Source organism: Burkholderia dolosa (genome assembly GCF_902499135.1).
Classification (GTDB): Bacteria; Pseudomonadota; Gammaproteobacteria; order Burkholderiales; family Burkholderiaceae; genus Burkholderia; species Burkholderia dolosa.
In genome coordinates, this window is record NZ_CABVPR010000002.1 from 1 (window position 1) to 113,934 (window position 113,934).

The window sequence follows — 113,934 nt, forward strand, 5'->3', positions numbered from 1 at the left end:
CAGCCCGGTAGAAAGCGAGCCAATCCCGGTCGAAGCCGAAGTCGAAAGCGACGTGATCGAACTATTGGCCGACGACAGGCCGCTCGACGTGGAAGTCGACAGCGAAGTCACCGAGCTGTTGGCGGAGCTCAGCCCGGTAGAAAGCGAGCCAATCCCGGTCGAAGCCGAAGTGGAAAGCGACGCGATCGAACTATTGGCCGACGACAGGCCGCTCGACGTGGAAGTCGACAGCGAAGCCACCGAGCTGTTGGCGGAGCTCAGCCCGGTAGAAAGCGAGCCAATCCCGGTCGAAGCCGAAGTCGAAAGCGACGTGATCGAACTATTGGCCGACGACAAGCCGCTCGACGTGGAAGTCGACAGGCTCGCGATGCTCGACGTCGTCGTGCTCGCGACGGCGTAGAGCTGGCTGCCGTTGATCGCGTCGGTACTGGTGCTCGTGACGAGGCCGGCTGCGACGTTCTGGATCCGGCGCTCCGAGCCGACGTTCCCGACGCTGACGACCCCGGCGGACGAGTTGGCCGCGGCGAACGTGCCGAACGACTGCCCGGCAATCGTGCTGCTGACAGTACCGGTGCCGCCGGTCGTGGCCGACGCGGCGCCGCTCGTGACGGCGCCCGAGCCGATCGCGGCCGAGTTCGCGACGGTGGACGTCGCGCCCGCGCCCAGCGCGATCGAGCCGCCGCCCGACGCGGTCGCGCCGTTTCCGAGTGCGATGTCGTTTGCGGTGGCCGGCGAGCCGCTGACGCCGGCGACGGCGTTCGTGCCTTGCGCGATTGCGTTGTTCCCGTAAGCCTTCGCAGTCGTACCGAGCGCGAGCGCGCTGTTGGCAGCCGACGTGGCGCCGGCGCCCAACGCCATGCCCGCATCGATCACCGAGCTCGAATTGTCGACCGTTGCGCCGACGCCGAGCGCAACGGCGCGCGTCGTGTTGTTCGACGTCTTTGCCAGCGCGCCGACCGCGACACCGCTGTTCTGCTGCAAATAACCGTTCTGGTCGGCGGACGCGCCCGTACCGAGCGCGAAGCTTTGGCCGTAGCTCGTCGCGCCGTTCCCGATCGCGATCGAATTGATGTCCTGCGAGCCGCCCGTCGTCTTCGCGCCGGTGCCGATCGCGATCGAGCCGTCGGCCGTCGTCGTCGCATTCGCGCCCAGCGCCACGGAGCCGGTGCCGCCTGCCAAAGCGTTGTAGCCGAGCGCCGTGCTCGATTGACCCGACGCCGTTGCCTGAAGGCCGGTCGCGGTGCCGAGCTGCGCGGCATAGGCGCGCCCATGCCGATCGCCACGGCGCCGTTGCCGGAGGCTGTCGTATTTGAGCCGAACAGCGTGACGCCGCTGAAGTTGTTGCCGTTCGCGCTGCAGCCGGCAACCGACGACCACCCGCCGGTGCCGTCCTGCGGGTTCGTCCCGCCCGGATACGTGCGTATGCCGTCCGGCCCGGTGCCGCCGCCGTAGCCGCAATTCGCTCCGCCGTTGCCTCCGCTGAACGAGTAAGTGCCTGCAGAGGCCGCCTGTGCTGCGCCGACGAGCAGCAGGCTGACGAGCAGCTTGACGGAAGCAGAGCGCTTGCTCTTGCCCCGGGCCGAATCCAGTTCCGATCCGGCGACCCACGCGCCGAGGGCTTCGTTCCAGATCGAGCGGTATGTGCGGTTCATGTCCTGCTACCTCCAAATAAGCACGCAGCACACGCGCCGCTTTCGCAAGACGAATATGCGGTGCGGACGCGCGAATCTCAAAATTGACGGGCGGAGTTTATTGGAGGTCGATTATGTGGATTGACAAACAGTGAAAAATCGCGGAGCGCAAAAGTTAAAGGATGGTTAATGGATCGCGTCTTGATATATCGCGGCGAGACGGAATTGATAAATCGCAGGATGCGTCACGAAGGTCGCCGAACGGACCCTTGAGATAAATAAAAGTGATAAGAATCAGTGAGTTGCATGATAGTTCATGGTCGGATAGAGCGCTGCCGGCCCGAGAAAGTAAGATGAATGAAGCCGCAAACGTTTGCGCGGGCATTCATGCTTTCACATTTGTAACGATCTCTTGCTGCTGTTTTTGATTTGGTCGTTACAATTAAATTAACATATTAAGCCTGATAGGCTGAATATCTTGTATTTTATTTTATATTCACCTTGATTTTGAGTTCGTCCTGTCGCCTGAAAATTGCGATATGCCGATCTTCGCATTGGGTGCGACGGCAGGCCCGTCCGGCGGGCCTTTCGTTCGCCCGCCGTTTCGACGGACCGTAAAAAAATGCTGCTATGGCAGATGCCGGCCTTCCGGCATTGATTTCCGGTATCGGTCCTATTGACGATATCGATGCCGCGAAGCAACGCGCGATGCCGCGGACGAGACGCGTGAATCGAGCGTTCGTGCGCGCGATGACGGAAGGCTGTCGACCAGCGGTCGCTCGACGAGCGCCGACCGCACAACGCGCGCCTGAATTGTCAAATTTCCGGCGCGGATCGCAGGACGAACGGCGTGTGGAAGAAAGCGCGCAGCGAGTGTGTGCCGCGCGCGACATCGTTCGGTCGAAACGCGCGTGCGCGGCCCACGCCGCACCGAGCGAACCGGCGCCTGGACGACATTTCGCCGCTTCACCGGAGCAGCCGGTCAGCGTCGCGGCCGACGCGCATAGCATCGGCCGGCCGCATCGTCCGCAGCAATAGTGAGCAGGCGGCCGACCGCGAAGCCGGCGCAATCGAAGGTGGCGCAATCGAAGGTGGCGCCCGGCGCAGCAAAGCACCGGGCCGCGGCGCTCGCCGCGTTATTTCCGCAGAAAGCGCAACGCGAAGCGTGCGATGCGCGGCACGAGCGTCGGGCGCAGCAGGCGCTCGTCGTACCCGGCCATTCGCCGGTCGTTCTCGGCAAGACACAGCTCGATCAGCTCGCGCGGATTCAGCGCATCGCCGACCGCCGCGGTGCCGGTCGCGGGAAAGTTCGCGTCGTGCGCGACGCCGTCGGCGTCGATGCCGCGCGCGATGCCGATGCGCTCCCAGATCAGGAACGCCCACACGGCCGCGACGCGCGCGAAGAACCACGGCCGGCGCCACCACGGCATGTTCCGCCAGTACCACGCGTACCAGTTCACGAAGAACAGGATGTGGCGGCCTTCTTCCTGGATCACGGGCTCGAACGTTTCGACGAGCTCGGGCGGGAAATAGCCGGAGCGCTGCGCGGAGCGGAACAGCCCGAACGCGAAGAAGCTGTCGATGCATTCGCTGAAGCCGGTGACCATCCACGACCATTCCGGATCCTTCGGCGCCGGGTACGGCGGCTCGGGCGCGAGCGCGATCCCGTACGCTTCGACGAGCTTCGACAGCACGACCTTGTGACGCGCCTCCTCGCCGCCGTCCATGTCGAGCGCCTGGCGAAGCAGCGGATCGTCGACCGTCGACGCGAACGTCGCGACGCGGATCGATGCGCGCCCTTCGGTCTGCACCGCGATGTCCCAGATCGGCAGCGACGTGAGCCGCTTCAGCTCGTCGGGCTTCAGCGCGGGCCAGTCGATCACGGCCGGCTTGTACGGATTGTGTGTGTCGAGCAGCATGCGGCAGAACATCTGCTTGTGCGCATCGGAACCGATCTTCACCGGACCTTGCCCCTCGAAGGTCCAGTTGCGCATTGCGTGATCCGCGGCTGCATGCTCGTCGTGCAGCGTGTCAGTCATGGCTTGTTTGTTATGCGATTACGGATCGAAAGATTCTCACATAGGTTCCGTATTCGCGCATTTTCGTGCGGCCATGCGCACGCGGCGGGCGGCTCGCGTCAAGCCTGCGTATCGACCCAGAGGCGGCCCCATCTCGACGCGTACGCGAGCGCGTGCTCCTCCTCGAAGAAGAAGTCGATCGCGTCGAACGACACCGACCGCGGCGCCGGGCCGCCGCTCGCCTTCTCGATCGTCAGGTTCGCGGCGAACAGCCCGTTCGGCAGCCGGGCGGCGGCGGGCGCGACTTCGTAGCCTTTGTAGCGGATCGTGCGGTTCATGGCGTACGCGGAGAAAGTTCGGACGTTCAGCGTACGAAAACCCGCGGCCGGCGTGAACCAATCTTTCGGCCAATGCAAATTAGCCGGTGGCCGGAATCGTTATCGGCACGGGAAACGGCGGCGACGGCGCGCAAACGGGCAGGGGCGGGGCGAGCCGCGTGTCGCCGAGGCCCGCGATGCAGCGGGCGACGGCGCAATGGCGCGTGCGTCGCGCATACGGCAGGCGTGCACGTAGACGCACGCGTGCACGCGACGCAGCACAGCGGCGGAATCAGTGATTGGCGATCTTCAGGACGGGCGCGAGCGTGTCGACGGACGCGGCGTGCGTGGCCGCGCGATGCGACGCGAACGCGAGCGCGAATTCGGCCGCTTGCGAGCCGACCGTCTCGAGCTGCGCGACGACCTTCGGATCCGAGCAGCTGTCGGCGCTGTCGAAGCGCGTCTCGAGCGTGTTGACGGTCGCGCCGAACGGCGTCGGCCAGCCGCGCAGCGCGTGGACGATCGAGCGCAGCGACGTGAGCACGGTGCCGGCCGCCTGCCACCCGTATGCGGTGACGATCAGGCCGACCGCGCGGCCGTCGAGGTACGGGCGCGCGTCGGCGCGCAGTTCCTCCAGCGTATCGAGCGCGTTCTTCACGAGGCCGGACACGCCGCCGTGATAGCCGGGCGTCGCGATGATGATCGCGTCGGCTTCGCGCACGGCGTCGATCAGTTCGCGCTGCGCGTCCGTCAGCGTGCCGTGCTCCGGCGCGTAGTGCGGCAGCGTATGCAGAAACGGGCCGTCGAACAGGCGCGTGCGGGCGCCGGCGGCTTGCGCGCCGCGCAGCGCGAACGACAGCGCGCGCTCGGTCGACGACGCGGCCCGGGTAGTACCGCCGATGCCGACGACGAACGGGCGGCGGTGTTGATCGAATGCAGTCAAGGGGCGCTCCTCGGGAATGGCTGGCCCGGCTAAGCACAGGCTTAAAACCGCATGGTAACGACCGCGCCGCCGCTGTGAAAACGACTTTTCGTTCTATCGATATGCGGCGCCGGGCGGGCAATCGTCCGCGCGGCCGCGCAGATCGATAGCAGAAATGCTTGGTTGGGGCCGCGCGCCGGCATCGATAAGATGAATCCGTCTCCTCCATGATGTCTCTACTGACATGGGTTGGCCCCGCCGCGCGGATGCAGGCGGGGCTTTTTTTCGTCCTCGGTTTGAAAAGGGGCGCGAGCGCGGGCACCGGGTTCGGCGGGCCGGCGCATGTTCGGCCGACAGCGGGCGCGCGACGCTGCGCTCGTCGCCGACGACACGGCCGGTTTCGTCCGCATGACGGAATGCGGTCGCCGCAGGCCGCAACCCTTCTTCCGTCATTCATCGCACCGCGCGCGTTCGGCACGGCCGGCAAACGCGAACATCGCACGTACGACGTCCTCGCTGCATCGTCACGGAAGGCCGGACGCCATGCCGCGCCGGCTTACCGTCCGGCATGCCGAGCGAGGGGAATCCGCATCTTGCCGCCGGCGCCGAATCGGCCGAGCTTGTACGAATCGGTGGTGTGCCGCCGAAAGCGCGTAACGCGCGTCTGCCGTCTACGTCGACACGACGCGCACGGCCGGCGAGCCGGCGCGTGAAGTCCGGTTGCACCGGCGGCACCCATCGCTGCGACACGGCCGGCAACGAAGGCCGACACCGGCGGATCGGACGCGGATTTGTCGCAAAGCGACGTGCGCCGCACGCGAAGCCGCGCAAAACGACACCGTGCGCGCCGCGCGCTGCTGCGCACAACGCGCGCACGCGATGCCCGCCGCTGCTGGCCGCGCGGGTTTTGCGTCGCCGCAAACGGGTGCCGCCGCGCGCCGCGCCCCGCCCGGCGGGGCCGGCGGCCGTGTCGTATTTGCGCAAGCGTTTGTCGTAATTCGTCGGCAGGCCGGGGTTTTTTCTGGCAACTATGTAGGCACGCTGTGACGCGCGTAAGTCCCCGCTACACGAGGAGAAGGTTTCGATGGATGCCCCCAAGGTCGTAGTCGAAGGTCTGTGCAAGGTATTTGGAAGTAACCCGCAGCAGGCGCTCGACATGCTCGCCGCCGGTGCGACGAAGGACGAAGTACTGAAGCGCACGGGCCAGGTCGTCGGCGTGCACAACGTATCTTTCGACGTGCAGGAAGGCGAAATATTCGTGCTGATGGGCCTGTCCGGCTCCGGCAAATCCACGCTGATCCGCCTCGTGAACCGGCTGGTCGATCCGAGCGCCGGCAAGGTGCTGGTCGACGGGCTCGACGTCGCGTCGGCGCGCCGCTCGGAGCTGACCGCGCTGCGCCGCAAGGACATGAGCATGGTGTTCCAGTCGTTCGCGCTGATGCCGCAACGCACCGTGCTGTCGAACGCCGCGTTCGGCCTCGAGGTGGCGGGCGTCGGCCGGAAGGAGCGCGAGCGCCGTGCGATGGAAGTGCTCGAGCAGGTCGGTCTCGCGCCGTTCTCGCACAAGCTGCCGTCCGAGCTGTCGGGCGGGATGCAGCAGCGCGTCGGTCTCGCGCGCGCGCTGGCCGTGAACCCGTCGCTGATGATCATGGACGAGGCGTTCTCCGCGCTCGATCCGCTCAAGCGCAAGGAAATGCAGAACGTGCTGCTGCAGCTGCAGAAGGAGCAGCGCCGCACGATCATGTTCGTGTCGCACGATCTCGAAGAGGCGCTGCGCATCGGCAACCGCATCGCGATCATGGAAGGCGGGCGGCTCGTGCAGGTCGGCACGCCGCAGGACATCATCGCGAATCCGGCCGACGACTACGTGCGCGCGTTCTTCGACGGCATCGACACGAGCCGCTATCTGACCGCCGGCGATCTGATGCAGACGGGCGCCGTGCCGCTCGTGTCGAAGCTCGACGCGGCGAACGTCGCCGAGTCGCTCAACGGCAGCGCCGAATACGCGTTCGTGCTCGACGCGCAACGCAAGATCCGCGGCTTCGTCACGCGCGATGCGATCGGCGACGCGTCGCCGTCCGTGCGTCCGATCGAGAGCATCCGGCGCGACGCGACGCTCGATCACGTCGTCGCGCGTGTCGTGGCGAGCCCGAACGCGCTGCCGGTCGTCGACGACGACGGCTGCTACTGCGGTTCGGTGGACCGCGCACTCATCCTGAAGGCCATCACGCGTTCGCGAGGCTCCCATGTCTGAAATGATTCCGCTCGGCAGCTGGGTCGACCAGTCCGTTCATTACCTGCTCGACCACGACGCCGCGACGTTCGACGCGATCGGTCGCGCGATCGAAGGGCTCGCCGCACTGATCGAACACGGCCTGCAGGCCGTACCGATGTGGCTGATGATGGCGTTCTTCATCGGCATCGGGCTGTGGCGCGTGGGCTGGCGCTTCGCGCTGTTTACGACGCTGTCGCTGCTGCTGATCTTCGCGACCGGCTTCTGGGATCAGACCGTCATCACGCTGGGCCTCACGCTGTCGTCGACGATCATCAGCCTCGTGCTCGGCATCCCGCTCGGCATCTGGGCCGCGAAGAGCAAATGGGTCGCCGCGATCGTGCGCCCGATCCTGGACCTGATGCAGACGATGCCCGCATTCGTCTATCTGATTCCGGCCGCGATGCTGTTCGGCCTCGGCCGCGTGCCGGGGATCCTGTCGACGGTGATCTTCGCGATGCCGCCGGCCGTGCGGCTGACGAGCCTCGGCATCCGCCACGTGAACCGCGAGATCGTCGAAGCCGGCCAGGCATTCGGCTGCACGCCGTGGCAGCTGCTGTACAAGGTGCAGTTCCCGAACGCGCTGCCGTCGATCATGCAGGGCGTGAACCAGACGATCATGATGGCGCTGTCGATGGTGATCATCGCGTCGATGGTCGGCGCCGGCGGCCTCGGCAACGACGTGCTCGCGAGCATCCAGCGCCTCGACATCGGCCTCGGTTTCGAAAGCGGTCTGTCGGTCGTGCTGCTCGCGATCATTCTCGACCGCATCACCGAAAGCTTCGGCCGCGCGCCGGGCGCCGCGAGAGCGCCGCTGTTCGCGGGCCTGAAGCAGCTCTTTCGGGTCAAGGCCGAGCCCGCGCAGGCCTGATCGACCGGCGGCCGGCGTCGCGCCGGCCGCGCATTCCGATTCGTTCTACGACGGCTTCCGCGGCGTTCGCCGCGGAGCTGGCCCCTTGCAACCTTTCGCCAGGAGAGCGATGTGACGTCTGCCGCCGCTGTTGCGCCCGCCGCCTGCGTTTCACCGGTTTCGTCCCTCGCACATTTCGGCTTCCTGACGCTGCCGAACTTCTCGATGATCGCGTTCTCGAGCGCGGTCGAAGTGCTTCGCATGGCCAACTACGTCGGGCGTGCCGATCATTACCGATGGTCGATCTACTCGCTCGACGGCGCGCCGGTGCATGCGAGCAACGGCATCGCGGTGCGGCCGACCCGCGCGCTCGACTACGACGATCTGCCTGACGTGATGATCGTGTGCGGCGGCATCCGTATCCGCGACGTCGTCGACGAAACCGCGCGCGACACGCTCGCGGCGCTCGCCGAGCGCGGGCTGCCGCTCGGCGGCATCTGTACGGGCGCGTACGCGCTGATGTCGGGCGGCCTCCTCGACGGCTATCGCTGCACCGTGCATTGGGAGAATCTGTCCTCGCTGCATGCCGAGTTTCCGCAGGTGAGCTTCGCGGACGAACTGTTCGTCGTCGATCGCGATCGGCTCACGTGCACGGGCGGCACCGCGCCGCTCGACCTGATGCTGAACCTGGTCGGCATGCGCTTCGGGCAGCAACTCGCCGCGCAGGTGTCCGAGCAGTTCATCCTCGAGCGCATCCGCAGCTCGACCGACACGCAGCCGATTCCGGTCGATGCGCGCGTCGGCTTCTCGCGCGCCGAGCTGATCGAGGTCGTGCGGCTGATGGAGGCGAACATCGAGGAGCCGCTGTCGCTCGAGGAACTCGCGCGGCTCGTGCGGCTGTCGCAGCGGCATCTGCAGCGGATGTTCAAGGTCTATCTGAACGTGTCGCCGACCCACTATTACCTGACGCTGCGCCTGAAGCGCGCGCGCGACCTGCTGCGCACGACCGACGCGTCGATCGCGCGCGTGACGACGATCTGCGGTTTTCATTCGCCGTGCCACTTCAGCAAGGCGTATCGCGCGCAGTTCGGCCACGCGCCGAGCTACGAGCGCAGGCTGCCGGGCCGCTGACCGGCACGATTTCCCGCGGCGCCGCCGGGATCGCGGCGCGCGGCTTCCATCGACGATCCCGCATTCAGTGCAAAAGACATCACTTTGAGGAGAAGACAGATGAAGCGCCTATTGATCGCAGCGGTGTGCGGGATCGGGGTCGCCGCGCCGATGTCGGCCGTCCATGCCGCCGATCCGCCGGCATGCAAGAACGTGCGCTTCGCGGACGTCGGCTGGTCCGATATCGCGGCGACGACCGGCCTCGCGTCGACGATGCTGCAGGGGCTCGGCTACAACCCGACGAAGACGATCGCGTCGGTGCCGATCACGTTCGCCGGGATCAAGAGCAAGCAGATCGACGTGTTCCTCGGCTACTGGTCGCCGACGATGGATCCGATCATCCAGCCGTTCACGAAGGCCGGCACGATCAAGGTGCTCGCGACGCCGAACCTGACCGGCGCGAAATACACGCTCGCGGTGCCCGACTACGTGTATCAGGGCGGCCTGAAGTCGTTCGCGGACATCCAGAAGTACGCGGACAAGCTGAACGGCAAGATCTACGGGATCGAGCCGGGCAACGACGGCAATGCGCTGATCAAGAAGATGATCGACGGCAACCAGTTCGGCCTCGGCAAGTTCAAGCTCGTCGAGTCGAGCGAGGCGGGGATGCTGGTCGAGGTGAACCGGGCGATCCGCGACAAGCAGTGGATCGTGTTCCTCGGCTGGGAACCGCATCCGATGAACGTGCAGATGAAGATCGACTATCTGAGCGGCGGCGACGACGTGTTCGGCCCGAACTACGGCGAAGCGAAGGTGCTGACCGCGACGCCGCCGGACTACGAGCAGCGTTGCCCCAACGTCGCGAAGTTCGTGTCGAACCTGCAGTTCACGACGGCGATCGAGAACCACGTGATGGTGCCGATCATGAACAAGGAAGATCCGAACAAGGCGGCCGCGAAGTGGCTGAAGGCGAACCCGCAGGCGCTCGACAAGTGGTTGGCCGGCGTGACGACGATCGACGGAAAGCCGGGGCTGCCGGCCGTGAAGGCGTATCTCGGCGTGCATTGAGCGGCACACATTGACGAAGCGGCGGCCCGCCCGCGCCGTGCGGGCGGGCCGCGCCGTTTCGGCGGACCGTGCGTGCGCGCGACACGGCCGCCCAAACGCCACCCGCGCTCAACACTCGTTCGTCGCCGCCGGCACGCCGAACACGCGATCGAACGCCCACTGGAACACGAACGCGTAGCAGAAGAAGAATGCGAACAGTCCGATGTCGACGACGAACGCATCGAACCACGAGATGTCGAGCCACCACGACACGACGGGCACGAGGATGAAGATCAGCCCGCCCTCGAATCCGCATGCGTGCAGCACGCGTCGCGCGAGCGTGCGCGTGCGCTGACGGCGCGACGCTTCCCAGCGCTCGAACAGCGCGTTGAAGATCATGTTCCACAGCATCGCGATCGCCGACATCGTCGCCGACAGCGCGCCGGAGTACACGAGATCCTGCTTGAAGATCGCCGCGATCGCCGGCGAGATGCACGAGATCGCGATCGCTTCGTAGAGCACCGCCTGCACGATGCGGCGCGGTAGGCCTTGCACGTCGTTTCTCCGTTTCGACTGACCGGGGCGGCATCCTCGCCGCGACGTCCGCCACGCTACGCGCGTTGCGCACCCGTTTCAATTCACCTAATCTCACCGGGATTGAACCCAGTTCAACCCGGCCGCGGCCGGCGCGCGAGGCTCCGTGTTCTCCAGAATTCCCCTGACTGCATTGCGTGTATTCGAGTCGGCGGCGCGGCTCGGCACGTTCAAGGCGGCCGCCGACGAACTGTCCGTGACGCCGGCCGCCGTGTCGCACCGGATCAAGTCGCTGGAAAGCCGGCTCGGCGTGCTGCTGTTCGAGCGCGGCGCGAGCGGCGTGCGCGTCACCGACGACGGCGAGCGGCTGTTCCGCACGTGCCACCACGCGCTGCTCGCGCTGAGCCGCGGGCTCGACGCGATGCGGCCCGGCGACGCGGCCGAGCGCACGCTCGTGCTGACCACGACGCCCGCGTTTGCGGCGATGTGGCTGATTCCGCGGCTCGGCCGGTTTCGCCGCGTCGATCCGCACCTGCACATCAAGGTCGAAACCGGCAATGCGCTCGTCGATCTCGAACGCGATGCGCGGATCGACGTCGCGATACGCGCGACGTCGCGCACGTTCCCGGCGCTGCACGAGATCGCGCTGATCGACGAGTATTTCGGCGCGTATGCGGCGCCCGACTTCGACGTCGTTCGCGCGGACGCACCGCTCGCACTGATCGAGACCGCGTGGGACACGCCGCTGCCCGCATCGGTCGACTGGGCGTCGTGGTGCCGCGCGGCCGCGCGCGAAGCATGGCTCGAACGCGCGGTGTTCCGCCATTACGACGACGAGCATTACGCGCTGCAGGCGGTGCTGCACGGGCAGGGTGTCGGGCTGCTCAGCTCGGTGCTCGCCGCCGAGCACGTCGAGCGCGGCGCGCTGGTGCCGGTCGAGCCGTCGGTGTGGCTGCCGGGCGCGCGCTTCATCGCGCTGTGCCGGCCGGGGCGCGAGCGCGAGCCGGAAGTTCGCCGGTTTCTCGACTGGCTCGATGCGGAGATCGCGCACACGCGCGACGCGGTCGCGCGGATCGACGTGCGCGGCGCAGCGGTGCGAAACGCGTGAATCGCACGCAGCGCTGCCCGGCAACGTCGGCTCGTTTGCGCGGCTACCGGTCCGAGCCGTTCACCGCGGCGACGATGTGCGCGCCGAGCGCATCGACCGGCGACACGACGTCCGCATCCGCCGCACGCAACGCGTTCATCGGCATCGACGGCGCGACGCAATCGGACGGATCCTGCACGATCACGAAACCGCCGTGCGACCGGATGACGGCGGCGCCCGCCGCGCCGTCGTTCAGGTAGCCGGTCAGCACGACGCCGACGACTCCCGACCCATATCCGAACGCCGCCGAGCGAAAGAGCGGGTCGGCGGCGGGCCTCGTAAAGTTTTCCTTCGGATCCGACGTGAGCTGCACGCGGCCATGCGCGACGATCAGGTGCCGGTCCGGCGGCGCGAGATAGACGACCGAGCGCCGGATCGGCTCGTCCGGATACGGATGACGAACGGGCAGGCTGCATCCGTGCGCGAGCGTGACCGGCAGCGTATTCGGATTCGGGCCGGTGTGCACTACGTTCAGAACTGCCGCATCGAGCTCCGCAGGAAGCGCGGGTAAAACTTGCTGAAGCACGGCGACGCCGCCCGCCGATGCGGCAACAACGACGATATTTCGACTTGTCATCTGCGCTCCCGACGCGGACATGGCCCGTCGGTGGCGCAGAACTCGTGCCGCCGGCCGGCGCGGGGGCGAAGCGCGAGGTCGAGCCGGATACAATATCCGGCACCGGAGATATTTTCGAATGAACGAGAAAACACGGGCGGACGAGCGGCGGAGCACGCGCGACGTCGCCGACGACCAAGGCCGCTTCCCGATCGTAGGCATCGGCGCTTCTGCCGGCGGGATCCAGGCGCTGCTGAATTTCTTCGGCCACGCGCCGGCGGATATGGGGATGGCATTCGTCGTCATCCTGCACCTGTCTCCGAAGCACGAAAGCAGTGCCGACCAGGTGCTGCAGCGCGCGACGAGGATGCCGGTGCTGCAGGTGACCGAATCCACGCGGATCGAACCCGACCACGTGTACATCATTTCACCGTCGAGCGAGCTGACGATCACCGACGGCAGCCTGAACGTGAGCCGGTCGCAGCGCGCGCCGGGCCGCCCGGTCGCGATCGATCTGTTCTTCCGCAGTTTGGCCGACGCGCATCGCGAGCGCGCGGTGAGCATCGTGCTGTCGGGCACCGGCAGCGACGGCTCGGTCGGCGTCGGGCACGTGAAGGAGCAGGCGGGCATCACGATCGCGCAATTGCCGGAAGAAGCCGAGCATCAGGAAATGCCGCAGAGCGCGATCGCGACCGGCCAGATCGACTTCCTGCTCCCGGTGGCCGACATGCCGCAGAAGCTGATCGCGCTGCAGCGCAACGCGCGCGCGATCCAGATGCCGAAGGCGACCGGCAACGACTCGGCGGAAGACCCGAACGTCGCCGGCATGTCGGCGGACACCGAAAAAAAGTGCTGCGCGACATTCTGTCGATGGTGAGGACGCGCACCGGCAACGATTTCCGCCATTACAAGCGGGCCACCGTTCTGCGCCGCATCGAGCGGCGCCTGCAGGTCAACGCGCTGACCACGCTGGTCGACTATCAGCGCTTCCTTCACGCGCATCCGGACGAAACCAACGCGCTGCTGAAGGACATGCTGATCGGCGTGACGAACTTTTTCCGCGATCGCAGCGCGTTCGACGCGTTCGGTGCCGAGATCGTCCCGCGCATCTTCGAGAACAAGACGAGCGACGATCAGATCCGCGGGTGGACCGCCGGCTGCTCGACCGGCGAGGAAGTCTATTCGCTCGGCATGATCCTGCTCGACTATGCGGACCGCCATCCGAACCTGCCGTCGATTCAGCTGTTCGGCAGCGACATCGACGAGCGCGCGATCGGCATCGCGCGCGCCGGCGCGTATCCGGAATCGATCATCGCGGACGTGCCGGCGGGCCGCCTGCGCCAGTTCTTCACGAAGGAGCACGGCCGCTATCACGTGATCAAGGCGTTGCGCGAGAAGGTGCTGTTCGCGACCCACAACGTGCTGCGCGATCCGCCGTTCTCGCGGCTCGATTTCATTTCGTGCCGCAACCTGCTGATCTATCTCGATCGCGACGCGCAGCGTCACGTGCTGCAGACGTTCCACTTCGCGCTGCAGTCCGGCGGCTATCTGTTCCTCGGCAACTCGGAGTCCGCCGAAGTCGCCGACGACCTGTTCACGCCGATCGACGTGAAGCACCGGATCTATCGCGCGAAGCAGGGTGCCGTGGCGCTGCGTCCGCCGCCGCCGGCGCTGCCGACGATGCAGTTCGGCACGTCGTTCGGCGTCGCGGCGCAGGACGACGTGACCGTCCAGCGCCCGCCGCTCGCGTATGCGAGCCTGCATCAGCGCGCGCTCGAACGATACGGTTCGCCGAGCCTCGTCGTCGATCACAACTACGACATCGTGCACATGGCCGAGCCGGCCGGCCGCTATCTGCGCTACGTCGGCGGCGAACCGTCGCGCAATCTCGTCACGCTGGTGCGTCCGGAATTGCGTCTGCAGCTGCGTACCGCGCTGTTCCAGGCGCTGCAGGGCGGTCGGCCCGTCAATGCGCAGCAGGTCGAGCTGCCGATGGGCGACATGGTGTCGCGCGTCGGTATGGCGGTGCGGCCGTTCCGCGACGATCAGCTCGGCAGCGTGTTCCTGCTGGTGGTGTTCGAAGAGGAAACCGACGTGCGCGCGGAGGTGCGGCGCGCCGACGACGCGAACGGCAGCAACGCGGTGCTCACGCAGCTCGAGAACGAACTCCATCGTACGAAGCAGCAGCTGCAGTTGACGATCGAGCAGGCCGACGTATCGACCGAAGAGCTGAAGGCGTCGAACGAAGAGCTGCAGGCGATCAACGAGGAGCTGCGATCGGCGACCGAGGAGCTCGAGACCAGCAAGGAAGAGCTGCAATCGGTCAACGAGGAGCTCATCACCGTCAACGCCGAGCTGCAGGCGAAGGTCGAGGAAACCGCGAAGGCGAACGACGATCTGCAGAACCTGATCGCATCGACCGGCATCGCGACGATCTTCATGGATCGCGGCATGCGCGTGAAGCGCTTCACGCCGGCTGCGGTCGGGCTGTTCAACCTGATTGCCACCGACGTCGGCCGTTCGCTGCTCGACATCACGCATCGTCTCGACTATCCGGAGCTCGCCGCGGACGCCGTCGCGACGTTCGAATCGCTGAGGCTGATCGAGCGCGAAGTGCCGAGCTCCGACGGCAACTGGTATCTGGCGCGGCTGCTGCCGTATCGCACGTCGGACGACCGCATCGACGGCGCGGTGCTGACGCTGACCGACATCACCGAGCGGCGCCGGGCCGAGGCCAAGCTGCGCGCGAACGAGGCGCGGCTGCGGCTCGCGGCCGAGAGCACGAGCAACTTCGCGATCATCGTCCAGAACATGGACGGCACGATCGTCACGTGGAACAAGGGCGCCGAGCGCGTGTTCGGCTATTCGGAGGACGAGGTGATCGGCCGGCCGATCGACATGATCTATTTGCCGGAAGACCGGTCGCACGGCGCGGTCGAGCGCGAGCAGGCGCAGCGGCTCGGGCGCTCGGACGACGAACGCTGGTATCTGCGCAAGGACGGCGAGAAGATCTATTGCGGCGGCGAAGTGACGTTCATCAACGACGACACGTTCAAGGGCTTCGCGAAAATCGCGCGCGACCTGACCGAGCGCAAGAGCATCGAAAAGCGCCAGTTCGATCAATTGGCCACCGAGCGCTCGATGCGCGAGAAGACCGAGGAAGCGAACCGGATCAAGGACGAGTTCTTCGCGGTGCTGTCGCACGAGCTGAAGAACCCGCTGAACCTGATCCACGTGAAGGCGGAGCTGCTGTCGCTCGCGCCGGAGACGCGCGAGCTCGACGTCGTGCGCGACGCGGTCAACGCGATCCAGCGCTCGGTGATGAGCCAGGCGAAGATCATCGACGACTTGCTCGACATGTCGCGAGCGCGCACCGGCAAGCTCACGCTGGACCGCGTGCCGACCGATCTCGCCGCGCTGCTGCGCACGCTCGTCGATGCGTGCCGGCGCGACGCGACGAGCCGCGGCATCTCGGTGACGCTGGACGGCGCGTCCGCGCCGGTCGTCGTCGAGGCCGACCCGGTGCGCGTCGAGCAGATCCTGTGGAACCTGCTGAGCAATGCGCTGAAATTCACGCCGGCCGGCGGCACGGTCACGTTGACGCTCGCGCGCGAAGGCGACGGCGCGCGCGTCGACGTGGCCGACACCGGAAACGGCATCGCGCCCGATTTCCTGCCGAAAATTTTCGACATGTTCAGCCAGGCGAGCGTCCCGCGCAGTCGCTCGACGCACGGCCTCGGGATCGGGCTGTCGCTCGTCAAGCATCTGGCCGAAATGCACGGCGGGCGGATCGAAGCGCATTCCGACGGGATCGGGCACGGCAGCCGGTTCCGGCTGTGGCTGCCGGCTCATGCGTCGCCGCCGCGCGCGCGCGGCGCCGCACAGCGGCCGGCCGACGTCGTGCTGAACGGAATGCGCGTGCTGGTGGTCGACGATTCGGAAGACATCCTCGGCGCGTTCTCGAAGGTTCTGCAGCTGCAAGGCGCGATCGTCACGTGCAAAGGCAGCGCGCAGGCGGCGATCGACGCGGCGCGGCACGGCAGTTTCGACCTCGTGCTGTCCGACATCGCGATGCCGGGCATGGACGGCTACGAGCTGATCAGGACGCTGCGCGCGTTGCCGGCGATGGCCAACGTGCCGGCGATCGCGCTGACCGGCTTCGGCCGCGTGCACGACAAGTCCGAGGCGCGCCAGGCCGGCTACGACGGGCATCTGACCAAGCCGGTCGCGGTTACCGCGCTGAAGGCCGAGATCGCGCGCGTGATGTCGGAGCGCGCGGCGCGCGGCAGGTCGACGGCGTGACGCCCGCGTCGCGCGTCAGCCGAAGCGGACGCAGTATATCGGCGGCAGATGCGCGGACATCTGCTGCCAGCTGTCGCCGCCGTCGCCCGATATCCACAAGCCGCCGGTCGTCGATCCCATCGCGAGCCGCGTGCCCGTTTCGTCGATCGCGAGCCCGTGCCGATACACGAGGTCGTATGCGGGCGCCGGCGGCAATCCGTTCGACAGCCGCTCGAAACTGCGGCCGCCGTCGCGCGTGCGCGTGACGACGAACTCGCCGTTCACCGGAATCCGGCACGCGTCCTTCACCGCGGGCACGAACCACGCGGTGTCCGGGTCGTGCGGATGCACGGCGACCGCGAAGCCGAAGCTCGACGGCTGCGCTTCGATCCGCCGCCACTGCGCGCCGCCGTCGGTCGAGCGGAAGATCGCGCAGTGATGCTGCGTCCACAAGACGTCGGGATCGGCCGCGCACTGAACGACACGGTGCGGGTCCTGCACGTTCGCTTCGCCGCGCCGCTCCGGCGGCATGTAGTCGGCTTCCATCCCGTCCGCGGTCACGCGCCAGCTCGCGCCGCCGTCGTTCGTCTGCCACACGCCGCCGCACGAGATGCCGACCGCCACGTGCCGGCTGTCGCGCGGATCGACCATCACCGAATGGATGCCCGGCGCGTCGTAGCCGCCGCCGAACCACTCGCGCCGCTCGGGGCGGTCCCACAGTGCGCGGTTCAGCGTCCACGAGCTGCCGCCGTCGTCGGAGCGGAACAGCCCGCCGGGGATCGTGCCGGCCCACAGCACGCCCGGCTCGTCCGTGCCGCCGGGTTCGAGCGACCAGATCTGCTGCAGCGACCACGCCGGCTGCGGCGCGCCCGGCGATGCGTCGTCGGAATCGCCGCCGCGGCCGCTCGCGCTGCCGTCGGCGCGCGGCTCGTCGGCCGGTTGCGGCGGATAGACCGGAACCGCGCATTCTTCCCACGTCGCGGCGCCGGCGCGCATCCGGTGCAGCTTCACGCCGAAATGGCCGAGATTGAGCGCCGCGTACAGCGTGCCGTCGCGCGGATCGGCCAGCGCGATGCTGACCGGCTCGCCGACGAAGTGCGGATCGCCGAACGTCCAGCCGCCGTTTCCGTCGGCGTGCAGCACGAACAGGCCCTTGCGGGTGGCGACGAGCAATCGGTCGTTCATGTCGAATGTCTCCTGTCGGCCCGCGCGGTCGGGCCGGATGCGACGCGGTCGCGCGACGTCGGCGTTTCGGCGCTGCGCGCCGGTTTCATTGCGGATTCGAGCGCGGATGCAGCCCCTTATCCTCCCGACAGCGCCTGGACGACGTACACGCGGCTCGTGCGGTCGAGCGCGTCGGACAGACGTTGCCGGTCGCGGATCGGCCGCCCGTCGATGAAGACCGCCAGATGCTTTCGCAGCGCGCCCTGGTCGTCGACGATGTAGCCGCGCAGCCGCGGCTGCTCGCTGAAGACCGCTTCGAGCGCGTCGTGAAGCGAGCGCGCATCGACGTCGCGTTCGGGCGTTTCGATATGTCGCTGAATCGATGCGGCGAAGAACAGGTGCGCCATGACGGGAGACCGGAACAGGCGCCGTCCGGGCGTGGACGGCTGCGTCGGTTCTGTAGTGTAGGCGATTCGTTTCGCGCTTTGCGACGTTGCGGTGCAGCAGGCGGCCGCAACGGTTGGCGCGTCGGCGCGCGTGCGCGGCGATCGTGCGGCGTGCGGCGTGCGGCCCGCGCGCGACGGGCGATCGGCACGATAGCGCCGAGCCGAGCCGAGCCGAGCGAGCGCTTGCGCTTACGCGTACTTGTCGCCGACCGTGCTGCGGATCGGATGCGTGTCGTAGACGATCACCATCCGCTCGATGCGCGCGCTTTCGTCGAACTCGAATACGTCGACGCATTCGAACTGCACGGCCGAGCCGTCCTTCAGCGCCCAGTCGTAGACGAAATATCCGGTTGCCCGGCCCGCGCCGCTCGTGCTCACGCAGATGTCGATCGGCGTGATCCGGCTTGGCGCCGACGCCGCTTCGACCTTGTCGAAGAACGGCTTCGGCGCCATCCAGCCGAGAAACGGCGAAAAGATCCGCGCGTCGGGCGCGAACAATGCGCAGATCGCGGCGACGTCGCCGCGTTCGAGTGCGTTCAGATAATTGCCGACCTGCCGCGTGTATAGTGCGTGCGACGACGAGACCATCCTGTCTCTCCGCTGATGATTGACGGGCCGGCGCGCGACGAACGCAGCAGAACCGGTGCCGCCACGATAGCGATATTCCGATGACCGAACCATCGAAAAATCCGCAATCCCGGTATGCGAACGATGCATACCCGCTCGCCGATCTGACGCGCGCGCTGCCGCCGCTGACGGTGTTCCAGGCGTTCGTCGCGGCCGCGGAACTCGGCAGCTTCAGCCGCGCGGCCGAGCATCTGTGCCGCACGCAGGGCGCGGTGAGCCGCCAGGTGCAGCAGCTCGAAGCGCATTACGCGTGCGCGCTGTTCGTGCGCCATGCGTCCGGCCTGACGCTCACCGCGGAAGGCAGCGCATTGCGCGCGGTCGCGATCGACGTGCTCGAACGATTGGCGCGACATGCGCACGCCCGTGCGCAAGCGCCGGCGACGCTGACGTTGCGTTTGCCGTCGACGTTCGCGATCCGCTGGCTGCTGCCGCGGCTTGCGCAGATCGAGCGCGCGTTGCCGCGAACCGAGCTGCGCATTCACACGTCGGCGGACGACACGCCGGATTTCACCGACGCGCATGTCGATGCGATCGTCGTGCGCGGCGCCGGCAACTGGGCCGGGATGACCGCGGTGCCGCTGTTCGACGAGCAGCTCACGCCGCTGTGCACGCGCGCCATGGCCGCATCGCTGAAGTCAATTGCCGACCTCGCGCGCGTGACGCTGCTTCACCCGGCGCGCAACCGCGACGAATGGCGATGCTGGCTCGCTGCGGTCGGCGCCGCGCAGATCGACGTCGGCACCGGGCTCGTGTTCGATACGCTGGAACTGACGCTCACGGCGGCGGAGCAGGGGCACGGCGTCGCGATCGGCGATCCGCGCATGGCGGCCGACCGGCTCGACGCCGGCACGCTGGTCGCACCGTTTCCGGACGTCGTGCACAACGGCCTCGGCTACTACCTCGTGTATCCGTCGCAGCGCGCGACGCAGCCGAACGTGCGCGCGCTCGCCGAAGTATTGCCGCGTCTCGCGCACGAACACGGTTCGCACGCGGCGTGAAGCGCGCGCGGTGACGTCGCGCCGCACGCTGTCGCGCTACACCGGAATCGATCCGCCCCGAATCCGTATCCCGAGCCGCACGACCCCGATCACGGCATTCGACAGCCAGGTGAGCAGGCGCGGCATCCCGCGCCGGCGGATATCGAGCAGCAGCACGATCCGCACGTCGTCGCTGTCGTTCCATACCTCGTGCTCGAACGTGTCGTCCCACAGCAGAAAATGCCCTTCGTCGAGCCGGTATTCGCGCCCGTCGATCTTCAGCACGGCGGCCGGCGTGCCGTTCGCACGCTTCGGCATCGACAGCACCAGATAGCCGCGCAGGATTCCGCGAAACGGCCCGCGATGCGGCGGAATGTGCTTGCCCGGCGCGAGGAACGACAGCGACGCGGACAGCACGTCGGGCGACGTCGCGACGATCGACGCAACGGTCGGACAGCGCGACAGGTTGCGCGCGAACGGCTGCCCGTACGCCTGCATGATGAACATCCGCCAGTCGCGCGCATCGTTCGCCGAGATGTCGCGTTGCTCGCGCATGATTTCGTGGAAGCGCGGGATGCGCGGCAGATCGCGCGCGACGGCCAGCGCTTCCGCGCGAATGGCCGGCCACGCGCGCACGAAGCGCCCGGCATCGGGGAACGCGGCCGCATCGAGCACCGCGCCGCTGTCGATATGGCGGTCGTACAGCGTGCGGAGCAGGCCGGCAGCGTAGTCGTAAACGACGGACATGGTCGATCGGCGATCCCGGAAAAGTCGTCAGTCTGCCCCACGCGCGGCGGGGGCTGCGTTACGTCAGGTTACGCCTGCTGACGGATCGATGACAGCGCGATGGACGGCCGGTTCGGGCGCGCGCGGAAACGGCCGGCACCGGCGTTCGCGACGCTTGCGCTGCCGGCGCGCGAAGCCGCGAACGATATGCGCATGCGCGAAGGAATAAACCTGCGCGCTCCGTCGTCATACGGGTGCAGCACATCGTCTCGTCGACTTCCGAAGGAGCGCAGCATGAATACGCAAAGACTGGTGGCCGCCGCATTCGCGGTTTTTTCCGTCGCGGGCATCGCGACCCATGTATCGGCGCAGGAACTCACGCGCGCGCAGGTCAGGCAGCAGCTGATCGACGCGGAGAATCGCGGGCTGCGCTTCGTCACCGACGCATCGTATCCGGACGTGAGTCCGCTGTTCGCGCAGCAGGTCAAACGGATGCCGCAGCATCAGGCGAGCACGGCACTCGGCAGCGAGCCGGCGGCGACGTCCGATGCGGGCGGGCCGGCCGCGATGCCGTCGCGTCAGCGCGCGGCCGCATGCGTGGGCCCGGTGAGCTTCTGCATGCCTTACTTCGGAAGCTGACGCCGCGCGCCCGCCGTTCGGGCCGCGCCGTTCGCACCGACCGATCGATACGAAACAGCGAAGGAGTTCGTGATGAAAACTTGCATCGGGTTACTGATCATGGCCGGCACGCTCGCCGGCCAAACCGTGTATGCGCAATCGGCTGCGCCGCTCACGCGCGCGCAGGTCCGCGAGGAATTGATCCGTCTGGAAGCGGCCGGGTACGACCCGTCGCGAGGCGACGACGGCGAGTATCCGGCCGACATTCAAGCCGCCGAAGCGAGAGCCGCGGCACAGGAGAACGCAAGGATCGCCGCTTCGGCCGCCGACGATGCGGGCACGGATTCGCGCGCGCGGCACGCAAACCCCGCGCCGATGTGAATGCGCATGTTCGCCGATTGTCGGCATGTGCGCCGACCGGGTCGCGACGCGCGTGCCGGCTATGCGGATTTGCATCCGTGACGCATCGTCGCTGCGCGCAGCGTGCGCGCACCGAGGCCGGGCAAGATGAAACCCGCACCGTTCGGCCGCAACGCATCGCGACCGCCGAACGGCGCCGACGTCAACGACGTTCGTCGTCGATATAGCTGCGGATCACGTCGGCGAACGACGTATCGCCGGTCAGGCCGAGCGCATGCGCGCGCGTCGTGTCCCAGCGGCCCGGCCAGCTGCCGACGATCTTCTCGACGCGCTCGTCGCGCGCGTGACGGATCAGCTTCACGACGTCGTCGCCCGCGACTTCGCGCAGCGCCGCGATCATCTCGTCGACGGTGACCGACAGGCCGGGCAGGTTGATCACGCGCCGGTTGCCGAGCTTCGCGCCGTCGATCTCGCAGCCCGCGACGAGCGCTTCGATCGCACCGCGCGGCGACAGCAGCCACAGCCGCGTCGAGCCCGGCACCGGGCACACGCTTTCCTCGCCGTTCAACGGCTCGCGGATGATGCCGCTCGCGAACGACGATGCGGCCGCGTTCGGCCGGCCCGGCCGCACGCTGATCGTCGGCAGCCGCAGCACGCGGCCGTCGACGAAGCCGCGGCGCGCGTAGTCGCACAGCAGCAGCTCGGCGATCGCTTTCTGCGCGCCGTACGACGATTGCGGGTTCAGCGCGGTGTCGTCCTGCACGACGTCGGGCAGCGTGCCGCCGTACACGGCCACCGAACTCGTGAACACGACGCGCGGCCGGTGACCGCGCGCGCGGCACACGTCGAGCAGCGTGCGCGACGCGTCGAGGTTGATCCGCATCCCGAGATCGAAGTCGGCTTCCGCCTGCCCGCTGACGATCGCCGCGAGATGGAAGATCGCGCCGGTCTGCGCATCGATCGCGCGGTCGAGCACCGCGCGATCGGCGATGTCGCCGACGACGGACGTCACGCGCGTGTCGCCGAAATCGCCGCCTTCGACGACGTCGAGCAGCACCAGCTCGTCGATCTTCTCGGCGCGTCCGTCGGGGCCGCTCAGTTCGCCGCGCTCGAGCAGCCTGCGTGCGAGACGCTGGCCGAGAAATCCGGCGCCGCCGGTGATCAGTACTTTCATGTCGGTTGCCCTCTTCGGAGTTGCTTGAATCGGAGTTGCTGGAATTACAGATACGGCGCGAGCCAGCCGAGGCCGGCCGACGTGCCGGCCTTCGGCCGGTATTCGCAGCCGATCCAGCCGTCGTAGCCGAGCGCGTCGATCAGCTCGAACAGATACGGATAGTTGAGTTCGCCGACGTCCGGCTCGTGGCGCTCGGGCACACCGGCGATCTGGATGTGGCCGATGCCCGCGAAATCGCGCCGCAGCTTCATCGCGACGTCGCCCTCGACGATCTGGCAGTGATAGCAGTCGAACTGCACCTTCAGGTTCGGCGCGCCGACTTCCGCGCAGATCGCATGCGCATCGTCCTGGCGGCTCAGAAAATAGCCGGGCATGTCGCGCTGGTTGATCGGCTCGATCAGGATCGTGATGCCGTGCGCGAACGCGGCCTGCGCCGCGTGACGCAGGTTCGCCACGTACGTGTCGCGATGACGCGCGCGATCGGCGCCCGGCGCGACCAGTCCGGCCATCACGTGCAGCTTCGTGTTGCCGAGCACGCGTGCATAGTCGAGCGCACGATCGATGCCGCGGCGGAATTCGTCTTCGCGGCCGGGCAGCGACGCGATGCCGCGCTCGCCGCCGGCCCAGTCGCCGGGCGGCGCGTTGAACAGCGCCTGCTCGAGGCCGTGCGCGTCGAGGCGTGCGCGGATGTCGTCGGCCGCGAAGTCGTACGGGAACAGGTACTCGACGGCCTTGAAGCCGTCGTCGGCGGCAGCGGCGAAGCGTTCGAGGAACGCGTGCTCGTTGTACATCATCGAGAGATTGGCGGCGAAGCGTGGCATGGCAGCGGGTCCTGTGGATGAATGGGGCGGGGCGCGCGGCGCCCCGCGTCGATGGGCGGCCGGATCAGCGGTTCACGAGTTTCGCGGGCGTGAGCCACACGGCGAACGCGCCGATCACGAGCATTGCGGCCAGTACGTACATGCCGGACGACGTGCTGTGCGTGAGGTCCTTCAGATAGCCGATCACGTACGGGCTCGCGAAACCGGCGAGGTTGCCGATCGAGTTGATGATCGCGATGCCGGCCGCCGCCGCGGTGCCCGCGAGGAACGCGGTCGGCAGCGACCAGAACAGCGGCGCGCAGGTCAGCACGCCGCCCGCGGCGATCGACAGGGCCACGATCGACACGGCCGTATTGTGCGAGTACGACGCGGCGATCGCAAAGCCGAGCGCGCCCATCAGCGCCGGCACGATCAGATGCCAGCGGCGTTCGCGGTGCTTGTCCGCGCTGTGGCCGAACAGGTTCATCACGACGATCGCGACGACGAACGGAATCGCGGACAGCAGGCCGATCTGCAGCGCATCGGTGATGCCGGTGGATTTCACGAGCGTCGGCATCCAGAACGTGAGGCCGTACTGGCCGGTGACGAACGCGAAATAGATCAGCGACATCCACCACATGCGCGGGTCGGCGAACACCGCCTTCAGCGAATGGCCGTGCTGCTGCCGTTCCTGCGGCTGCGCGGCGATCTCGTCCTCGAGCAGCTGCTTCTCGCGATCGTCGAGCCATTTCGCGCTGCGGATGCCGTTGTCGAGGTACAGGATCGTCGCGATGCCGACGAGCACGGCCGGCACGGCTTCGATCATGAACATCCATTGCCAGCCGTGAAAGCCCGAGCCGCCGTGGAAGCGCTCCATGATCCAGCCGGACAGCGGATTGCCGAAGATGCCCGACACCGGAATCGCCGACATGAACACCGCGATGATCTTCGCGCGGCGGTGCGACGGGAACCAGTACGTCAGATACAGGATCACGCCCGGATAGAAGCCGGCTTCCGCGAGACCGAGCAAGAAGCGCAGCACGTAGAACTGAGTCGGCGTCTTCACGAACGCGAACAGCGCGGACAGCACGCCCCACGTGATCATGATCCGCGCGATCCAGATGCGCGCGCCGATCCGGTGCATCAGCATGTTGCTCGGCAGCTCGAACAGGAAGTAGCCGAGGAAGAAGATCCCTGCGCCGAGCCCGAACACGGTTTCGCTGAACGCCAGATCCTGCGACATCTGCAGCTTCGCGAAGCCGACGTTGACGCGGTCGAGATACGCGACCACGTAGCAGAGCATCAGGAACGGCACGATGCGCCAGAACACCTTGCGGTACGTGCGGTCCAGTTCCGCGGCATGGGCGGGCGCGGCGGGCGTGCGGCCTGCGGCCGCGTCGAGAGCAGTCATCGTCGTCTCCAATGATGTCGTTTGCCGGCGGCGCCGGGCCGCCGGTTCGTGTGTGTGCTGACGGAAAGGCCCGCGCACACGGCGGGCATGGGAATCGGGGCGGCGCGTGCCGCGTTACCAGCGCGCGCCGAAGCTCTGCCGCAACGCGTCGAGCGCCGCTTCGGACAGCGGCTCGGGCTTCGGATTCGTCATCAGCCACAGCCGCGCGGTTTCCTCGAGCTCCTCGAGCACGTACGACGCATGCGACACCGACGGCGCCCACGTCACGGGACCGAGCCGCTCGAGCAGCACGCCGCGCACGCGGTCGGCGAGCGCCGCGACTTCCGCGGCGACGTCGGGGGCGCCCGGGCGGCGATAGCGGATCAGCGGAATGTGGCCGACCTTCATCACGAAGTACGGCGTGATCGGCGGCAGCACGTCGGTGTCGCGCCACACGCCCGCGAGCGTCAGCGCGACGAGGTGCGTCGAGTGCGTATGGACGATGCCGTTCGCGTGCGCGTTGCGCGCATAGATCCCGCGATGCAGTGCGAGCGTCTTCGACGGCTTGCCGCCCGACACGTGCCGGCCGTCGGCGTCGACCTTCGCGATGTCGTTCGGGTCGAGGCGGCCGAGACATGCGTCGGTCGGCGTGATCAGCCAGCCGTCCGGCAGCCGTGCGCTGATGTTGCCGGCGCTGCCGACCGCATGGCCGCGTGCGTACAGGCTCGCGCCGACGACGCAGATTTCTTCGCGCAGTTTCGCTTCGTCGCTCATCGTGCGGCTCCGTCGAGTGCGTGCAGCGCCTTGTCGAAAAAGTCGACCGTGCCGAAGTTGCCGGACTTCAGCGCGAGGCCGAGCGGCTGCGCGTCGATCGTCGCGGTTGCCGGCACGCCCGGATCGATCTGCGCGCCGATCTGCAGCGACTTCACGCCGAGCGCCTGCACGACCGCGCCGGACGTTTCGCCGCCGGCGACGACGAACTTGCGCACGCCGAGTGCGCGCAGCCCGTTCGCGATCGCGGCGAGCGTCGCTTCGACGAGATGGCCGGCCGCATCGACGCCGAGCGCCTGCTGAACGGCCTTCACTTCGTCGGGCGTCGCGGTCGCGTAGATCAGCACCGGCTGCGGCAGATGCGAGCGCGCGAACGCGAGCGCGTGCTCGACGACCGGCTCGCCGCGCGAGGCGGCGAGCGGATCGATGCGAAAGCTCGGCCGCGTCGCGCGCCATGCGGCGACCTGCGCGTTGGTCGCCTTCGACGCGCTGCCCGCGAGCACCGCCGACAATCCTTCGATGCGCGGCAGCGATGCCGCGTCGTCGCGTGCAGGCAACTGGCCCGTGCGGCGGAAATGCTGCGGCAGACCGAGCGCGATGCCCGAGCCGCCGGTCACGAGCGGCAGGTCCGCGCATGCTTCGCCGAGCACGTGGAGGTCATGGTTCGACAGCGCGTCGGCGATCGCGAAGCGCGCGCCTTCCGCGCGCAGCGCGTCGATGCGCGCCCGCACGGCGGCCGCGCCGAGCGCGATCGTGTCGTAGCGGATCAGGCCGACCTTCGATCGCGTCTGCCGTTGCAGTACACGCACGAGATCGGCGTCCTTCATCGGCGTGAGCGGGTGGTTCTCCATGCCCGATTCGTTCAGCAGCACGTCGCCGACGAACAGGTGTCCGCGGTAGACGGTGCGGCCGTTCTCCGGAAACGCGGGGCACGCGATCGCGAAGCCGCCGCCGGCCGCGTCGAGCAGCGCGTCGGCGACCGGGCCGATGTTGCCGGCGTCGGTCGAGTCGAACGTCGAGCAGTACTTGAAGAGGAACTGCCGGCATCCTTGCGCGCGCAACCATTCGTATGCGGCGAGCGACTGCGCGGCGGCGTCGGCGGCCGGGATCGTGCGCGACTTCAGCGCGACGACGATCGCGTCGGCATCGGGCGCCGCGCCGTCGGCCGGCACGCCGATCGTCTGCACGGTGCGCATGCCGCTCTTGACGAGCATGTTCGCGACGTCGGTCGCGCCGGTGAAATCGTCGGCGATGCAGCCGAGCAGGGGGCGGGAAGCGGAGGCGGTCATGGCGAATCCGTCGATCGAATCAGCGGGCAGGCGGCAGCGTGATGCCGGAGAACGTCTTGATCACGGCGGAATCGTCCTCGCCGCCGTAGCCGGCGCTCGACGCGCTCATGAACATCTGGTGCGCGGCGGCCGACAGCGGCAGCGGGAATTTGCTGCGGCGCGCGGTATCGAGCACGAGGCCGAGATCCTTCACGAAGATGTCGACGGCCGACAGCGGCGTGTAGTCGCCGTTCAGAATGTGCGGCACGCGGTTCTCGAACATCCACGAATTGCCGGCGCTGTGCGTGATCACGTCGTACAGCGCGTCGGGATCGACGCCTTCGCGCAGGCCGAGCGCCATCGCCTCGGCGGCCGCCGCGATGTGCACGCCGGCCAGCAGCTGGTTGATGATCTTCACTTTCGAGCCGATGCCGTGCGCATCGCCGAGCCGGTACACGTTGCCCGCGATCGCGGCGAGCACGTCTTCGCATGTCGCATAGGCGGCGGCGGGCCCGGACGTCATCATCGTCATCTCGCCCGCTGCGGCGCGCGCCGCGCCGCCCGACACGGGCGCGTCGAGCATCTGCAGGCCGGCGGCCTCGATGCGTGCGCCGAGCGCGATCGCGAATTCGGGGGCGACGGTCGCGCTCGCGATCACGACGCCGCCCGGTTTCATCTGCGCGACGGCGCCGTGCTCGCCGAACAGCACCGTTTCGGTCTGCGCGGCATTGACGACCAGCGTGACGACGACGTCGCACTGCGCGCCGAGCTCGGCCGGCGTCGCGCATGCGATGCCGCCTTCGGCCGCGAACGTGCGCAGCACGTCGGCGCGCACGTCGCACGCATGCACGCGGAAACCGGCACGCAGCAGCGAGCGCGCGACGCCGAGGCCCATCGCGCCGAGGCCGATGACTCCAACATTTCGTGACATGGTCAACCTTGATCGATTCGGGAAAGGGTCGGGAAGGCGGCGGCGCCGGATTCGGCGGCTGCCGCCGCGTTCAGCAGATGCCGGCTTCCGCGAGACGGCGGGCCGCGTTGTACATGTGCGTGCGTGCCGCGTTGCGCGCGGCCATCGGATCGCGCGCGCGGATCGCGTCCGCGATCGCCGCGTGCTCGTCGCGCACCTGCCGCGAGAAATCCTCGCGCGTCGCCTCGTTGCGGCGCGTGACCTTCACGCCCGCTTCGAGGTACTGATTCAGGAACTGCAGCGTCTTCAGGAAATACGGATTGCCGGTGACGGCCGCGATCGTGCGGTGGAACGCGACGTCTTCGGCGACGCCGTCGCGCCCTTCGGCGACCGCCGCGTCGATCCGGCGCAGCGCGTCGTCGATGTCGGCCATGTCGTCGTCGGTGCGGCGCAGCGCGGCTTCGGCCGCGACTTCGGCTTCGATCGCGCGGCGCACCGCGAGCAGATGCGGCAGCGAGCTCGCCTCGACCGCTTCCGCGTAGTCGATCCGCAGCGGCCGGATCGCGCCGTGCTGGTTCACGTACACGCCGCTGCCCTGGCGCGGCTCGACGACGCCTTCGTTCTTCAGCCGCGAGATCGCTTCGCGGATCACCGTGCGACTCACGCCGAACTCCTGCGCGAGCACGGCTTCCGTCGGCAGCTTGCCGGTGGCCGCGAAACTGCCGACTTCGATCTGCTTCAGCAGTTGCTGCGCGACGTGATCGCTCATCGCGCGGGCAGGGATTTTCTCGAACATGGTGCGCTTGTTTGTAAGGTGATGTGGTCATCATACAAATTTGAGCGCGCAGCAGCATCCGGGATAACCCTCGATCTGCGGCAATCAACGTCGGCTAAATCGAATGAAACCGGTTCCAATCAACATCGATCCGACGCGATCGTGCGCGGCGCGCGGTCGCTGGCCGAAGCGGAAGCGCGATCGACGGCGACCGGCGCCGATCAGTCGGCGACGTCTTCGATGGAATCGATCGCCGCGACGGCGCCGGCTTCCGCCGCTTCCGCGCCGCGCTCGCGATACGCGGCCGGCGGCACGCCGAACTGCTTGCGGAATTCGCGTCCGAGATGCGATGCATCGGCGAATCCGCAGCTCGATGCAATGTCGGCGACCGTGCGGTCCGAGCTGGTCAGCAGCCACGCGGCCGTGCGCAGCCGCACCTGCTTCGCGAACGCCTGCGGACTCTTGCCGGTCTCGGCCTTGAACAGCCGTTCGAGCTGCCGCGTCGACAGATCGAGCTTGCATGCGAGCTCCTCGAGCGGCAGCGCGCGGCCGACATGCTGTTCCATCAGAAGAATCGCGCGCTTGACCTTCGGGTGCGTGGCCGGCTCGAGCCCCGGCGGATGCGGCTGCGGCGCATTGCCCTTCTGCATCTCGCCGACGAGCAGGATGCGCAGCGCCTTCTGCACGGTCGCGTGATCGAAATGGCGCAGCAGGATCGCGGCGGCGACGTCGATCGACGCGCGTCCACCCGAGCAGGTGATCCGGCGCCGGTCGATCACGAACAGCCGGTCGGCGATCAGCAGATCCGGATCGGCGGCCGGAAAGCGCTCGATGAAATCCCAGTAGTGGAACCAGCTGACGCACGTGCGGTAGCCGTCGAGCACGCCCGCGCGCATCAGCGTGAACACGCCGGTGCAGATGCCGACGACCGTCGCGCCGTCGGCTGCCGCGCGGCGGATGAAGTCGAGCGTTTCGGGCCCCGCCTGCGGCCCCGAATGCAGCAGCCCGCCGACGACGACCACGTAGTCGAACGGCTCGGCCGCGTCGAACGTCTCCCACGGCGTGATCTGGATTCCGCAGCTCGCGCGCACCGGCGCGAGCGTGTCGCCGATCACGCTCCACGCACAGCGCACCGGCTTGCTGTAGTCGCCGTCGTCGGCCGACAGCCGCAGCATGTCGACGAAGCCCGAGAACGCCGTCAACGTGAAGTTCGGCAGCAGCACGATGCCGAAGCGGATGCGCCGCGGCGCGGGTTCGGCAAGGGGAGAAGCGGGTACGTCGGGGTTCATCGCGGCCAATCTCGTCACGCCGGTCGGGCGGTCTCACTCGTTTCAGTCTGTTTGCGGGTACGGCTGCCGGGGCGGCGCGGATGAAGCCAGCGTCGCCGATCGGCTCGCGGCCGACTTGTGGTTTTCCGTCGCGAACCATCGCCAAAACGCACTTTCGGGGCGGGCGGCGCGGCGCTTGGCGGCGCTATCCCACGCCGATGCCGTTTTTGTTCTATCGGCCGATTTTACGCTTTGGTGTACTGGCGTCCAACGACACTTCACGCATGCCCACCAAAGGAAGCCAGATGAACGTCAGCGTGTTCGACCTGTTCAAGATCGGCATCGGCCCGTCCAGTTCGCATACGGTCGGCCCGATGATCGCCGCGTGCCGCTTCGCGTCGCACGTCGAGGACGCGAACCTGCTCGGCTTCGTGCGCCGCGTGCGGGTCGAACTCTACGGTTCGCTCGGCGCGACCGGCAAGGGTCACGGCACCGACAAGGCGGTGCTGCTCGGCCTCGAAGGGCATCTGCCCGACTCGATCGATCCGGACCTGATCGAGCCGCGGCTCGCCGCGATCCGCGCGGAGAAGTCGCTGTCGCTGCTCGGCAAGCAGACGATCCGCTTCGAAGAGAAAGAGCACATCGGCTTCTATCGGAAGCTGATGAGCGGCACGAGCATCGTGCATCCGAACGGCATGCGCTTCCAGGCGTTCGACGAGCATGGACAGCTGCTCGTCGAGAAAGAGTATTACTCGGTCGGCGGCGGCTTCGTCGTGAATCGCGACGGCGATCGCGTGAACGGCGTGCGCGCGGCGGCCGACGTGCCGTATCCGTTTCGCACGGGCGACGACCTGATGCGGCAGTGCCGCGAGCACGGGCTGTCGATCGCCGAGCTGATGCTGCGCAACGAATGCGCGCTGCGCCCGGCCGACGAAGTGCGCGCCGGGCTGCTCGCGATCTGGCGCACGATGGCTGCGTGCGTCGAGCGCGGCTGCAAGGTCGAGGGCGATCTGCCGGGGCCGATGCGCGTGAAGCGCCGCGCGGCCGAACTGTACAACCGGCTGCGCGCGCGTTCCGAAGAATCGCTGCGCGATCCGCTGTCGATGCTCGACTGGGTCAATCTGTATGCGATGGCCGTCAACGAGGAGAACGCGGCCGGCGGCCGCGTCGTCACCGCGCCGACCAACGGCGCGGCCGGCGTGATTCCCGCGGTGCTGCACTACTACGTGAAGTTCGTGCCGGGCTCGAACGAAGCCGGCATCGTCGAATTCCTGCTGACCGCCGCGGCGATCGGAATCATCTACAAGGAAACCGCGTCGATCTCCGGCGCCGAAGTCGGCTGCCAGGGCGAGGTCGGCGTCGCGTGCTCGATGGCCGCGGCCGCGCTCGCCGCGGTGATGGGCGGCACGCCGGACCAGGTCGAGAACGCGGCCGAGATCGGCATGGAGCACAACCTCGGCATGACGTGCGACCCGGTCGGCGGGCTCGTGCAGATTCCGTGCATCGAGCGCAACGCGATGGGCGCGATCAAGGCGCTGAACGCGTCGCGCATGGCGCTCAAGGGCAACGGCCAGCACTACGTGTCGCTCGATTCGGTGATCAAGACGATGCGCGAGACCGGGGCCGACATGAAGACGAAATACAAGGAAACGTCGCGCGGCGGTCTCGCCGTGAACGTCATCGAATGCTAACGAAAGGTGCATCAACATGAGCCGCTACTCGATATTCAGCCTGTTCCGCAACGGCCTGTCGTATCACGAGAACTGGGAAAAGCAGTGGAAGAGCCCCGAGCCGAAGCGCGAGTATGACGTCGTGATCGTCGGCGGCGGCGGGCACGGCCTCGCGACCGCGTATTACCTGGCGAAGGAGCACGGGATCACGAACGTCGCGATTCTCGAGAAGGGCTGGATCGGCGGCGGCAACACCGCGCGCAACACGACGATCGTGCGCTCGAACTACCTGTGGGACGAATCGGCCGCGCTGTACGAGAAGGCGATGAAGCTGTGGGAAGGGCTGTCGCAGGATCTCAACTACAACGTGATGTTCAGCCAGCGCGGCGTGATGAACCTCGCGCATACGCTGCAGGACGTGCGCGATACCGAGCGCCGCGTGAATGCGAACCGGCTGAACGGCGTCGACGCCGAGTTCCTCACGCCCGCGCAGATCAAGGAGATCGAGCCGACGATCAACCTGAACAGCCGCTATCCGGTGCTCGGCGCGTCGATCCAGCGCCGTGCGGGCGTCGCGCGTCACGACGCGGTCGCATGGGGCTTCGCACGCGGCGCGGACCGCGCAGGCGTCGACATCATCCAGAACTGCCAGGTCACCGGCATTCGCCGCGAAGGCGGCGCCGTGGTCGGCGTCGATACGGTGAAGGGCTTCATCAAGGCGAAGAAGGTCGCGGTGGTCGCGGCCGGCAACACGACGACGCTGGCCGACATGGCCGGCGTGCGGCTGCCGATCGAAAGCCATCCGCTGCAGGCGCTCGTGTCGGAGCCGATCAAGCCGGTCGTCAACTCGGTGATCATGTCGAACGCGGTGCACGCGTACATCAGCCAGTCCGACAAGGGCGACCTGGTGATCGGCGCGGGCATCGACCAGTACACAGGCTTCGGCCAGCGCGGCAGCTTCCACATCATCGAAGGCACGCTGCAGGCGATCGTCGAGATGTTCCCGGTGTTCTCGCGCGTGCGGATGAACCGTCAGTGGGGCGGCATCGTCGACGTGTCGCCGGACGCGTGCCCGATCATCAGCAAGACCGACGTGAAGGGCCTCTATTTCAACTGCGGCTGGGGCACCGGCGGCTTCAAGGCGACGCCGGGCTCGGGCTGGGTGTTCGCGCACACGATCGCGCGCGACGAGCCGCATCCGCTGAACGCGCCGTTCGCGCTCGACCGCTTCTACACGGGCCACCTGATCGACGAGCACGGCGCAGCCGCCGTCGCGCACTGACCAACCACCGCGCACAGACGTGCATGGGCCGCGGTCGGGCGCGCGAGCGCCGACTGCGGTCGACAGAGGAGAAGGAAACATGTTGCTGATCGAATGTCCGTGGTGCGGGCCGCGCGCCGAATCCGAGTTCACGTGCGGCGGCGAAGCCGACATCGTGCGCCCGGTCGACAACGAGAAGATGACCGATCGCGAATGGGGCGAATACGTGTTCATGCGTGAAAACAAGCGCGGGCTGCACCGCGAGCAGTGGCTGCACACGCAGGGCTGCCGCCGCTGGTTCAAGGTGACGCGCGACACCGTCACGTACGAGATCAAGGGCTACGAAAAATTTGGCGGCGCGGCTGCCGGCAACGCACACGAAGAGGGCACCAGCAAATGAGCCAGAAAGACCGTCTCGGCACCGGAGGCCGCATCAACCGCGCGATTCCGTTGACGTTCACGTTCAACGGCCGCACGTATCAGGGCTTTCAGGGCGACACGCTCGCGTCCGCGCTGCTCGCGAACGGCGTGCATTTCGTCGCGCGCAGCTTCAAGTACCACCGTCCGCGCGGGATCGTCACGGCGGGCGTCGAGGAGCCGAACGCCGTCGTGCAGCTCGAAACCGGTCCGTACACCGTGCCGAACGCGCGCGCGACCGAGATCGAGCTCTACCAGGGCCTCGTCGCGACGAGCGTGAACGCGGAGCCGTCGCTCGAGAACGACAAGTACGCGATCAACCAGAAGCTGTCGCGGTTCCTGCCGGCCGGCTTCTACTACAAGACGTTCATGTGGCCGCGCAGGATGTGGCCGAAATACGAAGAGAAGATTCGCGAGGCGGCCGGTCTCGGCAAGGCGCCCGACACGCTCGACGCCGATCGCTACGACAAGCGCTATGCGCACTGCGACGTGCTCGTGGTCGGCGGCGGCCCGTCGGGTCTCGCGGCCGCGCATGCGGCGGCGACGGCCGGCGCGCGCGTGATGCTCGTCGACGATCAGCGCGAGCTCGGCGGCAGCCTGCTGTCGTGCCGCGCGGAAATCGACGGCAAGCCCGCGCTGCAGTGGGTCGAGAAGATCGAGGCCGAACTGCGCAAGCTGCCCGACGTGACGATCCTGTCGCGCAGCACCGCGTTCGGCTATCAGGATCACAACCTCGTGACGATCACGCAGCGGCTGACCGATCATCTGCCGGTGTCGATGCGCAAGGGCACGCGCGAGCTGCTGTGGAAGGTGCGCGCGAAGCGCGTGATTCTCGCGACCGGCGCGCACGAACGGCCGATCGTGTTCGGCAACAACGATCTGCCGGGCGTGATGCTGGCCGGCGCGGTGTCCACGTACGTTCATCGCTTCGGCGTGCTGCCGGGCCGCAATGCGGTCGTGTTCACGAACAACGACCGTGCGTATCAGACCGCGCTCGACCTGAAGGCGTGCGGCGCGAAGGTGACGGTCGTCGATTCGCGCGCATCGTCGAACGGCGCGCTGCCCGCAGCCGCGAAGCGGCAGGGCGTGACGGTGATGAGCGGTGCGGTCGTCACGGCCGCGTCGGGCAAGTGGCGCGTAGCGTCGGTCGACGTCGCATCGTATACGAACGGCCAGACCGGCGGCAGGCTGCAGTCGCTGCCGTGCGACCTCGTCGCGATGTCGGGCGGCTTCAGCCCGGTGCTGCACCTGTTCGCGCAGTCGGGCGGCAAGGCGTGCTGGAACGACGAAAAGGCGTGCTTCCTGCCCGGCAAGCCGGTGCAGGCGGAAGCGAGCGTCGGCGCGGCGGCCGGCGAATTCGGCCTGGCGCGCGCGCTGCGGCTCGCGCTCGACGCGGGCATCGAAGCGGCGAAGGCCGCGGGCTTCACGGCCGCGCAGCGTCCCGTCGCGCCGCAGGTCGCGGAGACGGTCGAAGACGCGCTGCAGCCGCTGTGGCTCGTCGGCAGCCGCGAAGCGGCCGCACGCGGGCCGAAGCAGTTCGTCGATTTCCAGAACGACGTGTCGGCTGCCGACATCCTGCTCGCCGCGCGCGAAGGCTTCGACTCGGTCGAGCACGTGAAGCGCTACACGGCGATGGGCTTCGGCACCGATCAGGGCAAGCTCGGCAACATCAACGGGATGGCGATCCTCGCGCAGGCGCTCGGCAAGTCGATTCCCGAAACCGGCACGACGACGTTCCGCCCCAACTACACGCCCGTGTCGTTCGGCACGTTCGCGGGCCGCGAGCTCGGCGACTTCCTCGATCCGATCCGCAAGACCTGCGTTCACGAATGGCACGTCGAGCACGGCGCGATGTTCGAGGACGTCGGCAACTGGAAGCGGCCGTGGTACTTCCCGAAGAACGGCGAGGATCTGCATGCGGCCGTCAAGCGCGAATGCCTCGCGGTGCGCAACAGTGTCGGCATCCTCGACGCGTCGACGCTCGGCAAGATCGACATCCAGGGCCCGGACGCGGTGAAGCTGCTGAACTGGATGTACACGAACCCGTGGAACAAGCTCGAAGTCGGCAAGTGCCGCTACGGGCTGATGCTCGACGAGAACGGCATGGTGTTCGACGACGGCGTGACGGTACGCCTCGCCGAGCAGCATTTCATGATGACGACGACGACCGGCGGCGCGGCGCGCGTGCTCACGTGGCTCGAGCGCTGGCTGCAGACCGAATGGCCCGACATGAAGGTGCGCCTCGCGTCGGTCACCGATCACTGGGCGACGTTCGCGGTGGTCGGGCCGAAGAGCCGCAAGGTCGTGCAGAAGGTGTGTCAGGACATCGACTTCGGCAACGACGCGTTTCCGTTCATGAGCTACCGGAACGGCACCGTCGCGGGCGTGAAGGCGCGCGTGATGCGGATCAGCTTCTCCGGCGAGCTCGCGTACGAAGTGAACGTGCCGGCCAACGCGGGTCGCGCGGTGTGGGAAGCGCTGATGGCCGCGGGCGCCGAGTTCGACATCACGCCGTACGGCACCGAGACGATGCACGTGCTGCGCGCGGAGAAGGGCTACATCATCGTCGGCCAGGACACCGACGGCTCGGTCACGCCGTACGACCTCGGGATGGGCGGGCTCGTCGCGAAGTCGAAGGACTTCCTCGGCAAGCGTTCGCTGTCGCGTTCGGATACCGCGAAGGAGGGCCGCAAGCAGTTCGTCGGCCTCTTGACCGACGACGAGCAGTTCGTGCTGCCCGAAGGCGCGCAGATCGTCGCGAAGGACACGCAGGTGTCCACGGTCGATCCGACGCCGATGATCGGCCACGTGACGTCGAGCTACTACAGCCCGATCCTGCAGCGCTCGATCGCGCTCGCCGTGGTGAAGGGCGGCCTGAACAAGATGGGCGAGAGCGTCGTGATTCCGCTGGCCGACGGCAAGCGCATCACCGCGAAAATTTCGAGCCCGGTTTTCTACGATACCGAAGGGGTGCGCCAGCATGTGGAATGAAACGAGAAACCAGACGCAGGTCGCGGTCGCGGGCGGCGTGACGCTCGAGTCGCCGTTCGTCGGCGCGGCCGACGTGCTGAAGGTGCATCAGGCACGCGCATCGAAGAAGTTCGCGCTGCGTGAGCGGCCGTTCCTCGATCTCGTCAACGTGCGCGGCGAGCTCGGCGATCCGGCATTCGTCGACGCGTTCGAGCGCGTGGTCGGCTGCCGGCCGCCGGCGGAGCCGAACACGGTCGCGCGCGGTGCCGAATACGACGTGCTGTGGCTCGGCCCCGACGAATGGCTCGTGCGTTCGAACGGACCCGTGCAGGCCGGCGTGCTCGAGGCGCAGCTCGCGCGAGCCGTGCAGGGTTCGTATGCGGCGGCGGTCGACGTCGGCAGCGGCTACACGGTCGTCGAGATCAGCGGCGAACGCGTGCGCGACGTGCTCGCGCGCGGCTGCCCGCTCGATCTTCATCCGCGCGTGTTCAAGCCGGGCCAGTGCGCGCAGTCGCACTACTTCAAGGCATCGATCGTGCTGGTCCCGACCGGCGACGATACGTTCGAACTCGTCGTGCGCCGCAGCTTCGCCGACTATTTCGTGCGCATCATGCTCGACGCCGCGGAGCCGCTGCTGTCATGAAGCCGTTCGACGAACCGTTCGCGGCGATCGACGCGCCGCGCGTGCGCGGGCTCGGATGGAGCGTGTTCGTCGACGAACTGAAGGTGCCGGCGCGGATCGGCATCCACGCGCACGAGCACGAAGCGCCGCAGCCGGTCGTGATCGATGCGCGGCTCGGATATCGCTGCGAGCCGAGCGAGCAGGGCGAGTGGATCGATTACGACGGCTACTGCGCGCGCATCGCGTCGTTCCTCGCGCACAAGCCGCATACGCGGCTGCTCGAGACGCTCGTCGCCGATATCGCGGTGCTGTCGTTCCGCGAATGGCCCGCGCTCGAATCGCTGACGCTGTCCGTGCACAAGCCGAAGATCCGGCCCGGCACGACGCGCGTCGGCGTATCGCTCGACTGGACGCGCGGCGATTACCTGCGATGGGTCGGAGACGCGGCGCGGGTTTGAGTCGGCGGGCGGCGCACCGGCATGCTGCCCGCAGGCCGGTGCGCTCGACCGTTGCGCTCGCATCGTTCGTCGAACGGGCGAGCGGGCGACGGGCGTGACACTGCGGTGTCGTCGTTCTTCGGAAGCCTGAGCGACGACGCGCTTCGTCGTCGCGCATCGCGGCGCGCCGATCGGCGCGCCGCCGAACCTACCGGCCGTTGCGACCGGAAGGCGAGGCGGACGCGGTAGCCGCCGCCGACGCACCGACCGGCACCATTCGCATCGTTCGATCGTCGGCTGCCTTCACGTCGTCGCGCGGTTCGAGCACGAACCGGAACGAATCGACCCGCTGCAGCACCTTCGCCGCATACGCGTTCGATCCGCCGTAGCTCTTCAGCGCCGCCTGCACGTTGCCGCCGGCCGCCTTCACGTAGCCGGACAGGATCGCGGAGCCGGCTTCGACGTTCGCGTTCGGCTCGGTCAGGTCCTTCACGTTGCGCAGCAGCCCGCGATGCGCGGCCGGCACGACCTGCATCAATCCGGTCGCGCCATGCTGGCCGCGCGCCTTTTCCTGGAAGCGCGATTCGATCGAGATGATCGCGTACACGAGCGCCGGCGGCAGCGAGTACTTCGTCGCGGTGACGCTGACGATATCCGCAAGCTTCGCCGCCTTCTCTTTCGCGACGCCGAATTTCTTGATCAGGTACGACGTGATGCGGCGGTTTGCTTCGTTTGACTGATCGTTCGCGAGCGGCTCGGACGCGACGGACGGTGCCGATGCCGCCGTGTCGGACGCCGTCGCCGGCGATGCGGACGCGAGCTGCGCCGATGCCTGCTGCGCGATGCCGAGCGAAAGCACGATCAGACAGAGAAACCGTCGCATGGTCGAAAGCGGGGAAATGGAAGGCGCACAGTATATCGGCCAATCGCCGCGGTCGGGCGAGGGCCGGCTCGAATGAAAGCGCCGTGTAGGCTTGTGTCGGCTCGCGCGGCCGATCGTCGATCGTTGCGCGAGCACCTACTGGAATCCGCACGAATCGGGCGCGCACGCGGACATCGGGATGCGGCCGCGTGCGCCAGCGCGCGCACGCTACACGTCACGTTGCGTTTGCGCGGCCGCCTAGCCGCGCCGCGCGCTCGCGACACGCGCCAGCGCACCGATCGCGTCGCTGACCAGCACCGCGAGCAGCCCGACGATCACGCCGCCCTGCAGCACGAACGCGGTATTCGACGTTTGCAGGCCGGCGATGATCACGTCGCCGAGCCCGCGCGCGGCGACCGTCGAGCCGATCGTCGCGGTGCCGAGATTGATCACGACCGCGAGCCGGATCCCGTTCACGATCACCGGAAACGCGAGCGGCAGCTCGACCGAGATCAGCCGCTGCCAGCCGCTCATTCCCATTCCGCGCGCGGCATCGACGACGTCGCGCGGCACGTCTTCGAGCCCGGCGATCGTGCTCTCGAAAACCGGCAGCAGCCCGTACAGTACGAGCGCGATCAGCACGGGCTTCAACCCGAATCCGACGGCCGGTACCGCGAGCGCGAGCACGGCGACCGGCGGGAAGGTCTGGCCGATGTCGACGACGCTGCGCGCGACCGGCAGAAAATCGGCGCCCCACGGCCGCGTCACCGCGATGCCGGCCGCGACCGCGACGAGCGTGCCGATCGCGCTCGACAGCGCGACCGTGCCCAGATGCGCGAGCGTCAGGTCGAGCAGGCTCGCGCGATCGTAGATCACCGGCGCGCCGTTGTCCGCGAACGGCGCGAACCAGCCGTGCAGCCACGCCGGGCGCAGCAGCAGCGCGAGCAGCAGCGCAAGCGCCGCCGCGCGCGCCGCATACGCGGGAAACCGTCGCGACAGGCGGCGGGCCGTCTGCGTCGGCGTCGCGCCGTGCGCGGTGTCGCGCGTCGTCATGCGGGCTTCCTCGCATGCGCGCGGATCGCGTCGAGCGTGATCCTGCGTGCGGCGAGACCGTCGCCGTCGTCGACCGGCAGCGCATCGACACCGCGCCACAGCAGTTCGGACACCGCATCGCGCAGCGTGCGCGTCGCGGCGATCGGCTCGCCTTGCGCATGACCGGGCTCGGCGACCGTGTCGATCGGCGTGAGCGCAAGCAGCCGCAGCGGCCGATCGACGCCCGCGACGAGCTGCTCGACGACGCCCGGCGCCGGCTTGCCGAGAATCTCGGCCGGCGACGCGACCTGCAGCAGGCGCCCGCCGTCCATCACCGCGATCGTGTCGCCGAGCTTCAGCGCTTCCTCGATGTCGTGCGTGACGATCACGACCGTGATGCCGAGACGGCGCTGCAGCGCGAACAGATCGTCCTGCGCCTTGTTGCGGATGATCGGATCGAGCGCGCCGAACGGCTCGTCCATCAGCAGCATTGCCGGCTCCGCCGCGAGCGCGCGCGCGACGCCGACGCGCTGCTGCTGGCCGCCGGACAGCTCGTGCGGCAGCTTGTCCGCGAATTCGGACGGCGCGAGATCGAACAGGTCGAGCAGTTCGCGCACGCGCGCGTCGATCCGTTCGGCCGGCCAGCCGAGCAGGCGCGGCACGGTCGCGATGTTGCGCGCGACGCTCCAGTGCGGAAACAGCCCGTGCCCCTGGATCACGTAGCCGATGCGTCGCCGCAGCTGCTCGGGCGGCACGCTGGCGGTATCGACGCCGTCGACGCGGATCGTGCCGCTCGTCGGCGCGATCAGCCGGTTGATCATCCGCAGCAACGTCGATTTGCCGCTGCCCGATGCGCCGACGAGCGCCGTGATCGTGCCGCGCTTCATCGTCAGCGATACGTCGTCGACGGCGACGACGTCGCCGAAGCGTTTGCCGGTGCGTTCGATTTCGATCATCGCGCACGTCCCTTCGCGAGCGTCGTCGCGGCTTCGAACACGACCGCGGCCGCCAGCGCGAGCGCGATCGTCGGGATCGCGCCGAGCAGCACGAGGTCGGCGGCCGATTGCCCGATTCCCTGGAAGATGAACGTGCCGAACCCGCCGCCGCCGATCAGTGCGGCAACCGCGGTCAGCCCGATGTTCTGCATGAGCACGATCCGCACGCCGCTCAGGATCACCGGCAGCGCGAGCACGAGATCGATGCAGAAGAGGCGCTGCATGCGCGTCATCCCCATCGCGCGCGCCGCCTCGATCACTTGCGGCGGCACCTGCGCGAGGCCGACCGCGACGCTCGATGCGATCGGCAGCAGCGAATAGAGGAACAGCGCGAGCACGGCCGGCGCGACGCCGATCCCGCGAATGCCGAGCGCGGCCGCGAGCGGCACGTGCGCGGCGAGCAGGCCGAGCGGCGCCATCATCAGCCCGTACATCGCGATGCTCGGGATCGTCTGCACGATATTGAGCGCCGGCATCACGACGGTGCGCAGGGCGGCGATGCGCGCACACGCGATCCCGAGCGGCAGCCCCGCCACGAGCGCGGCCGCGACCGAGCCGCCGGCGAGCGACACGTGCCGGATCGCTTCGCGCCAGAAGTCGTCGCTGCGCACCGCGTATTCGCGCATCACCGACAGCCCGTCCCACCAGCCGCTCGCGAGCGGCGCCGATACGGCCGCGATCGCGACGACGAGCGCCGCGAGCCGCTGCCACGGACCGAATGCGAGCCGCGCGAGCGCGTCCGCGACGAGCACGGCCCACGCGAACAGCAGCAGCCACACGCCGGCGGCAGGCGATACGCGCGCGAGCATGTCGTCGGGCGCGACGACGTGCGCGGCCGCCGCGCCGACCGCATACGCGAGCGTCGCGAGCCACGTGCAGCCGGCCGCGAGCCGCCATGCGGGGCGGCTCGCCGTCATCGCCCACAGCGCGCCGACCACCCACAGGGCGGCGAGCGCCGCGCCCTGTGCGGCGGGCAGCGCGGCGAACAGCGACAAGCCGGTGCCGGCCGCGATGCGGTTCGGCCGCAGCACCGCGAACGGCAGGCCGAATACCGCGACGATCGTCAGCACGCCGATCGGGATGCCGACCTTGTCGGGCGCCACGCGCCGCGCGGACGCCGCCGCGCGAACCGTCATTTCACGAAGCCCTTCGATTTCAGGTAGCTCTTCGCGACGCCGGCCGCCGGCTCGCCGTTGATCTGGATGCGTGCGTTCAGCATCTGCAGCGTCTTCAGATCGAGGCTTGCGAACACCGGCTTGAGGTAGTCGGCGATCTGCGGATGCGCTTTCAGCACGGCTTCGCGAATCACCGGCGCGGGCGCGTACACGGGCTGTACGTGCTTGTCGTCGTCGAGCACGGTGAGGCCGCTCGATGCGATCCCGCCGTCGGTGCCGTACACCATCGCGGCATTCACGCCGTCGGTCTGGTTCGCGGCCGCCTTGATCGTCGCGGCCGTGTCGCCGCCGGACAGCACGACGAGCTGGTCGGGCTTCAGCTTGAAGCCGTACGCCTTCTCGAACGACGGCAGCGCGGACGTGCTGTTCACGAACTCGGCCGATGCCGCGAGCTTCACCTTGCCGCCGCCCGCGACCCACTTGCCGAAATCGGAGAAGGTCTTCAGATGCTGCGACTGCGCGACGGGCGACAGCACGGCGACGCCCCACGTGTTGTTCGCGGGCGCGGGCGCGAGCCACACCAGATGATTCGCCGCATAGTCGAGCTTCTTCGCGGTGTCGTAGCCTTGGCTCGCGTTCTTCCACACCGGATCGTCGGCCTTGTTGAAGAAGAACGCGGCGTTGCCGGTGTATTCGGGGTAGATGTCGATCTCGCCGCTCGTGAGCGCCTTGCGCACGATCGGCGTCGCGCCGAGCGCGATCTTTTCGGTGACGGGGATGCCGTGCGACTTCAGCACCTGCGCGATCAGATTGCCGAGCAGGTTGCCTTCGGTGTCGATTTTCGACGACACGACGACGGGCGTGTCGGCATGCGCAGCGGGCGCGGCGAAGGCGGCGGCGAGTGCGAGGCCCAGTATCCGGGCGGGCAGGGCGAACTTCATCGGGGCCGATCTCCAGGGCGGGGGCGTACGCCGAAAGTTACTTGACTGAGCCGCCTTTGGCAAACCGCGTACGCGCGCGTGCCCACAGCGTGCGTGGGGATTACCGCAGCCGAATATCGGCTTGCTACACTGCAGGCCGTTCCCGCCTGCCGACACTTCCTGCCATGAAGCCCGAGCTGCTGGTCCTCATCCCGCTGCGCGACGACGCGCAGCGCCGGATTGCCGCGTCGTTCGACGTGCGCTACGCGCCGACTCCCGATGCCCGCGAACGCGCGATCGCCGAACACGGCGCCACGATCCGCGCGGTACTGACGAACGGCAGCACGGGGCTCGCCGCTGCGGAGATCGACCGGCTGCCGGCGCTCACGTTCGTCAGCGCGCTCGGCGCCGGCTACGAGCATATCGACGTCGCGCACGCGAAGGCGCGCGGCATCGCCGTCGTCACCGGCGCCGGCACCAACGACGATTGCGTCGCCGATCACGCGTTCGCGCTGCTGCTCGCCGCGGTACGCAACGTCGTGCGGCTCGATGCGGCGACGCGCGCGGGCGTGTGGCGCGACGCGCTGCCGATGCCGCCGAACGTATCGGGCAAGAAGCTCGGGATCGTCGGCCTCGGCAAGATCGGCGAGAAATGCGCGCGCCGCGCGGCCGGCTTCGACATCGAGATCGGCTATCACAACCGTTCGGCAAGGAACGTGCCGTACCGCTACTTCGAGCGGCTCGACGCGCTTGCGCAGTGGGCCGACTTCCTGATCGTCGCGACGCCCGGCGGCGCCGATACGCGCCACCTGATCGACCGCACGGTGCTCGACGCGCTCGGCGCGGGCGGCTTCGTCGTCAACGTGTCGCGCGGCAGCGTCGTCGATACCGCTGCTTTGGCAGACGCGCTGCGCGAGCGGCGCATCGCGGGCGCGGCGCTCGACGTGTACGAAGGCGAGCCGGCACCGCCGCACGCACTGACGGCGCTCGACAACGTCGTGCTCACGCCGCACCTCGGCGGCTGGTCGCCGGAAGCGCTCGATCGGTCGGTGCAGCAGTTCCTCGACAACGCCGCGCGGCATTTCGCCGGTCAGCCGGTGCTGACGCCGCTGTGAGCACCGCGCGTGCGCGACGATTCCCATCGAAGAAGGAAGGACGCAGATGTCGACGTATATCGCTGAAGTGGAATGGCAGGCCGGCCCGGACGACAAGTTCGTCGACAACCGCTACAGCCGCCGACACGAATGGCGCTTCGACGGCGGCGTGACGGTGCCCGCGTCGAGTTCGCCGCACGTCGTGCGCGTGCCGTTCTCCGATCCGGCCGCGGTCGACCCGGAAGAGGCGTTCGTCGCCGCGCTGTCGAGCTGCCACATGCTGTGGTTCCTGTCGATCGCCGCGCAGCAGCGCTTCGTCGTCACGCGTTACCGCGACGCGGCCGAAGGGACGATGGCGAAGAACGATGCGGGCAAGGAAGTCGTCACGCGCGTCGTGCTGAAGCCCGCGGTCACGTTCGGCGGCGAACGCGCGCCGACCGACGGCGACGTCGCGGCGCTCCATCACGCCGCGCACGACGCATGCTTTCTCGCGAACTCGGTGCGCACGGCGATCGACGTCGAAGGGACGTGGGACTATCGCCGTGCGCCGTGAGCGGCGTGCGAGCGCTCAGGACGACACGAGCGGCACCGTGACCGACGTGCCGGCCGGATCGAGCGCGAGGCCCGTGCCCGGCGTCGGCCGCAGCGTCGCCTCGTTGTCGCTCGACAGCACGACGAGCCCGAGCCGGTGGCCGGCTTCGAGCGTGTAGTCGCGCGGCATGAAGGTCAGCTTCAGGTCGTACGGCATGCCCGGCAGCACCGGCTCCGACACCCACTCGGACAGGCGGTTGCGCGGATCGGTCCATGCGCGCGTGACGATCGTCGCGGTGCCGTCCGGCGCGCGATCGACGAGCAGCGCGGTCACGTTCGCCACGCCGGTGAACGTCAAGCGCACGCGCGCGGTTGCGGTACCCGACACGCGCGTCGCGGCGGCGAACGGCGCGGTCTCGAAGCGGCTGCGGTGCTCGCCGGTCGCCGCGTTGGCGAGCGTGAGCGCCGGAATCCGCGCATCGTCGGTGAAGCGCGCGAGCGGGCCGCCGGTCGGCACCCGCAGCAGCGTGCCCGTGCCTGCGCCGTCGCCGCCCGCGAAATAGGCGATCGGCGTCGCGCGGCGCGCGGCCCAGTCGGCTTCCTTCAGCAGCGTGCCGTCGGCCTGCTCGATCACCGCGCGCGGATCGCGTTCGACGCCGTTGTCGTAGCCGAGCAGATAGCGCGTGAACCAGCGGTTCACTTCCGCCGTCCACGCGTCGGCCATCGCCGGCACGCGCGTCGGGTCGGTGTGCTTCGCGCGGTGCAGCCACAGCTGCGTCGGCACACCCTGCCGCCGCATCGCGAGATGCCACGACGTCGACTGGTCGGTGCGCACGTTGTCGTCCGTCAGCCCCTGCGCGACGAGCGCCGGCGCGACCGCGAACGCGGTCGGGATGTCGCGTGCGGCCCAGAACAGCGAATAGTCGCCGGTCTTGCGGTCTTCCTTCTGCAGCGCTTCGTCGACGAGATGCGTGCAGCGTTCCGGATGCGCATTCGTCAGCAGTGCCTTGATGTAGACGTCGACGTCTTCGCCCTGATAGCCGTCCGGCGCGCGAACGAGGCCGCCCGCGCGGTAGTAGCCGTACATGTTCGACAGCCCGGCGACCGGCACGATCGCGTCGAGTCCGCGCGTGCGCAGGCTCGCGACCATCTTCGGCAGCGTGCCGTCGTACGACACGCCGTACATGCCGACGTGCCCGGTCGACCAGGTCGCGACGACCGGCTTGCCGGCCGCGTCCTTCGCGGTCGCGTCGCGGCCGAGCCAGCGGATCACCGACGCCATCGCGACCGACTCTTCACGCGTCAGGATCGTCGGGCAACCGTCCGAGCCGGCGGTGCCGAGCGAATCCGCATAGACGATCGTGAAGCCGCGCGGCACGAAGTAGCCTTCGATCCACGAGCGGCCGGCCGCCGCGGCTTCGAGCTGCTGCAGCATCCGCGTTTGCGGGGCGGCGGCCATGATGCGCGCGGATGCCGCGCCAGCCGTCGCGGCGTGCGGCGTGCCGTCGAGCTCGACGTCGACGTCGTGGTTCGGGCTGTCCGCGAGCCCCGCGTAATACGGGCTCGCGAGCACGATCACGGGCGTGCGGGCGCCGTTCGCGGTTTCCGACGGACGGACGATGCGCACGTGGATGCGATCCTTCGTGCCGTCGCCGTCGGAGTCGACCGGCGTGTCGACCCACGCGTTTTCCTCGATCGTGCCGCCCGACAGCGACGGCTGCACCTGACCGTTCGCGATCACCGGCCGATAGCGTCCGCCGCTCGCGAGACTCGCGTACGGCACGCCCGACGGCGACACGCGCGATGCGAGCGACTGCGATTGCGCGTCGGCCGCCGATGCGACGGCTTCCTGCGATTGACCCTGCGCGAGTGCGGACGCGCCGGCGACGCTGCCGCCGTCATCGCCGCCGCATGCTGCGAGCGCGGCGGCCGCGACGAGCGCAGGCACCCACGCACGATGCAAGCCGGTTCGATGGAGTTTCATTGTCGACCTCGTTTTCGTGATTGTCGGAAACGCCGGCGCCGCGCGGGTGTTGCCGCGGTGCCGATCGGTGCTGCGTCTGATGAAGAAGGGAGGCTGCGCCGTCGCATGTGCGGGCGCTGCCCCGATGCGACGTGGGCGCCGTCGTGCGTCAGCCGATGCGCAATGCGGCCGGCGATAACGCGACGAACGCAATGCCGGCGGTGCGGCGACGCATGCAGGAACGCAAATCAAATGTGGACATGCCCGGGCTTCCTTTCAAATGAAACGGAACGGCACCATTCGACGAGACGGGGATGTTGCGAACTGCGGGATCGCGTTGCGGCGCGGCCGGAAGCGGCGGTGCGGACGGCATGTCGATTCGCGGACGATTCGTCGTTGCACGGATACGCGCGAAGCGACTGAAACGGATCGGCGATTTCGGCTGCGGCACGGTGCGCCGCGGCTTGCCGTTTTCTTTCCGCAAGCTTGCGGAAAACTTAGCTCAGCGCACACGCAGTGTCAAACTTTTTTAGTTTCAACCAAACAAAGTTTCGTCGCGGCGCGTGCTACGCGCGATCGAATGCCAAGCGGGCGGCGACGAAACGCGTTCGTCGCCGCCCGCATCGTTTTGCCCGACTCGGCGTGCCGTTCGCGCATTCGCGGAATTCGTGTGCGCGTTAACCGTCGCCGGCCTTCGACTGCAGATCCTTCAAGCCCTGAATCACGACCAGCAGCGCGCGCCCGTGCTCGTCGGAGCCGTCCCACGCGTCGACGATCGCGTCGCGCAGCAGATCGTTGTAGCGCCGGCGCGTCGGGCTCGCATCGAGACCATAGAAACTGCATAGCTTATTGAATGGCGCGCTGCGGCGCAGCCGCTGCCCGTTCGACATCCTCAGACGCGACACGGTCGGCTGGCTGACACCCGAAAGCCGCGCAATTTCGCTGGACGAGCGCGTGTCTGCCAATAGATGGCGCAACAGGTCTTGAACAGGAAAATCGTTGTCCGGGGCTTCCATGCGATGCATTATACCTATACAGTTACGGTCATTGAATGGACTCGCTGTCACCGGCGAGCGGCTGTATCCGGGACACTCGATGACACTGAAACACCTCCCTCCCACGTTCTGCTGGACAAAGATCGGTACCGAGTCCGGCGAGGAACTGCCGACCGTCGTGCTCCGCAAGGAATGGGAGCGCCGGCTCGGCGGCGGGCGTTTTCTGTGGGGAATCAATCAGCCGCTCGGCAGCAGCGCGCAGGTCGCCGCGCATCGCACCGGTTCGCTGCTCGCGCTGTTTTCGCCGGTTGCGTCGCGTGCGCGAGCGGGCGAGCGCAAGCGCGAGGACGCGCTGCTGTGGAACGCATGGATCGACGCAAGCGGACAGGTGCGGCCGCTGCCGCCGCATACGTTCATCGCGAGCCGTTCCACGCTGCCGTCGGGCCGGCGTCGCGAGCAGCACTACGCGCTGGTGTGCGCGTCGTCCACCGCGCTGACGATCGGCACGCAGCTGCGCGTGTTTCCCGAGCATCTGCGCAGCGTGAGCACGGGCAAGCCGCTCGGCGTCGCGCAAGGTGCGGCCGTCGTCGATTGCGTCGGGCGGACGAAGGAGCAGACGGGCCGCAGCTATCCGCTCGCACTGTCGGTCGAACTCGAGGCGCCGTATTTCGTGCGGCTCGCGCAGCCGTGCGTGCTGAAGGCGCGCGACCTTGCGGACGTGAACAAGGCGACGCGCGCCGGCGACTTCGACCGCTTCGTCGAGCTCGTCGCGCGCTTGCGCGGCCGTTCGCCGACCGATGCGGTGCGCGGCGTGACGCGCGACCTGTTCGACGTGCCGCCGATTGAAACCGCGACCGCGTACGTTGCACCCGCGCATGCGGCGCGGCTGCGCAGCCGGCCGGTTGCCGACCATCCGCGCGATCGGACCGGCGATCTGTTCGACCTGTCGCCGGGCGATACGGTCGCGTTCGCGGGCCTCGCGCATTCGCGCGCGGGCCGCGCATGATCGATGCGGGAAGGCGGCGCACGTTGCCGTCCGTGCGCCGCGCGCAAGAATTTGTTGCAATCTCGCCGTAGCGAAGCGGCGAGCGCAGAGAGACAATCGGCGCGAAGCGCGCTGCGCGACGGCCGAACGTACCGACAGCAATGGAGAGTCGTTCACGCCGGCGACATGCGTGCCACGCACACTGAGCGTCGGCTTGCTTCACACAGCAACCCTGAGGGAGAAGTGTCGATGTCGACCCACATCTGTTCGCGGGAAGCCCGGGCCGCACAACGCTTCGTCGAAGCGACGCGCAACGTCGATCAGGCATTTCGCGCGGTGCGCGGCGACGGCGACGACGAAGCGTCGCCGCTCGAATATGCGCGCGCGATGTCGCGCCTCGATCGCGCGCTCGACGAGCTCGCGCGGGCGCAGGAATCGTTCGATCGTCTGGTGAGCGCCGGCGCGGACCGCGGCAACTGAGTTCGCCGTTACGCGGCCGGTCGCCGTGCCGGTTTTTCAGTGTTCCGTTTTCGCGGTGTCGATCGATGCGGTGGCGTCGGTCTGCGTCTGCCGCGCGTTCGTCTCCGCGTCGTCTGTCGATGCGGTCGGCGCTTGAGTCGAACGTATCGTCGACGCTGCGCGTCGATGTCGCTGCGTCGTTTTTGACGTCGAATATCCGACGCGATCGTTCGCTATCGCTGCGAGCGCGAGCCGCCGCGCGAAGTCGTCACGTGCAACGAATCGACCGGAACGGCGCGCGTGCCGCCGCATCTCCATATCGACATCGGTTCTTCGGCGCCGCGATCGTGCACCGGTCCGCATGTATTACGCACACGTCACGCATGCCGCACCGCGCGCAACGCCGGTGGGGCGCGATACGCATAGCCGCGATGCTGAAACGACATCGCGAAGAAGCGCATCTGGTAGCGAATCGCGTCAGCCCAGTAATCCCACGTATGGCCGCCCGGGCGTTCCGCATAGTCGTGCGGTACGCCGAGCGCGACGAGCCGCTCGTGCAGCGTGCGGTTCGAGCCGACGAACGCGTCATCGCGGCCGCAGTCGATCGTCAGATCGAAATGCGCGCGCACGAATGCGCTCGCGCTTTCGACGATCGCGTTGCGGCTCCAGAACGACGGGTGACGGCCGGGATCGCCGAACACGTGGTCGATGCCGGGCTCGTCCTCGCAATTGCGCGGATCGACCGCGCCGCTGATGCTGCCGACCGCGCCGAACGTGCGCGGCCGATCCAGCGCGATGCGCAGCGCGCCGAAGCCGCCCATGCTGAGCCCGGTGATCGCGCGCGCGCGTTGGGTCGCGATCGTTCTGAAATGCGTATCGACGTACGACACGACCTCGCTGCCGACGAAGGTTTCGTAGCGGCTGCCGGAATCGAACGGACTGTCGATGTACCAGCTTTCATGTCCGCCGTCGGGCATCACGAGAATCGCGCGATAGCGATCGGCGAGCGCGCCGATCGGCGTGTTCGACGTCCAGTCGGTATGGTCGCCGCCCGAGCCGTGCAGCAGGTACACGACCGGAAAGCGCTCGCCGCTGCGCGCAGCGCGCGCGTAATCGTCGGGCAGCACGATCGTCGCCTGCAGCGTCTGTCGCATCGCGGCGCTCGGAATCGCGACGACGCGTGACTGAAAAGCGACGGCAGGGCTCGCGACGGCGAGCAGCAGAAGCAGCCAGAAAGCGCGTGTCACGTTCATCGAGCGTCGCATCGGTCGTTTCCGCCCGGCGATCGGGGCCGGGAAAACCCTGTTCGGGATGACTCTAGCAATCGCGGCTTTCAGCCATATTTCGGCGAACCCTGCGGTTTGTCGGCGGCGGGCGGCTTGCACGTTCGGTGTCGTCGACGGTGTGCGCGGTGCCTGCCGTGTATGCCGCACGATGCGCGGCGGCGCCGGGCAGACAGAATCCGGCGCGTGGACTCGTTCCGTTCGCACGCGCGACGTGTCGATGAAACGCCGAACGAACGCGGCGAGCGCCGCCGGAACGGTCAGCCGGCGGTCGCCGGCGCAAGCGGCGGCAGCGCGAGCTCGTCGATCAGTTCGTCGAGTTCGAGCACGTGCGTGCGGTCGTGATCGAGCAGTTCGCGAACGAGTTCGTCGACCGACATCCGCCGAATCCCGTCGCGCAACCCGCAGCGCGCGAGTTCCGCCGGCTGCAGCGCGGCGATCGTCGCACACAACGCCGCGCGTCCCGCACGGAATGCGGCGAGCGCACCGTCGAGCGATTGCGCGAGATAGTCGCGTTCCTCGGCGAGCGCGGTGCCGTCGACCGACGCGATCGCCGGTAGCTCGAGCGTCCGTACCGCATCGATGCGTTCGGCGAAGATCGCGTCGAGGTCGCGCAGGTGGCACGCGTGTTCGACGAACGAGAAGCCGGTGCCGTGCGGCCGGCGCGTGCGCAATCCGACGGGCACGTGCGCCGCGTACGCGGCGACGCGCTCCGGCATCGCGGCCAGCGCGGCAACGACGTCCGCATACGGCAGCCGCTGCGGATCCGGGCTGAACACCGCGCCGTAGCTGAACAGCGCGCCGCCGATACGCCCGCGCGCCTGCACGACGTCGTGGCCGTGACGCCGCATCACGTCCGCGACCATCGCGCCGCAGAACTGCCGCGCGGTCGTATCGGCTTCGACTTCGGGGAATTTGCGCGCGATCTCGTGCTGGATCGCGCCGATCGCCGCTACGCCGACGCGCGACAGCGCCGCGAATTCCAGATAGCGCTCGGGTTGCGTGATCAGTGCCTCGAGTTGTGCGCCGAGCGGCGTCGCGCGAAAGCGATCGAAACGGGAATGCATCGCAGAAGGGCCTCGCTCCATAACGTCGCAAAACGATACGTTACGGAGCGAGGCCGCGTCAACCGATTTGTGTGCACGCGTTCGGCCGACGCGCAACGTCGTTCGATGCCGACACCGCCGGCGCTGCCGTCAACGGCTCGTCCGCGCTTCGATATCCGCGCGCAGCCGCGCCTCCTGCTGCTGCAGTTCCGGCGTGAATGCGTCGCCGAAGTCTTCGAGCGAATAGATCTGACGGATCTCGATATCGGAATCGACCGGCATCGGGTTCGGGCAGCGCTTCACCCATTCGACGGCTTCGTCCATCGATTTCACTTCCCACAGCCAGTACCCGGCGATGAGCTCCTTGGTTTCGGCGAACGGTCCGTCGATCACGGTGCGCGTGTCGCCGGAGAAGTGCACGCGCTTGCCGCGCGAGCTCGGGTGCAGCCCTTCGCCGGCGAGCATCACGCCGGCCTTCACGAGTTCCTCGTTGTAGCGGCCCATCGCGGCCAGCAGTTCGGTATCGGGCATCGCACCCGATTCGGAAAAGGCGGTTGCCTTGACGATCACCATCACGCGCATGGTCGTTTCTCCCTGGATCCGGAGGTAAAGGGATGCCGGCTCGCACGGCGGCCGGCGGATGCTTGCGATGGTACGACGGGCGACAACGCGCGAAATCGACAACGCGCCGGAAAAAAATCGTCGCGACGTGCCGGTGCGGATGCGCGAGCGCGCGCGTCCGGAACGCGGCGGCAAAGCTGGTATGCTGACCGGCACCACGTTCGCGCGGAGGGCGCCATGGCTGCGAAGGAAGTGTCGAAGAAGAAGTATCTGAAGATTCTGAACAAGCGCTTGCGCGCCGAGCCGAATGCGCCGGCCGGCGCATCGTTCGTGTTTTTCCCGCCGGGCGCGAAGGCGAAGCATGCGACCGGCATCGCATCCGGCGAACCGCGCAGCGAGCGCGAGCTCGCGATCATGGCCGAAGTTCAGCGCAAGGCCGCCGACGAATACATCGTCGTCGGCGCGTAGCCGGATAACGTCCAGCGGACAACGTCCGGCACGTAACGTCCGGCACCCGCGATCCGGGCCGCTTTCACCGTCCGTATGGCTGCAGCGTACCCATGCGCGAGTACGCCGGCTCTCCGCTCGCCGTCTCGTATCTGCTGGTCGCGAGTCCCGCGTCCGCACGAGGATGACGGAACCCCGCGCCGCGATCGGGCGTAACGACGCCGCAAGTCGAACGATCGACGACGGACGGGCGGCGCGCGATCGAGCGAGCGAACGCGCATCGTGCCGCCGTTTCGATGTCAGGACAGCTTGTCGGCGGCTGCCGGCAAGCGGCCGCCGTCGCCCGCTTCATCGCCGGATGCGAGCTGCTCCAGCGCGAGTCCCTTCGTTTCGATTCCGAGCGTCCACACGGCGAGCGCCGCCGCGGCGAACGACAGCGCGCCGAGCGTGAACACGCCGCCCTGGCCGAACACGGGAAGCACGACACCGACCACGTAAGGGCCGATCAGCGAGCCGATGCGCCCGATCGCCGACGCGAAGCCCGAGCCCGTCGCGCGCGCGCCGGTGCCGTACAGCTCGGGCGTGTACGTGTACAGCGCGGCCCACATCCCGAACAGGAAGAACTGCATCGCGAGGCCGGTGCCGATCAGCAATGCGGTGCTGCCGCCGTACAGCGCGCTCTGCCCATACGCGTACGCCATCGCGCCGCCGCCGATCAGCGATGCGATGCAGGTCGGCTTGCGTCCCCAGCGCTCGACGAGCCATGCGGCGCACAGGAAGCCCGGCACGCCGCCGAGCGAGATCAGCACCGTGTAGAACACCGATTTGGTCACTTCGAAGCCGGCCTGCTGCAGCAGCGCGCCGAGCCACGACGTGAGGCCGTAGAAGCCGAGCAGCGCGAAGAACCACAGCAGCCACACCATCGTCGTGCGGCGTCGATAGGCGCCGCTCCAGATCTCGCGCAGCGCGCCGCGGCCGCGCGCGGCAGGCGGCTCGGCGAGCCGCGACGGCGGCGGCAGCGTCGTGACGCCGGCCGAGCGCATCACCTGGTCCTCGATCGCGCGCATCACCGCGTCGGCCTGCGCGTGCCGGCCCGCATGCTCGAGCCAGCGCGGCGATTCGGGCACGATGCGGCGCACGACGAGCACGAACACCGCCGGAATCGCGAGCAGCGCGAACACGGTGCGCCACCCGAACTGCGGCAGCACGAAATACGCGACGATGCCGGCCGTGATGAAGCCGAGCGGCCAGAAGCCGTCCATCAGCGCGATCAGGCGGCCGCGCTTTTCGGTCGGCACGAACTCGGACAGCAGCGTCTGCGCGACCGGAAATTCCATGCCCATCCCGATTCCGAGCAGCACGCGATAGACGATCAGCATGTCGACGTTCTGCGCGGTCGAGCACAGATACGACGCGACGCCCCACAGCACCATGCTCCACTGGAACACCGGCCGGCGGCCGAAGCGGTCGGCGAGCAGGCCCGCAACCGCGGCGCCGATCACCATTCCGAAGAAGCTTGCGCTCGCAACGAGTCCGGCGGCCGCGGTCGACAGCCCGAACTCCTTGCGGATCGAGCCGAGCACGAACGTCATCGTGCCGAGGTCGACCGAGTCGAAGAAGAACGCGATCGCGATGATGAAGAAGATGCGCTTGTGATAGCCGGAGAACGGCAGGCGTTCGAGCCGGGCGGCGGCGGAGGCGGGAGCGGTGGCGGCGGGCATGGCGTCCTCTGAAATGGAAAGGGGCCTCGAAGCGCGTGCTTGCTTCAAGGCCCCGATGCGTTCAGTAGACGTGACCACAATCCGCCGCGTCAGCGGAAAAGCGCCGCCCGCTTGTGCAAATGCGTCATCGGCGGGCGCGCGGCGACGTCAGTTCCTCAGCTTGTAGCCGGTGCGGAACATCCACGCGACGATCGCGAGCAGGATCACGAGGAACAGCGCGGTCGCCGCGAGGCTGATCCACACGTGCACGTCCGCGAGGCCGTAGAACGACCAGCGAAACCCGCTGATCAGATAGACGATCGGATTGAACAGCGTGACGACGCGCCATGCGGGCGGCAGCATGTCGACCGAATAGAAGCTGCCACCGAGGAACGTGAGCGGCGTGATGATCAGCAGCGGCACGAGCTGCAGCTTCTCGAAGCTGTCGGCCCAGATGCCGATCACGAAGCCGAACAGGCTGAACGTGACCGACGTCAGCACGAGGAACAGCACCATCCAGAACGGATGCAGGATGTGCAGCGGCACGAACAGTCCGGCGGTCGCGAGAATGATCAGCCCGAGCAGGATCGACTTCGACGCGGCCGCGCCGACGTACGCGATCACGATCTCCCAGTACGACACCGGCGCGGACAGGATCTCGTAGATCGTGCCGGTGAAGCGCGGGAAGTAGATGCCGAACGATGCGTTCGAGATGCTTTGCGACAGCAGCGACAGCATCACGAGCCCCGGCACGATGAACGAGCCGTAGCCGATGCCGTTCACGTCGCTGATCCGCGAGCCGATCGCGGAGCCGAACACGACGAAGTACAGCGACGTCGAGATCACCGGCGCGATGATGCTCTGCATCAGCGTACGGCGCGTGCGGGCCATTTCTGCGCGGTAGATCGCGCGGATGCCGTGGAGATTCATGTGCGCCATGCGTTACGCCCCTTGTGCGCCGTTGCGGCGGTTGTCGATCAGGCTGACGAAAATGTCCTCGAGCGAGCTCTGCGTCGTGTGCAGGTCGCGAAAGCCGATGCCGGCCGCGCCCAGCGCGTTGATCAGCGTCGCGATGCTCGCGTCGTCGCGCTGCGAGTCGTACGTGTAGACGAGCGCGCTGCCGTCGGCCGCACGTTCGAGGCCGAACGCCGCGAGCTCGGGCGGCACGGCGGCGAGCGGCTGCTCGAGCTGCACGGTCAGCTGCTTCTTGCCGAGCTTGCGCATCAGTTCGCGCTTCTCTTCGACGAGCACGAGCTCGCCGCCGAGGATGATGCCGATGCGGTCGGCCATTTCCTCCGCTTCCTCGATGTAGTGCGTGGTCAGCACGATCGTCACGCCGCTTTCGCGCAGCGAATCGACGAGCTTCCACATGTCGCGGCGCAGCTCGACGTCGACGCCGGCGGTCGGTTCGTCGAGGAACAGGATGCGCGGCTCGTGCGACAGCGCCTTCGCGATCATCACGCGGCGCTTCATGCCGCCCGACAGCGTCATCAGCTTGCTGTCGCGCTTGTCCCACAGCGACAGCGCCTTCAGGATCTTCTCGATGTGAGCGGGATCGGGCGCCTTGCCGAACAGCCCGCGGCTGAACGACACGGTCGCCCACACGGTTTCGAACGCATCGGTCGTCAGCTCCTGCGGCACGAGGCCGATCAGCTCGCGCGCGGCGCGATATGCGTCGCGGATGTCGTGTCCGCCGACGGTCACGCGGCCTTCGGTCGGCGTGACGATGCCGCAGATCGAGCCGATCAGCGTCGTCTTGCCGGCGCCGTTCGGCCCGAGCAGCGCGAAGATTTCGCCGGGGCGGATGTCGAGCGTCACGTGCTTCAACGCCTGGAAGCCGGACGCGTAGGTCTTGGAAAGGTCTGAAACGGAAAGGATCGGTTGCATGCTCACGGATGGCACGGCGAATCGAGCCGACGATGCGCGCCGCGCGTGCCCGGCGCCGCCGCCGCGGGGCGGCCGGGATCGGGGACGGCATGGCGGGCGGGCGTCATGTCGAACGGCGTTGTGGTGCGGGATCGCGGGACCGCCATCTTAGCAATCGGAACAAGGAAATGCATGCCGGTGGAAAGGCGGCCCGACGCGGGCGCCGGATTGGCGGGAATTGCGCGCCGGCCCCGGACCAATGTCGCGCTTTATTTGAACCGTCCGAACAATAGGACGGAATTTTCGCGCGCTCGGCGGTGCGCGCACCGCGCCACGCAAGTATTTGTCTGAGCAAACAAATTGAAGGGCGTTTGAAAAACTGTCAAATGCCATGAGAAAACGAGGCGGCGCGCGGCCCGCGTCGTTTGGAACTCTGCATCCATTTACTTGCGCGCAGCGCCCGCTCATAGTTCGGTCCAACGACGCATCACGATAACGAATCCAGCGTACGTACGGAGACCCATCATGAGACGCCAATCCGAGGGCCACGCCGGGCTGCCGCTTCCCGGCGCTTTTTCCGACGCGGACGCGACGCGAGTCGCATCCCCGCGTCGTCGCATCGTGCTGCCGCAGTAGCGGCCAACGCATTCCGTTTTCGATTTTCCCGGGCGCCGTGCCGGACGACGGCGCCGCGGGCCCGCGCGCGTCCGCTTTCGCCGTCGCAGCGACATGCGCGTTCGCGTGAGCGCCGCTCGACGCATCGCGGCGGCATCGCGTACACGATCCTGCGCCGCGCTTCGCGCGACGGCGCGCATACCAACCGGCGGGCCACGCAGCCCGTCGGACGAGACTCGTCGTAGATGAAAAGGAGGGGTTGATGATCCGTATTCCCGAATGGCGGAAGGTCGCGCTGTCGTGCGCGATGCTCGCGATGCCGTTCGTCGCCGGCTGCGGCGGCGGCGACGATCCGGGCCCGATCGACGTGCCGCAGTGCTCGGGCAGCGCATGCGGGCCGAGCGGCCCGATCACGACGCCGCCCGTCGTCACGAAGCTGTGCCCGGACGCGCTCGACTACACGACGACCTACACGGGCGGCGCCGGCAGCGGCGAATACGTGAAGGTCCGCTTCGACACCGCGAAGCTGACGTATCAGATGCAGTTCATCGATTCGTCGGTGCCGACGTCGGCCGGCCAGGTCAACGACACGCGCGCGGGCCTGACGATCAACGGCTCGTTCCACCATCCGACGAACCTGCCGACCGCCGAGCAGAATCGCTGCGCGTTCGTGCTCGACAACGGCGCGACGAGCGACGGCGCGTATTCGGTGACGATCAACCGCGCGGATCCGCCGATGCTGTTCGTCGGCAACGGCGTCGTCGGCGGCGGGATTCCGGGCGCGACGATCCAGTTCGACGGCATTCCGGTCGTGGCCGGCCTCTATCTGGGCACGGTGCCGTCGCGCACGTTCGACTTCTATCCGTTCATCGGCTTCAGCGAAACCGAAACGGATTTCACGAAGGTCGCCGGCGTGTACAACGAGGTCGGCATTCACCTGTCGCCGACCGGCAGCGGCTACCAGAGCGCCGCGCCGCAGGGCTGGCAGCCGGACGTCGTGAACTGGATCCAGACGCTCAATGCGGACGGCTCGTGCACGGCGACGCCGGGCAGCGACTACTCGTGCCAGACGACCGGCACGCCGTGGACGCTGCGCCGGAACGCGGACGGCACGCCCGACAACGTGTTCGTCAGCAATGCGAGCGCCGGGCTGCCGTATCCGTCCGCGGGCCAGGAGCAGCCGCTCGTGCTGCTGTCGCCGACGCAGGCGCACGGCGTGATGATCGTCGGCAAGCTGAACGGCGTGCTCGTGCCGATCGTGATCCGCGTCGGCTACTCGCATGCGGATGCGGGCAACCTGCTCGCGTCGGTCGCCGATGCGGAAGTCGGGATCTCGATGCTCGCGCCCGCGCAGCCCGTCGCCGCGAACGTGCTGAAAGGCGGCTTCATCGGTGCGACGAGCGCGTCCGCATGCGGGATCGTGACGTCGGCCGGCCCGACCGGCGCACCGGCCACGTCCGGCCCGAGCTTCAACGCGAACGCCGCGCATCCGGACCTGCCCGGCACGTTCAACGGCACGTTCTTCCTGCCCGATGCCGGCAACTGCAGCGACGGCACGGCCGTGTCGACGATCGCCGCGAACTACACGTCGACGCTGTTCCAGGGCGACACGGCGGCGTTCATCGATCCGCAGACGTCGTCGGTGACCGCGCAGTTCGCGCTCGACTACACGCAGGCATCGCCCGGCAGGATCAAGGTCACGGCCAACAGCGACTTCAACGCGAAGGGCGCGAACGGCAACGTGGCGATCTTCAGCAAGGGCGACACCGGGTGGATCGTGACGGCCGGCAACATCTACGCGATGGTCGTCAACAACAGCAAGGTCAACCCGTTCTTCACGGTCGGCGCGTTCGTCCAGTAACCCGTCGCAAACGGATCGCGCCGGCGGCGCATGCGTCGCCGCCGGCGAATCGACAAACAAGAGGATTCCCATGAATGTGAAGCTCTGGATGGCTGCGGCGGCGCTCGCGCCGGTGCTGGCCGCCTGCGGCGGCGACGGCGATCCGCCGCCCGCGCCGGTGGTCAGGCTGTGTCCGCAGACCATCGACTACAACACGGTGTTCGTCGGCGGATCGGGTTCCGGCGAACTCGTGAAGGTGCAGCTCGACACGACGAAGCTGACGTACCGGATCACGTATCTCGCATCGCCGGTGCCGATCGCGACCGGCACCGTGCAGCCGACGCGCGACGCGGCGCCGGCCAACGTCGTCGACGGCACGCTGACCGAGGAGACCGGACTGCCGACCGCGAAACTGAACCAGTGCACGTTCCGGATGCAGAACGCGAGCCTCGATCCGAGCCGGCCTGCGCGGCTGTTCCTCGGCGAAGGCGTGCTCGGCGGCGCGATTCCCGGCGCGACGATCCAGTTCGACGGCGTGATCGGCGTCGGCCGGATTCCGAAGACGACGTTCCCGTACTACCCGTTCATCAGCTTCTCGTCGCTCGAGACCGATCTCGCGAAGATCGCCGGCACGTACAACCAGCTCGGCTATCACCAGGTGCCGTCGCAGAGCTTCCAGCCGGTGGCGGTCGACGCGCAGTTCGAGATCCGCGCGGACGGCAGCTACGTGGAAACCGACCGCTTCGGCAAGAAGAACGGCGGACAGCCGCTCGCGTCGAGCGCGACGGTGAACCAGCCGTTCACGCTGCGCGCCGATGCGCCGGCGTTCCAGTCGCTGAACTACCAGCCGCAGATTCCGGCGACGCTGCCGTCGCTCGATCCGGCGAAGGGCGGCAAGGGGATCCTGATCGTCGGCCGGCTGCGCAATCAGCTCGTGCCGATCTTCATCCGCACGGGCGCGGCGAACGCGGATCTGACGCAGGGCGCGCCGAGCGCGGACGACGAATCGGGCATCTCGTTCCTAAGCCCGCAGACGGCGATCGCGCAGGGTTCGCAGGACGGCGAATACACCGGCGTCGACAGCGCGTTCGACTATCGCGCGACCGCGCTCGTCGGCACGCAGGCGACGCTGCTCGATCCGTTCAACGCGTCGCAGGCCGCGCTCACGCGCGCGCTGAACCTCGACTACACGCAGAAGGTGCCGGGCGTCGTCACGACCGTGCACGCGGATGCGGCGTCCGGGCCGGCAACCGGCAAGTTCGTGTTCACCGGCGGCGTGTTCGGCTTCCTCGACATGAGCGACACGAGCCATCCGTACTTCACCGTCGGCGCGTTCGTGCAGTAATCGCGGCCGCGGGCAGACACGGCGTCGCCGCACGCATGCGCGCGGCGCCGGCACAGAACGAGGGGGAGACTTGATGAAGAAGCTGATTGTCGCGGGCGTCGTCGCAGGCGTGTCGACGCTCGCATCGGCGCAGCAGGCGGGCGACAACGTCGCGACGCTGGGCTGGCTGCACATCATGCCGCAGGATTCGACCAACGGACTGACGACGAATCTCGCGAACATGCCGATCAACGGGCCGCTGCGGCTGCCCGGTTCGTTCACGTCGCCGGGCACGAGTCTGACGGTCAACAACGCCGACACCGTCGGCCTGACGCTCACGCACTTCTTTACCGACCACATCGCGGTCACGTCGGTGCTCGGCATTCCGCCCGAGTTCTCGCTGACCGGCCACGGCGTGATCCGGCCGCCCGGGCCGGCCGGCGCGCTCGGCAACGTCGACATGGACAAGTCGTCGAACCAGCCGGCCGTGAAGAACGCGCGGCAGTGGAGCCCGACGGTGATCCTGCAGTACTACTTCAACTCGCCGACCGCGAGGTTCCGGCCGTTCGTCGGCATCGGCGTCGCGTATAGCTGGTTCAGCAACATCGAGCTGAACGGCAACTTCGCGAAGGACATCAACGAGAACCTCGGCAGCGTGCTCGCGGCGGGCGCCGGCAAGCCGGGGCCGACGTCGGTGGAGGGCAAGGCGTCGTCGTCGTTCACGCCGGTCTACAACGTCGGCGCGAGCTACGCGATCTCCAAGCATTGGGGACTGACGGCGACGCTCACGTACATGCCGCTGAAGACGTATTCGTCGCTCGTGATCAAGGCCGCGGACGGCTCGACGCTCGCGACCACGCGCACGCGGCTGAAGGCCGACCCGCTGATCACGTTCGTCGGGATTTCGTACAAGTTCTGAGCCGTGCGGCGCGCATCCGGCGTGCCGTACGGTTTCCTGCGGTCGGCCGGCGGGTCGTTCGCCGCGGGCCGCCGCGTTTTCGGCGGCGTGCCGCCATTTGTGAAGAGAGGGGGCAGTTCAAATGAGCATTCGTCAAATCGCATCGCTTGTTGCTGCAGTGGCATTCACCGCGGCTTCCGCCGCGCCCGCGTTCGCGGTGACCGTATCGCGCGCGGACGGTCAGCCGATGAACCCGAACGGCGAACCGTTCTCCGCGTCGGGCCTCACGACGCTCAGCAAGGGGTCGATCAACGCGACCTGCAATGCGACGTTCAATGGGACGATCACGTCGACCGGCATCGTGAACATCACGTCGACGCAGTTCACCGGCGGCGCGACGTGCGGGCTGATCTCGGGCAGCGCGAGCAGCACCGCGCCGTGGACCGGGCAGGCGGACAGCACGACGCAGCTGTCGATCAACAACGCGAAGGTGACCGTCACGCTGCTCGGCACCTGCGGGCCGAGCAAGGTCGTGACGACGTGGAACGACCCGAACTCGTCGCTGACGTTCAACGGCGCGGTGCTGACGCCGGATTGCACGGTGAGCGGCACGGTGTCGACGTCGCCGAAGTTCCACGTGCAGTAAGCGTCGCGAGCGACGCAGGACGTCCGCTGTGCGCGAGGGCCGTGCGGAATTCAGCGCGGACGTCCGTAGCGTCGATGCGTCGATGTCGTCGCGAGTATCGGCGCGACGTGCGGCTGCCCGCTTCGCGATCCGGAGCGGGCGGCCGGGCAACGGCCGGCGCGGTACGCACGCCGGCCGAAGCGACGGAATCGATCGAATTCCGACTGAAAAGAACCGTTCCGGACGACCCATGCTCACCGATCCATCGAAGTACGACGATGCCCGCGATGCGGCGACCGACCGGCTGCGCACCGCGGCGTGGCTGCAGTATCTGATCGAACATGCCGGCGATAGCGCTCGCGCGGGCGGTACCGCGAGCTGCGTTGCGGCCGCAGCGTCACATCGAATCGGCGAGCGGTCGCATGCGAGCCTGTGCCGCGAAGCGGCGGCGACGCTTGCCGACGTCGCGCCGTGGGTTGCCGCGGATGGCGGCGCTTGCGCGTGCGAGTCGAGCTGTTCGCGCGATTCGCGTGGCACGTGCGTGCATGTGCCGACCGCCGAGCAGCTGGAGCAGGCCGAGCGCCGATGCGCCGGATCGCGCGCGGTGTTCGAATCGGCGCACGGCGTGATCGACGCGTGGTCGTTCGACGATCCCGATGTCGGCTGGGCTGCGCTCGAGCGGATCGTGCGCGGGGGCGTGTGCGATACGGAGCGCGATCCGCGCGAACCGGATGAACTACGCGAACTAAGCGAATCAGGCGACGCGCGGCGTGCCAAGAACCTGAGAGAACGGGCAGCAGCCGCCGCGGCGCGCGACCCGATGCCGATGTGTGCCGCCGCCGCGATCGACGCCGCCGTGCTGCGCATCGCGGGCCCGCGTGACGACGCGTCGCGTATCGACGAAATGGCCGCGCTTGCGATGTTCGCCGCGACGCTTGCCTGCGGCAAACGGATCTCGACCGACGCGTATGGTGGCGCGCACAACCTGATTGCGCGCGCGATTCGATCGACACGCCGCGATCTGGCGTCCGTCGACGGGCTGCTCGCCGCGCTGTCGGTATGCCGGCTCGAGTGGCTCGTCGGTGCGGGAAGCTTCTGGGCGTATTACCTGCTCGCGGGCATCGCGATCGCGGCGCCGGACGTCGTGCGCGAATTCGGACGTCGCTTTCATCGCGACGCGTGGCACACGTGGCTCGACGACGTGCTCGCGTGGCCGGCGGTCGGCCGTTTCGGGCCGAAAGAGGAGCTGGGATACGCGCGCTTGCGCGACGCGATGAGCCTGACGTCGCGATCGAATCCGATCGTGCGGGTGAAGCGCACGCGCGCGCAGGCCGTTGCGCGCGCACCGTTTTCGACGAACGTCGGGAAACCGCGTTGACGCACGGCTTGCGACGACGGCAGCGCGCGTCGTGCACGCCGTGCTCGGGCGCCCGAGCGGAGGGCGCCCGTTTCGATCAGACCGTCTCCGGCTGCCGTGCGGCCTTCGCGACGTTGCGCGCCGGCGCGCCGTTCGCGACGAAGTAGCGCACGTTCGCACGCGCGAGCGGCTGGCGGCCGCGGATCCGGTCGGCGATCTTCTCCGCGATCATGATCGTCGGCGCGTTCAGATTGCCGGTCGTGATGATCGGCATGATCGACGCGTCGACGACGCGCAGCCCTTCGAGCCCGTGCACGCGGCCTTCGCCGTCGACCACGGCCATGTCGTCGTAGCCCATCTTGCACGAGCACGACGGATGGAACGCGGTCTCGGCGCGCGCGCGCACGAACGCGTCGAGTTCCTTGTCGCTCTTCAGGTCCGCGCCCGGATTCAGTTCGCGGCCGCGATACCGGTCGAGCGCCGGCTGCCGCATGATCTCGCGCGTCGCGCGAATCGCGTCGCGGAACTCGCGCCAGTCGAGCGCTTCCGCCATGTAGTTGAACAGGATGCTCGGATGCGCATGCGGATCGCGCGAGCGCAGCTTCACGCGGCCGCGGCTCGGCGAACGCATCGAACCGACGTGCGCCTGGAAGCCGTGCATCTCGATCGCGTTCGAGCCGTTGTAGTTGATCGCGACCGGCAGGAAGTGATACTGGATGTTCGGCCACGGATCGTCGTCGCGCGTCCGGATGAAGCCGCCGGCCTCGAAGTGGTTGCTCGCGCCGAGGCCCGTGCCGTTCAGCATCCATTCGATGCCGATCTTCGGCTGGTTCCACCACTTGAGCGCCGGATACAGCGACACGGGCTCCTTGCACTCGTACTGGATGTACATCTCGAGGTGGTCCTGCAGATTCTGGCCGACGCCGGGCAGGTCGAGCACGATCGGAATGTCGAGCTCCTTCAGCCATGCGCCGGGGCCGACGCCCGAGCGCTGCAGCAGTTGCGGCGACGCGATCGCGCCGCTGCATACCAGCACTTCGCGGCGCGCATGCGCGGTCGCGCGCTCGTTGCCGCGCAGATACGTGACGCCCGACGCGCGCTTGCCGTCGAACAGAATGCGATCGGCGAGCGCATGCGTGACGATCTCGAGGTTCGGCCGTGCCTTCGCCTGGTCGAGATAGCCGCGCGCGGTGCTCGCGCGGCGGCCGCGCGGCGTGACCGTGCGGTCCATCGGGCCGAAGCCTTCCTGCTGATAGCCGTTCAGATCGTCGGTGCGCGGATAGCCGGCCTGCACGCCGGCCTCGACCATCGCCTCGAACAGCGGATTCACGCCCGGCTTGCTGGTCGTGACCGACACGGGGCCGTCGCCGCCGTGGTAGTCGTTCGGGCCGATGTCGCGCGTTTCGGCCTTCTTGAAGTACGGCAGGCAGTCGAGATACGTCCAGTCGTCGAGCCCCTTGTGCGTCGCCCAGTTGTCGTAGTCGAGCGCGTTGCCGCGGATGTAGCACATCCCGTTGATCAGCGACGAGCCGCCGAGCCCCTTGCCGCGGCCGCACTCCATCCGGCGGTTGTCCATGTGCGGCTCGGGATCGGTCTCGTATGCCCAGTTGTAGCGGCGCCCCTGCAGCGGATAGGCGAGCGCCGCCGGCATCTGCGTGCGGAAGTCGAAGCGGTAGTCGGGCCCGCCCGCCTCGAGCAGCAGCACGGTGACGTCCGGGTCTTCCGTCAGGCGCGTCGCGAGCACGTTGCCCGCGGAGCCCGCGCCGCAGATGATGTAGTCGTATTCGCGTGTCGTCACGACGGTTCTCCTTGGTCCTTAGAACACCGGGTTGTAGCGGCCGAGCTCGACCTGCACCGACTTGATCCGAGTGTAGTGCTCGAGCGTCGTGATGCCGTTCTCGCGTCCGACGCCGGATTGCTTGTATCCGCCAACCGGCATCTCGGCCGGCGATTCGCCCCACGTGTTGATCCAGCAGATGCCGGCTTCGAGGCGGTGAATCGTCCGGTGCGCGCGCGACAGGTTCTCCGTCACGACGCCGGCCGCGAGCCCGTAGTGCGTGTCGTTCGCGCGCGCGATCACTTCGTCTTCCGATTCGAATTCGAGGATGCTCATCACCGGCCCGAAGATTTCCTCGCGCACGATCTTCATGTCGTCGCGGCAGTCGCCGAACACGGTCGGCGCGACGTACTGACCGTTCGCGAAATGACCGTCGGTCACGCGCGTGCCGCCCGCGAGCAGCTTCGCGCCTTCGGCCTTGCCGCTCTCGATGAAGCCGAGCACCTTGTCGAGCTGCGCGGCCGACACGAGCGGACCGAAGTTGGTATCGGCGTCGGTCGGCTTGCCGATGCGGATGCGCTTCACGCGTTCGAGCACGCGCTGCGTGAACGCGTCCTTGATCGAGCGGTGCACGAACACGCGCGTGCCGTTCGTGCAGACCTGCCCGGAGCTGAAGAAATTGGCGGTCACCGCGATGTCGGCCGCGCGATCGAGGTCCGCATCGTCGAACACGATCAGCGGCGACTTGCCGCCGAGCTCCATCGTCACTTCCTTCAGCGACGATGCGCCGGCGAGCGACATCACCTTCTTGCCGGTCTCGACGCCGCCGGTGAACGACACCTTCGCGATGTCCGGATGGCCGGTCAGCAGCGCGCCGACCGAGCCGTCGCCCTGTACGACGTTGAACACGCCGGCCGGCACGCCGGCTTCCGTATAGATTTCCGCGAGCTTGAGCGCGCTGAGCGGCGTGACCTCGCTCGGCTTGAACACCATCGCGTTGCCGGCCGCGAGCGCGGGCGCCGTCTTCCAGCACGCGATCTGGATCGGGTAGTTCCATGCGCCGATGCCCGCACACACGCCGAGCGGTTCGCGGCGCGTGTACACGAACGAATCGGCGCGCAGCGGCACCTGCAGCCCTTCGATCGCGGTCGCGAGTCCCGCGTAGTACTCGATCACGTCCGCGCCGGTGACGATGTCGACCGCGAGCGTCTCGGCGATCGGCTTGCCGGTGTCGCGCGTCTCGAGCGCCGCGAGTTCGTCGTTGCGCTCGCGCAGCAATTCGACCGCTCGGCGCAGGATGCGCGAGCGCTGCATCGCGGTCATCGCGGCCCATTCGCGCTGGCCTTCGCGCGCGGACGCGACCGCGCGGTCGACGTCGGCGGCGCTTGCCTGCTGCACCTGCGCGAGCCGCTCGCCGGTGGCCGGATCGAACGTGTCGAAAGTCTTGCCGCTCGTCGCGTCGACGTAACCGCCGCCGATGTAGAGGCGCTGCAAACCGTATACGGACATGAGGATCTCCTTGAGAGCGACTGCGTGCGCGTCAGTTAGACGCGAGCAGCAGGTCGATGTAATCGTGGGCGAGCTTCAGCGCCGCCCGCGTGTCGATCGGGCCGCCGGCGAGCGCGCCGCGCAGCCACAGGCCGTCGATCAGCGCGGCGAGGCCGCTGGCGGCTTCTCGCGCCTTCGCGCGCGGCAACGCTTTCGCGAACTCCGCGCACAGATTCGAATGGAGGCGGCGCGTGTTCACGTGCTGCAGCCGCTTGAGCATCGGGTCGTGCATGCTCTGCGACCAGAACGCGAGCCAGGTTTTCATCACGGGCGCGCTGATCTGCGTGTCGTCGAAGTTCGCGGCGACGATCGCGCGCAGCCGTGCGCGCGGATCCTTGCGCGCCGCGAGCCGCCGTCGCGTGGTAGCGGCCCACAGATCGCGCAGCACGTGCCGCATCGTCGCTTCGAGCAGGCCGTCCTTGTCGCCGAAGTAGTGGCTGACGATACCCGTCGAGATATTGGCGCGCTGCGCGACCGATGCGAGCGTCGTGCCGGGCAGGCCCGCTTCGTCGATCGAGCGCAGCGTCGCGTCGATCAACTGCGCGCGGCGAATCTCCCGCATTCCGACTTTCGGCATCGCGACTTCCTCCGCCCGAGCGGGCCGTTCACGAAAGTCGGCAGCTTAGCGGTTTTTTATTGAACGTTCAATCAACAAAAAACCGGGGCCGATTCCTGCAATGCGGGGCCGGAACGATCGAGGGTCGTATCGATGGCGGCGTGCGGCGCGTGCCGGCCCCGATCGCGAGCGATCCGCGCGATGTCGCTGCGCGCGCGTGCCGCTTCGACGGCCGAAGCCCCGACTTTCGTCTTTCCGCCATCGATGTCGGCCGCGTTCAAACCCGTGTCGCGTTTGAGACATCGGCGCCCCCGCGTCCCGGACTACTCTCGAACAGCACGTTGCGCGCGTGCCGCATCCGCCGGCGCGCGGCGACGCCATCCAACGAGACATGGAGACAATACGATGAGCAGCAATCGAGGTGTCGTCTATCTTGGGCCGGGCAAGGTCGAGGTGCAGAAGATCGATTATCCGAAGATGGTCGACCCGAGCGGCCGCGCGATCGGCCACGGCGTGATTCTGAAGGTGGTCAGCACGAACATCTGCGGCTCGGACCAGCACATGGTGCGCGGCCGCACGACCGCGCCGGTCGGCCTCGTGCTCGGGCACGAGATCACGGGCGAGGTCGTCGAAGTCGGCCGCGACGTCGAGACGCTGAAGATCGGCGATCTCGTGTCGGTGCCGTTCAACGTCGCATGCGGCCGCTGCGCGATGTGCAAGGAAACGCATACGGGCGTGTGCCTGAACGTGAACCCGTCGCGCGCCGGCGGCGCGTACGGCTACGTCGACATGGGCGGCTGGATCGGCGGCCAGGCCGAGTACGTGCTCGTGCCGTACGCGGATTTCAACCTGCTGAAGTTCCCGGACCGCGATCAGGCGATGGCGAAGATCCGCGATCTGACGTGCCTGTCCGACATTCTGCCGACCGGTTATCACGGCGCGGTCAGCGCCGGTGTGAAGCCGGGCTCGACCGTCTACATCGCCGGCGCGGGCCCGGTCGGGATGGCGGCGGCCGCATCGGCGCGTCTGCTCGGCGCGGCCGTGACGATCGTCGGCGACATGAACGCGGAGCGCCTCGCGCACGCGAAGGCGATGGGCTTCGAGACGGTCGATCTGTCGAAGGACGCGACGCTCGGCGAACAGATCGCGCAGATCCTCGGCAAGCCGGAGATCGACTGTGCGGTCGACTGCGTCGGCTTCGAGGCGCACGGCCACGGATCGTCCGGTCACGCGGAGGAAGCGCCCGCGACGGTGCTGAACTCGCTGATGGAAATCACGCGGCCGGCCGGCGCGATCGGCATTCCGGGCCTGTACGTGACCGACGATCCGGGCGCGAAGGACAAGGCCGCGCAGCACGGCAGCCTGAGCATCCGCTTCGGTCTCGGCTGGGCGAAGTCGCATTCGTTCTTCACCGGCCAGACGCCGGTGCTGAAGTACAACCGCAACCTGATGCAGGCGATCCTGTTCGATCGTCTGCCGATCGCGAAGATCGTCAACGTGACGGTGATCTCGCTCGACCAGGCGCCGGAAGGCTACAAGAAGTTCGACGGCGGCGCGCCGCGCAAATTCGTCATCGATCCGCACGGGCTGCTGGCCGCCTGACGCGTTCGGCGACGCAATCGTCGAAGGCCGGAGCGCGAACGCGTTCCGGCCTTTTTGTTTGTTGCGCTTGCCGATCGCGACCGTCAGTGGCCGCGATAGATCTTCGCGAGTTCGGCGTCGCTCGACGCGGCGCGCCGCCCATGGCCGACGTGCGCGCTCACGCGCCGCACCGCGCGCGTGTGGCGCGCCTGATCGCGGCCGCCTTTCCAGTCGGCGACGCGCACGCTGCCGGCGCGCGATTTTTCCGGCGCGCGAGCCGTCGGCGCATTGCGTGCGCTGACCGCTTCGGCGCGCGCGTTCCGGTCGGCGGTGCGCGCGTTCGCGTCCGGGCCGCCGTTGCGATCGGCTGCCGCTTGCTTCGTGTCGACCGCACGAAACGGATAGACGGGCACCGGGACGACCGGCCACGTCGGACCGTCGGCCGCATGCAACTCGCGGCCGGTCGCCGCTGCGTCCGGCGCGTCCGGTCCGCGGCACACCGGGTCGGCCTTGCAGACGCGATCGGCCGTCACGTAGCCGCCGACCAGCAGCACGAGCGTCAGGATGCTCAACAGCGGTGCGCTGGACGCACGCGGCCGCCGCAGCGCCGCGTCGCGAACCGCGCGCGCGATGCGCGACGACCATGCGTCGAGCGGATGCACGGGCGGCACGTCGTACGCGTCGTCCGGTTGCATGCGCGGCGGCTCGAAGCGACGGTTGCGCAGCCCGCATGCGGGGCAGCGCTCGAGCGCGTGGAACGCCGTGAATCCGCACTGCGGACAATGCGTGCCGGCCGCGCGACGCGCGTCGGCCCGCAACGTGAGAACGCCGCGCAGCGTGTCGCGCATGCGGGCTTTCCGGTTGAGCAGGATTCGCATTTTTTCGTCACCTCGACTGTCGTTGCCGCCCGGCCAGCGTCCCGATGGTGCGCATCGCATGTTCGACGGCCGGCGTCCACGGCCGGCCGTAGTTGAGCCGCACATAGCGGCGGAATGCGCCGGTCGCGGAAAAGATCGGACCCGGCGCGATGCTGACGCCGTTGTCCATCGCGTCGCCGAACAGATGCATCGCATCGACGTGCGGCGGCAGTTCGATCCACAGAAAATAGCCGCCGCGCGGCGCGAACACTTCGGTGCCCGGTGGAAAGTACGCGCGCACCGCGGCCAGCATCTGCGCCTGATGCGCGGCGAGATTGCGGCGCAGCCTGCGCAGAAAGCGGTCGTATGCGCCGTCGCGCAGATAGCTCGAGATCGCGATCTGCGCAGGCACGTCGGCCGACGGCGAGCCGGTGTCGAGCGCGTGCGCGATCTGCGCGACGTAGCGCCCGGCCGCGACCCAGCCGATCCGGAAGCCGGGTGCGAGACATTTCGAAAACGAACCGCAATGCAGCACGAGGCCGCTGTCGTCGTACAGCTTCGCCGGCCGTGTCGGCGACGGACCGAAATGCAGTTCCGCATAGACGTCGTCCTCGATCAGCGGCACGCGGTGCGATGCGAGCAGCGCGATCAGCGCGCGTTTGCGCTCGTCGGACAGCGTCGCGCCGGTCGGATTGTGGAACGACGTCATGAACCAGCACGCGCGCACCGGATGCGTGTCGAGCGCGGCGGCGAGCGCGTCGAGGTCGAGCCCCGTGCGCGGGTCGACCGGAATTTCGACGGTCTTCAGATGCAGCTGCTGCACGGCCTGCAGCACCGCGTGAAACGCCGGACGCTCGATCGCGACGATGTCGCCGGGGCGCGTGAGCGCCTGCAGGCACAGCGTCAGCGCATGCAACGCGCCCGTCGTGATCACGATCTCGTCCATCGGCAACGCGGCGCCCGCATTCAGATAGCGCGACGCGATCTGGCGGCGCAGCGCTTCGTGGCCGGGCGGCAGGCCCGACAGCAGCGCCGCGCGGTCCATGTTGCGCGCGGCCGATGCCACGTTGCGCCACAGGCTGCTCATCGGAAACAGCGAATAGCCGGCGAACGCGGAGCCGAGCGGCACGATGTCTTCGCGCGTCAGCGAGTCGAGCAGACGGCGCAGCACGTCGCCGCCGCCGTTTCGCGACGCCGGCGGCTCGCGCGGCGGCGCGTGCACGCGCCCGTCATGAAGGTCCGCAACGAAATAACCGGAGCGCGCACGCGCGACGATCAGGCCCTCGCTCTCGAGCGTGTAATACGCGCGAAACACCGTGGAAGGACTGACATGGTAGGCGCGGCACGCGGCACGCACGGTCGGGATCCGCGCGCCGGCCGCGAGGTCGCCGCGCCGGATCGCGTCGCCTATCGTCTGGGCCAGCACCGCATATCGCTTCATGCCTGTCTCCGCGGCCGATCGGGGCTTCGCTGAAAAAAGACTAGCACGGAGCCTGTGCCGTGCGATGTCGTCACGAAACGCTGATCCGCATCTTTTTCACGGGTTCTGATCCTTTTCTTTCGTGCGGCGCAGCGGCATCCTTGCGCAAGTTTCGTTCCCGATGTCCGACCGATACCGGGCCACGCCGCCGACGGCGGATTCGTGACCCTCCGCGCCCGCCCCGGGCGTTGTCAACGGCGTCCTTGTCTCAACCCCCAAACCATTTTTCAGCGTGAATTCGAAGACCCTCGTCGCGGGCCTGATGGCCGGCCTCGCCCTCAATTTGTCCAACGGCGCCGCCCATGCGGCCTGCATCAACAACCCGCCGGTTCAGTCCAATGCGTCGTTCCCCGCCGCGCTGACCGGCAAGCTCGTCTATCACAGCTACGTGAAGTACGGCGACGGCACGAGCCAGCTGTTCCTGTACGACTTCTCCGCGCACACGCTCACGCAGCTGAGCAAGAGCACGTGGCGCATCACCGATCCGATGAACGGCGTGTTCAGCCCGGACGGCAAGTGGCTCGCGTTCATGGGGATCGCGAACGGCGCATGGAACGTGTTCATGCTGCAGCTCGGCGCCGGCACGCCGCCGGTCAACCTGACGAACAGCAGCGGCGCGACGCGCAACGAGGATCCGAAGTTCAGCACCGACGGCAAGTCGCTCGTGTTCAAGCAGAACGGCGACGTGAAGCAGGGCACGCTGTCGTATACGAGCGCCGGCCCGGTCTTCACGTCGGTCGTCAGTCTGACGAATGCGCCGGCCGGCGCCGAATACTCGATGCCGTTCCTCGCGCCGGACGCGAGCGCCGTCTACTACGCGACGGGCGCCGGCGCGAACATGGGCCTGATGAAGCGCACGCTCGCGACCGGCGCGACGGCCGTGTTCGATCATCCGGCCGGACTGCAGACCTATTACCCGACCGTGCGTGCGGACGGCAAGGTGTTCTACGCGCGCTGGAAGGATGCGGGCCAGGCCGACCAGATCTACGCGAAGACGGCCGATCCGGCGTCGACGCCCGAGTCGCTGCCGATCAACGATTGCATGAGCAACAACTCGGATCCGGCGCCGGTGAGCGGCACCAACTATCTGTTCTTCTCGTCGACGACGGCGGGCGGCTATCAGCTGTACGTCGGCGACGTGACGACGGGCCAGCGCTGGAGCCTGTCGCCGTTCGGCGTGAACGCCGACTCGACGAAGGCGAAGCGTGGCGCGAGCTACTACGGCGGCCCGTCCGCGAAGCAGCAGACGCTGCTGTCGCAAGGGCGGCCGGCCGCCGCATCGGCGAGCTACAACGCATCGCTGACGGCCGACAAGGCGTTCGACGGCAACACGTCGAGCACGCGCTGGGATTCGCCGGAAGGCACGGGCGTCGACCCGCAATGGATTTCGGTCGATCTCGGCGCGGTGAAGCAGATCCGCAGCATCGATCTGTACTGGGATGCGGGCGCGCTCGCGTATCAGATCCAGACGTCGAACGACAACGCGAACTGGACGACGATCTATTCGACGACCAACGGCGCGGCGTACGGGCACGTGACGCTGCAGAACCTGAACGGCAGCGGCCGCTACGTGCGCATGCTCGGCACGAAGCGCGCGACGCAGTGGGGGTATTCGCTCGACGAAATGCAGGTGTGGGGATCGTAGGCGGCGCGAAAGAGAAAGCGGCCCGCGGGCCGCGCGCCGTTCGGCCGGCGTGTCGGACGGCGTATCGAATGGCGTGTCCGGCGTCGCGCCCGCGCCCGAACCGCGCATGGCCGTGCGCGAGCCTGAGCCACCTGTGCCCGTGCGCCCGGTTCGCCACGCATCACGATCGCCGCGATCGCCGCACGTCCTGTTCCGAATCCGCGCAGATTTCGATGCAGAACTTCAGGAAAGCGTCGACGGCCGCGGGCGGCAGCCGACGCGACGGGCGGATCGCGTACAGCGGATAGGTCTCGTCCGGCCATTCGGGGAACAGCTCGACCAGCGCGCCGCTCGTCAGCAGATGCCGGACGTTGAGCGCGAGCACCTGTGCGATGCCGGCACCGTTCACGCACGCTTGAACCATCAGATCGACGTCGGTCGTCGTCAGGTGGCCGCTGGTCTGCACCGGCAACACTTCGCGGCCGCGATGGAACTCCCACGAAAAAGGCTTGCCGCGGCGCGGATCGATGTACTGGATGCAATCGTGATCGACGAGTTTTTCCGGGCGCCGCGGCCGGCCGTGCCGCGCCAGATAACCGGGTGACGCCACCGTCAGCACGCGCGTGCGCAGCAACAGCCGCGACGTCATCGTCGACGGCGGCTGCGGCCCGAAGCGGACCGCCACGTCGATTCCTTCGGAAACCAGATCGCCAATGTCCGGCTGCTGCAGGATCGTCAGATCGAGGCCCGGATGGCGCTCGCGCAGCAGCGGCAGCTTCGGCGCGAGCACATAGCGCGCAAAGATCGGGTTCAGGCCGACGCGCAGCGTGCCGCGCACCGTGACCGCCGCGCCGGACACGTAGCTCGCGGCTTCCTCGATGCCTTCGAGATGCGGCGCCGCGCGTTCGTACAGGCTCGCGCCGTCGCTCGTCAGATGCAGCGTGCGCGTCGTGCGATCGAGCAGGCGCACGCCGAGCCTTTCCTCGAGCCGCGCGATCGAGCGGCTCACGCCCGATGCCGACAGGCCGAGCACTTCGCCCGCGCGACTGAAGCTGCCGGCTTCGACCACCGCGGCCAGCACGCTCATTCCAGACAGCAGTCGGCCATCGAAACTCATCGTCCCTCCATCTTTGAATTTAAGCAAAGATAATGTGAGCCAATCTACCTTTATCAAAGATGGCGTGCAACCTATCGTGTGAACCGTGACGACGCGGACCGCCGTTTCGCGGCGGACGCACCGGCGCGCGGCGCCGTGCCGACCGGCGTCGTCCTTTCTCACGAGGAGCACACCATGACTGCACATCGCACGCTGTTCAAAGGCGGCACCGTTCTGACGCTGGATCGACAGGTTCCCAATCTCGCGACCGGCGACGTGCTGGTTCAGGACGATCGCATCGCCGCCGTCGGGCCGAGCATCGACGCCGGCGACGCCGACGTGATCGACGCCGCCGGCCACATCGTGATGCCGGGCCTCGTCGATGCCCATCACCACATGTGGCTCGGCGTCATGCGCCGCATGATGCCGAACGTCGACGACCTGTTCGCATACATCGACGTGGTTGCCGAACGACTCGGCGCGCACTACCGGCCACTCGACATGTACGTGAGCACGAAGCTCACCGCCGCCGCGTCGCTGGACGCGGGGATCACGACGATCGTCGACGCGTGTCACAGCTCGCGCAGCCCGGAGCACACCGACGCCGCGCTCGATGCATTGAAGGCGGCCGGCATCCGCGCACTGCACATGGCCGGCGCGCCGATGGACAAGCAGGCGTGCGCCGCGCACCTGCCCGGCGATCTGCGGCGTCTCGCCCGCGACTGGAATGCCGCGGACGGCCTCGTGCGCGTCGGCCTGTTCGGGCAGCTCAACCTGGACTGGTGGCACGTCGCGCGCGAACTCGACATGCGGATCCTGACCGAATTCATCGGCGACCTCGCGACGCTTTCGCCCGCGTTCACGACGCCGGGCGTGCTCGGCCCGCACAACATCTTCAATCACTGCACGCGCGTGCCGCAGGAAACGTGGAAGCGGTTGGCGGACGCCGGCGTGAACGTCACGGTGAACCCGCGCTCGGACGCGCTGTTCGGTTTCGACGACGACACGTTCGCTTACCAGCAGGCCGTCGATCACGGTCTCGCCCCTGCGCTCGGCATCGATCTCGATACCGCGTTCGGCAGCGACATGTTCGGCGAGATGCACGCGCTGTTCGGCCAGCAGCGCGCCGCGATGCGGTACCGGCGCTTTCGCGGCGAGGCCGATGTGCCGGCGCCGATTTCGGTCGAAGCGGTGCTGCAGGCGGCGACCGTCAACGGTGCGCGCGCGGCCGGCGTCGACGACCGCGTCGGCACGCTGATGCCCGGCAAGCAGGCCGACATCATCATGGTCCGCACGCGCGGCGTGGCCGTGTTTCCCGTTACGCACGCGATCGGCACGATCGTGCACGCGGTCGAGCGTGCCGACGTCGACACCGTGATGGTCGGCGGCCGGTTGCGCAAGCGTGCCGGCCGTCTCGTCGACATCGACCTGGCCAGGCTGGAAGCCGACGCCGTCGCGTCGCGCGACTACCTGCTCGATGCTGGCGGCTACCGCACCGACCTGTTCGGCGCGGCGGCGTGACCGCGTGCGACGGCCCGGCGTGCCGGGCCGCGTTCTTCGATTTCGTTCATGTCACAAGGAGGCTGCCATGCAGGCACTCGCCACGAAGCAGGCAGTGCGCACCGAAGCCGCACTCGCTCATCGGTCCCGGCCGGCGCCGGGCGTCATCGCCGCGTTGTTCTGCGGCTATCTGGCCGTCGGCTTGCCGCTGCCGGTGATTCCGCTGCTCGTCCACGAGCGTTTCGGCTTCGGCAATCTCGTCGTCGGGCTCGTGATCGGCAGCCAGTTCGTCGCGACGGTGCTGACCCGCGGATACGCGGGTCGCGTCACCGACCGGCACGGCGGCAAGCGCTCCGCGCTGCAGGGAGCGGCCGTTTCGGCTTGCGCGGGGCTGCTTTATCTGGCGGCCGCGATGCCGGGCCTGCCGCCTGTCGCGAGTCTCGCGATCGTAATCGCCGGCCGGCTCGTGGCCGGCCTCGGCGAAAGCCAGTTCGTGACCGGCTGCGTGTCGTGGTCGATCGCATCGGTCGGCGCGCAGCGTGCAGGCATGTCGATGTCCTGGACCGGGATCGCGATGTTTGCCGCGCTGTCGATCGGCGCGCCGATCGGGATGGCGCTGTATCGCGGCCACGGACCCGCCGCGGCGATGATCGCGTGCATCGTCGCGCCAGTGCTCGCCGCGCTGATCGCGCTGCCGGCGACGTCCTATCGGTCGCCGGCCGGCGCACGGCTGCCGTTCCATCGCGTGATCGGCCGCATCTGGCGCGAAGGGCTTGGACTGATGCTGCAGGGCGTCGGCCTGTCCGGGCTCACCGCGTTTGCGTCGCTGTACTTTGCCGCGCGTCACTGGGGCAACGCGGGCTGGGTGATGACGGCGTTCGGCGCCGGCTTCATCGTCGTGCGGATCGTGCTCGGACATCTGCCGGACCGCGCGGGCGGCTACCGCGTCGCGGCGTGGTCGCTGATCGTCGAGGCCGGCGGCCAGGCGCTGCTGTGGGGCGCGCCGGCCGAATCGGCTGCGCTCGCCGGCGCGCTCGTTACCGGCCTCGGCTGCGCGCTGGTGTTTCCGGCGCTCGGCGTCGAAGCGCTCAAGCGTGTGCCGGCCGCGAATCGCGGCAGCGCGATGGGCGCGTTCGTCGCGTTCCTCGATATCGCATACGGGCTGTCGGGTCCGGCGGCGGGCATCATCGCTGCGCGGTTCGGCTATGCGGCCGTTTATCTGTTCGGCACGGCCTGTGCGGCGGCGGGCGCGCTGCTCGCCGTCGCGTCGCGCCGCCCGCAATCCTGATCGTCGTGTTCACGCCGGCCGCGTGACACCGGCCGGTTTTTTCAAGGAGAGATCATGTCTCGCATTTTCATTTCCGGTTCTTCGACCGGCTTGGGCCTGATGGCTGCCGAGCTGCTGGTGCGGCAAGGGCATCGGGTCGTCCTGCATGCGCGCAATGCCGAGCGTGCGAGCGACACGCGCCGCGCATTGCAGCAGGCCGAAGCGGTGGTCGTCGGCGATCTGGAGACGATCGAAGGCGCGGTCGACGTCGCTGCGCAGGTCAACGCGCTCGGCCGTTTCGACGCGGTGATCCACAACGCGGCCGTCGGTTATCGGGAGCCGCTTCGCGTCACCGCCGACGGGCTGCCGCACGTGTTCGCGATCAATACGCTGTCGGCCTACATCCTCACTGCGCTGATCGCGCGCCCGAAGCGGCTCGTCTATCTGAGCTCGGGCATGCATCATCACGTGCAGCCGAACCTCGACGACGCGTTGTGGCAGGCGCGCCGCTGGAACGGCTCGCAAGCGTATGCCGAGAGCAAGCTCCACGACGCGATGCTGGCCTTTGCCGTCGCGCGCCGCTGGCCCGACGTGTTCGCGAACGCGCTGGAGCCGGGCTGGGTGCCGACCAGAATGGGCGGGCCCGGTGCGCCCGACGACATCGCGCACGCGCATGTGACGCAGGCGTGGCTCGCCGCCGGCGACGACCCCGACGCCGACGTCAGCGGCCGGTACTTCTATCACCGCAAGCGGATGGCGCCGAATCCCGACGCGCTCGATCCGGCGTGGCAGGATCGTCTCGTCGCGCTGTGCGAGTCGGTGTCGAGGATTGCACTGCCCGCGTGAACGGCATGGCGGGCATGACAGGGAGGCCGCCGCGCGCCGCCGCAAAGCGGCACGCCTGCGTTACGCGTGGATCGCGTGCGCGGGAAACGCGGGAACGCTGGCGGCAACCGCAGCCGCTGCACCCTGCGCGAGCGGTGCGACCTGCTTGCGTCGTTCACGCGTCGGCGCGACGCCGAACGCGTCGCGATAGCTCTTGCTGAAGTGGCATGCGGACTGGAAGCCGCACGCCATCGTGATGTGCATGATCGACATGTCGGTCTGCAGCAGCAGCTCGCGCGCGCGGCGCAGCCGCAGCGTCAGATAGTAGTGCGTGGGCGTCATCCCGAGATGCTCGCGGAACAGCCGCTGCAGCTGGCGCTGCGACATGTTCGCGAGCCGCGCGAGCTCTTCGCGCGACAGCGGCTCCTCGATGTTGTTCTCCATCAGCGAGATCACTTCGAACAGCGACTTGTTCGCCGACCCGAGGCGAGCGACGAGCGGCATCCGCTGCTGCGCGCTCGTATCGCGCACGTGCTCGACGATGAACTGCTCGGCGATCTGCGTGACGCGCGCGGTGCCGACGCGCGCGGCGATCAGGTTCAGCATCATGTCCAGCGGCGCGACGCCGCCCGTGCACGTGATGCGGTCGCGATCGATCACGAACAGTTCCTTCAGGAAGCGCGTGTCGGGAAACTCTTCCTTCAGCGCCGACATGTTTTCCCAGTGGATCGCGCACGCATAGCCGGCGAGCAGCCCCGACTTCGCGAGCGCATACGTGCCCGTGCACAGGCTGCCGAGCGGAATGCCGGAACGTGCGAAGCGGCGCAGCGTCGACAGATGGGCGGGCGTCGTCGCGCGCTGCACGTCGACGCCGCCGCACACGAACACGATGTCCGGCTGCCCCGCGCATTCGGCCGGGCCCGTGTCGACCGTGAGCCCGTTGCTCGCCGTCACCGGGCCGCCGTCCGGGCTGATCACCGACCAGCGGTAGAGCGGCTGACCGCTCAGGTAATTGGCCATCCGAAGCACCTCGATCGCATTCGTGAACGCGATCATCGTGAAGTTCGGCAAAGGCATGAACGCGAAGTGGGACAGCGACGCTGTGCGGTCGGGGGACATGGGGGGCGTTCCTTGAATCTCTAATAGCTTTGGGCCCGTGGCACGGATCGGGCGTCTGTATTGTGTGAGCGAGCGCAACAAGCGTGCCATACGGCTAAACCCTAGCTCCATACGTTGTCTGGCCGCGCGGCCGATGCTGCACTGCACCGCAAGCGTGACGCGCTGCACCGCGGCCGAGCGGCGATGGCACCGCCGAAGTGCTCGTTCATCGATGAACGGCGCGCGGCCGTTTGGTTGGCGATCCGAAAAAGCACGACCGATCACTTGTACAAAACGGACGCGCATGGCGGAAAAGGCAAAGAACGCGTCTAAATTCATCAATCCGCCGAAAATCCGAACGACAAGAATAGAGCCGTCGGCAGCCTCGCCTCGGACACGCTGGAAACCCAGGCACGGCGGGCCTCGCGCTTCGGTATCAGCCCTTTATTCTTCGTCACGGACGCACTATGTCGAACACCCAGCCTTTCTTCTCGCAGCCCCTTGCCGAGCGCGACGCGCCGGTGCGCAGCGCCATCCTGAAGGAACTCGAGCGTCAGCAGTCGCAGGTCGAGCTGATCGCGTCGGAAAACATCGTGTCGCGCGCCGTGCTCGAAGCGCAGGGCTCGGTGCTGACCAACAAGTACGCGGAAGGCTATCCGGGCAAGCGCTACTACGGCGGCTGCGAATTCGCGGACGAAGTCGAGGCGCTCGCGATCGAACGCGTGAAGCGGATCTTCAACGCCGACTATGCGAACGTGCAGCCGCACTCGGGCGCGCAGGCGAACGGCTCGGTGATGCTCGCGCTCGCGAAGCCGGGCGACACGGTGCTTGGCATGTCGCTCGACGCCGGCGGCCACCTGACGCACGGCGCGAAGCCGGCGCTGTCGGGCAAGTGGTTCAACGCGGTCCAGTACGGCGTGAACCGCGACACGATGCGCATCGACTACGACCAGGTCGAGGAACTCGCGCATCAGCACAAGCCGAGCCTGATCATCGCGGGCTTCTCCGCGTACCCGCGCGCGCTCGACTTCGCGCGCTTCCGCGCGATCGCCGACAGCGTCGGCGCGAAGCTGATGGTCGACATGGCGCACATCGCCGGCGTGATCGCCGCGGGCCGCCATGCGAACCCGGTCGAACACGCGCACGTCGTCACGTCGACCACGCACAAGACGCTGCGCGGTCCGCGCGGCGGCTTCGTGCTGACCAACGACGAGGAGATCGCGAAGAAGATCAACTCGGCCGTGTTCCCCGGCCTGCAGGGCGGCCCGCTGATGCACGTGATCGCCGGCAAGGCCGTCGCGTTCGGCGAAGTGCTGCATGCGGACTTCAGGACGTACATCGACAACGTGCTCGCGAACGCGCAGGCGCTCGGCGAAGTGCTGAAGGCGGGCGGCGTCGATCTCGTCACCGGCGGCACCGACAACCATCTGCTGCTCGTCGACCTGCGTCCGAAGGGGCTGAAGGGCGCGCCGGTCGAGCAGGCGCTCGAACGCGCGGGCATCACGTGCAACAAGAACGGCATTCCGTTCGACACCGAGAAGCCGACCGTCACGTCGGGCATCCGGCTCGGCACGCCGGCCGGCACGACGCGCGGCTTCGGCGTCGCCGAATTCCGCGAGATCGGCCGCCTGATCCTCGAGGTGTTCGACGCGCTGCGCGCGAACCCGGAAGGCGACCCGGCGACCGAACAGCGCGTACGTCGCGAAATCTTCGCGCTCTGCGAGCGCTTCCCGATTTACTGATCGACACCGACACGACTGGAGCGAGAGGCAGATATGAGTACGCTGCACGAGAACAGCATCATCATCGACGGGCTGAACATCTCGAAGTTCGAGAAGCCGGTGTTCGAGGACATGCGCAAGGGCGGCATCACGGCCGCGAACTGCACGGTGTCGGTGTGGGAAAACTTCACGAAGACCGTCGACAACATCGGCGTGATGAAGAAGAAGATCCGCGACAACAGCGAGCTGCTGACGCTGGTGCGCACGACCGACGACATCTTCCGCGCGAAGAAGGAAGGCAAGACCGGGATCATCCTCGGCTTCCAGAACGCGCATGCGTTCGAGGACAACATCGGCTACATCGAAGCGTTCGCCGACATGGGCGTGCGCGTCGTGCAGCTCTGCTACAACACGCAGAACCTGGTCGGCACCGGCTGCTACGAGCGTGACGGCGGGCTGTCGGACTTCGGCCGCGAAGTGATCACCGAGATGAACCGCGTCGGCATCATGGTCGATCTGTCGCACGTGGGCGGCAACACGTCGTCGGAAGCGATCGCGTTCTCGAAGAAGCCGGTCTGCTATTCGCACTGCCTGCCGTCGGGCCTGAAGGAGCATCCGCGCAACAAGAGCGACGCGCAGCTGAAGGAGATCGCGGATGCGGGCGGCTTCGTCGGCGTGACGATGTTCGCGCCGTTCCTGAAGCGCGGGATCGAAGCGACGATCGACGACTACATCGAGGCGATCGACTACGTCGTGAACCTGATCGGCGAGGACGCGGTCGGCATCGGCACGGACTTCACGCAGGACTACGCGAAGGAGTTCTTCGACATGCTCACGCACGACAAGGGCCGCTATCGCCAGCTGACGAACTTCGGCAAGGTGATCAACCCCGAAGGGATCCGCACGATCGGCGAATTCCCGAACCTGACCGCGGCGATGGAGCGCGCGGGCTGGAAGGAGTCGAAGATCCGCAAGATCATGGGCGAGAACTGGGTGCGCGTGTTCAAGGACGTGTGGGGCGCGTAAGCGCGGCCACCGACGTTCCGCCGGACGCACCGGCATTTCGACACAACAACAATCGGGCCGTGCCCGCGCGATGCGCGGGCATGCGGACGACGTCGCGCGTGCGTACGCGCCGCCGGCCACTTTTCCTCACGGAGTCACCACGATGCAACCGCAACTGCCGATCGACGTCGATCCCGTAACCGGCGTCTGGACGACCGACGCGCTGCCGATGCTGTACGTGCCGCGCCACTTCTTCACGAACAACCACGTCGCCGTCGAGGAAGCGCTCGGCGTCGACGCGTATGCCGAGATTCTGTACAAGGCCGGCTACAAGTCCGCGTATCACTGGTGCGACAAGGAAGCGAAGCTGCACGGGCTCACCGGCATGGCCGTGTTCGAGCATTACCTGAAACGTCTGTCGCAGCGCGGCTGGGGCCTGTTCTCGATCGTCGAAGCCGATCCGGCGAGCGCGCGCGCGAAGATCGAGCTGCGCCACTCGTCGTTCGTGCTGCAGCAGCCCGGCAAGGAAGGCAAGCTTTGCTACATGTTCGCCGGCTGGTTCGCCGGTGCGATGGACTGGGTCAACGACACGACGCCGGAAGGCAAGGGCGCGCCGCGCGCGCAGTCGAAGGAAGTGCAGTGTGCGGCCGAGCACCACGATCACTGCATCTTCGAAGTGTCGCCGATCGCGCATTGATGCACTGACAGACAACAACACCCGCAACACGAGACATTAGAACGCCAGAGGTCGCCTGCGATGCGTTATCCCCACCTGTTCAAACCCATGCAGCTGAACCAGCTGACGCTGCGCAACCGGATCGTCAGCACCGCGCACGCGGAGGTGTATGCCGAGCCGGGCGGCCTGCCGGGCGACCGCTACATCCGCTACTACGAAGAAAAGGCGAAGGGCGGCGTCGGCCTCGCGATCTGCGGCGGGTCGAGCCCCGTGTCGATCGACAGTCCGCAGAGCTGGTGGAAGTCGGTGAACCTGTCGAACGACAAGATCATCGATCCGCTCACGCGGCTCGCCGACGCGATGCACCGGCACGGCGCGAAGATCATGATCCAGGCGACGCACATGGGCCGCCGCTCGTCGTTCCACGGCGAGCACTGGCCGCACCTGATGTCGCCGTCGGGCGTGCGCGAGCCGGTGCACCGCGGCAACGCGAAGATCATCGAGATCGAGGAAATCCGCCGGATCATCGGCGACTTCGCGGCCGCCGCGAAGCGCGTGAAGGCGGCCGGCATGGACGGCATCGAGATCTCGGCCGCGCACCAGCATCTGATCGATCAGTTCTGGAGCCCACGTTCGAACCACCGCACCGACGAATGGGGCGGCAGCCTGCAGAACCGGTTGCGCTTCGGCATCGAAGTGCTGACTGCGGTGCGCGAGGCGGTCGGCAAGGACTTCTGCGTCGGGCTGCGCATGTGCGGCGACGAATTCCACGAGGACGGCCTCGACCACGAAGCGCTGAAGGAAATCGCGCAGGCGATGTCGGAGACGGGGCTGATCGATTATCTGAGCGTGGTCGGCTCCGGCGGCGACACGCACAACACGATCGCGAACTGCATGCCGCCGATGGCGCTGCCGCCGGAGCCGTTCGTGCATCTCGCGGCCGGCATCAAGTCGGTCGTGAAGATTCCGGTGATGCACGCGCAGAGCATCCGCGACGCGGGTCAGGCCGAGCGCCTGCTCGCGAACGGGATGATCGACCTCGTCGGCATGACGCGCGCGCAGATCGCCGATCCGCACATGGTGATCAAGATCCGCGACGGCCGCGAAGACGAGATCAAGCAGTGCGTCGGCGCGAACTACTGCATCGACCGCCAGTACAACGGGCTCGACGTGCTGTGCATCCAGAACGCGGCCACGTCGCGCGAGGCGACGATGCCGCACATCATCGAGAAGTCGCGCGGCCCGAAGCGCAAGGTCGTCGTGGTCGGCGCGGGCCCGGCCGGCCTCGAGGCCGCGCGCGTCGCGAAGCTGCGCGGCCACGACGTCGTGCTGTTCGAGAAGAACGCGGAAGTCGGCGGGCAGGTGATGATCGCCGCGAAGGCGCCGCAGCGCGAACAGATGTCGGGGATCATCCGCTGGTTCGACATGGAGACGAAGCGTCTCGGCGTCGACCGCCGCCTCGGCGTCGCCGCCGACGAAAAGACGATCATGGCCGAGAAGCCGGACATCGTCGTGCTCGCGACCGGCGGGTCGAGCTTCACGTGGCAGGTGCCGGGCTGGGGCGTCGCCGAAGGGCTCGCGGTCAGCTCGTGGGACATCCTGACCGGCAAGGTCGAGCCGAAGCAGAACGTGCTGCTGTTCGACGGCGTGAGCACGCACGCGGGCGCGGGCGTTGCCGATTTCATGGCGAGCCGCGGCTCGAAGGTCGAGGTCGTCACGCCCGACGTGAAGGTCGCCGACGACTGCGGCGGCACGACGTTCCCGATCTTCTATCGCCGGCTGTACGCGCTCGGCGTGATCCAGACGCCGAACACGATGCTCGACCGCGTGTATGAGGAAGACGGCAAGAAGATCGCGGTGCTGCGCAACGAATACACGGAGGAACTGGAAGAGCGCGCGGTCGACCAGGTCGTGATCGAGAACGGCTCGTCGCCGAACGACGAGCTGTACTGGAAGCTGAAGCCGGAATCGCTGAACCGCGGCCAGATCGATCCGCACACGCTGTTCGCGGCCGAGCCGCAGCCGTGCCTGTCGGAAGAGCTCGGCAACGGCCGCTTCCTGCTGTTCCGTGTCGGCGACTGCATCTCGATGCACAACGTGCACGGCGCGATCTACGACTCTCTGCGTCTCGTGAAGGATTTCTGACGATGAATCCGGCTTTCCTGATTACCGCACTGCTGTGGCTGTCGGTGGCGGGGCTCGCGTTCGCGGTCGCGAAGCGCTCGTCGTACTGGCGTCTCGGGCGCGCGACGGCGCCCAGCTCGTTCGGCGTCGCGAACCTGTTCGCGATTCCGAAGCGCTACTTCGTCGACCTGCACCACGTGGTCGCCCGCGATCCGTACATCGCGAAGACGCACGTCGCGACCGCAGGCGGCGCGATCGCCGCGCTCGCGCTGGTGTTCGTCAACTACGGGCTCGCGATCTATTCGCCGTGGCTCGACAGGCTGATCTTCGTCGCGGCGCTCGCGATGCTCGTCGGCGCGGTGTTCGTGTGGCGCCGCCGCGCGGCGAAGAACGTGCCGGCCCGCCTGTCGCGCGGCCCGTGGAATACGCTGCCGTGGCTGCTCGGTTCGTTCGCGCTCGGTCTCGTGCTGTTCATGCTGGTGCCGGCCGGCGCGATGTCGGGCGCGTTCGCGGTGCTCTGCGCGCTGCTGATCGGCATCGGCGCGTTCACGATGACCGTCGGCGCCGCGAAGGGCGGCCCGATGAAGCATGCGATCGCCGGGCTGCTGCATCTCGCGTTCCATCCGCGCCAGGAGCGCTTCGCGGCCACCCGCGACGCGTTCACCGGCAACGGCACCGCCACGCCGCCGACCGCGCTGAAGCTGCCGGACATCGAGCAGCAGGAGTACGGCGTCGCGAAGCCCGTCGAATTCCGCTGGAACCAGCTGCTGAGCTTCGATGCGTGCGTGCAGTGCGGCAAGTGCGAAGCCGCGTGTCCCGCGTTCGCGTCCGGCCAGCCGCTGAACCCGAAGAAGCTGATTCAGGATCTCGTCGTCGGGATGGCCGGCGGCACCGATGCCGCCTATGCGGGCAGCCCGACGCCGGGGATTCCGGTCGGCCGGCATCGCGGCGAGCCGAACGGTCCAATCGTGTCCGCGCTGATCGAAGAGCAGACGCTGTGGTCGTGCACGACCTGCCGCGCATGCGTGCAGGAGTGCCCGATGCTGATCGAGCACGTCGATGCGATCGTCGACATGCGCCGCAACCGCACGCTCGTGCACGGCACGGTGCCCGGCAAGGGCCCGGAAGTGCTCGCGAACCTGCGCGAGACGGGCACGATGGGCGGCTACGACACGGCCGCGCGCTACGACTGGTCGGTCGATCTGAACGCGCCGGTCGCGCAGCCGGGCAAGCCGGTCGACGTGCTGTTCGTCGCGGGCGAAGGCGCGTTCGACATGCGGTATCAGCGCACGCTGCGTGCGTTCGTGAAGGTGCTGAACAAGGCGGGCGTCGACTATGCGGTGCTCGGCCCGAACGAGACCGACACCGGCGACGTCGCGCGCCGCCTCGGCGACGAAGCGACGTTCCAGCAGATGGCGAAGCGCCTGATCGGCACGCTCGGCGAGCTGTCGTACCGGCAGATCGTGACGGCCGACCCGCACGTGATGCACAGCCTGCGCAACGAATACCGCGCGCTCGGGCTGCGCGTGACGGTCAAGCATCACACGACGTATCTGGCGGAGCTGGCGGACAGCGGCAGGATCGCGCCGAAGGCCGTCGATGCGCTGCGCGAGAAACGCACCACGTATCACGATCCGTGCTACCTCGGCCGCTACAACGGCGAAACCGAATCGCCGCGCAAGCTGCTGAAGACGATCGGCATCCAGGTCGTCGAGATGGAGCGCAACGGGATGCGCGGCCGCTGCTGCGGCGGTGGCGGCGGTGCGCCGCTGACCGACATCCCCGGCAAGCAGCGCATTCCCGACATCCGGATCGCCGACGCGCGCGCGGTCGGCGCGGAAGTGGTCGCGGTCGGATGCCCGAACTGCACGGCGATGCTCGAAGGCGTCGTGGGCCCGCGCCCCGACGTGCTCGACGTGGCCGAACTCGTTGCCGCGTCGCTGGAGTGAATCGATGAACAAGATCAAACGAATCGATCCGCGTCGGCCGTTCATCATCACGGCCGCCGGCCTGAAGCGCATCACGCTCGGCGAGGAAGGCAGCGCCGATGCGAGCGCCGCGCAGTGGCCCGCGCACGGCCACGCGGCGGCGGCCGCGAAGCCGCGCCGCGCGGTGCAGGACCCGAAGCGCGTGCTGCTCGTCGTCGCGCACGGCGAGCGCGGCGCGCTCGACGATCACGCGCGGCAGGCGATCGCCGCCGCCGCGCTGCTCGCCGATGCGCAGACGGAAGTCGCGCTGCTCGCGTTCGGCGAACTGAAGGACGACGTGGCCGAGCTCGGCGTCGACAAGCTCGTCGAACTGGCGGGCTTCGACCGCCGCGCATTCGCGCCTGAAAGCGAACTGCAGGCATTGCAGGCGTGCGTGGCCGCATTGGCGCCGAAGCACGTGTTCGTTCCCGACAACGCGACGGGCGACGGCGATCTCGGCCGGCGTTACGCGGCGGCCGCCGGCGCGAGCGTCGCGACGCACGTGGTCGAGATCGACGCGCAGCACGTCGGCGCCTATGCGCACGCCGGACGCGCGTTCGCGACGCGCGCGCTGCCCGACGTGATCCTGCTCGCGCCGAACGCGGTCGACACGAAGCTGCCGTTCGTCGGCGCCGGCGAACGGCTGGCCGCCGACTTCATCCGCCCGGCCGCCGATGCCGCGCAGCCGTACCGCGACCTCGGCCTCGAGGAGCTCGACGCCGCGCAGGTCGCGCTCGAGGAAGCCGACTTCATCGTGTCGGCCGGCAACGGCGTATCGGACATCGCCGCGTTCGAGCGGCTGGCCGGCGTGTTCGGCGCGGCGATCGGCGCGAGCCGGGTCGCCGTGGACAACGGCCACTTCACGCGCGACAAGCAGGTCGGCGCGACCGGCAAGACGGTCGAGGCGAGCGTGTACATCGCGTTCGGCATCTCGGGCGCGGTGCAGCACCTGCAGGGCATCAAGGACTGCCGCCACGTGATCGCGGTGAACCTCGACGGCAGCGCGCCGATCGCGAAGCGCGCGAACCTGACGGTGGTCGGCGATGCGCAGGCGACGATCGCCGCGCTGATCGAACAGGTGCAGGCCGCGCGCGCGGCGCGCGGGCAATCGCCGGCCGCGGTCGGCACCCACGAACCGGAAGGAGTCGCAGCATGAACGCACCCCGCCAGTTGCAACGCATCGCGGTGCTCGTGTCGGTCGGCCGGCATCCGGTCAGCGGCACCGCGCGCTACAGCCGCAACGACGCGGCCGCGCTCGAGATCGGCCGCCAGCTCGCGGAGCGGCATCGCGCGCAGCTCGACGTGATCCATGCGGGCGATCCGGCCACCGCGGCGCTTGCCGAATACCTCGCGCTCGGCGCGCGGGAAGTCGAGGTGCTCGCCTCCCGCGACGGCGACGATGCCGCGCACGCGCTGGCCGCGCGCGTCGACGGATACGACCTCGTGCTGACCGGCACGCGCGCGGAAGGCGCGTACGACACCGGGATGCTTCCGTATCGCGTCGCCGCGGCGCTCGGCTATCCGCTCGTCGGCTCGGCCGTCGACGTGACGATCGACGGCGGCCGCGCGGCGATTCGGCAATTTTTGCCGAAAGGGCTGCGGCGGCGCGTCGACGCCGCGCTGCCGGCGGTCGTCGCCGTGCATCCGCTCGCGAATGCGCAGCCGCGCTATGCGTATGCGCGGCTGCGGGCCGGCACGATCCGCCCGACGCTCGCCGCGACCGGCGCGGACGCCGACGCGGCCGCATGGAAGGTCGGCGCGATCGAGCGTAAACCCGTGAAGCTCGCGGCGGCCGAGAAGCGCTCCGGGCACGCGCGGATGCTGTCCGCGACGACGACCGAAAGCCGCGGCGGAAACGTCGTAAATGAAGGGAGTTCGGTCGAAAAAGCACAAGTGATCCTCGCGTATTTGCGCGAGCATCAGCTCATCGACTACTGATTTTGATGCCTGTCGGCAACACACACTGGGATGCAAGGAATCCGGAGCAAACGATGAAAGTATCGGCAGACATTCGTGCACTGATCGAGCGGCGCAAGGAAGGCTACAGCCTCGAGGCGCCGTTTTACACGAGCGAGGAGATCTTCGCGCTCGACATGGAAGCGATCTTCCGCCAGCACTGGATCCAGGTGGCGGTCGAGCCCGACATTCCCGAGCCGGGCGACTACGTGACGGTCGAGCTCGGCAGCGACTCGATCCTGATCGTGCGCGACGACGACATGGAAATCCGCGCATTCCACAACGTGTGCCGCCATCGCGGCGCGCGCCTGTGCAACGAGGACAAGGGCTCGGTCGGCAACATCGTGTGCCCGTACCACAGCTGGACCTACAACCTGACCGGCCAGCTGATGTTCGCCGAGCACATGGGCGAGAAGTTCGACCGCTGCAAGCACAGCCTGAAGCCGGTGCACGTCGAGAACCTCGCGGGCCTGATCTTCATCTGCCTGGCCGACGAGCCGCCGGCCGACTTCGCGCAGATGCGCGCCGCGATGGAGCCGTACCTGCTGCCGCACGATCTGCCGAACACGAAGATCGCCGCGCAGATCGACATCATCGAGGAAGGCAACTGGAAGCTCACGATGGAGAACAACCGCGAGTGCTATCACTGCGTCGCGAACCATCCGGAGCTGACGATCTCGCTGTACGAATACGGGTTCGGCTACCAGCGCTCGGAGGCGAACGCCGAAGGGATGGACGCGTTCGCGGAAACCTGCATCCGCCGCGGCAAGGAATGGGCCGAGATGGGGCTGCCGTCGGTCGAGATCGAGAAGCTGCTCGACGTGACCGGCTTTCGCACGCAGCGCCTGCCGCTCGATCGCAGCGGCGAATCGCAGACGCTCGACGCGAAGGTCGCGTCGAAGAAGCTGCTCGGCGAATTCCGTCAGGCCGATCTCGGCGGGCTGTCGTTCTGGACGCAGCCGAACTCGTGGCACCACTTCATGAGCGACCACATCGTCACGTTCTCGGTGATTCCGCTGTCGGCCGGCAAGACGCTCGTGCGCACGAAGTGGCTCGTGCACAAGGACGCGAAGGAAGGCATCGACTACGACGTGAAGAACCTGACGGCCGTGTGGAACGCGACCAACGACCAGGATCGCGCGCTCGTCGAGTTCTCGCAGCGCGGCGCGAACAGCAGCGCATACGAGCCCGGACCGTATTCGCCGTACACGGAAGGCCTCGTCGAGAAGTTCTCGGCGTGGTACATCGGCCGGCTCGCCGAAAAGACCGGCGCGTAGCCGTCGCGGCGTACAAGCGGAGTCACGAATGAAACCATCCCCACGCTCACTTTGCGCGCGGCCCGTCCACGGTGCCGCGCGCTGCGCCGGGGCGCCCCTGCGGAGGCAGACATGATGCGAGATGCAGCGAATTTCGAGCCGGCCGACAGCCGGGTCACGCGCCCGGCGTTCTGGAACGCGCTGCCCGAGCGCTGGACGAGCGACGTCGAGGAAACGCTGGTGTGCTGCCAGGTCCGGCAGGAAACGCATGACGTGAAGAGCTTCTTCTTCCGTTCGCCGCAAGGCCGCGCGTTCTCGTTCGAGCCCGGCCAGTTCATCACGCTCGAGCTCGACATCGACGGCGAGACGATCAACCGCTGCTACACGATTTCGTCGTCGCCGGCGCGGCCGCACACGATCTCGATCACGGTCAAGCGCGTGCCGGGCGGCAAGGTGTCGAACTGGCTGCACGACAACCTGCAGCCGGGCGCATCCGTGCGCGTGCTCGGCCCGGCCGGCGAATTCACGTGCGCGCGGCATCCGGCGCGCAAGTATCTGTTCCTGTCGGCCGGTTCGGGCATCACGCCGCTGATGTCGATGAGCCGCGCGCATCACGACCTCGCCGAGGATCGCGACATCGTGTTCGTGCACAGCGCCCGCACGCCGGACGACATCATCTTCGCGCGCGAGCTCGATCTGATCGCGTCGAATCATACGAACTTCCGCACGTCGTTCGTCGTCGAGCGCGTCGGCGCGCGCACGAACTGGCCGGGCGTCACGGGCTTCCTGACGCTGCCGCTGCTGAAGCTGATCGCGCCGGACTTCATGGAGCGCGAGGTCTTCACGTGCGGCCCGGCGCCGTACATGAAGGCGGTGCGCGACCTGCTCGACGAAGCCGGATTCGACCGCAGCCGCTATCACGAGGAAAGCTTCTCGTTCGAAACGCTCGCGCAGACCGCGAGCGACGACGTGCGCGCGGAGCTCGCGCCGCTCGCGGACGGCGCCGACGTCGCGACCAAGCAGTTCAAGGTCAGCTTCGCGAAGAGCAATCGCGAGATCGCGTGCGGCTCCGGGCAGCACGTGCTCGACGCCGCACGGCAGTCGGGCGTGCGGCTGCCCGCATCGTGCACGCAGGGCATGTGCGGCACCTGCAAGGTGAAGCTGGTGTCGGGGCAGGTCGACATGAAGCACAACGGCGGCATCCGCCAGCGCGAGATCGACCAGGGGATGGTGCTGCTGTGCTGCAGCAAGCCGCTGTCGGACCTCGTCATCGACAAGTAACTAAAAAAAGCGCCATCGGGTGTCCGCGGACGTCGTCTGCGGACAAGCATCTGTCGGAAAACGACGATACCGCGGAATTGTGGTTGAAGAACCTAGAGAGACAACGCGCACGGTGCGCATATCAAGGAGATCGACCATGAAGCTACTCGGAAAACTGTTGTGGACCGGCGTCCTGTCGGCGACGATGGCGTTGAGCGCATCGGCGTTCGCGGATACGAAGCCGACGCTGAAGATCGGCTACGTCGAAGGCTGGGACGACAGCGTCGCGACGTCGAACGTCGCCGCGCGGATCATCGAAAAGAAGCTCGGCTATCAGGTGCAGCTCGTGCCGGTCGCGGCCGGGATCATGTGGCAGGGCGTCGCGCGCGGCGATCTCGACGCGACGCTGTCCGCATGGCTGCCCGTCACGCACGGGTCGTACTGGGACGAATACAAGAGCAAGGTCGTCGATCTCGGCGCGAACTTCCCCGACGCGAAGATCGGCCTGATCGTGCCGGCGTACGTAAAGGCGAAGAGCATCGAGGATCTGAACGCGGAGAAGAGCAGCTTCGGCGGGCGCATCGTCGGCATCGACGCAGGCGCAGGCGTGATGCGCAAGACCGACGACGCGATCAAGAGCTACGGCCTCAGCTATACGCTGATGCCGAGCTCGGGCAGCGCGATGACGGCCGAGCTGTCGCGCTCGGTGAACGCGAACAAGCCGGTGATCGTGACCGGCTGGGCGCCGCACTGGATGTTCGCGAAATGGAAGCTGCGCTTCCTCGACGATCCGAAGAAAGTGTTCGGCGGCGCCGAGCACGTCGACAGCGTCGTGAATCCGTCGCTCGAAACGAAGGCGAAGCCGGTCGTCGCGTTCCTGAAGAAATTCCAGTGGAAGCCGGGCGAAATCGACAGCGTGATGCTGGCGATCCAGAACGGCTCGAAGCCGGAAGCGGCCGCCGACGCATGGATCGCAGCGCATGCGGACCGCGTCAACGCGTGGACGGAAGGCGCGCAATAAGCGGTCGACGATCCGCGTCACGAAACGTCTGAACCACACGCCGGGAATGCCGGGCAGGAATCCGAACGAAACGCGGTGAACTGCTTGCATGTCCCGGCATTTCGTTGCCGATTCGGCAAAATCCCCGCAAGTTGTTACACTACGGCCCTTGCGCAAGAGTCATCACAGCTTTGCATGGGACCAGAGCAAGCGTCACGGCGCCGCTCTGATCAACAGGAGGAATTGGATGAGTCAGGCAGGACTGCGTGCGAATCGCACCAGTGACGTTGAGGCAACGATCTCAGATGATTCGACGGGCCACACGCTGCATCGTGGCCTGACCTGGAAGGACGCATTCTGGGTAACGAGCGGTGTGCCGGCAGGCGTACTGTTCACGATCGGCGGCGTATGTGCGACGATCGGCCAGCCCGCGTGGGCGATCTGGATCGCCGCGATCACGATGGGGCTGATTCAAAGCGCGACTTATGCGGAAATATCGGGGCTGTTTCCGCATAAATCGGGCGGCGCGTCGGTATACGGCGCGATCGGCTGGGTCCGTTACAGCAAGCTGATTGCCCCGGTTTCCGTGTGGTGCAACTGGCTCGCCTGGTCGCCGATGCTCGCACTCGGCTGCGGGCTTGCCGCGAGCTACGCACTCACGAGTCTCTTCCCCGCCGATGCGGCGGTGCTGCAATGGCAGCTCAAGGTCGCGGATCTGGGTTTCATCAAGCCCGGTCTGTCGCTGCGGATCAACGCGACGTTCATCATCGCGACGATCCTGCTTCTCGTCACGTTCAAGCTTCAGCACAGCGGCGCGTCGAAGGCCGCGCGTACACAGCGCATTCTCGGCATCGCGTCGCTGACGCCGCTGCTGATCGTCGGCATCGTCCCGTTCGTCACCGGCGACGTGCCGATGTCGAACCTGCTCCCGCTGCTGCCGCTCGGTCACGACGCGCACGGCAATCTCACGGCCGCGACGTTCGGCACGTGGAACGGGCAGGGCGTCGTGATGGCGCTCGGCGCGATGTTCATGGCCGGCTGGGCGTCGTACGGCTTCGAGACGGCCGTCTGCTACACGCGCGAATTCCGCGATCCGCGCCGCGACACCGCGAAGGCGATCTTCTGGTCGGGCGCACTGTGTCTCGTCGTGATGACGCTCGTGCCGATGGCGTTTCAGGGCGCGCTCGGCACGCAGGCGATGCTCGATCCGGCGATCGGCGACGGCACCGGCGTCGCGGCCGCGATGGCGAAGATCGTCGGCGGCGGCGCGTGGATCGCGAACGCGGTCGTCGTGATGCTGATGCTGTCGATCCTGCTGATCGTGATGACGTCGATGATGGGCTCGTCGCGCACGCTGTATCAGGCGTCGGTCGACGGCTGGCTGCCGAAGTATCTGTCGCACGTGAACGCGCACGGCGCACCGACGCGCGCGATGTGGACCGATCTCGGCTTCAACCTCGTGCTGCTGATGATGTCGGACTACATGACGGTGCTGTCGATCTCGAACGTCTGCTACATGCTGTTCGTGTTCCTGAACCTGCAGTCGGGCTGGATTCACCGGATGGATCGCGGCGCGTGGGAACGGCCGTTCCGCTGCCCGACGTGGCTGCTCGTCGCGGGTTCGATCTGCGGCTATGCGAACCTCGTCTACGTCGGCGCCGGTGCGAATCTGCAGGGCGAAGGCACGCTGCGCAACGGGCTGATCGCGATGCTGTTGATCGTGCCGGTGTTCGTCTATCGGCACTACTGGCAGGATCGCGGGCGTTTCCCCGCGCAGATGCAGCGCGACATGGAGCTCGAAGTGCCGAAGCGCGCGATGTGGCTGAACCTGATGCCGTACGCGGCGCTGCTCGGTGCCGCGCTGACGATCTGGCTGTCCTACTACTTCGCGTGGGTGAAGTGACGATCGCGGCGCGACACGCGTCGCGATCGCGATCGTAAAAGAAGCCCCGGCCGGCGCGCTGCCGGTCGGGGCTTTTTCGTGTGCCGCCGGTTACGACGGACGAACGCGCGGCGCGCTTGCACGGCCGAACGCGCGGTGCGCTTACGGGAACACCACGGTCCGGTCGCCGTTCAGGAATACGCGCCGCTCGATGAACGCCTTCACCGCGCGCGCGAGCGTGATGCATTCGACGTCGCGGCCGACCGCGAGCAGCTGCTCGGGGCGCAGCGCGTGATCGACGCGCTCGACGACCTGCTCGATGATCGGGCCTTCGTCGAGATCGTCGGTGACGAAGTGCGCGGTCGCGCCGATCAGCTTCACGCCGCGCGCGTGCGCCTGGTGATACGGCTTCGCGCCCTTGAAGCCGGGCAGGAACGAATGGTGGATGTTGATCGCGCGATTCGCGAGCTTCGCGCTGGTTTCCTGCGACAGCACCTGCATGTAGCGCGCGAGGATCACCAGCTCGGCGCCGCTCGTGTCGAAGAAGTCCAGCCACTGCGCTTCCTGCTGCGCCTTCGTGTCGGGCGTGATCGGGAAGTGACGGAACGGCAGCCCGTGCTGCGCGGCGAGCGGCTCGAAGTCCGGATGGTTCGACACGATGCCGACGATGTCCATCTTCAGCTCGCCCATCCGCCAGCGGAACAACAGGTCCGCGAGGCAGTGCTCGAGCTTCGACACCATGATCAGCACCTTCGGCCGCGCGTTCACGTCGTGGATCGCCCACTGCGCGTCGCTGCCGACGCCGGCCGCGATCGGCGCGAATTCCTGGCGCAGCGCGTCGATCTGCAGCGTTTCGTCGGTCGGATGAAACACGCAGCGCACGAAGAAGCGGTTGCTCAGATCGTCGTCGAACACGTTCAGCGCATCGACGTAGCAGCGATGGCGATCGAGAAAACCGACGACGGCGGCGACCTGGCCGGCCGCGCTCGTGCACGACAGCGTCAGGACGAATTGTTCGGGACGTTGGACGTCGCTCATGGGGCTCCTCTGGTCTCGGTGGGCGCTTCGCAGCCGCGAATCGCGATGCTGTAGTAAATCAGGCCAGATTTCGAGCGGATAGAACCGACGCGCCGTGTGACTGGTATCGGTGCGTCAGCGCGGCCGGCGGCGGGTGCCGCGCGGCGAACGCTTCACGCGCCGGCGCACGCGTCGAGCAGCCAGCGGCGGAACACGTGCGTCGCGTCGGGCTCGGGCCGCTGCGGCGGGCGCACCAGAAAGTAGCCGCGCGACGTGACGACCGGCGCGTCGACGAGCTTCACGAGCTGCCCGGTCGCGACCAGTTCGTCGACGAGCGGCGACCAGCCGAGCGCGACGCCTTCGCCGAGCAGCGCCGCATGGATCACGAGCGCATAGCTGTTGAACGTGACGCCGCGCGCGGCGGCTTGCGCGTCGAGACCGTGCGCGTCGAACCAGCCCGGCCACGACAGCCAGCGCTCGGGGCGCGTCGGCTGCACGTGCAGCAGCGGCAGCGCGGACAGATGCTCGGGCCGCGACACGTGCGCATGCGCGTCGCGGAACGCGGGCGAGCACACGGGCGTCACCGATTCCGGAAAGAGCCGCGCGGCCGTGCACGACGGCCAATGCCCGTCGCCGAACAGGATCGCGATGTCGGCATGATCGCGCTGCGCGTCGTAGTCCTGCGACGTGACCACGCGCACGTCGACGTCCGGCATCACGCGCTTCAACCCCGCGAGGCGCGGCATCAGCCAGTACGTCGCGAACCCGAAGTCGGTGACGATCGTCAGCGCGCCGTGCTCGCGGCGCGCGCGCAGCGTCGCGGTCGCGCCGCGCAGCGTGTCGAGGCTCAGCCGCACCGCTTCGTACAGGCACTGGCCGTCGGTCGTCAGCGTGACGCCGCGCGGGCTGCGCTCGAACAGCGGCACGCCGAGTTCGGCCTCGAGCTGGAACACCTGCTGGCTGACGGCCGGCTGCGTCGAACCGAGTTCGCGCGCGGCGGCGGTGAAGCTCGCGAGGCGCGCGGCCGATTCGAACGCGCGCAGCGCCTGCATCGACGGTAACGGTTCGGGTTTGGACATAAGTCTCTCTAATGGCCCCATAAGGGCCGGACGCCTTCCCGCGCGAATTCGGGCGGGCGATAGTGCATCGGACGGCACGGCGCTGCGCCGCCCTTGTCGCGATTCTAGCCAGTCGCGGCGCAGCTGCGCGGGACTTTGTGCAGGCCGCGTCCGTCATTCCGGCTGCGCTGCCGCTCGAACGGCGCGCCGTTCCAATCGAACACCGATTTCCTCACGATCGCCGATGACGAACCCGACACCGAACCTCCTGATCCTGATGGCCGACCAGTTGACGCCGTTCGCGCTGCCCGCGTACGGCAACCGCGTCGCACGCACGCCCACGCTCGACCGGCTCGCGGCGCAAGGCGTCGTGTTCGACGCCGCGTACTGCGCGAGCCCGCTGTGCGCGCCGTCGCGCTTTTCGCTGCTGACCGGCAAGCTGCCGTCCGGAATCGGCGCCTACGATAACGCCGCCGAATTGCCGGCGCAAACGCTGACGTTCGCGCATTACCTGCGCGCGGCCGGCTACCGGACGATGCTGTCCGGCAAGATGCATTTCTGCGGGCCCGACCAGCTGCACGGCTTCGAGGAGCGGCTGACGACCGACATCTACCCGGCCGACTTCGGCTGGGTGCCCGACTGGGACAAGCCGACCGAGCGGCCGAGCTGGTATCACAACATGAGCTCGGTGCTCGACGCCGGCCCGTGCGTGCGGACGAACCAGCTCGACTTCGACGACGAAGTGACGTTCGCCGCGAAGCAGAAGCTGTACGACGTCGCGCGCGAGCGCGCGGCCGGGCGCGATGCGCGGCCGTTCTGCATGGTCGTGTCGCTCACGCATCCGCACGATCCGTACGCGATCACGCGCGAATACTGGGATCTGTACAGCGACGACGACATCGACATGCCGGCGGTGCGGCTCGACGCGGCCGACAGCGATCCGCATTCGCAGCGGCTGCGCTTCGTCTGCGAAAACGACCGCACGCCGCCGACCGATGCGCAGATTCGCGCGGCGCGCCGCGCGTACTACGGCGCGACGTCGTACGTCGACGCGCAGTTCGGCAGCGTGCTGGCCGCGCTCGAGCAATGCGGATTCGCCGACGACACGATCGTGATCGTCACGTCCGACCACGGCGACATGCTCGGCGAGCGCGGGCTCTGGTACAAGATGACGTTCTTCGAGGGCGGCTGCCGCGTGCCGCTGATCGTCCATGCGCCGCGCCGCTTCGATGCGGCGCGCGTGCGCGGGCCCGTGTCGCACGTGGACCTGCTGCCGACGCTCGTCGATCTCGCCGGCGCCGCGCCGGCGGGCGAATGGCCGGACGCGGTCGACGGCGCGAGCCTCGTTCCGCATCTGCGCGGCGCGCCCGCGCACGACGTCGCGCTCGGCGAATATCTGGCGGAAGGCGCGGTCGCGCCGATCGTGATGATTCGCCGCGGCGACTGGAAGTACGTGCATTGCCCGGCCGATCCCGACCAGCTGTACAACCTCGCGGACGATCCGCGCGAGCTGACGAACCTGGCCGGCTCGCCCGACGCGGCGGACGTGCTCGCCGCGTTTCGCGCGGAAGCCGCACGGCGCTGGAATCTGCCCGAACTCGACCGGCAGGTGCGCGCGAGCCAGCGCCGCCGCCGTTTTCATTACGCGGCGACGACGCAGGGCCGCATTCAGGCGTGGGACTGGCAGCCGTTCACGGACGCGAGCCAGCGCTACATGCGCAATCACATCGAGCTCGACACGCTCGAGGCGATGGCGCGCTTTCCGCGCGTCGGGCGCTGAGCGTCCCGCATCGCGATCATCGATGAACGACGGAGGAGGAAAGGTACGATGAAACGGCAATCGAATGCTGCAATCCGGATCGGCGCGGCGCTCGCCGCGGCCGCCTGCATGGTCGGCATGCCGGCCGCACACGCGGCCGAGCCGCAGGCGTGCCGCGACGTGCGGATGGCCGCGCCCGGCTGGACGGACATCGACGCGACGAATGCGATGGCGGGCGTCGTGCTGAAGGCGCTCGGCTACCGGCAGGACGTCGCGAACCTGTCGGTGCCGATCACGTACCAGGGGCTGAAGAAAGGGCAGGTCGACGTGTTCCTCGGCAACTGGATGCCCGCGCAGGCGCCGCTCGTGAAGCCGTTCGTCGACGACAAGTCGATCGACGTGCTGCACGCGAACCTGAGCGGCGCGAAGTTCACGCTCGCGGTGCCCGACTACGTCGCGGCCGCCGGCGTGCATACGTTCGCCGATCTCGCGCGCTACGCGGACCGCTTCGGCGGCAAGATCTACGGGATCGAGCCGGGCGCGCCCGCGAACCAGAACATCAAGCGGATGCTGTCCGACCACGCGCTCGGCCCGGCGAACTGGTCGCTCGTCGAATCGAGCGAAACCGGGATGCTCACGCAGGTCGAGCGTGCGGTGCGCGACAAGCGCTGGATCGTGTTCCTCGCGTGGGAGCCGCATCTGATGAACACGAAGTTCAAGCTGACGTACCTGTCCGGCGGCGACGCGTATTTCGGTCCGAACTACGGCGGCGCGACCGTCAACACGGTGGCCCGCGCCGGCTTCGCCGACCAGTGCACGAACCTCGCGCGCCTGTTCCGGCAGATGACGTTCTCCGTCGACGTCGAGAACCGGATGATCGCCGACATGCTGGAAAAGAAGACGCCGCCTGCGCTCGCCGCGCAACACGCGCTGAAGGCCGACCCGTCGCTGCTCGCCGGCTGGCTGGACGGCGTGACGACCGCTGCCGGCGCCCCCGGCCTGCCGGCCGTGCGCGCGGCGCTCGACGGCCGCTGAGCGTGCGGCGGACGGGCGGCGTTTGCCGTACCGCCCGTCTCCGTGTTTTCCCGACCGGTCGCATCGAGACCATTTGGTGTCGCCTTCAGACGGGTCGCCCGAAATATGGGTTTGTATTTTTCGCCCATGGCTGCGTTATTGCGAAAAATGAAATGCCGAAGCCAGCGGACGTACTGAATTCGAATCAGCCGGCGTATTGCGGCGCGCGCCCGGCCACGGTTCTTTCCATCGAACGGTTCAGGGAGGGTGGTCGACAATGAAGCAATCGAAAGTTGCCGTAGCCGCCGCGCTTGCATGCGCGGCCTGCATTCCCGCGGTCGGGCATGCGCAGAGCAGCGTGACGCTGTACGGGATCATCGACGGGGGCATCACCTACGTGAACAACACGGGCGGCTCGCACGTGTTCAAGTTCGACGACGGCGTCGCATACGGCAACCGCTTCGGGCTGAAGGGCACCGAAGATCTCGGCGGCGGGCTGAAGGCGGTGTTCGCGCTCGAGAGCGGCTTCCGGCTCGGCACCGGCCAGCTCAACTTCGGCGGCGCCGAGTTCGGCCGGCAGGCTTACGTCGGGCTGCAGAACAACTGGGGTACGCTGTCGTTCGGCAACCAGCTCGACATCACGAACGAGCTCGTGTCGATCTACAACATCTCGGCATGGGGCAGCGGCTACGCGATCCATCAGGGCGACTTCGACCGCTTCAACGGCGACCGCCTGCCGAACTCCGTCAAGTTCCTGTCGAACGATCTGAACGGCTTCAAGTTCGGCGCGATGTATTCGTTCGGCAACGTCGCCGGCAACTTCCACCGCAACAGCGCATGGAGCGCGGGCGCAAGCTTCACGAAAGGCGACTTCTCGATCGGCGCCGCGTACACGCGCCTGAACAACCCGAACGGCATCTATGCGTTCGACCCGTACGCGATGATCGGTACGCACACGTTCCTCGGCCAGCAGACCGTCACCGTCGATCCGGCGACCGGCCAGCGCACCGACCTGTTCGCGAACACGCCGATGGACGTCGACAGCCAGGGCACGTTCGGCGTCGGCGCGAGCTACACGATCGGCAAGCTGACGCTCGACGCGAACTACTCGTACACGACGATCAAGGGCTTCGGCCAGTCGTCGCACATGCAGGTGTACGAAGGCGGCGGCCTGTATCAGTTCACGCCGGCGCTGAGCTTCATCGCCGGCTACCAGCACACGCGCTTCGAAGGCCATCACTGGAACCAGGGCACGGCGGGCCTCCACTACCTGCTGTCGAAGCGTACCGACGTGTACATCTCCGGCGACTACCTGCGTGCGTCGAACGGCGTCGATGCGGTGATCGGCTACAGCTTCACGCCGTCGACGACGCAAACGCAGGCCGACGTGCGGATCGGGATGCGGCATTCGTTCTGAACGCGGTGCGGGCGGCCTCGCGGCCGCTTCAGTCTTGTGACGTCTTCAGCGAGGTCTCTCTTTCGCGCGAACTACGGTTCGCGCTTTTTTTTTGCGCGCGGCGGCGCGCGGCCGGCTTGCCGCGTTTCGCATATCATCGCGGTCTGGCGGCGACATGGCCGCCCGACCGGCCGTCTGCCGCGCAGGCAGCCGCTTGCCGACTTCGCTCACGTCCGCCCGATGACCGCCCCGTTACCCGAATCCCTGTCGTCTTCCCCGTTGCCCGCGAACCTGTTCCGCCATGCGCCGTTCCGGCGCTTCTGGGGCACGCGCGTGATGTCGTCGCTGGCTTTCCAGATCCTTTCGGTCGCGATCGGCTGGTACGTCTATGCGCTCACGCACAGCGCGTTCGCGCTCGGCCTCGTCGGCCTCGCGCAGTTCGTGCCGATGTTCGCGCTGACGCTCGTCGTCGGGCAGGTTGCCGACCGCTACGATCGCCGCCGCATCGCGACGATCTGCCAGAGCGTCGAAGCGCTCGCGGCGGCGGTGTTCCTGCTCGGCGCCGCGCAGGGATGGCTCGGCGCGCCCGGCGTCTATGCGCTTGCGGCGATCGTCGGTACCGCGCGCGCGTTCGAGTCGCCGTCGGTGTCGTCGCTGCTGCCGGCCGTCGTGCCGCGCACCGACCTGCCGCGCGCGACCGCGCTGTCGACGTCCGCGAACCAGGCCGCGCAGATTCTCGGGCCCGCGTTCGGCGGGCTGCTGTACGGACTCGGCGCGCCGGTCGCGTTCGGCACGAGCGTCGTCGCCTTCGCGCTCGCCGCGACGCTGAGCGGCACGATTCCGCTGCGCAGCGCGCCGCCCGCGCGCGAGCCGGTCACGCTGCGTTCGGTGTTTTCCGGGATCGCGTTCATCCGGCGCGAGCCGGCGATTCTCGGCGCGCTGTCGCTCGACCTGTTCGCGGTGCTGTTCGGCGGTGCGACCGCGCTGCTGCCGATCTATGCGCGCGACATCCTGCAGGTCGGTCCGTGGGGGCTCGGCGCACTGCGCGCGGCGCCGGCGGTCGGCGCGCTCGCCGGCACGCTGTGGCTTACGCGCTTTCCGTTGAAGGTTCGTCCCGGCCGCGCGATGTTCGGCGGCGTGATCGCGTTCGGCATCGCGACCATCGTGTTCGGCATGTCGCGGCATTTTGCGCTGTCGCTCGTCGCGCTCGCGGCGCTAGGCGCATCGGACGTGGTCAGCGTCGTCGTGCGGCTGTCGCTCGTGCAGCTGCGCACGCCGGACGACATGCTCGGGCGCGTGAGCGCGGTCAATTCGTTGTTCATCGGAACGTCGAATCAGCTCGGCGAATTCGAATCGGGCGTGACGGCCGCGTGGTGGGGCGCACCGACGGCGATCGTCGTCGGCGGCGTCGCGACGATCGCCGTCGCGCTCGCGTGGATGCGGCTCTTTCCGCAGCTCACGTACATGAAGTCGCTGGAGCGCGATCGTTGACGGCGGGTGGGCCGCGCGGCCCGCGCCGACTTCCGTCGCGTCGTACGACCGAATCGTGAAACCTGAAGACCGAGTGCTGTAATGGCGGACGAAATCTGGAATCGACTCGAAGCTTTTGCGCGAGAGGAGCTCGGCCGGCCGATCTTTGGCGGCGCGCTGAAACTGACGCCGGACAGCAGGCTCGAAGAAGACCTTCGCGTAACGGGCGTCGATGCCGTCGAGTTCATCGACAAATGGGCGGAGAAATTCGGTGTGGCCGCTCAGGGCTTTCCTTACAGCCGATACTTCGGGCCCGATAGTTGGGATGTCGTCGGATCGGTGCTGGGAATCTTCTCGAACCAGTATCGTGACCCGCCGCTCGTCCCGCTGACGCTTGGCATGCTGGCCGAAGCCATGCGACGCGGGCAGTGGGATACGGCTGAAATCGAGGCTGCGGCGCGCGATCGGCACTGAATCCGGCCAGACTACGGCGAGCCGCCGACGCGGCTCGGCGTGCCGATCGCGCTCGGCGGCTTCAGCCCGAAACCGGCACTACGCGCACGGCCGTCCCGTAGCAGATCACTTCCGTCACGCCCGCGCCGATTTCCGTCGAGTCGTAGCGCATTGCGACGACCGCATTCGCGCCGAGCTTGCGCGCGTCGTCGAGCATCTTGTCGAATGCGTGCTGGCGCGCCGTTTCGCACAGCGACGTATAGAGCGTGATGTTGCCGCCGAACAGCGTCTGCAGCGACGCGCCGATCGACCCGACGATCGAGCGCGAGCGCACGACGATGCCCTGGACGACGCCGAGCGAGCGGACGATCGTGTGATCCGGAAGATCGAAGGCGGTCGTGACGCGATCGGACGACAGCGTCTCGGCGGAGCGGGAGAATTCGGTCATGGTGGCGTACCGTGATGCGCGAGTGAGCGGATAGCGATTCTATCCGGAACACGCCAGGTGCCTGAGCCACGCATGCATGTGCACATGCTCGTACCCGCGGAGAACCGCTCGCGCTCGATCGATGCGACGGACTCGCACATCCCGGCAACGTCACGCCGTATTCACCGGCGTCGCCTCGCCGGCCCGGCGGCGACACGATGGACGATCAACGCGTCGGATGCCGGTCGCTGCGCGGACTCACGCCGAAGCGCGCACGATACGTGCGCGAGAAATGCGACGGCGATTCGAACCCGCACGCGACGCACACCGACGTGATGCTCATGTCGGTCTGCTGCAGCAGTTCGCGCGCGCGATCGAGCCGCAGGTTCAGATAGAAGCGCGTCGGCGTGTCGTTCAGCGTCGCGCTGAACAGCCGTTCGAGCTGGCGCCGCGTGATCGACACTTCGTGCGCGAGCGCATCGGAGCCGAGCGGATTCTCCATGTGCCGCTGCATCGTGCCGATCACCTGGATCAGCTTGCGGTTGTGCACGCCGTAGCGCGCGGCGATCTCGAGCCGCTGGCTGTCCGAGCGCTGCCGGATGCGGCTGACGACGAACTGTTCGGAGATCGCCGCGGCGAGATCGGCGCCGTGTCGTCGGCCGATCAGGTCGAGCATCATGTCGATCGACGCGGTGCCGCCTGCGCAGGTGATGCGCCGGTCGTCGATCTCGAACAGCTCCTGCGTCGCGTTCAGGTTCGGATAGCGTTCGCGGAACGCGGCGAGCGCTTCCCAGTGCAGCGTCAGCGACTGCGATGCATCGAACAGCGCGGCTTCCGCGAGCACGAAGCTGCCGGTATCGATCCCGCCGAGCGTCGCGCCGTGCCGATGCTGGCGCCGCAGCCAGTCGCCGAGCGCACGGTCGTAGCACGCGAGCGGCTCGAAGCCCGCGACGACGAACACGGTGTCGACGCGCGCGACGTCCGCATACGCGGCTTCGGCCGCGACCGGGATGCCGTTGCTCGCGGCGACGGGCGCGCCGTCGGCGCTGAGCACGTGCCAGCGATACAGGTCGCTGCGAAAGCGATTCGCGACGCGCAGCGGTTCGACCGCCGACATGAAGCCGAGCGCGGAGAAGCCGGGCAGCAGCAGGAAATGGAAATCCTCGGGCATCGGAGCGTGAGATGGAATCAACGATACGTCGCGCGTCGTGCGAGGCTGCGGCGCGAGCCGCCATGCGCTGCGCCGCCGCGCGACGGCCGAACGGTCTGCCGCAGATTATCGCGGGTTTCGCGCCGGTTCAGCGCGATTTTGCATCGCGCGCCGAGCGGCGCTGCGTGGTCGACGGCAGCTCGCCGAACTGCGCGTTGTATGCGTTCGCGAAATGTCCGAGATGAATGAAGCCCCAGTGCGCGGCCGCATCGGCGATCGACAGATCGGACTGCCGCGTGTCGAGCAGCATCCGCCGCACCTGCGCGAGGCGCAGCGAGCGCACGTAGTTCAGCGGACTGGTCTGCACGACGGACTGGAAGCTGTTCTGCATCGTGCGGCGGCTCACGCGCAGGTGCGCGCACAGGCTCAGGATGTCGACCGGCGCTTCCGGATGCGCGATCACGTAGTCGTGCACACGGCGCACGATGTCGGCGCGGCACGCGTGCGTGAGGCGATGGGACGCGTCGGGCATCCGGTACGTGAGCAGATCGACGAGCACGTTGCCGACGTCGCCGCGCAGCTCGGCCTGCGTGCGCGCGTCGCGCAGCGCGTCCGGCGCGGCGAGCGCGCGTTCGAGCAGCGTCGCGAGCTGCACGCCCGCGCGCATGCGCACGGCCATCGGCAAGTCGGTCACGCCGCGCCGCAGCGTGCGCTCGTCGACGCGCAGCCCGGCGGCGTCCACGATCTGCTGCATCAGCGCCGCATCGACGAGCACGCCGACCAGCGACATGTCGTCGGGCGAATGCAGTTCGAACGGTGCGCCGCCGCGCGCCAGCACGATCATCCCGCGTTCGATGCATGCACCGTCGAACGCGAACGTGCCGGCGCCGGTGAGCGGCATGCCGAACACGGTGTGACCGGCAGGCAGCCAGCCGCGCTGCGTGATCCGGACGTTCGCGGTTTCCTGAAACAGCTGCAGGCCGTCGAGCGTCGCGTGCTTGACCGCGCTGCGATACGCGCCGGGGCCGATCTGGTCGTAGCGCTGGTCCCAGCCGCGCAGCGCTTCGGCATGCCGGTCTGCGTCGTCGAACGTTTGGTGAAACACCAGCACAGCGCCTCCCGGTAGCGTGCAAACGGCGCAAGATTAAACCGGCCGCCCGGTCGGCGCAACAAGCCCGAGGGTTATTCCGGGCGCGCCGTTCAGAGGGCCGGAGCGCGCGCGCCGCGCGCGGCTTTCAAGCGGTTTTCCAATATCCCGAATCGGCACGCACGCGTTGCCGGTCCGGGTGCTGACGCGATTTATTGTCGAACTACAGTCGCCCCACATCACACGATTTCCGACTGGAGGCGACATGAGGACAACGCGACGAGCCGCGGCGCTCACGGCGACGCTGGCGCTCGCTGCGACATCGGCCGGCGGCGCGCACGCAGCAGAGAAACCGGAAGAACTGGTCGTGCAGAAGATGCCGCCATGGCATCCGCACGAGGTCTACGTGGTCGACATCTCGATGCCGTCGATGACCGACGGACGCATCTACGTGTACGACGCCGACGCGAAAAAGCTGCTCGGCCAGATCGACGCCGGCTTCGTGCCCGGCCTCGCGATTTCCCCCGATCACAAGACCAGCTTCGTCGCGACGACGTACTTCTCGCGCGGCTCGCACGGCGCGCGCACGGACGTCGTCGAACTCACCGACAACACGACGCTCGACCACGCAGGCGAGATCGCGATTCCGGCGAAGCACGGGCAGCACGTGCCTTCGCCGTACAACACCGCGTTCAGCGCCGACGGCAAGCGGCTGTACGTCGCGAACATCACGCCGGCCGCATCGGTGACGGTGATCGACGCGGTATCGAAGAAGGTGCTGTCCGAGATCGATACGGCCGCGTGCGTGCTCGCGTATCCGAGCGCGAACGACCGCTTCACCGCGCTCTGCGAAAGCGGCAAGGCGCTGACGGTCACGCTCGACGCGAACGGTCGAGAAGTGAAGCGCACGATGTCGGACGCGTTCATCGACGTCGATCGCGATCCGGCGTTCGTCAACGCGTCGCCGTATCGCGGCGGCTATCTGTTCACGACGTTCGGCGGCAACGTGCGGCGCGCGGACTTCGGCGGCGACCAGCCGTCGTTCGGCCGGCCGTGGTCGCTGCTGACCGACGCCGAGCGCGCGCAAGGATGGCGCCCCGGCGGCATGCAGCAGACGGCGGTGCACGCGAAGCTCGACCGCTACTACGTGCTGATGCACAAGGGCGATGCGTACTCGCACAAGGATCCGGGCACGCAGGTGTGGGTGTACGACCTGAAGGCGCGGCAGCGGATCGCGCGCTGGGATCTCGCGCAGCAGAAGGTCGACCCGCTCGTGTCGATCCAGGTCAGCAACGACGACGAGCCGCTGCTGTACGGACTGACGGGGACGTCCGACCTCGTCGTGATGGACGCGCGCAGTGGCACGCTGCGGCACGTCGGGAAGCAGATCGGCAACACGTCGACGCTGCTCGTCAACCCGTGAGGCCGCGATGACGATCGATCCTGTAATCGCCACCAGTGCGCAGGCCGGCGCGGCCGCCGCCGTCCTGCTCGGCGCGTTGGCGAAGCTGCGTGCGCCGGCCGCGTTTCGCGACGCGCTGGCCGGCTACCGTCTGCTGCCCGACGTGCTGGTCGCGCCGGCCGCATTCGCGCTTCCGCTTGCGGAAGCGCTCGGCGCCGCCGCGCTGCTGTTCCGCGACACGCGGACAGCGGCCGCGTTCGGGCTGATCGCGCTGCTGCTCGCGTTCGCGGCGGCGCTCGCGACCAACATCGTGCGCGGCCGCACCGACATCGATTGCGGCTGCACCGGTTTCGCCGCCGGACGCGCGGCATCGAACGCGGACGCGCCGCGCCGCATCGGCTGGCTGCATGTCGGCCGCGTGCTGCTGCTCGTCGCGCTCGTCGCGACCGCGCTGTTCGAGCCCGACCCACGCGCCGTCGTGTGGTTCGACTATCTGACGCTGTTCTTTTCCGTACCGCTGATCGTTTGCGCGCTGCTCGCCGTCGACGGGCTGCTCGCGAACGCGCCGCGCCTGACCGCTATGAGGAAATCATGATGCAAACCGCTCTCGCCGTTTCCACCGCCCTGCTGTGGGTTGCCGTCGTCGCGCTCGGCGCGATCTGTGTCGCGCTGGTACGCCAGATCGGCATCCTGTACGAACGCATCATGCCGGCCGGCGCGCTGATGATCGACAAAGGGCCGGCCGTCGGCGCGATCGCGCCGACGTTCGAGCTGACCGACATTCGCGGCACGCGCGTGAAGGTCGGCGGCATCGACGCGTCGGGCCGCTCGACGCTGCTGTTCTTCCTGTCGCCGACGTGCCCGGTGTGCAAGAAGCTGCTGCCGCTGCTGCCGTCGCTGCAGGCGAGCGAAACGACGCCGGTCGACATCGTGCTCGCGAGCGACGGCGATCGCGACGAGCATGCGCGCTTCGCGCAGCAGCACGACGTCGCGCGCTTCCCGTACGTGCTGTCGCAGGAGCTCGGCCTCGCGTATCAGATCGGCAAGCTGCCGTATGCGGTGCTGCTCGACGAGACCGGCACGGTGCGCGCGAAAGGACTCGTCAACACGCGCGAGCATCTGGAGAGCCTGTTCGAAGCGAAGGAGCGCGGCGTCGCGTCGCTCCAGCAGTTCGTGCACGGCGATCGCAGCGGCCATGGCCACGAAGAGCACGCGCAGCACGCGTGAGCGGCCGAACCTTTTCAACGTCACGGGAGGACAACGAGATGGGGCTGTTTGATTCATGGTTCGAGCGCTCCGCGCGCGGCGTCGCGCAGCACAGCTCGCGACGCAGTGCGATGGCGAAGCTCGGCAGGGTGCTCGTCGGATCCGCGATGCTGCCGCTGCTGCCCGTCGATCGCACCGCGTATGCGGCCGATGCGGCGTCCGGCGCGTCGAGCGCCGGCGGCGGCGGCGGCGCCGCGCCGGGCGCAAGCGACGACCCGACGAGCTGCGACTACTGGAAATACTGCGCGATCGACGGCTGGCTGTGCAGCTGCTGCGGCGGCACGTCGAGCAGTTGCCCGCCCGGCACGACGCCGTCGCCGATCACGTGGATCGGCACGTGCCGCAATCCGCACGACGGTTCCGACTACATCGTGTCGTACAACGATTGCTGCGGCAAGACGTCGTGCGGCAAGTGCTTCTGCAACCGCAACGAACGCGAGAAGCCGCTGTACAAGCTGTCGCTGAACAACGACATCAACTGGTGCATGGCGAACGGCAACTCGAACTATCACTGTTCGGTGTCGGTCCTGCTGGGAGCGGCAAAGCAATGAAGACGATCAACGCAGCGAGGTTGGCGGGCGCGTGCATGGCTGTGGCCGCCGCGCTCGTTTGGTCAGGGGCGGCCGATGCGCAGCAGGCCGTGCGCTATCCGGTGGGCAAGAGCATGTTCGATGCGCAATGCGCGGTGTGTCATCAGGCGGGCGGCAAGGGGCAGGACGGCCTCGCGCCGCCGCTGACCGAGTATCCGGGCAAGTACGCGAGCATCGAGCAGGGCCGCGCGCAGCTCGTCGCGACGCTGCTGCACGGGATGTTCGGCGAGATCACGGTGCGCGACAAGCGCTACAACTTCAAGATGCCGTCGTTTGCGAGCGCGAGCGACGACGATATCGCGCACGTGCTGAACTACATCGTGTTCGATCTCGGCGCGCAGCACGGCGACGCGAAGCCGTTCACGGCCGCCGAGATTCGCGCGGGCCGCGCGAAGGAGATGGAAGGCGCGGCCGTGCATGCGCAGCGCGCGGTCGTAACGAAGGGGCTCGGGCTGTGACTGCGGTATGCGCACCGGGCCGCGGTCGAGCGGCGCGGCGCTTCGGCCGGCGCGTGACGGCACGGCGTCTGTTCGCCGCTGCGTTCGTGTGCGCGATGGTTGCGCGCGCACATGCGGGCGACGTCGCGAACGTCGCCGACGCTGCGCTCGCGCAGCAGCATTGGGTGCTGAACTGCATGGGCTGTCACACGGCAACGGGCGGCGGCATTCCCGGCAAGGTGCCGCCGCTCGCGAATTCGCTCGGCTATTTCACGCATTTGCCGGCCGGCCGCGAGTACGTGATGCGCGTGCCCGGCGCGTCGAATTCGGCGCTGTCCGACCGGGAACTGGCCGACGTGCTGAACTGGGTGCTGACGACGATGAATCGCGATGCGCTGCCGCACGACTTCAAGCCGTACACGGCCGACGAGATCGCCGCGCATCGCCGTCCCGCGTTGGCCGACGTCGCGACCGTGCGTGCGCGGCTCGTACGCGCGTTGCACGAACGCGGAATCGACGGCGTCGCCGAACGCTACTGAACAACGATCGACTCTGACCGACTCGAGGAAGAACGAACATGGAGACGAACGACAACTTTCCGCTGCTCGACGCAACGCGTGCATTCGTCGGGAAGCCGAAACGCATGCTGATCGGCGCCGAGTGGAGCGACGCCGCGTCGGGACGCACGATCGACGTCGTGAACCCGGCCGACGGCAGCACGCTCGCGCGTGTGCCCGAAGCGGACGAGCATGACGTGCAGCGCGCGGTCGCCGCCGCGCGACGCGCATTGGACGCAGGGCCGTGGCGCACCGCGAAGACGACCGACCGCGAGCGTCTGCTGCTGACGCTCGCCGATCTGATCGACGCGAACGCGCGCGAGCTCGCCGAGATCGAATCGCTCGACAACGGCAAGCCGGTGACGGTTGCGCAAGGGCTCGGCGTCGCGATGGCCGCGCACTGCTTTCGCTACATGGCCGGCTGGGCGACCAAGATCGAGGGCAGCGTGATCGATGCCGGCATGCCGTACCTGCCGGGCAGCGAGACGTTCACGTATACGCGCAAGGAGCCGGTGGGCGTGGTCGGCGCGATCATTCCGTGGAATTTCCCGCTGCTGATGGCTGCATGGAAGCTCGCGCCCGCGCTCGCGACCGGCTGCACGGTCGTGCTGAAGCCGGCCGAGGACACGCCGTTGAGCGCGCTGCGGCTCGGCGAACTGATCCGCGACGCCGGCTTCCCGGACGGCGTCGTCAATATCGTGACCGGCTACGGTCATACGGCCGGCGCCGCGCTGTCGCGCGATCCGCGCATCGACAAGATCGCGTTCACTGGCTCGACGCAGACCGGCAAGGCGATCGGCCATGCGGCGCTCGACAACATGACGCGGATGTCGCTCGAGCTCGGCGGCAAGTCGCCGGTGATCGTGCTACCCGACGTCGACGTCGACAAGGCGGCCGACGGCATCGCGAATGCGATCTTCTTCAACCAGGGGCAGGTGTGCACGGCCGGCTCGCGCGCGTACGTGCACGCGACAGTGTTCGACCGCGTGATCGAGCGCGTCGCGCAGATCGCGGCCGGCCTGAAGATCGGCCCCGGCATGGATCCCGCCACGCAGATCGGGCCGCTCGTGTCCGCGAAGCAGCGTGCGCGCGTGTGCGACTACATCGCGTCCGGATTCGACGACGGCGCACGCGCGATCGCAGGCGGCCGCGCGCTCGACGGCGCCGGCTTCTTCGTCGAGCCGACCGTGCTGGTCGATACGACGCATGCGATGCGCGTCGTGCGCGAGGAGATCTTCGGGCCGGTGCTCGTTGCGATGCCGTTCGACGACGTCGATACGGCCGTGCAGCTCGCGAACGACACGCCGTACGGACTCGGCGCGAGCATCTGGTCGAACGATCTGTCGGCGATTCACAAGCTCGTGCCGCGCATCGCGGCGGGCACCGTGTGGGTGAACTGCCATTCGCTGCTCGACAACGCGATGCCGTTCGGCGGGATGAAGCAGTCGGGCTTCGGCCGCGAACTCGGGCGCGCGGTGATCGACCAGTACACGGAAACGAAGTCGGTGATGATGAACTACGCGTAAGCGCAGCGGCACGCGCGCGTGCTTGGCGTGTCGGGCCGCGCCGCGCACCGACGCACGGACGTACCGATGCGTACGCAACGAATCGTGTGTAAAGCACACGCGACACGAACGCGATCGATCAGGGGGATGACCGATGAACAGTCTGACGACGCCGCGCCGGATCGCGGCGGCGGTGGCGACGCTCGCCGTCGCGCAGGTCGTGCAGGCATCGAGCAGCGTCACGCTGTATGGCGACGTCGATGCCGGCATCACGTATACGCACGATCAGCAGACGACGAACGCCGACGGCAGCGTGCGCGGCGGCCGCAACCTGCAGCTCGGCGGCGGCAATCTCGCGCCGTCGCGCATCGGCCTGACCGGCAGCGAGGACATCGGCGGCGGCACCGCGGTGACGGTCAAGCTCGAGAACAGCTTCTGGACGGGCAGCGGCAGCCTCGTGCAGGCCGGCACGCTGTTCAACCAGAACGCGTGGGTCGGATTGACGAACGAACGCTACGGCACGCTGACCGTCGGCCGGCAATTCGATTCGTATACGACGACGCTCGCGCCGTACGCATCGAGCATCCCGTGGGCGACGCTGTACGGCTCGCATATCGGCGACGTCGACAACCTGAACGCGGCGCTCAACCTGAACGGCGCGATTCAGTATGCGAGCCCGACCTTCGCGGGCTTCTCGTTCAGCGGCACGTTCTCGTTCGGCGGCGTGGCCGGCGATTTCTCTCGGGAGCGCGGCTGGGCGGTGGCCGCGAGCTACAACGACGCGCCGTTCTCGTTCGGCGCCGGCATGCTGGATCTGAACCGTCCGCTCGACGCGGCGCTCGGCGGCGCGAGCGGTTACATCGGCGATTTCGCATGCTCGAATCCGGCCGCGATGTACTGCACGCTGCAGAACGCGCGAGCGTTGACCGCGATCGGCGCGGGCGGCTCGTATGCGATCGGACCGCTGACGCTCGGCGTCGTCTACACGCATACGACGCTCGACGACAGCCGGTACTTTGCCGATGCCGCGCATCCGCACGGCGCCGATGCGCGATTCGACATCGTCGAGGTCAACGCGGCGTTCGCCGTGTCGCCGGCGCTCACGCTCGGCGCCGCATACATCTACAACGCGATGAAGACGGACGCGAGCGGATCGCCGAAATTCCACCAGGTCAATCTCGGCGCGACCTGCAACCTGTCGAAACGGACCGGGCTTTATGCGGTCGGCTTCTTCCAGCAGGCCGCGGGGCGCGGAGTCGGCCGCGATCCGGCAACCGGCGGGCCGGCCAATTATGCGCAGATTCCGAATCTGCCGAATTCGAACGGCAACCGGCAACTCGCGGTGACGATGGGCGTGAGGCATAACTTCTGACCGGCTGCGCGGCACGCTGCCGCGCAGCACACCGACGATCGCGCACCGCGCTTCGTTCAGTAATCCCACAGCACCGGCACGAAGCGAAAGCCGTCGCCGTTCCTGGCGATGTGACCGATGGACGGAAACGCGACATGCGCGGCGGCAAGCAGCGCGCCGGTGTCGGCCGCTTCTTCGAGCAGCGCGATGCGCACGTCGACGGACGCTTGCGGATCGTGCTCGAAGCCGTTCTGCCAGTCGGGGTGGTCGAAGTTCACTTCGAAGATCGCGTCGCCGACGAACGTCAGCTTCTCGCCGTTCGATGCGACGTCCACCACGCAATGCCCAGGCGTATGTCCGCCCGTCACGCGCGCCGATACGCCGGGCGCCACCTGCACGGTCCGGTCGAACTGCACAATGTTTTCGGCGTAGCGCTTCGCGAACCGGGCGGCCGCGTCGCGCAGCGCGGGCGGCACCGCTTCGGGCATCACCGTCTTGCTGAAGTCCGGATTCTTCCAGAACTCGACTTCGGCGGCCGACACGTGAATGCGCACGTCCGGACGCAGCTTGCCTTGGACGCCGTCCAGGTTCAGTCCGCCGACGTGATCCATGTGCATGTGCGTGATCACGATGTCGGTGATCGCTGCCAGATCGATGCCGGCCGATTCCAGCCGCATCATCGACTGACCGGCGCGCGTGAAGTATTCGAAACCGTCGCCGACGCCCGAGTCGATCAGGATCAGCCGGTCGCCGCTGCGCACCAGCGCGACGTTCAACGCCCAGTCGAACATGTCGCGCTGCAGGAAGCGGCCGTCGAACCACGCGTTGCGGTCCGCTTCGCTGACGTTGGTCGACATGGTGGACGTCGGCAGTGGCAGAACGCCGTCGCTGATCAGCACGACGTCGACGTCGCCGATGCGGACCGCGTAGCGGGACGGGACGAGTTCGCCCGCCCCTTCTTTGCCGAGGTTGACGACGACGGGCTGCACATTGCGGATTGTTTCGCTCATTTTCGATGGTCCTGTCGGTTGGATGGAGCAAGCGTGACGGGGCGCCCGGGTTCGATCGATCGTGTGACGGATTGTAGTGAGCGGCTTCGTGCGTCAATAGCGCCGCGAAGGCCTTCATTGTGTTGTCGGCGCGGCAACAATCGGCGGCGAACGCGCGGCGAGACGGACGCGCGCGGCCGCGCATGCCGCGAAGCGCGGCGGGGCGTTGTTATTGACGACGACGTTGAAGATGCAGATTCGGGAATCGATGTTCGATCGCTGCGCGACGTGTGCGCGGCTCGATGCGTCGATCGCGGACGAGACGACGACCGCAGCATGCAGCCGTCGCATCGCGTCGCGGCCTCCGGCAGACGTGCCGCCGATCAGTGCTTGCGCAGATACTCGCCGAGAAAGTCGACGAACGTTCGCAGCTTGACGGAAAGCTGGTTGCGCTCGAGATAGACCGCGTGGATGTTCGCATCCGGCAGCGACCAGTCGGACAGCAGCGGCACGAGACCGCCGCTCGCGAGATGGTCGGCGATTTCCCACTGCGAGCGCACGACGATCCCGTGACCGTCGAGCGCCCAATGCAGCACGATGCCGCCGTCGTTGCTGCACAGTGCGCCGTCGACCTTGACCGTCTCCGTGCGCTTGCCGCGCGTGAAATGCCACGTGCCGTAAGCCGACTCGTTCTCGCGCAGCACGATGCACGCGTGCCGCGTCAGATCGTGCGGCACGGAAGGCGCGCCGTGTCGCGCGACGTAGTCGGGCGATGCGCATACCAGTCGCCTGTTGGCGAGAAGGAGCCGCGCGTTGATCCGCGCATCGGGCACTTCGCCGAAACGAATGCCGACGTCGAAACCCTCGTCCTGCAGGCTGACCGGCCGGTCCGTCAGATGCAGCAGGATCTTCATCGCCGGGTAGCGCGCGACGAACGCCGACACCGCGGGTGCGACACGCGCGCGGCCGAACCCGAACGACGCATTCACGCGCAGCAGGCCGGTCGGCTCGCCGCGGCTTTGCGTGACGAGATGTTCGAGCTCCGACAACTCGTCGAGAATGCGCAAGCCGTTCGACAGGTAGAGCTCGCCTTCCGGCGTGAGGCTCAGGCGCCGCGTCGTGCGGTTCATCAACCGCACGCCGAGGCGCTTTTCCAGTTGCGCCAGCCGCTTGCTGACCGCGGGCGGCGTCACGCCGAGCTCGCGTGCGGCCGCGGCCAGATTGCGATGGCGCGCCACCAGCGCGAATAAATCCAGGTCCGAAAAACTGTCCATCCCGATGCTCCGTGTCGCTCGCCGATTGGTTCCTGAAAGTTACGACCGGAATGAATTCAAGGAAACCATATCGCTTGATTCATCAATTAGACTCGAATCGCGATCAGGAGACAACCATGTTCGAAGGCTTCCGAAACGTGTCGGCGACCGTCGACGACGTACCTATTCACGCCGTGTGCGGCGGGCGCGGTCCCGCGCTGTTGCTGTTGCATGGCCATCCGCAGACGCACGCGATCTGGCACAAGGTCGCGCCGACGCTGGCCGAGCATTTCACCGTGATCGCCGCCGACTTGCGCGGCTACGGCGACAGCGGCAAGCCGCCGGGCGCGGCCGACCACGCGAATTATTCGAAGCGCCGGATGGCGCTCGATCAGGTCGAGCTGATGCGCGGTCTCGGCCATCGGCGCTTCGCGGTGATCGGCCACGATCGCGGCGGACGCGTCGCGGCGCGCATGGCGCTCGATCATCCGGATGCGGTCACGCACCTCGTGACGCTCGATGTCGCGCCGACGCTCGCGATGTATGAGCAAACGTCGTTCGACTTCGCGCGTGCGTATTGGCACTGGTTCATGCTCGTCCGTCCGGCGCCGTTCCCCGAGACGCTGATTCGCGCCGACCCCGATCTCTATCTGAAGCAGACGATCGGCGCGCGCAGCGCCGGCCTCGCGCCGTTCACGGCCGACGCGTACGCGGCGTATCTGCGTTGTCTGTCCGATCCCGACACGGCGCACGGCATCTGCGAGGACTACCGCGCGAGCGTGACGATCGACCTCGAGCACGACCGTGCGACGCTCGCGTCGCAGCAGCGGATCGGCTGTCCGTTCATGGCGTTGTGGGGCGCGCACGGCGTGATCGAGCAATGCTTCGATCCGCTTGCCGAGTGGCGCGCGTACGCGCCGGACGTGATCGGCGGCGCGCTGCGCTGCGGCCACTACATTCCCGAGGAAGCGCCGGAGCAACTGCTCGAACGCGTGCTGCCTTTTCTCACCGAGTAATCCATGTCCGACCGAACCCTTTACCGGAAGCTCGTCGACACGCACACCGTCGCGCGTATCGACGACCATAACGTGCTGCTGTACGTCGATCTGCATCTGATGAACGAGTACACCAGCCCGCAAGCGTTCAGCGCGCTCGACGCACGCGGCCGCGCGGTGCGGCGTCCGCGGCAGCAGCTCGCGGTCGTGAGCCACATCATTCCGACGCATGCGGAATCGCCGCGCGTGATTCGCGACGCGGCGTCGCTGCTGCAGGCACGCAATCTCGCGCGGAACTGCGAGCGAGCCGGCATCCGGCTTCTCGCCGAAAACGATCCGCTGCAGGGCATCGAGCACATCGTCGCGCCGGAGCTGGGATTGATTCGTCCGGGCATGGTCGTGCTTTGCGGCGACAGCCACACCACGACTTACGGTGCGCTCGGCGCGCTGGGCTTCGGCATAGGCACGTCGGAGGTCGAGCATGTGCTTGCGACGCAAACGCTCGTCTACCGGCTCGCGCGGACGATGCGCATCACGATCGACGGCGCGCTTCCATACGGCACGTCGGCGAAGGACGTCGTCATCTGGATCGTCAGCCGGATCGGCGCGCAAGGCGCGCGCGGCTATGCGGTGGAATTCGCGGGCTCGACGATCGACGCGCTGTCGGCCGAAGCGCGGATGACGTTGTGCAACATGACCGTCGAAGCCGGCGCGCGCGCGGCGCTGATCGCGCCGGACGCGACCACGTTCGACTACGTGCGCGCGCATGCGCGTTCGCTCGACGATGCGCAATGGCAAGCCGCGCTCGGCGACTGGCGCGGCCTGCATTCCGACGCAGCCGCGCGCTTCGACG

105 protein-coding genes and 4 pseudogenes (1 of these 109 only partly in view) are annotated in these 113,934 nt (G+C 67.8%); 59 read left to right on the forward strand and 50 right to left on the reverse strand.

All coding sequences use genetic code 11. The annotated features are described in order from the left end of the window. Positions 1-858 (reverse strand): annotated as a pseudogene (locus BUB20358_RS28630) (ESPR-type extended signal peptide-containing protein); the annotation flags it as partial. Here BUB20358_RS28630 and BUB20358_RS28140 point away from each other — a divergent pair. Then, positions 824-985, forward strand: coding sequence for a hypothetical protein (locus tag BUB20358_RS28140; RefSeq protein WP_236694442.1), 162 nt, complete (start codon positions 824-826; stop codon positions 983-985). The pseudogene BUB20358_RS28630 and the gene BUB20358_RS28140 overlap by 35 nt on opposite strands. Positions 986-1,131: 146 nt before the next feature. Here BUB20358_RS28140 and BUB20358_RS28635 read toward each other — a convergent pair. Next, a pseudogene (locus tag BUB20358_RS28635) lies at positions 1,132-1,359 on the reverse strand (hypothetical protein); the annotation flags it as partial. Here BUB20358_RS28635 and BUB20358_RS28145 point away from each other — a divergent pair. Beyond that, positions 1,270-1,452 carry a hypothetical protein gene (locus BUB20358_RS28145; protein ID WP_053216726.1) on the forward strand — a complete coding sequence of 61 codons (183 nt, stop codon included), beginning with the start codon at positions 1,270-1,272 and terminating at the stop codon, positions 1,450-1,452. The pseudogene BUB20358_RS28635 and the gene BUB20358_RS28145 overlap by 90 nt on opposite strands. 119 nt (positions 1,453-1,571) lie before the next feature. Here BUB20358_RS28145 and BUB20358_RS28150 read toward each other — a convergent pair. The 4 genes and pseudogenes from BUB20358_RS28150 to BUB20358_RS01195 form a co-directional block, all read right to left on the reverse strand. After that, positions 1,572-1,652, reverse strand: a pseudogene (locus tag BUB20358_RS28150) (ESPR domain-containing protein); the annotation flags it as partial. 1,115 nt (positions 1,653-2,767) lie between these two features. Then, positions 2,768-3,670, reverse strand: a complete 903-nt coding sequence (locus BUB20358_RS01185; RefSeq protein ID WP_006766446.1) for a hypothetical protein — start codon at positions 3,668-3,670, stop codon at positions 2,768-2,770. A 98-nt stretch (positions 3,671-3,768) separates the two neighbouring features. Further along, complete coding sequence (locus tag BUB20358_RS01190; protein ID WP_006766445.1) at positions 3,769-3,987, reverse strand: hypothetical protein; 219 nt, start codon at positions 3,985-3,987, stop codon at positions 3,769-3,771. Between the two features lie 271 nt (positions 3,988-4,258). Continuing rightward, the gene (locus BUB20358_RS01195) at positions 4,259-4,909 is read right to left on the reverse strand and encodes an NADPH-dependent FMN reductase (RefSeq protein ID WP_035974535.1); all 651 of its coding nucleotides are present in this window, start codon (positions 4,907-4,909) and stop codon (positions 4,259-4,261) included. Positions 4,910-5,850: 941 nt separating this feature from the next. Between BUB20358_RS01195 and BUB20358_RS01200 the strand changes: the two are divergent. From BUB20358_RS01200 to BUB20358_RS01215, 4 genes and pseudogenes are all read left to right on the forward strand, one after another. Further along, positions 5,851-7,142 (forward strand): annotated as a pseudogene (locus tag BUB20358_RS01200) (quaternary amine ABC transporter ATP-binding protein); the annotation flags it as partial. Next, the gene (choW, locus tag BUB20358_RS01205) at positions 7,135-8,031 is read left to right on the forward strand and encodes a choline ABC transporter permease subunit (protein WP_006766443.1); all 897 of its coding nucleotides are present in this window, start codon (positions 7,135-7,137) and stop codon (positions 8,029-8,031) included. The pseudogene BUB20358_RS01200 and the gene choW, both read left to right, overlap by 8 nt. Before the next feature lie 111 nt (positions 8,032-8,142). Further along, complete coding sequence (locus BUB20358_RS01210) at positions 8,143-9,141, forward strand: GlxA family transcriptional regulator (RefSeq protein ID WP_006766442.1); 999 nt, start codon at positions 8,143-8,145, stop codon at positions 9,139-9,141. A 99-nt stretch (positions 9,142-9,240) separates the two neighbouring features. Then, positions 9,241-10,188 carry a choline ABC transporter substrate-binding protein gene (locus tag BUB20358_RS01215; RefSeq protein WP_006766441.1) on the forward strand — a complete coding sequence of 316 codons (948 nt, stop codon included), beginning with the start codon at positions 9,241-9,243 and terminating at the stop codon, positions 10,186-10,188. Between the two features lie 108 nt (positions 10,189-10,296). Here the strand turns inward: BUB20358_RS01215 and BUB20358_RS01220 are convergent, their stop codons facing one another. Further along, the gene (locus BUB20358_RS01220; protein ID WP_006766440.1) at positions 10,297-10,722 is read right to left on the reverse strand and encodes a PACE efflux transporter; all 426 of its coding nucleotides are present in this window, start codon (positions 10,720-10,722) and stop codon (positions 10,297-10,299) included. 145 nt (positions 10,723-10,867) lie between these two features. Here BUB20358_RS01220 and BUB20358_RS01225 point away from each other — a divergent pair, with 145 nt between their 5' ends. After that, a complete protein-coding gene (locus BUB20358_RS01225) occupies positions 10,868-11,809 on the forward strand; it encodes a LysR substrate-binding domain-containing protein (protein ID WP_006766439.1) in 942 nt (313 codons plus the stop codon). A gap of 43 nt (positions 11,810-11,852) precedes the next feature. Here the strand turns inward: BUB20358_RS01225 and BUB20358_RS01230 are convergent, their stop codons facing one another. After that, positions 11,853-12,425, reverse strand: coding sequence for a chemotaxis protein CheB (locus tag BUB20358_RS01230; RefSeq protein WP_158380428.1), 573 nt, complete (start codon positions 12,423-12,425; stop codon positions 11,853-11,855). A gap of 118 nt (positions 12,426-12,543) precedes the next feature. On the opposite strand from BUB20358_RS01230, the gene BUB20358_RS28155 reads away from it, so the two are divergent. Further along, the gene (locus BUB20358_RS28155) at positions 12,544-13,281 is read left to right on the forward strand and encodes a chemotaxis protein CheB (RefSeq protein ID WP_243408554.1); all 738 of its coding nucleotides are present in this window, start codon (positions 12,544-12,546) and stop codon (positions 13,279-13,281) included. Further along, positions 13,254-16,706, forward strand: a complete 3,453-nt coding sequence (locus BUB20358_RS01235) for a CheR family methyltransferase (RefSeq protein ID WP_223296953.1) — start codon at positions 13,254-13,256, stop codon at positions 16,704-16,706. The genes BUB20358_RS28155 and BUB20358_RS01235 overlap by 28 nt, the downstream gene beginning before the upstream one ends. A 15-nt stretch (positions 16,707-16,721) precedes the next feature. Here BUB20358_RS01235 and BUB20358_RS01240 read toward each other — a convergent pair whose 3' ends face one another. The 3 genes from BUB20358_RS01240 to BUB20358_RS01250 all read right to left on the reverse strand — a co-directional run bounded on the left by BUB20358_RS01240 (position 16,722) and on the right by BUB20358_RS01250 (position 18,883). Next, entirely contained in the window at positions 16,722-17,870 is a 1,149-nt protein-coding gene (locus BUB20358_RS01240; protein ID WP_006766437.1) for a WD40/YVTN/BNR-like repeat-containing protein, read from the reverse strand. A 116-nt stretch (positions 17,871-17,986) separates the two neighbouring features. Continuing rightward, positions 17,987-18,256: a MoaD/ThiS family protein gene (locus tag BUB20358_RS01245; protein ID WP_006766436.1), complete on the reverse strand. Its 270-nt coding sequence runs from the start codon at positions 18,254-18,256 to the stop codon at positions 17,987-17,989. 228 nt (positions 18,257-18,484) lie between these two features. After that, complete coding sequence (locus BUB20358_RS01250; RefSeq protein WP_035974533.1) at positions 18,485-18,883, reverse strand: nuclear transport factor 2 family protein; 399 nt, start codon at positions 18,881-18,883, stop codon at positions 18,485-18,487. Positions 18,884-18,963: 80 nt separating this feature from the next. Between BUB20358_RS01250 and BUB20358_RS01255 the strand changes: the two genes are divergently transcribed. Further along, positions 18,964-19,920: a LysR substrate-binding domain-containing protein gene (locus BUB20358_RS01255; RefSeq protein ID WP_006766435.1), complete on the forward strand. Its 957-nt coding sequence runs from the start codon at positions 18,964-18,966 to the stop codon at positions 19,918-19,920. A 36-nt stretch (positions 19,921-19,956) separates the two neighbouring features. On the opposite strand, the gene BUB20358_RS01260 is transcribed toward BUB20358_RS01255, so the two are convergent. Together BUB20358_RS01260 and BUB20358_RS01265 are read right to left on the reverse strand one after the other, a co-directional pair. Then, the gene (locus tag BUB20358_RS01260; protein ID WP_006766433.1) at positions 19,957-20,646 is read right to left on the reverse strand and encodes an aspartyl/asparaginyl beta-hydroxylase domain-containing protein; all 690 of its coding nucleotides are present in this window, start codon (positions 20,644-20,646) and stop codon (positions 19,957-19,959) included. Between the two features lie 68 nt (positions 20,647-20,714). Further along, on the reverse strand, positions 20,715-20,888 hold the full coding sequence (locus BUB20358_RS01265) for a hypothetical protein (RefSeq protein WP_158380429.1): 174 nt from the start codon (positions 20,886-20,888) through the stop codon (positions 20,715-20,717). Positions 20,889-20,919: 31 nt separating this feature from the next. Here BUB20358_RS01265 and BUB20358_RS01270 point away from each other — a divergent pair, with 31 nt between their 5' ends. Further along, positions 20,920-21,264 carry a DUF4148 domain-containing protein gene (locus tag BUB20358_RS01270; RefSeq protein WP_006766432.1) on the forward strand — a complete coding sequence of 115 codons (345 nt, stop codon included), beginning with the start codon at positions 20,920-20,922 and terminating at the stop codon, positions 21,262-21,264. A gap of 72 nt (positions 21,265-21,336) precedes the next feature. Then, positions 21,337-21,624 (forward strand): DUF4148 domain-containing protein, encoded by a 288-nt coding sequence (locus BUB20358_RS01275; protein WP_035974531.1) that lies wholly within the window; start codon positions 21,337-21,339, stop codon positions 21,622-21,624. A 181-nt stretch (positions 21,625-21,805) separates the two neighbouring features. Here the strand turns inward: BUB20358_RS01275 and denD are convergent, their stop codons facing one another. The 8 genes from denD to BUB20358_RS01315 all read right to left on the reverse strand — a co-directional run bounded on the left by denD (position 21,806) and on the right by BUB20358_RS01315 (position 29,980). Then, a complete protein-coding gene (gene denD / locus BUB20358_RS01280; protein WP_006766431.1) occupies positions 21,806-22,777 on the reverse strand; it encodes a D-erythronate dehydrogenase in 972 nt (323 codons plus the stop codon). A 44-nt stretch (positions 22,778-22,821) separates the two neighbouring features. Further along, positions 22,822-23,598: a 2-oxo-tetronate isomerase gene (gene otnI / locus BUB20358_RS01285; protein WP_006766430.1), complete on the reverse strand. Its 777-nt coding sequence runs from the start codon at positions 23,596-23,598 to the stop codon at positions 22,822-22,824. 64 nt (positions 23,599-23,662) lie between these two features. Next, positions 23,663-24,988 (reverse strand): MFS transporter, encoded by a 1,326-nt coding sequence (locus BUB20358_RS01290; RefSeq protein WP_035974528.1) that lies wholly within the window; start codon positions 24,986-24,988, stop codon positions 23,663-23,665. Positions 24,989-25,102: 114 nt separating this feature from the next. After that, positions 25,103-25,741 carry a 3-oxo-tetronate 4-phosphate decarboxylase gene (otnC, locus tag BUB20358_RS01295; protein WP_006766428.1) on the reverse strand — a complete coding sequence of 213 codons (639 nt, stop codon included), beginning with the start codon at positions 25,739-25,741 and terminating at the stop codon, positions 25,103-25,105. Next, complete coding sequence (gene otnK / locus BUB20358_RS01300; protein ID WP_006766427.1) at positions 25,738-27,027, reverse strand: 3-oxo-tetronate kinase; 1,290 nt, start codon at positions 27,025-27,027, stop codon at positions 25,738-25,740. Before otnK ends, otnC begins: the two co-directional genes overlap by 4 nt. A gap of 19 nt (positions 27,028-27,046) precedes the next feature. After that, positions 27,047-27,943, reverse strand: coding sequence for an L-threonate dehydrogenase (gene ltnD, locus BUB20358_RS01305; RefSeq protein WP_346271371.1), 897 nt, complete (start codon positions 27,941-27,943; stop codon positions 27,047-27,049). A 64-nt stretch (positions 27,944-28,007) separates the two neighbouring features. Continuing rightward, on the reverse strand, positions 28,008-28,712 hold the full coding sequence (locus BUB20358_RS01310; protein WP_006766425.1) for a FadR/GntR family transcriptional regulator: 705 nt from the start codon (positions 28,710-28,712) through the stop codon (positions 28,008-28,010). 200 nt (positions 28,713-28,912) lie between these two features. Next, positions 28,913-29,980: a GlxA family transcriptional regulator gene (locus BUB20358_RS01315; protein WP_035975367.1), complete on the reverse strand. Its 1,068-nt coding sequence runs from the start codon at positions 29,978-29,980 to the stop codon at positions 28,913-28,915. Between the two features lie 284 nt (positions 29,981-30,264). Here BUB20358_RS01315 and BUB20358_RS01320 point away from each other — a divergent pair, with 284 nt between their 5' ends. The 6 genes from BUB20358_RS01320 (at position 30,265) to BUB20358_RS01345 (ending at position 37,357) form a co-directional block, all read left to right on the forward strand. After that, on the forward strand, positions 30,265-31,650 hold the full coding sequence (locus BUB20358_RS01320) for an L-serine ammonia-lyase (protein WP_035974527.1): 1,386 nt from the start codon (positions 30,265-30,267) through the stop codon (positions 31,648-31,650). 16 nt (positions 31,651-31,666) lie between these two features. Further along, positions 31,667-32,911, forward strand: coding sequence for a sarcosine oxidase subunit beta family protein (locus BUB20358_RS01325; protein WP_006766422.1), 1,245 nt, complete (start codon positions 31,667-31,669; stop codon positions 32,909-32,911). A gap of 79 nt (positions 32,912-32,990) precedes the next feature. Continuing rightward, positions 32,991-33,290, forward strand: a complete 300-nt coding sequence (locus tag BUB20358_RS01330) for a sarcosine oxidase subunit delta (protein WP_035974525.1) — start codon at positions 32,991-32,993, stop codon at positions 33,288-33,290. Next, the gene (locus BUB20358_RS01335; RefSeq protein ID WP_006766420.1) at positions 33,287-36,298 is read left to right on the forward strand and encodes a sarcosine oxidase subunit alpha family protein; all 3,012 of its coding nucleotides are present in this window, start codon (positions 33,287-33,289) and stop codon (positions 36,296-36,298) included. Before BUB20358_RS01330 ends, BUB20358_RS01335 begins: the two co-directional genes overlap by 4 nt. Then, positions 36,288-36,920 (forward strand): sarcosine oxidase subunit gamma, encoded by a 633-nt coding sequence (locus BUB20358_RS01340; protein WP_006766419.1) that lies wholly within the window; start codon positions 36,288-36,290, stop codon positions 36,918-36,920. The genes BUB20358_RS01335 and BUB20358_RS01340 overlap by 11 nt, the downstream gene beginning before the upstream one ends. Then, positions 36,917-37,357, forward strand: coding sequence for a dihydroneopterin aldolase (locus tag BUB20358_RS01345; protein WP_035974524.1), 441 nt, complete (start codon positions 36,917-36,919; stop codon positions 37,355-37,357). Before BUB20358_RS01340 ends, BUB20358_RS01345 begins: the two co-directional genes overlap by 4 nt. 187 nt (positions 37,358-37,544) lie before the next feature. Here BUB20358_RS01345 and BUB20358_RS01350 read toward each other — a convergent pair whose 3' ends face one another. The 5 genes from BUB20358_RS01350 to osmF form a co-directional block, all read right to left on the reverse strand. Then, the gene (locus tag BUB20358_RS01350; protein WP_006766418.1) at positions 37,545-38,219 is read right to left on the reverse strand and encodes a lytic transglycosylase domain-containing protein; all 675 of its coding nucleotides are present in this window, start codon (positions 38,217-38,219) and stop codon (positions 37,545-37,547) included. A gap of 237 nt (positions 38,220-38,456) precedes the next feature. Continuing rightward, positions 38,457-39,251 (reverse strand): ABC transporter permease, encoded by a 795-nt coding sequence (locus BUB20358_RS01355; protein ID WP_035974521.1) that lies wholly within the window; start codon positions 39,249-39,251, stop codon positions 38,457-38,459. After that, positions 39,248-40,186: an ABC transporter ATP-binding protein gene (locus BUB20358_RS01360; RefSeq protein WP_006766416.1), complete on the reverse strand. Its 939-nt coding sequence runs from the start codon at positions 40,184-40,186 to the stop codon at positions 39,248-39,250. Before BUB20358_RS01360 ends, BUB20358_RS01355 begins: the two co-directional genes overlap by 4 nt. Then, a complete protein-coding gene (locus BUB20358_RS01365; RefSeq protein ID WP_174905052.1) occupies positions 40,183-41,361 on the reverse strand; it encodes an ABC transporter permease in 1,179 nt (392 codons plus the stop codon). The genes BUB20358_RS01360 and BUB20358_RS01365 overlap by 4 nt, the downstream gene beginning before the upstream one ends. Beyond that, positions 41,358-42,281, reverse strand: a complete 924-nt coding sequence (osmF, locus tag BUB20358_RS01370) for a glycine betaine ABC transporter substrate-binding protein OsmF (protein WP_006766413.1) — start codon at positions 42,279-42,281, stop codon at positions 41,358-41,360. The genes BUB20358_RS01365 and osmF overlap by 4 nt, the downstream gene beginning before the upstream one ends. Positions 42,282-42,445: 164 nt before the next feature. Between osmF and BUB20358_RS01375 the strand changes: the two genes are divergently transcribed. Next, a complete protein-coding gene (locus BUB20358_RS01375) occupies positions 42,446-43,375 on the forward strand; it encodes a 2-hydroxyacid dehydrogenase (RefSeq protein WP_035974519.1) in 930 nt (309 codons plus the stop codon). A 46-nt stretch (positions 43,376-43,421) separates the two neighbouring features. Then, positions 43,422-43,907: an OsmC family protein gene (locus BUB20358_RS01380; protein WP_006766412.1), complete on the forward strand. Its 486-nt coding sequence runs from the start codon at positions 43,422-43,424 to the stop codon at positions 43,905-43,907. Positions 43,908-43,922: 15 nt separating this feature from the next. On the opposite strand, the gene BUB20358_RS01385 is transcribed toward BUB20358_RS01380, so the two are convergent. The 3 genes from BUB20358_RS01385 to BUB20358_RS01395 all read right to left on the reverse strand — a co-directional run bounded on the left by BUB20358_RS01385 (position 43,923) and on the right by BUB20358_RS01395 (position 46,864). Continuing rightward, positions 43,923-45,869 carry a Xaa-Pro dipeptidyl-peptidase gene (locus BUB20358_RS01385; RefSeq protein WP_035974518.1) on the reverse strand — a complete coding sequence of 649 codons (1,947 nt, stop codon included), beginning with the start codon at positions 45,867-45,869 and terminating at the stop codon, positions 43,923-43,925. Between the two features lie 148 nt (positions 45,870-46,017). Further along, positions 46,018-46,332, reverse strand: a complete 315-nt coding sequence (locus BUB20358_RS01390; protein ID WP_035974517.1) for a hypothetical protein — start codon at positions 46,330-46,332, stop codon at positions 46,018-46,020. A 193-nt stretch (positions 46,333-46,525) separates the two neighbouring features. After that, positions 46,526-46,864: a helix-turn-helix domain-containing protein gene (locus BUB20358_RS01395; RefSeq protein ID WP_006766410.1), complete on the reverse strand. Its 339-nt coding sequence runs from the start codon at positions 46,862-46,864 to the stop codon at positions 46,526-46,528. Positions 46,865-46,943: 79 nt separating this feature from the next. Between BUB20358_RS01395 and BUB20358_RS01400 the strand changes: the two genes are divergently transcribed. Together BUB20358_RS01400 and BUB20358_RS01405 are read left to right on the forward strand one after the other, a co-directional pair. After that, complete coding sequence (locus BUB20358_RS01400) at positions 46,944-47,849, forward strand: hypothetical protein (protein ID WP_035974516.1); 906 nt, start codon at positions 46,944-46,946, stop codon at positions 47,847-47,849. A 228-nt stretch (positions 47,850-48,077) separates the two neighbouring features. Continuing rightward, complete coding sequence (locus BUB20358_RS01405; protein WP_035974515.1) at positions 48,078-48,308, forward strand: hypothetical protein; 231 nt, start codon at positions 48,078-48,080, stop codon at positions 48,306-48,308. Between the two features lie 356 nt (positions 48,309-48,664). Here the strand turns inward: BUB20358_RS01405 and BUB20358_RS01410 are convergent, their stop codons facing one another. From BUB20358_RS01410 to BUB20358_RS01420, 3 genes are all read right to left on the reverse strand, one after another. Continuing rightward, positions 48,665-49,540: an alpha/beta hydrolase gene (locus BUB20358_RS01410; protein WP_174484775.1), complete on the reverse strand. Its 876-nt coding sequence runs from the start codon at positions 49,538-49,540 to the stop codon at positions 48,665-48,667. 290 nt (positions 49,541-49,830) lie between these two features. After that, entirely contained in the window at positions 49,831-50,637 is an 807-nt protein-coding gene (locus tag BUB20358_RS01415) for a DinB family protein (RefSeq protein ID WP_006766407.1), read from the reverse strand. Positions 50,638-50,766: 129 nt separating this feature from the next. After that, entirely contained in the window at positions 50,767-51,198 is a 432-nt protein-coding gene (locus tag BUB20358_RS01420) for a YciI family protein (protein WP_006766406.1), read from the reverse strand. 216 nt (positions 51,199-51,414) lie between these two features. Here BUB20358_RS01420 and BUB20358_RS01425 point away from each other — a divergent pair, with 216 nt between their 5' ends. Next, complete coding sequence (locus tag BUB20358_RS01425; RefSeq protein ID WP_006766405.1) at positions 51,415-51,645, forward strand: hypothetical protein; 231 nt, start codon at positions 51,415-51,417, stop codon at positions 51,643-51,645. A gap of 278 nt (positions 51,646-51,923) precedes the next feature. On the opposite strand, the gene BUB20358_RS01430 is transcribed toward BUB20358_RS01425, so the two are convergent. From BUB20358_RS01430 to BUB20358_RS01440, 3 genes are all read right to left on the reverse strand, one after another. Then, on the reverse strand, positions 51,924-53,345 hold the full coding sequence (locus tag BUB20358_RS01430; protein WP_006766404.1) for an MFS transporter: 1,422 nt from the start codon (positions 53,343-53,345) through the stop codon (positions 51,924-51,926). A gap of 147 nt (positions 53,346-53,492) precedes the next feature. Further along, entirely contained in the window at positions 53,493-54,263 is a 771-nt protein-coding gene (locus BUB20358_RS01435; protein WP_006766403.1) for an ABC transporter permease, read from the reverse strand. Positions 54,264-54,266: 3 nt separating this feature from the next. Next, positions 54,267-55,211 (reverse strand): ABC transporter ATP-binding protein, encoded by a 945-nt coding sequence (locus tag BUB20358_RS01440; protein ID WP_035974502.1) that lies wholly within the window; start codon positions 55,209-55,211, stop codon positions 54,267-54,269. Positions 55,212-56,067: 856 nt separating this feature from the next. Between BUB20358_RS01440 and BUB20358_RS01445 the strand changes: the two genes are divergently transcribed. The 5 genes from BUB20358_RS01445 to BUB20358_RS01465 all read left to right on the forward strand — a co-directional run bounded on the left by BUB20358_RS01445 (position 56,068) and on the right by BUB20358_RS01465 (position 61,870). Continuing rightward, a complete protein-coding gene (locus tag BUB20358_RS01445; protein ID WP_006766400.1) occupies positions 56,068-57,666 on the forward strand; it encodes a DUF2957 domain-containing protein in 1,599 nt (532 codons plus the stop codon). A 70-nt stretch (positions 57,667-57,736) separates the two neighbouring features. Further along, the gene (locus BUB20358_RS01450; RefSeq protein WP_006766399.1) at positions 57,737-58,990 is read left to right on the forward strand and encodes a DUF2957 domain-containing protein; all 1,254 of its coding nucleotides are present in this window, start codon (positions 57,737-57,739) and stop codon (positions 58,988-58,990) included. A gap of 73 nt (positions 58,991-59,063) precedes the next feature. Next, entirely contained in the window at positions 59,064-59,888 is an 825-nt protein-coding gene (locus tag BUB20358_RS01455; RefSeq protein WP_006766398.1) for an OmpW/AlkL family protein, read from the forward strand. Between the two features lie 121 nt (positions 59,889-60,009). Continuing rightward, entirely contained in the window at positions 60,010-60,513 is a 504-nt protein-coding gene (locus BUB20358_RS01460) for a PraA/PraB family alkane oxidation protein activator (protein WP_006766397.1), read from the forward strand. A gap of 229 nt (positions 60,514-60,742) precedes the next feature. After that, positions 60,743-61,870 (forward strand): hypothetical protein, encoded by a 1,128-nt coding sequence (locus BUB20358_RS01465; RefSeq protein WP_006766396.1) that lies wholly within the window; start codon positions 60,743-60,745, stop codon positions 61,868-61,870. A gap of 76 nt (positions 61,871-61,946) precedes the next feature. On the opposite strand, the gene betA is transcribed toward BUB20358_RS01465, so the two are convergent. The 4 genes from betA to BUB20358_RS01485 all read right to left on the reverse strand — a co-directional run bounded on the left by betA (position 61,947) and on the right by BUB20358_RS01485 (position 66,011). Continuing rightward, positions 61,947-63,647 (reverse strand): choline dehydrogenase, encoded by a 1,701-nt coding sequence (gene betA, locus BUB20358_RS01470; RefSeq protein WP_006766395.1) that lies wholly within the window; start codon positions 63,645-63,647, stop codon positions 61,947-61,949. A gap of 18 nt (positions 63,648-63,665) precedes the next feature. Beyond that, positions 63,666-65,135 (reverse strand): betaine-aldehyde dehydrogenase, encoded by a 1,470-nt coding sequence (betB, locus tag BUB20358_RS01475; RefSeq protein WP_035974500.1) that lies wholly within the window; start codon positions 65,133-65,135, stop codon positions 63,666-63,668. Positions 65,136-65,166: 31 nt separating this feature from the next. Further along, positions 65,167-65,751, reverse strand: coding sequence for a transcriptional regulator BetI (gene betI / locus BUB20358_RS01480; protein ID WP_006766393.1), 585 nt, complete (start codon positions 65,749-65,751; stop codon positions 65,167-65,169). A gap of 71 nt (positions 65,752-65,822) precedes the next feature. Then, positions 65,823-66,011, reverse strand: a complete 189-nt coding sequence (locus BUB20358_RS01485; RefSeq protein WP_035974498.1) for a hypothetical protein — start codon at positions 66,009-66,011, stop codon at positions 65,823-65,825. A gap of 124 nt (positions 66,012-66,135) precedes the next feature. Here BUB20358_RS01485 and fdhA point away from each other — a divergent pair, with 124 nt between their 5' ends. Further along, entirely contained in the window at positions 66,136-67,332 is a 1,197-nt protein-coding gene (gene fdhA, locus BUB20358_RS01490; RefSeq protein ID WP_035974497.1) for a formaldehyde dehydrogenase, glutathione-independent, read from the forward strand. Positions 67,333-67,415: 83 nt separating this feature from the next. Here the strand turns inward: fdhA and BUB20358_RS01495 are convergent, their stop codons facing one another. Together BUB20358_RS01495 and BUB20358_RS01500 are read right to left on the reverse strand one after the other, a co-directional pair. Continuing rightward, positions 67,416-68,189 carry a hypothetical protein gene (locus BUB20358_RS01495; RefSeq protein WP_035974496.1) on the reverse strand — a complete coding sequence of 258 codons (774 nt, stop codon included), beginning with the start codon at positions 68,187-68,189 and terminating at the stop codon, positions 67,416-67,418. Positions 68,190-68,196: 7 nt separating this feature from the next. Then, the gene (locus tag BUB20358_RS01500) at positions 68,197-69,609 is read right to left on the reverse strand and encodes an aminotransferase-like domain-containing protein (RefSeq protein ID WP_006766390.1); all 1,413 of its coding nucleotides are present in this window, start codon (positions 69,607-69,609) and stop codon (positions 68,197-68,199) included. A gap of 271 nt (positions 69,610-69,880) precedes the next feature. On the opposite strand from BUB20358_RS01500, the gene BUB20358_RS01505 reads away from it, so the two are divergent. Further along, on the forward strand, positions 69,881-71,293 hold the full coding sequence (locus tag BUB20358_RS01505; RefSeq protein WP_006766389.1) for a galactose-binding domain-containing protein: 1,413 nt from the start codon (positions 69,881-69,883) through the stop codon (positions 71,291-71,293). Positions 71,294-71,453: 160 nt separating this feature from the next. Here BUB20358_RS01505 and BUB20358_RS01510 read toward each other — a convergent pair whose 3' ends face one another. Then, a complete protein-coding gene (locus tag BUB20358_RS01510; protein ID WP_006766388.1) occupies positions 71,454-72,389 on the reverse strand; it encodes a LysR family transcriptional regulator in 936 nt (311 codons plus the stop codon). A 174-nt stretch (positions 72,390-72,563) separates the two neighbouring features. On the opposite strand from BUB20358_RS01510, the gene BUB20358_RS01515 reads away from it, so the two are divergent. The 3 genes from BUB20358_RS01515 (at position 72,564) to BUB20358_RS01525 (ending at position 75,981) form a co-directional block, all read left to right on the forward strand. Continuing rightward, positions 72,564-73,889 carry an amidohydrolase family protein gene (locus tag BUB20358_RS01515; RefSeq protein ID WP_045552293.1) on the forward strand — a complete coding sequence of 442 codons (1,326 nt, stop codon included), beginning with the start codon at positions 72,564-72,566 and terminating at the stop codon, positions 73,887-73,889. A 67-nt stretch (positions 73,890-73,956) separates the two neighbouring features. Next, positions 73,957-75,156, forward strand: a complete 1,200-nt coding sequence (locus tag BUB20358_RS01520; RefSeq protein WP_081293693.1) for an arabinose transporter — start codon at positions 73,957-73,959, stop codon at positions 75,154-75,156. 54 nt (positions 75,157-75,210) lie between these two features. Continuing rightward, positions 75,211-75,981, forward strand: coding sequence for an SDR family NAD(P)-dependent oxidoreductase (locus BUB20358_RS01525; RefSeq protein WP_006766386.1), 771 nt, complete (start codon positions 75,211-75,213; stop codon positions 75,979-75,981). A gap of 60 nt (positions 75,982-76,041) precedes the next feature. Here the strand turns inward: BUB20358_RS01525 and BUB20358_RS01530 are convergent, their stop codons facing one another. Continuing rightward, positions 76,042-77,169 (reverse strand): GlxA family transcriptional regulator, encoded by a 1,128-nt coding sequence (locus tag BUB20358_RS01530; protein WP_006766385.1) that lies wholly within the window; start codon positions 77,167-77,169, stop codon positions 76,042-76,044. A 356-nt stretch (positions 77,170-77,525) separates the two neighbouring features. Between BUB20358_RS01530 and BUB20358_RS01535 the strand changes: the two genes are divergently transcribed. From BUB20358_RS01535 to BUB20358_RS01585, 11 genes are all read left to right on the forward strand, one after another. Continuing rightward, a complete protein-coding gene (locus BUB20358_RS01535; RefSeq protein WP_035974491.1) occupies positions 77,526-78,800 on the forward strand; it encodes a serine hydroxymethyltransferase in 1,275 nt (424 codons plus the stop codon). 33 nt (positions 78,801-78,833) lie between these two features. Further along, entirely contained in the window at positions 78,834-79,805 is a 972-nt protein-coding gene (locus BUB20358_RS01540; protein WP_006766384.1) for a dipeptidase, read from the forward strand. A gap of 142 nt (positions 79,806-79,947) precedes the next feature. Further along, positions 79,948-80,481, forward strand: coding sequence for a DUF5943 domain-containing protein (locus tag BUB20358_RS01545; protein WP_035975364.1), 534 nt, complete (start codon positions 79,948-79,950; stop codon positions 80,479-80,481). 60 nt (positions 80,482-80,541) lie between these two features. Further along, a complete protein-coding gene (locus tag BUB20358_RS01550) occupies positions 80,542-82,605 on the forward strand; it encodes an NADH:flavin oxidoreductase (protein ID WP_006766382.1) in 2,064 nt (687 codons plus the stop codon). Between the two features lie 2 nt (positions 82,606-82,607). After that, entirely contained in the window at positions 82,608-84,533 is a 1,926-nt protein-coding gene (locus BUB20358_RS01555; RefSeq protein WP_006766381.1) for a (Fe-S)-binding protein, read from the forward strand. Between the two features lie 4 nt (positions 84,534-84,537). Then, the gene (locus BUB20358_RS01560) at positions 84,538-85,707 is read left to right on the forward strand and encodes an electron transfer flavoprotein subunit alpha/FixB family protein (RefSeq protein ID WP_006766380.1); all 1,170 of its coding nucleotides are present in this window, start codon (positions 84,538-84,540) and stop codon (positions 85,705-85,707) included. After that, positions 85,704-86,489: an electron transfer flavoprotein subunit beta/FixA family protein gene (locus tag BUB20358_RS01565; protein ID WP_006766379.1), complete on the forward strand. Its 786-nt coding sequence runs from the start codon at positions 85,704-85,706 to the stop codon at positions 86,487-86,489. The genes BUB20358_RS01560 and BUB20358_RS01565 overlap by 4 nt, the downstream gene beginning before the upstream one ends. Positions 86,490-86,542: 53 nt before the next feature. Then, the gene (locus BUB20358_RS01570; RefSeq protein ID WP_035974490.1) at positions 86,543-87,784 is read left to right on the forward strand and encodes an aromatic ring-hydroxylating oxygenase subunit alpha; all 1,242 of its coding nucleotides are present in this window, start codon (positions 86,543-86,545) and stop codon (positions 87,782-87,784) included. 111 nt (positions 87,785-87,895) lie between these two features. After that, positions 87,896-89,044 carry an FAD-binding oxidoreductase gene (locus BUB20358_RS01575; protein ID WP_006766377.1) on the forward strand — a complete coding sequence of 383 codons (1,149 nt, stop codon included), beginning with the start codon at positions 87,896-87,898 and terminating at the stop codon, positions 89,042-89,044. Positions 89,045-89,180: 136 nt separating this feature from the next. Next, the gene (locus BUB20358_RS01580; RefSeq protein ID WP_035974487.1) at positions 89,181-90,044 is read left to right on the forward strand and encodes a glycine betaine ABC transporter substrate-binding protein; all 864 of its coding nucleotides are present in this window, start codon (positions 89,181-89,183) and stop codon (positions 90,042-90,044) included. Positions 90,045-90,270: 226 nt separating this feature from the next. After that, a complete protein-coding gene (locus tag BUB20358_RS01585) occupies positions 90,271-91,926 on the forward strand; it encodes a trimethylamine N-oxide permease (RefSeq protein WP_006766375.1) in 1,656 nt (551 codons plus the stop codon). Positions 91,927-92,067: 141 nt separating this feature from the next. Here BUB20358_RS01585 and purU read toward each other — a convergent pair whose 3' ends face one another. Continuing rightward, on the reverse strand, positions 92,068-92,943 hold the full coding sequence (gene purU / locus BUB20358_RS01590) for a formyltetrahydrofolate deformylase (protein ID WP_006766374.1): 876 nt from the start codon (positions 92,941-92,943) through the stop codon (positions 92,068-92,070). 152 nt (positions 92,944-93,095) lie between these two features. Further along, positions 93,096-94,001 (reverse strand): choline sulfate utilization transcriptional regulator, encoded by a 906-nt coding sequence (locus BUB20358_RS01595; protein ID WP_035974485.1) that lies wholly within the window; start codon positions 93,999-94,001, stop codon positions 93,096-93,098. 223 nt (positions 94,002-94,224) lie between these two features. On the opposite strand from BUB20358_RS01595, the gene betC reads away from it, so the two are divergent. The 5 genes from betC (at position 94,225) to BUB20358_RS01620 (ending at position 100,093) form a co-directional block, all read left to right on the forward strand. Further along, entirely contained in the window at positions 94,225-95,760 is a 1,536-nt protein-coding gene (betC, locus tag BUB20358_RS01600) for a choline-sulfatase (RefSeq protein WP_006766372.1), read from the forward strand. A 48-nt stretch (positions 95,761-95,808) separates the two neighbouring features. Next, positions 95,809-96,774: a choline ABC transporter substrate-binding protein gene (choX, locus tag BUB20358_RS01605; RefSeq protein ID WP_006766371.1), complete on the forward strand. Its 966-nt coding sequence runs from the start codon at positions 95,809-95,811 to the stop codon at positions 96,772-96,774. Positions 96,775-97,030: 256 nt separating this feature from the next. Next, positions 97,031-98,170, forward strand: a complete 1,140-nt coding sequence (locus BUB20358_RS01610) for a porin (protein ID WP_006766370.1) — start codon at positions 97,031-97,033, stop codon at positions 98,168-98,170. A 219-nt stretch (positions 98,171-98,389) separates the two neighbouring features. Beyond that, complete coding sequence (locus BUB20358_RS01615; protein WP_045552232.1) at positions 98,390-99,640, forward strand: MFS transporter; 1,251 nt, start codon at positions 98,390-98,392, stop codon at positions 99,638-99,640. Between the two features lie 81 nt (positions 99,641-99,721). Next, positions 99,722-100,093: a DUF1493 family protein gene (locus BUB20358_RS01620; RefSeq protein WP_006766368.1), complete on the forward strand. Its 372-nt coding sequence runs from the start codon at positions 99,722-99,724 to the stop codon at positions 100,091-100,093. Between the two features lie 61 nt (positions 100,094-100,154). On the opposite strand, the gene BUB20358_RS01625 is transcribed toward BUB20358_RS01620, so the two are convergent. The 3 genes from BUB20358_RS01625 to BUB20358_RS01635 form a co-directional block, all read right to left on the reverse strand. Continuing rightward, complete coding sequence (locus tag BUB20358_RS01625; RefSeq protein ID WP_006766367.1) at positions 100,155-100,520, reverse strand: YbjQ family protein; 366 nt, start codon at positions 100,518-100,520, stop codon at positions 100,155-100,157. A gap of 205 nt (positions 100,521-100,725) precedes the next feature. Beyond that, on the reverse strand, positions 100,726-101,670 hold the full coding sequence (locus tag BUB20358_RS01630) for a GlxA family transcriptional regulator (protein WP_006766366.1): 945 nt from the start codon (positions 101,668-101,670) through the stop codon (positions 100,726-100,728). Positions 101,671-101,797: 127 nt separating this feature from the next. Next, positions 101,798-102,760, reverse strand: coding sequence for a helix-turn-helix domain-containing protein (locus BUB20358_RS01635; RefSeq protein ID WP_006766365.1), 963 nt, complete (start codon positions 102,758-102,760; stop codon positions 101,798-101,800). 241 nt (positions 102,761-103,001) lie between these two features. Between BUB20358_RS01635 and BUB20358_RS01640 the strand changes: the two genes are divergently transcribed. From BUB20358_RS01640 to BUB20358_RS01675, 8 genes are all read left to right on the forward strand, one after another. Further along, positions 103,002-104,159: an amine dehydrogenase large subunit gene (locus tag BUB20358_RS01640; RefSeq protein ID WP_006766364.1), complete on the forward strand. Its 1,158-nt coding sequence runs from the start codon at positions 103,002-103,004 to the stop codon at positions 104,157-104,159. Positions 104,160-104,166: 7 nt separating this feature from the next. Continuing rightward, positions 104,167-104,733 (forward strand): MauE/DoxX family redox-associated membrane protein, encoded by a 567-nt coding sequence (locus BUB20358_RS01645; protein WP_035974482.1) that lies wholly within the window; start codon positions 104,167-104,169, stop codon positions 104,731-104,733. Beyond that, complete coding sequence (gene mauD, locus BUB20358_RS01650) at positions 104,730-105,365, forward strand: methylamine dehydrogenase accessory protein MauD (protein WP_035974480.1); 636 nt, start codon at positions 104,730-104,732, stop codon at positions 105,363-105,365. Before BUB20358_RS01645 ends, mauD begins: the two co-directional genes overlap by 4 nt. A gap of 38 nt (positions 105,366-105,403) precedes the next feature. Then, positions 105,404-105,955 (forward strand): methylamine dehydrogenase light chain, encoded by a 552-nt coding sequence (locus BUB20358_RS01655; protein WP_035974479.1) that lies wholly within the window; start codon positions 105,404-105,406, stop codon positions 105,953-105,955. Beyond that, positions 105,952-106,452 carry a c-type cytochrome gene (locus BUB20358_RS01660; RefSeq protein ID WP_006766361.1) on the forward strand — a complete coding sequence of 167 codons (501 nt, stop codon included), beginning with the start codon at positions 105,952-105,954 and terminating at the stop codon, positions 106,450-106,452. Before BUB20358_RS01655 ends, BUB20358_RS01660 begins: the two co-directional genes overlap by 4 nt. Then, positions 106,449-106,970, forward strand: a complete 522-nt coding sequence (locus BUB20358_RS01665; protein ID WP_006766360.1) for a c-type cytochrome — start codon at positions 106,449-106,451, stop codon at positions 106,968-106,970. The genes BUB20358_RS01660 and BUB20358_RS01665 overlap by 4 nt, the downstream gene beginning before the upstream one ends. Before the next feature lie 38 nt (positions 106,971-107,008). Then, on the forward strand, positions 107,009-108,514 hold the full coding sequence (locus BUB20358_RS01670) for an aldehyde dehydrogenase family protein (protein WP_006766359.1): 1,506 nt from the start codon (positions 107,009-107,011) through the stop codon (positions 108,512-108,514). A 133-nt stretch (positions 108,515-108,647) separates the two neighbouring features. Further along, positions 108,648-109,865, forward strand: coding sequence for a porin (locus BUB20358_RS01675; RefSeq protein ID WP_035974478.1), 1,218 nt, complete (start codon positions 108,648-108,650; stop codon positions 109,863-109,865). A gap of 56 nt (positions 109,866-109,921) precedes the next feature. Here the strand turns inward: BUB20358_RS01675 and BUB20358_RS01680 are convergent, their stop codons facing one another. Together BUB20358_RS01680 and BUB20358_RS01685 are read right to left on the reverse strand one after the other, a co-directional pair. After that, positions 109,922-110,854 (reverse strand): MBL fold metallo-hydrolase, encoded by a 933-nt coding sequence (locus BUB20358_RS01680; protein ID WP_006766357.1) that lies wholly within the window; start codon positions 110,852-110,854, stop codon positions 109,922-109,924. A gap of 362 nt (positions 110,855-111,216) precedes the next feature. Next, on the reverse strand, positions 111,217-112,107 hold the full coding sequence (locus tag BUB20358_RS01685; RefSeq protein ID WP_006766355.1) for a LysR family transcriptional regulator: 891 nt from the start codon (positions 112,105-112,107) through the stop codon (positions 111,217-111,219). Between the two features lie 116 nt (positions 112,108-112,223). On the opposite strand from BUB20358_RS01685, the gene BUB20358_RS01690 reads away from it, so the two are divergent. Then, the gene (locus BUB20358_RS01690) at positions 112,224-113,102 is read left to right on the forward strand and encodes an alpha/beta fold hydrolase (protein ID WP_035974476.1); all 879 of its coding nucleotides are present in this window, start codon (positions 112,224-112,226) and stop codon (positions 113,100-113,102) included. A gap of 3 nt (positions 113,103-113,105) precedes the next feature. Further along, positions 113,106-113,934, forward strand: the 5' portion of a protein-coding gene (leuC, locus tag BUB20358_RS01695) for a 3-isopropylmalate dehydratase large subunit (RefSeq protein WP_035974474.1). 590 nt of this gene lie beyond the right edge of the window; the window shows 829 of its 1,419 coding nt (coding positions 1-829); the start codon lies at positions 113,106-113,108; the stop codon falls past the right edge of the window.

Coding starts and splice junctions, on each gene's coding strand:
- BUB20358_RS28145 (WP_053216726.1), top strand. CDS start 1,270: ATGCCGATCGCCACGGCGCCGTTGCCGGAGGCTGTCGTATTTGAGCCG.
- BUB20358_RS01185 (WP_006766446.1), bottom strand. CDS start 3,670: ATGACTGACACGCTGCACGACGAGCATGCAGCCGCGGATCACGCAATG.
- BUB20358_RS01190 (WP_006766445.1), bottom strand. CDS start 3,987: ATGAACCGCACGATCCGCTACAAAGGCTACGAAGTCGCGCCCGCCGCC.
- choW (WP_006766443.1), top strand. CDS start 7,135: ATGTCTGAAATGATTCCGCTCGGCAGCTGGGTCGACCAGTCCGTTCAT.
- BUB20358_RS01215 (WP_006766441.1), top strand. CDS start 9,241: ATGAAGCGCCTATTGATCGCAGCGGTGTGCGGGATCGGGGTCGCCGCG.
- BUB20358_RS01230 (WP_158380428.1), bottom strand. CDS start 12,425: ATGACAAGTCGAAATATCGTCGTTGTTGCCGCATCGGCGGGCGGCGTC.
- BUB20358_RS28155 (WP_243408554.1), top strand. CDS start 12,544: ATGAACGAGAAAACACGGGCGGACGAGCGGCGGAGCACGCGCGACGTC.
- BUB20358_RS01240 (WP_006766437.1), bottom strand. CDS start 17,870: ATGAACGACCGATTGCTCGTCGCCACCCGCAAGGGCCTGTTCGTGCTG.
- BUB20358_RS01245 (WP_006766436.1), bottom strand. CDS start 18,256: ATGGCGCACCTGTTCTTCGCCGCATCGATTCAGCGACATATCGAAACG.
- BUB20358_RS01250 (WP_035974533.1), bottom strand. CDS start 18,883: ATGGTCTCGTCGTCGCACGCACTATACACGCGGCAGGTCGGCAATTAT.
- BUB20358_RS01255 (WP_006766435.1), top strand. CDS start 18,964: ATGACCGAACCATCGAAAAATCCGCAATCCCGGTATGCGAACGATGCA.
- BUB20358_RS01260 (WP_006766433.1), bottom strand. CDS start 20,646: ATGTCCGTCGTTTACGACTACGCTGCCGGCCTGCTCCGCACGCTGTAC.
- BUB20358_RS01270 (WP_006766432.1), top strand. CDS start 20,920: ATGAATACGCAAAGACTGGTGGCCGCCGCATTCGCGGTTTTTTCCGTC.
- BUB20358_RS01275 (WP_035974531.1), top strand. CDS start 21,337: ATGAAAACTTGCATCGGGTTACTGATCATGGCCGGCACGCTCGCCGGC.
- denD (WP_006766431.1), bottom strand. CDS start 22,777: ATGAAAGTACTGATCACCGGCGGCGCCGGATTTCTCGGCCAGCGTCTC.
- otnI (WP_006766430.1), bottom strand. CDS start 23,598: ATGCCACGCTTCGCCGCCAATCTCTCGATGATGTACAACGAGCACGCG.
- BUB20358_RS01290 (WP_035974528.1), bottom strand. CDS start 24,988: ATGACTGCTCTCGACGCGGCCGCAGGCCGCACGCCCGCCGCGCCCGCC.
- otnC (WP_006766428.1), bottom strand. CDS start 25,741: ATGAGCGACGAAGCGAAACTGCGCGAAGAAATCTGCGTCGTCGGCGCG.
- otnK (WP_006766427.1), bottom strand. CDS start 27,027: ATGACCGCCTCCGCTTCCCGCCCCCTGCTCGGCTGCATCGCCGACGAT.
- BUB20358_RS01310 (WP_006766425.1), bottom strand. CDS start 28,712: ATGTTCGAGAAAATCCCTGCCCGCGCGATGAGCGATCACGTCGCGCAG.
- BUB20358_RS01315 (WP_035975367.1), bottom strand. CDS start 29,980: ATGAACCCCGACGTACCCGCTTCTCCCCTTGCCGAACCCGCGCCGCGG.
- BUB20358_RS01320 (WP_035974527.1), top strand. CDS start 30,265: ATGAACGTCAGCGTGTTCGACCTGTTCAAGATCGGCATCGGCCCGTCC.
- BUB20358_RS01325 (WP_006766422.1), top strand. CDS start 31,667: ATGAGCCGCTACTCGATATTCAGCCTGTTCCGCAACGGCCTGTCGTAT.
- BUB20358_RS01330 (WP_035974525.1), top strand. CDS start 32,991: ATGTTGCTGATCGAATGTCCGTGGTGCGGGCCGCGCGCCGAATCCGAG.
- BUB20358_RS01335 (WP_006766420.1), top strand. CDS start 33,287: ATGAGCCAGAAAGACCGTCTCGGCACCGGAGGCCGCATCAACCGCGCG.
- BUB20358_RS01340 (WP_006766419.1), top strand. CDS start 36,288: ATGTGGAATGAAACGAGAAACCAGACGCAGGTCGCGGTCGCGGGCGGC.
- BUB20358_RS01345 (WP_035974524.1), top strand. CDS start 36,917: ATGAAGCCGTTCGACGAACCGTTCGCGGCGATCGACGCGCCGCGCGTG.
- BUB20358_RS01350 (WP_006766418.1), bottom strand. CDS start 38,219: ATGCGACGGTTTCTCTGTCTGATCGTGCTTTCGCTCGGCATCGCGCAG.
- BUB20358_RS01355 (WP_035974521.1), bottom strand. CDS start 39,251: ATGACGACGCGCGACACCGCGCACGGCGCGACGCCGACGCAGACGGCC.
- BUB20358_RS01360 (WP_006766416.1), bottom strand. CDS start 40,186: ATGATCGAAATCGAACGCACCGGCAAACGCTTCGGCGACGTCGTCGCC.
- BUB20358_RS01365 (WP_174905052.1), bottom strand. CDS start 41,361: ATGACGGTTCGCGCGGCGGCGTCCGCGCGGCGCGTGGCGCCCGACAAG.
- osmF (WP_006766413.1), bottom strand. CDS start 42,281: ATGAAGTTCGCCCTGCCCGCCCGGATACTGGGCCTCGCACTCGCCGCC.
- BUB20358_RS01375 (WP_035974519.1), top strand. CDS start 42,446: ATGAAGCCCGAGCTGCTGGTCCTCATCCCGCTGCGCGACGACGCGCAG.
- BUB20358_RS01380 (WP_006766412.1), top strand. CDS start 43,422: ATGTCGACGTATATCGCTGAAGTGGAATGGCAGGCCGGCCCGGACGAC.
- BUB20358_RS01385 (WP_035974518.1), bottom strand. CDS start 45,869: ATGAAACTCCATCGAACCGGCTTGCATCGTGCGTGGGTGCCTGCGCTC.
- BUB20358_RS01395 (WP_006766410.1), bottom strand. CDS start 46,864: ATGGAAGCCCCGGACAACGATTTTCCTGTTCAAGACCTGTTGCGCCAT.
- BUB20358_RS01400 (WP_035974516.1), top strand. CDS start 46,944: ATGACACTGAAACACCTCCCTCCCACGTTCTGCTGGACAAAGATCGGT.
- BUB20358_RS01405 (WP_035974515.1), top strand. CDS start 48,078: ATGTCGACCCACATCTGTTCGCGGGAAGCCCGGGCCGCACAACGCTTC.
- BUB20358_RS01410 (WP_174484775.1), bottom strand. CDS start 49,540: ATGAACGTGACACGCGCTTTCTGGCTGCTTCTGCTGCTCGCCGTCGCG.
- BUB20358_RS01415 (WP_006766407.1), bottom strand. CDS start 50,637: ATGCATTCCCGTTTCGATCGCTTTCGCGCGACGCCGCTCGGCGCACAA.
- BUB20358_RS01420 (WP_006766406.1), bottom strand. CDS start 51,198: ATGCGCGTGATGGTGATCGTCAAGGCAACCGCCTTTTCCGAATCGGGT.
- BUB20358_RS01425 (WP_006766405.1), top strand. CDS start 51,415: ATGGCTGCGAAGGAAGTGTCGAAGAAGAAGTATCTGAAGATTCTGAAC.
- BUB20358_RS01430 (WP_006766404.1), bottom strand. CDS start 53,345: ATGCCCGCCGCCACCGCTCCCGCCTCCGCCGCCGCCCGGCTCGAACGC.
- BUB20358_RS01435 (WP_006766403.1), bottom strand. CDS start 54,263: ATGGCGCACATGAATCTCCACGGCATCCGCGCGATCTACCGCGCAGAA.
- BUB20358_RS01440 (WP_035974502.1), bottom strand. CDS start 55,211: ATGCAACCGATCCTTTCCGTTTCAGACCTTTCCAAGACCTACGCGTCC.
- BUB20358_RS01445 (WP_006766400.1), top strand. CDS start 56,068: ATGATCCGTATTCCCGAATGGCGGAAGGTCGCGCTGTCGTGCGCGATG.
- BUB20358_RS01450 (WP_006766399.1), top strand. CDS start 57,737: ATGAATGTGAAGCTCTGGATGGCTGCGGCGGCGCTCGCGCCGGTGCTG.
- BUB20358_RS01455 (WP_006766398.1), top strand. CDS start 59,064: ATGAAGAAGCTGATTGTCGCGGGCGTCGTCGCAGGCGTGTCGACGCTC.
- BUB20358_RS01460 (WP_006766397.1), top strand. CDS start 60,010: ATGAGCATTCGTCAAATCGCATCGCTTGTTGCTGCAGTGGCATTCACC.
- BUB20358_RS01465 (WP_006766396.1), top strand. CDS start 60,743: ATGCTCACCGATCCATCGAAGTACGACGATGCCCGCGATGCGGCGACC.
- betB (WP_035974500.1), bottom strand. CDS start 65,135: ATGTCCGTATACGGTTTGCAGCGCCTCTACATCGGCGGCGGTTACGTC.
- betI (WP_006766393.1), bottom strand. CDS start 65,751: ATGCCGAAAGTCGGAATGCGGGAGATTCGCCGCGCGCAGTTGATCGAC.
- fdhA (WP_035974497.1), top strand. CDS start 66,136: ATGAGCAGCAATCGAGGTGTCGTCTATCTTGGGCCGGGCAAGGTCGAG.
- BUB20358_RS01495 (WP_035974496.1), bottom strand. CDS start 68,189: ATGCGAATCCTGCTCAACCGGAAAGCCCGCATGCGCGACACGCTGCGC.
- BUB20358_RS01500 (WP_006766390.1), bottom strand. CDS start 69,609: ATGAAGCGATATGCGGTGCTGGCCCAGACGATAGGCGACGCGATCCGG.
- BUB20358_RS01510 (WP_006766388.1), bottom strand. CDS start 72,389: ATGAGTTTCGATGGCCGACTGCTGTCTGGAATGAGCGTGCTGGCCGCG.
- BUB20358_RS01515 (WP_045552293.1), top strand. CDS start 72,564: ATGACTGCACATCGCACGCTGTTCAAAGGCGGCACCGTTCTGACGCTG.
- BUB20358_RS01520 (WP_081293693.1), top strand. CDS start 73,957: ATGCAGGCACTCGCCACGAAGCAGGCAGTGCGCACCGAAGCCGCACTC.
- BUB20358_RS01525 (WP_006766386.1), top strand. CDS start 75,211: ATGTCTCGCATTTTCATTTCCGGTTCTTCGACCGGCTTGGGCCTGATG.
- BUB20358_RS01530 (WP_006766385.1), bottom strand. CDS start 77,169: ATGGCACGCTTGTTGCGCTCGCTCACACAATACAGACGCCCGATCCGT.
- BUB20358_RS01535 (WP_035974491.1), top strand. CDS start 77,526: ATGTCGAACACCCAGCCTTTCTTCTCGCAGCCCCTTGCCGAGCGCGAC.
- BUB20358_RS01540 (WP_006766384.1), top strand. CDS start 78,834: ATGAGTACGCTGCACGAGAACAGCATCATCATCGACGGGCTGAACATC.
- BUB20358_RS01545 (WP_035975364.1), top strand. CDS start 79,948: ATGCAACCGCAACTGCCGATCGACGTCGATCCCGTAACCGGCGTCTGG.
- BUB20358_RS01550 (WP_006766382.1), top strand. CDS start 80,542: ATGCGTTATCCCCACCTGTTCAAACCCATGCAGCTGAACCAGCTGACG.
- BUB20358_RS01555 (WP_006766381.1), top strand. CDS start 82,608: ATGAATCCGGCTTTCCTGATTACCGCACTGCTGTGGCTGTCGGTGGCG.
- BUB20358_RS01560 (WP_006766380.1), top strand. CDS start 84,538: ATGAACAAGATCAAACGAATCGATCCGCGTCGGCCGTTCATCATCACG.
- BUB20358_RS01565 (WP_006766379.1), top strand. CDS start 85,704: ATGAACGCACCCCGCCAGTTGCAACGCATCGCGGTGCTCGTGTCGGTC.
- BUB20358_RS01570 (WP_035974490.1), top strand. CDS start 86,543: ATGAAAGTATCGGCAGACATTCGTGCACTGATCGAGCGGCGCAAGGAA.
- BUB20358_RS01575 (WP_006766377.1), top strand. CDS start 87,896: ATGATGCGAGATGCAGCGAATTTCGAGCCGGCCGACAGCCGGGTCACG.
- BUB20358_RS01580 (WP_035974487.1), top strand. CDS start 89,181: ATGAAGCTACTCGGAAAACTGTTGTGGACCGGCGTCCTGTCGGCGACG.
- BUB20358_RS01585 (WP_006766375.1), top strand. CDS start 90,271: ATGAGTCAGGCAGGACTGCGTGCGAATCGCACCAGTGACGTTGAGGCA.
- purU (WP_006766374.1), bottom strand. CDS start 92,943: ATGAGCGACGTCCAACGTCCCGAACAATTCGTCCTGACGCTGTCGTGC.
- BUB20358_RS01595 (WP_035974485.1), bottom strand. CDS start 94,001: ATGTCCAAACCCGAACCGTTACCGTCGATGCAGGCGCTGCGCGCGTTC.
- betC (WP_006766372.1), top strand. CDS start 94,225: ATGACGAACCCGACACCGAACCTCCTGATCCTGATGGCCGACCAGTTG.
- choX (WP_006766371.1), top strand. CDS start 95,809: ATGAAACGGCAATCGAATGCTGCAATCCGGATCGGCGCGGCGCTCGCC.
- BUB20358_RS01610 (WP_006766370.1), top strand. CDS start 97,031: ATGAAGCAATCGAAAGTTGCCGTAGCCGCCGCGCTTGCATGCGCGGCC.
- BUB20358_RS01615 (WP_045552232.1), top strand. CDS start 98,390: ATGACCGCCCCGTTACCCGAATCCCTGTCGTCTTCCCCGTTGCCCGCG.
- BUB20358_RS01620 (WP_006766368.1), top strand. CDS start 99,722: ATGGCGGACGAAATCTGGAATCGACTCGAAGCTTTTGCGCGAGAGGAG.
- BUB20358_RS01625 (WP_006766367.1), bottom strand. CDS start 100,520: ATGACCGAATTCTCCCGCTCCGCCGAGACGCTGTCGTCCGATCGCGTC.
- BUB20358_RS01630 (WP_006766366.1), bottom strand. CDS start 101,670: ATGCCCGAGGATTTCCATTTCCTGCTGCTGCCCGGCTTCTCCGCGCTC.
- BUB20358_RS01640 (WP_006766364.1), top strand. CDS start 103,002: ATGAGGACAACGCGACGAGCCGCGGCGCTCACGGCGACGCTGGCGCTC.
- BUB20358_RS01645 (WP_035974482.1), top strand. CDS start 104,167: ATGACGATCGATCCTGTAATCGCCACCAGTGCGCAGGCCGGCGCGGCC.
- mauD (WP_035974480.1), top strand. CDS start 104,730: ATGATGCAAACCGCTCTCGCCGTTTCCACCGCCCTGCTGTGGGTTGCC.
- BUB20358_RS01655 (WP_035974479.1), top strand. CDS start 105,404: ATGGGGCTGTTTGATTCATGGTTCGAGCGCTCCGCGCGCGGCGTCGCG.
- BUB20358_RS01660 (WP_006766361.1), top strand. CDS start 105,952: ATGAAGACGATCAACGCAGCGAGGTTGGCGGGCGCGTGCATGGCTGTG.
- BUB20358_RS01670 (WP_006766359.1), top strand. CDS start 107,009: ATGGAGACGAACGACAACTTTCCGCTGCTCGACGCAACGCGTGCATTC.
- BUB20358_RS01675 (WP_035974478.1), top strand. CDS start 108,648: ATGAACAGTCTGACGACGCCGCGCCGGATCGCGGCGGCGGTGGCGACG.
- BUB20358_RS01680 (WP_006766357.1), bottom strand. CDS start 110,854: ATGAGCGAAACAATCCGCAATGTGCAGCCCGTCGTCGTCAACCTCGGC.
- BUB20358_RS01685 (WP_006766355.1), bottom strand. CDS start 112,107: ATGGACAGTTTTTCGGACCTGGATTTATTCGCGCTGGTGGCGCGCCAT.
- BUB20358_RS01690 (WP_035974476.1), top strand. CDS start 112,224: ATGTTCGAAGGCTTCCGAAACGTGTCGGCGACCGTCGACGACGTACCT.